Below are 115,343 nucleotides of genomic sequence, written 5' to 3'. Positions count from 1 at the left end.
GCGTATCTCGGGATAATTGGCGGCTTTTACCTCCTGTTCCGCGTTCAGAACATGGCCCCATCCATTAAGAGGCATTTCCATATTTGACTGCCCGGAAGCTATCCATACTTCTCCGATCAGGATATTATCAAGGGTGATGGTATTATTTCCTTTTACTGTCATGCTGTAGGGGCCACCTGCCGGCCGGGCAGGTAATACTACTTCCCATTTACCATTTGCAGCAGTAGTGGCCTTATAAGTACTATTAAGAAAGGTAATGGTTACTTTCTCTCCCTTGTCTGCCCATCCCCATATATGTAATGGTTTATTGCGCTGAAGCACCATATTGCTGCCCACTAATGCCGGTAGCCGTACATCTGCATAACTATACAGAGCCAGATTACATGTGACAACAAATAAGAAGAACGATCTGAATAACGTGGACAATTGCATGGTAAAAAGCCTGTTTTTAGATTTTTAGATGATATGTTTGGAGGGTAAGGTACAAAACGTAGAAAAGATGGGCAATGTTTCCCCTAACAGAATATAAAATACCTGCAAAAATTTCAGGCTATTCCCGGTGAAAAATATTTGGCACGAAATTTTTATATCACTTCTGTATAAAACGAAAAATACTATGTCAAACGATATCATAACTTTTCAATTCGACATCAAAGCACTGCATTACTTAAACAGCAACAGCAGCTATATAAGAGCTACTGCAGACGCAACAGGCACCATAGATTTTGCTACTGCGGCTTTACGATATTATCAGTCAACAAATCCGGATATTATATCGCTTGAAAGTGAAGAAGAGGTGAGGAGATTTAAACATGTGGCGCGTCGTTTCTTCAGTGAGTTCAGCTTAAACTAATATTTCACCCATTAGTCCTCCGGTTTTCATCCATTTTATCTTTCATTCATTGTAATCCTGATATACATTCATTGTTCCATTGTGAACCAATTTTTCCTCAACATCCATCACCCAAAAAGTGAGCAGCCTGCAAAGTCATATTTGCAGGTTGTTTTTTCTGTAACCCTATACAGATAATTGTAAATCAACTGATTTTAAAATACATTTAAGATAATACTCTCTGTCTGGGGTTAACAATTTTACATTAGTTTGTGAACGTTTTATTCATATCCCCAAAATGGAACAAGAGCCCCCCTTTTCATGTAAGTTTTATTTACATATAGCTAAAAAAAAAAAAGAAGGTCGCCAAGAATGACAACCCTTTCTACCATATCCTAATAAAAACCAAGTTTGTAAAAGCACGACCATCAGATCATACTTCTAATATGTTCAACAAATTGTTAGCAAATAAAGAATCGGGAAAGGGGGTTAGCCTTTTTTATGTAAGGATAGTAACTTGCTACAAATATATGAAGTAGATCGTGTGAGTTTTGTAGTATGATTACTACACTAAGTAACTAACAATGGGGAAACCTTGTAGAAAGGCTACCCCATTGTCATTTACTAATATCATTTCTTTATTGTAATACTGAGTAATTGCATAAAATAACCTCCAACCACACTTCTTGCCTGGAAGCCTACCATCTTACCGTCTGACGTTTCATGCCAGTCGCTCAGCGGTACACGAGTAGGAGTTCCTGTAGCATATTTATATACAGGATCTACCAATGCATTGAAATCTGACTGGTTGTTAGCAAGTGCTGCTGTCCAAAGAATCCAATCTGATTTGGTATATCCCTTACGACTGTCAAGCGGCAAACCAAAGGGCTGCTGACGGGTGAGATAGTATTTAATCTCTTTCTCGTAAACAACCGCAGGAAACAGATCAAGGCCTAATACTTTATCCCATACTAAATTATACTTCTGGCTCCAGGTCCCTTTATTCTCAAAGGCCAGGGTGTAATGATCTCCATCATCTGCCAGCTGCATCCACTTAGGCACCATCTCTTTTGCTGCCTGCCGGTATTTCTGAGCAGTTACATTATCACCAAGCTGATCCGCCAGCATGGCATAACAGCCCAATCCAACAATCGCTTTTACTGAAAGATTGGCATTCCGTGCGAGGTGCCCTGCAAAGTCATCTGTACAAAGCTGATTAGCCGGATCAAAACCTTCTTTCAAAAGATATTCTGCCCAGGTAGTTAATGTTTTCCAGTGCTTTTGGGCATAGTTTGCATTCCCTTCTGCTTTGGCAATAGCTGCTGTTAAGATGATCATGTTTCCAGACTCTTCTACCGGCATACCTTCTCCATACACCTGCCCATTAGCCAATGGGTAAGTGCCAAGATCATGGGCTGCATAAGGCTGCGTATATTTTCCACTTTCGCTGAAGTAGAAAATCCCGTTTAACATCCCTTTCATAAGGTCAGGATTGTACACCAGATATAAAGGAGCAGAAGGATAAGTTACATCCACAGTATTGATGCAACCGTTGCTGAAGTTCTCTTTAGACAGGAACAGGATTTCTCCATCCGGGCTTTTCACCAGCTTATGTGCTGAGATGCTCTGTCTGTAGCCAAGTACGCATAATTTAGCATAGTTCTCTCCACCGGTTTTCCTGGTATCTGTATATAATGCATCGTCAAAGATGCGGCAGCGCTCTATAATAGAGGAGTAATCAGTAGCTGCTTTTGACAATTCTTTTTCAATTGTATAGGATGCATCTTTTTTCCACCAGGGTTTCAGGTTAGTATTGAAATACTGAATTGAATACAGATCATCATATCCCAACATAATCATTTGTTCTTTTCCGGCAGCGTCTACTTTGCCTAATGGAATGATGGTATTCAATACCAGTTGTTTTCCTGTATTAGCAGTACTTTTCGGAGCACCTTTGCCTACAAATGAGGCCATAGCCTCAACTTCTTTAGTAATGTACTGCTTAGCGTTAGCAACAGCCGGAACCGCTACATACAGGTATCCCCAATCGATACGCAGATCGTCGCCTTTCTTTTCCAGTACAGGTTGTGCAACCGTTCCCGTTTTTAAAATTGATAACCCTTCCCTGGTATACTGTTGAGCGGTTACCTCCTGAGAAGGCGTGTTTACTGCCAGAGTGGAAGATGCACCAAAATAAAGTTGAACATCGTGCACAGCACCATCATTAGACTGTACCTTGTAAGTGATATAAGATACAGGACGGGATAACAGGTCAAGATCATTCAGTAGTAAAGGCGAAGTGAAAGTAAGTGTGAGATCTACTTTCCCTGCTGTAAAAGTATACGCTGTTTTTGTAGCAGTAATAATTACATCCTTCTGTGTAGCTACCTGGATTTTACCTGTAATTGCATCTTTTGCGATCTTTACCAGACCAGCGTCCAGCCAGGCACCGCCCTGTGTATTGGTACAATGCATAGCCAGCACATTTTTACCTTTCTTCAGTTTTTTACGGGCAGCTTCACTTACCGGGAAGTATTGCATATGATTCAGCCAGCCGACATAACTGTAAATCAGTTCTCCATTCAGATATACTTCAGCATTATCGTCATGATTAATTTTGAGCAGTAAGTTATCCAGATTAGTATCTGTTAGCGTGATCGTTCTGCGTACCCAGATCTCCCGGCTTAACCATTGCGTTCCTTTTATACTCTTATCGTTTGTGAAAGGAGCAGTTCCTGTCTGCCATTGGGTATCGTCAAATTTTTCATTCTGCCAGCCTTCTGCCGGTGCAGTTTCAGTATACTGAGTGCTATATGGGTTATCTTCTGAAGAACCGGCCAGCACTTCATAATTTTCCCCTTTAGCCCCCAATATGCGATACGTAATGCCGTCGACCTTCACGAGGCCGGTCAGCGATTGATCGGTTCCCGTCCAGTGGCGGGTAGTGGAAGCTGTCAGGTTATCTGTAGCAGACCAGACACTGAAATAAGGGTCGTGTGTGATTAACGGGTAAGCAGGTGCCTGTTGCTGCTGTGCATAGAGTTGCTGAGTAAGCAACATGGCAGCAATACCAAAAACTTTGTTCATGATTGTGTGGAGCTTTATATTTAGATAATTAAACGCGGGTAACTGCGCAACACTGTAGACAGCTGCGGACCTGTTGAGACTCATATGCCAGAATATTGGTGACGAACGTGGATTATATTTACACTGAACAACCTACCTCACTCCCGAAAAATAGAAATTATTTCTTGTTAAAGGTAGCTTCAACGCTTATTTTTTTACAAGCGGTAAATGAAATGGAGTGATCATTTTGTTGATATCAACAAAATGATCACTCCATTTCATTTACCGCTTAAAGGCTAATAAAGATTATTCTTTCTTCTTTGCCGCCTTTCCTTTTTACAATTTTGAAAATGACCCAAACTATTGAGACAGTTTATAGACTTCACTTCCTGCCAATAAAAAACATCCCAATCCATAATCTTCAAAATCAGGAATCTTATCGAAACTCAACGGCTGACCATCAGATGGTTGCTTACCAGTACTCTGTACAAATCCCAACATACCATTATCATGCACACAATCTTTTACTAAAGAATTCCAGCCTTTCAATACAGCAGGTAAATAGATTTTCTTATCCAGATACCCTTTCCGGATACCCCATGCCATACCATATACAAACAAAGAAGTGCCTGTCAATTCCTTTCCACCGAAGTTAGTAGAATCATGCAGACTCGCATTCCAGAAACCATCCTTTCTCTGCAAAACAAGCAACGCCTTAGACATGTCCTTAAAATCTTTCAGGTAGTCTTTATAATAAGGTGATGACTGAGGCAATTCATTCATCGTTCTTACCAGTGCAGCTAATACCCAGCCGTTACCACGGCTCCAGTAGCAATTCCCACCATTAGGTTCTTTGTAGGGCGGTACAAAATCTTTATCTCTCCACCATAAATGTTCCTCTTTGTTATAAAGGCCATTACCGCCATGCTGATATTTAGTAAAATCATACATCTGGTGCATACGGTGGAAGTAAGCGGTGTCTTTATATATACGCCCTAATTGTGCCATTAATGGCATTCCCATTTGTATAGCATCTATCCAGTTCCAGTCATCTATTTTATCAGTAAGCATCATGCTATCAATAGATGCTTTGATATTGACAATGTATTCAGGCTTTTTCGCTATCTCGTAGATAGCTACATAGGTTTGTCCGCAAGCCTGGTTATCCGCATTACGGGTAGTGATGCCATTACGCAGGTTCCATTGATGTTTCTCTCCCCAGTCTACCGCATAATCATAATATGCCTTTCGCGGATCGATGCTGTACAATGCCATTAATCCTTCATAATACACAGCTCTTGTCCAGATATTGCTGGGCCATGTTTTATGCAATACAATGTCCTTGCCTGTATCAGGCCATTTCGCCATGAAATAGCCATTGGTAAGTGTTAATGCAGACAGCACTGCTTTCTTTGCCGGTAATGTCTTTTGTGCATATCCGGGAATCATTCCCAGCAGCATTAGAACTAATAAAAGACGCGTCTTCATTGTATATCTATTTTAAAGTAACGATTTTAGGGCATCTGCTGCAAACCTTCCCATTTCACTTTCCATTTACCATCATCCGGAATTCCCGGATTGGTGCGGGAACAACCATCATACCCTGCACACATTAAGGCTACAGCTGTTAGTAATCCGCCATTTCCCGGAAGATACAGGCGCAGGCGTTCATCCTGATAATTATGTCCGTTAGGCAACCATGTATTTGTTTGTACCGGAATGAACAATGCGTCGATAGCCTTCTGTCGTAATCCTAAACGGGTAGCAGTCATACTGGTTAGCGGAAAATCCCAGCCCCAGGTTTCTTTCCAGTTCCAGATATCCCATATCTTATTAAAAGTGCGATGCATAACAGCCGTATCCAGGAATGAGCTGGCGGGTAACATTCCCAGAGCTCCCAGTACTGCCGGATGATCTGTCATAAATGGTGCATTGGTATATGAATCCGGTGCACTTTCGGCCGCCAGGTATACACTATCCTGTTGTGGCAATGCAGATAATCCTTTTAACACCACATCCCATGCCGCTTTGCGGGGCAATCCCAACCGCTCCCGCCAGAGCTGGGCAGTAGTAAGTCCCCAACGCCAGTAGGCCAGTTCAAATGTAGGATTAAAGGTTTCTTCCGGCTTAAACCTTTCTTGTGCAGGGATTACCCCCTTGCCTAACACATATCTTTTAGCAGCACTATCATAAGCCGCATAGGAAGCCATAAAATCGGCAGTGGCAAATACAAGGTCTTTATATTTATCTAATGTAGCACGGTTATGATAATGACGATACACCAGTTCTGTCATATAAATATAGTGGGGCTGCTGCCAGAGCAGGAAAGCGCCTACTGAAGACGGGCTTTCATTTCCCTGAGGGTCGGTCATCTTTTGCCAGCGGATGCCTTCATATCCCTGTCGTGCAGCAATAGCCTTAGCTTTTCCGGCTACGGTAGCATACCATTGCAGGCTCTTCTCCATCAGGTCTATCCTGTTCCATAAAGCAAAATGCACAGTGTGCCACCAATACATTTCCAGGTGCGGCTTGCCATACCAGCTGTTATATGTCAGCCCGGTTTCTTGGGGAGGCATATTACCGGCACATTGCACGGCCATCAGGTATTGAGAAAGAATGATCCGGCGTTCCAATTCAAATGCACGCGGATCTGTACTTCCGGAAAAGTCTACTGCTCCTCCCCTCTGCCAATAGGCATTCCAATAAACAGCAGCACTGTTTTTTACCATTTCAAATAATGGTAAATTTTCTTTTCCGTTTTGTTCTGCAAACCTGAAACTGGCCTCAAAAGTATCCTTTTCTGTTGTGGGTGTGATAGAAAAATCATGAGGATGATCTTTATTGATGTTGCTGATTTTAGTTCCCGCAATATGCAGGTAGTAGCGATAATTATCCAGCTGATGCTCAAGAGAATATTGTAGTTTGTCCGCATGAATTTCCGAAGTATGCTTATCATCATTTCCCCGGTTTACACCAGCATCAGCAAACTCACCGGTTGGATATGGGAATCGGATACGGATCTTTAAACGTTTTGTTTTTAAAAGCGCAGAATGTACGCTGACAGCAATCACATCCAGTTCAGGATGTACGGCAGTCATCACATCTACAGGAATTCCTTCTACCACAAAATGGCTTCTGATAAGACCATTCCACAAATCCAGTTCCTGTTTTACATTTTTCAGATCGGCCAGTGTACAAGGTTCTCCATTTTTCTTCAGAATCTCAAACCCGATGTTTCCCAGCTGTAACCGGTGTACATTTTGCCGGAACCAGTCTCCCGCCCGTTTATTCCGTTCCGGTGTATGCCATTGTACGGCATATGTAATATCCCTGTTATGTAAACGGTAGGCTTTCAGACTTTCTTCAAAACGGTATCCGGCAGTATCGGTAAAACTATCCCATCCCCACTGGGATTGTGTTCCCAATGGAATTCCTTTGCTGTAAGCCTCAGGAAAACTTTGCAGTCCTGTTATATCTACAGTGCAGGCAAAACCGCCATTACCGAGTGTTAATGAAGATAATGAGTCGTATTTGATATTGATCACATTATGCCGTTGTACCAGTGCTTTCCGGTTGATGGGTTGCGCCATTACAGCTATAAACTGGATGATCAGTATAGTCAACGTGGTTATCCTTTTCATTCGTGGAATACTATTTATGGAAACGTTTGCATAAAAGGTAACAAACGTTCCTTTAAAATGCAACTTCTTCGTTTACAAAGTATCCTACACTATCCCACAGAGATTTTATAAATTGGGGAATGTCAAATGAAGAAGAAAACCGGGTACACTGGGAAAATATCAGGCAGGGCGATATGCAGGCTTTGCTGGCATTACACGGTAATATCTATTTTCATTTGATTCGTTTTGGACTTAAATTATGTGGTGATGATGAGCTGGTAAAGGATTGTGTGAATCAACTTTTTCTTCAGCTATGGGATAAGAGAACCAAAATGCAACCTGTGACGCAGGTACGTGCGTATCTTTTCACAACCCTCCGTCGCCTGATTCTAGACGAACTGGCTTACCTGGATAAAATGGACAATGCCATACTTCGTATGTCTGGCGAAACGGAGACTAATGAACTTTCTTATGAGGAGATCATTATTAATGTGCAGCATGATGAGGAGCTAAAAAAGAAACTCTACAATGCCATGCAGCAACTCACGCAACGGCAAAAAGAACTTATCCAGCTTAAATTCTTTGATGGGCTCAGCTATGAGCAGATTGCCGCACACACTTCCCAGAGTGTGAAAACGGCTTATAATACAATCTACGATGCCATCAAACAACTCCGGAAACTACTTAAATAAAAAAAGTTCAGAAATCCTTAGGAAAACATTCCGTTTATTCCGTCAGTATAATGGTTAATTAGGGGAGGACAATATCTTATTATGAATATCAGTAATTCCAGCATTGAAGAGTTGGTGTGCGATGAAAGCTTCCAGCACTATTGCCTGGGAAATGACACCGCAGCACAGGCGTATTGGGAAGATCAACTACTACAACATCCCGGAAAAAGAGAAATGGTTGCTGAAGCACGACGCCTTGTTAACATCCTCAGTGCCAACCAGGGCAATCGCCAGGAACAGTCAAATCAACTACGTGACGGATTAATGCAGGCCGCTCAATTACAGCAATTGTTGAGTCTACAAACTCCTAAACGCAGCAAACGCGGACTTTTATATGCCGTTACAGGTATTGCTGCAGCAGGTTTGATCCTGCTGGGGATCCGGATATTAATGGTTAAACCCACACCAGCTACCCATACGGCAACACAAAATCCGCGTCAAACTTATATTCTTGCAGATGGTTCTGTAATTACCCTTCGTGAACATGGGCAGCTGCTGGTAAACCCCTCATTCAACACCAGCAACCGGGAAGTTACCCTGGAGGGAGAAGCATTTTTCGATGTAAAACACAACGGCCGGTTTCCATTCATTGTTCATACAAATACTGCCGACATTACAGTACTGGGTACCACCTTTAATGTAAGTGCATACCCCGGCATGGAAACGGCTGCCACTTTATTCCGTGGTAAGATAGCAGTGAACATGAAGGCTCAACCGGGAAAGAAGATCATCTTAATACCCGATCAGCAACTGGTTATCAGGAATACATCCGAAGCAGAATATAAGATTACACCTGTACAGCACGAAAAGACCTGGATCCGTAACAGGCTGGAAATAGACAATGAGCCGCTGGAAGAAATAGCTAAAAAGCTGGAAAAATGGTACGGTATCCCCGTCATATTCTCAGATGATGCCGTAAAGAGTTATCGTTATTCCGGAACCTTTGAAAGTGAAACCGTATTAAAAGCACTGGAAGCACTACAGCTCTCCTATCCTTTCAACTTTAAGGTGACTAATAATGTGATCATTATCAGTAAGTAATATCTCAACCAAATAAGAGAGGGGAAGTGCAGCGAACACCTCCCCCCGATTTCAGGTTCGCCAATACGTTGCAATTATTTATCAACAAACCCAACCAAAATTATGCGAAAAATTGTGTTTTGGGGCAGGAAGGTTCGTGCCCTTATGCCCAGTCAACTACTATTAACCATGAAACTAGCGACACTGCTATTCTTTCTGACTTGTGTACAGGTATCCGCAAAAAGCTATGCACAGGAAAAAATCAGCCTGCAACTCAGGGAAACGAGCATCCTCCAACTGCTAAAAGCGGTGGAAAAGCAAACCAGCTACCGGTTTGTATATCACAATGAAACCCTGCCAGCAAACAGTAAGATAACTGTAACTGTTAATAAAGCCCCCCTGGAAACAGTACTGGACCAGGCTTTTGCCACTACGAACCTCCATTATGCCATTAAAGAAGACGGACTGGTAGTGATCTATGCCCAGGCAGGAGACCGTGAAATAAAAGGAAAGGTGAATGGAGAAGATAATCTTCCCCTTCCCGGTGTAACAGTAAGAGCTGCCGGCACTAATGCAGGTACCCTTACTGATATCAATGGACAGTATACCCTACAAGTGCCGGAAGGCGCTACTGTCCTCGAATTTTCGCTGGTAGGATATTCAAAACAACAACTCGCCATAAGTGACAGAAAAATCATTAATGTTACTTTACAGATAGATGTACAAACACTAAATAGTGTAACCATTACCGGTTATACCAATTATACCCGTAATAAATCTACCAGTGCAACGGCTATTGTAGGCTCTGATAAAATCAGCCAGGTACCCATGGCTACATTCGACCAGGTATTACAAGGACGTGTACCTGGCCTGGTAGTATCTTCCGGATCAGGACAACCAGGTACCAATGCGAGTGTGGTACTAAGAGGTGTAGGTACTATCAACGGTAGTTCTTCTCTTTTATATGTGGTAGATGGAGTGCCCGTAGAATCCAACTATCTGCAGGCAATAAACCCCTCTGATATTGAATCTGTAACTGTACTGAAAGATGCTTCTTCCAAAGCGTTATACGGATCAAGAGGTTCAAATGGTGTACTCGTAATCACTACCAAAAAAGGGAAAAGTGGGAAGCTTACCATGGAATATAAATCGCAATATGGTATTTCAGAGATGACTACTTCCCGTACTCCTATGATGAATACCAGCGAAAGATTAAAGTTTGAAGAAGAGATAGGTGAAGCCTACGGAACTACGCTGGGACCTGGCTGGGCCTATTCCAAAAAGAACCCGGATTACGCAGCACTATCATCCGCAGAACAACAGATATACGATATGCGGCTTGATAGTATCAGTCACCTGAATGTGAACTGGCGTGACCTTCTGCTCCGCACTGGCAAATTCATGGAACAGCAGGTAAGTGCCAGCGGAGGAAATGAAAATGTACGTTTTTATACTTCTATCAATTATTATAAACAGGATGGTATCGTATTGCGCTCCGGACTGGAAAGATATACTTTGAAGAACAACCTGGATTTCTTCTCAGGTAAATTAACTGGTAATATCAACCTGGGCCTCGGTTATGCTAATTCCAGCTTTATAGAAAGAGAAGGTTCCAGCAGGATCAACAACCCAATTGCAGCTACGATGTATGCACTGCCGTACGAGTATCCTTATGCTGCCGACGGAACGATGATCTTACCGGACAATGCCAGCGACTACAATGCCTTTGGCGATCAGGAAGGTGCTCTTGCCCTGGAAGGGATGCAAAACCGTACACGTACCAATAACCAGATAAAAGGTATTCTCAGCTCATCACTTAACTATGCCATAGGCAGTGGCTTTGTAGCTAAAACGCGCCTGGGTATCGACTTCCGGGAAACAACAGACCAACGTTATATAAACCCTGAATCTTATTCCGGCTCTATTGTAACCGGGGAAAAAGGCAGCTTTGGAGAAGGGCTGGACAGGAATATCGGTTTGATTTCCACCTCCGGCATTACATGGGCTAAAATGATTGCACAACGCCATGATGTAGAGGTATCTGCTTATTATGAGTTCTCACAAAAGAATTATAAGTATTTCAATTATGAAGGATATGGCATTAATGGTCAAATAGGAGAAAATCCGGCAGCAATTACACCAGGATCATCGGACAATGCATTCAGTGCATTACTGGGTGGGGGAAGAGAAAAACGTGCGTTGGTTTCCTACATGGCAGTTGGCCGTTATACACTGGATGGAAAGTATACCCTTAATGCCAGTTACCGCTATGACGGCTCCTCAACAGTTCCAGCTAATCATCGCTGGCATGGATTCTATTCTGCCGGATTGGGTTGGGAGGCTAAAAAGGAATCATTCCTGGCAGACGTTTCTTTTATCAATGACCTCCGTTTCAGGGTAAGTTATGGTACTACTGCCAGTCCTTTCAATGAGCCATTTGGCTATGCAGCAACCTTTGGCAGCACATCTTATAATGGGGTACCAGGCATCTCTCCTACCAAACCTGGTTTTGCAGGTTACGACTGGGAATATGCAAAAGAATTCAATGCCGGATTTGACCTGGCTATCTGGAATAACCGGATACGCATTGTTACAGACGTCTACAATAAAGTAACCAGTAACCTCTTCCTGGCACAGCCGGTATCACAAACTTCAGGTTTCAGTTATTTACTGTTGAATACAGGCGCTATGCGCAACAGAGGTATTGAAACAGATATACAGGCAGATGTATTGAAGGTGGGAGATTTTACATGGAGCCTCGGCGCCAATATCGCTTATAACAAGAATGTGATTACAGACCTCGGTGCTTCCGGACAGTTTGAACAGAACACCACTGAGATTGTGAAAGTAGGTTCTCCCTATGGCTCCCATTATGCACCTAAATGGGCTGGTGTAAATCCCTCAACCGGCGATGGCCAGTATTACACCCGCAGCGGAGAAATCACCACTGACTATAATTTCTCTTCTTTAAGCGTAGCTGAATTTGGTACTTATATTCCGGTTATCACAGGAGGATTCAATACAGGTTTTCGCTGGAAAGGATTTTATCTGAATACACTCTTCACTTTTGCAGATAAAACCAATCGTTATAACAACGAAGACTATTATAACGAAAATCCTGATTTTGCTACCAGCAATCAGACCACACGAATGTTATATAACCGCTGGAAAAAACCAGGTGATAATGCTATCCTGCCAAGATTTGATGATGAAAGACATTTTACATCCCGTGATATACAGGATGCTTCATTTATCCGTTTGAGAAATGTCAATCTGGGTTATAATGTACCCGCTACTATCATGCGCAGAATAAAATATATTAAGGGCATTCATCTATTTGTACAGGCTCAGAACCTTCACACCTGGACGAAATGGCGGGGGTTTGACCCTGAGGATAATAACGGAGAAGCGCAGTTCGATTATCCTAATGCAAGAACATATACAGCAGGTTTGAATGTTAACTTTTAATTGATGAACATGACTACTAAAAATATTTTCGTCATCACACTGATATTGTCAGTTTTCATGATGGCATGCAACAAGAAACTGGATCTTAAACCTTCTGATACCATTGATGCCGAAAAAGCATACAGGAATATAACCGATATGAATGAAGGCGTAATAGGCGCCTATCAGGCCCTTACATCTACTACTATCCGCAGTGTATCTCTGGTATCGGATGAATGTATGCTCCCCAATGATAATGCTACCGGTCAGTTTGTGGGCACTTATCGCTGGCAATATGATCCAAGCAGCACAACAATCACAAATGCATGGGGCGAATTATATATAGTGATAGACCGGCTTAACAGAGTACTCGCAGCAGCAGACATAATAAAACTCAAAAAAGAAGATACCCTCTTACGTGATCAGTATAAAGGGGAGTTACTGGCATTAAGGGCTTATTGCCATCTTGAATTATTGAGAAACTTTGCAGATAAATATGAAGCTACTGCGAAGGGAGTTCCCTTCATGACTGAATCCAAAATAAGTTCTCCTTCCAGAGATAATTTTGGGCAGGTGATCAGTAAGATTAATGCTGATCTGACTGCGGCAAGAGAGTTATTTCCCGCTTCGTTTGAAGAGAAAACAAGGATTACGCTGAATACCGTAATTGCCATCCAGGCAAGAACAGCATTGTATGCAAAAGACTGGACGAATGCCGCCACTTATGCAAAAGAAGTTATAGACGCCGAACCACTGGCAGGCAGAACAGACTTTCCCCGAATATGGACACCTGAAAAGAACAATGCAGAAGTATTATGGCGGCTTGCCCGCACATCCAGCGACGAGGATTTTGCAGGAGATACTTATTATGATACCAGAGGATTTATTTTATATGTGCCTTCATTTGCATTATTGAATACATTTGACAAAGACAATGATATACGGTTTTCTGCTTACATCCGTACAAGTCCTGATGCCGGCGGTACAAATGCTCCTTACATTGTAAGTAAATACGAAGGGAACACTGAAGAGACCCAGAACCTGGCTGATATGATCCCCTTCCGTACCGGAGAAATGTACCTTATCCTGGCAGAAGCTCTTGCTGAAGGTGATGATACAGAAGGTGGAGCAAATGCACTGAATGAGTTGCGGACAGCACGCATCACAGGTTACACAGCAGAAACATTTGCGGGTAAAGACACATTGATCAGAGCAATTTATTCAGAGCGTTTTAAAGAACTTGCCTTTGAAGGACATCGCTTCTTTGACCTTCGCAGAAGGAATCTTCCAGTAAGCCGCTTACCGGAAGATGCGGTGAATGCACTTGGAGCCACATTGTTACAATCAACCGATACCCGGTATACTTTCCCTATCCCTGATGCGGAAATTATGGCTAACAAAAACATGTTGCAAAACAGCAATTACTGATCTAATATATTGGAATTATGCTTTTAAGATTCATAACCTGTTTCATTTTATGTTGTTCGTTCCTAAATGCCGGTGCTCAAAGGAGACCGGCATCTGTAGGAATTACAGGAGATACTGCGGATGTACAGACACCTGTAAAAGGCGGGATAGTCCTGATGGGAGGAAGCACAAGTGTAGATGCTGCTTTCAAATGGATGCTGGAAAGAAGTGGCGGTGGAGATGTGGTAATTCTCCGGGCTACCGGCACAGATGCTTACAATAGTTACATTGATGAACTAGGTAAATGCAACTCGGTAGAAACATTAAAAATAGACAGCCGGGATCTTGCCAACAATGATACTGTTGCAAACATCATCCGCCATGCAGAAATGCTGTTCATAGCTGGAGGGGATCAGTCCAACTATCTCCGTTATTGGCAAGGGACTAAAACAGATGCCGCCATTAACTATCTGCTGAATGTGAAAAAAGCTCCCGTAGGTGGCACCAGTGCTGGCTGTGCCATACTGAGTGGTCTTTACTATAGCGGGGAAGGTGGCAGCGCCGTTTCTATCGAAACACTGGCCAATCCGTACGACTCACTTGTAACTCTGCACAACAATGACTTCCTGCACCCTCCATACCTTCATGATGTATTAACAGACCAGCACTATATTGCCCGCGGGCGGGAAGGCAGGCATGTTACCTTTCTTGCACGTATTGCGAAAGATTGGCAACTGTTTGCCAAAGGTATTGCAGTAGATGAAAGAACAGCCGTTTGCATCGATGAGAAAGGTAATGCCAGCGTAATGGGAAGCAGTAATGCCTATTTTATCTACACCAATAAAACTACTCCTCCTGAACGCTGCATAACAGGACAACCACTAAACTGGTATGCACAGCAGAAAGCATTGCAGGTATATGAACTACCGGCCTCAGAAGGTAGTCATTTTGATGTAGCCCACTTCGATAAAACGAAAGCACAGGGAGGTACCTGGAGTTGGTGGTGGGTAGATAATGGACGCCTTGTAAAAAGTGATTACCCTCAGCCACAAAAAGGTAAATATGTGATGGTAATTCACGGAGGAGCAGGGACTATTCTTAAAAAGAATATGACACCGGAAAAGGAAGCGGCCTACAGAGCAGCACTGAAAGAAGCGCTGACCACAGGATATGAGACATTACAGGCAGGTAAAACCAGCATTGATGCTGTGGAAGCAACCATCCGTGTACTGGAAGATTGTCCCTTATTCAATGCAGGGAAAGGCGCTGTATTCACTCATGATGGCAGGAATGAAATGGATGCAGCCATCATGAATGGTAAAACATTGGAAGCGGGAGCCGTAGCAGGCGTATCTACCATTCGTAATCCTATCAGTGCTGCCAGGGCAGTAATGGAAAAGTCGGAACATGTAATGATGACCGGCCGTGGAGCAGAACAATTTGCAAAGGATGCGGGTCTGGAAATTGTGGATCCCAAATATTTCTGGACACAGGAACGCTGGGATGGCTTGCAGCAGGCATTAAAAGAAGACTCCCTGAAAAGTAAACTGGATCATAGCTATCAGCAGCCTGGTAAACTGGGAATCGAAAACAGGGATAACAAATTTGGTACTGTTGGCGCCGTAGCGCTGGACAAGTCAGGCAACCTGGCAGCAGCTACTTCTACCGGCGGGATGACGAACAAAAAATATGGCCGTATTGGCGATTCCCCCATTATTGGTGCAGGTACCTATGCCAATAACAAAACGGTGGCTGTTTCCTGTACGGGTTGGGGTGAATTTTACATCCGTAATGTAGTGGCTTACGACCTTTCCGCATTGATAGCTTACAAAGGGCTGTCTGTGGAGGAAGCAGGGAAAACAGTGATTGCCAAAGTAGATGCAATGGGTGGTGATGGAGGATTGATTGCGCTGGATAAAGACGGGAATATTGCATTACCGTTCAATACAGAAGGGATGTACCGGGGTACAGTTACGGCTGATGGAAAGATTGAGATTTACATTTATAAAGAGGACTGATAAAAAGGTAAGAGGCTATCTCGGTTTGAGATAGCCTCATCAATAAAGAATGGTTTATATAATCGTTACATAAGTGCTTACCGCACTATATGAGTTTAATTCAAAAAGCTAAACTTGTTTTCAAACAACTTTCCTATACCAGGAACGGGGCTCATAACTTCGTTAGAAGCTGAGATAATACCTAAAATCAGTAATATCAATGGAAGAAGGCCGGCTATTGATAAAATAGTACCTAGTGTGGGGATCACTGAAGCTATAATACCTAGTACAATCATTAATGCAATGGAGAAAATGAAAATGCCTAAAGCCTGAGCAAGATGATAACGAACAAGCGAACTCTTTTCATTATTATTCTTGTACTGGAAGTATGCAATCACCCAGCCAATTAGTGTGATGTAGGCAACAATTGCCAACGTTTTGTTCTTCATGATATTTTTTTAGTGTTTAAGAATGTGGTAGCAAAAGTATCGTCCCTTGATATCCCTTGCTATTTTTCCACAACTACAGATGGACTACAGACATAAAAACAAACGTCTACCAAACAACTACGAACACGACAATCCTATACAAATCAACTATTTACACTATCCGTTCCAGTAGTCGAAGTCTTCGCAGCCTGGCTGTCACGGGTATTTTTCTGTACACTTATAGCTCCAAAAATGCTCAGCAGAAAGGCAAAGGCATAAAAACCTTTTTCACTTGGCAACAATGTGGCATTCCATAATCCTACTGTTAACAATAAAAGGGTTAATATGGTGGAAACCCAACTGATTCCATAATAGATATCGGTAACCGGTATTCCTTCCAAACGGTCTCTTACACATTTCTGCACAGAGACACCTGCAAATAATCCATACATTAATATTGTGAAATAATACCCCTTTTCATTCAATTGCATCTGGGCATTCCAGAGTCCAATTATATATCCCGATACCCCTATAAACAATGCCAGCCACGAAGTTGCTATAAATGCAAACGACGGTTTTTGTTTCATCTTTCAACTATTATTTCGAAAGCAAAAGTAGCTTATTCAAGTAGTGTGGGGAATAGCTGAAATCAGGGATATCGTATATCGGATTATGTAAATAGATGATAATCAACCTAGACCAATATTTACAATCATGTTTTTCAGTAAACTATTTCCGAAATGGCTTACGAAAGCAACATCTGCAGCATCCCGTCCATAAGCCAATACAATCCGCCCACCTCTGGGTTCTCGCTGCGTAGCATCGAAGCAATACCATCTTCCTCCTACATATGCTTCAAACCACGCGTGCAGATCCATCGGCTTCAGGTCATAAAGATATCCTGCCACCATACGGGCCGGTATATCCAGCCCCCGGCACAGGGTAATCCCTAAATGTGTAAAATCCCGGCATACCCCTACTCTGGATAACAGCACATCCGATGCTGCAGTAGAGCTGTTACTTGTACCGTATTCATAACGAATATTAGAATTGATCCATTTGCAGATGGCATCCACCTGAGCATAACCAGGTGCACACCCTTCTGTTAACGTTATTGCCAGGCTGGCAAATTTATCCGATTCACAATACCGGCTCGGTAAAAGAAACTGTAATACATGATCCGGTAACTCCGGCATCGGCATCCAGGACGCATTCATATTCACATCTATGGTATCAGAGCAGTCCACCAATGCACGGCTTTCTACGCGAAATGATCCTTGAGGGATGATAATTCGCTGGCATAAATTGCGGTATATATCTGGAAATTCAATTACTGGTGTGTAAGGCGTTGTTATCAGTTCATTCCTTACAACAAACTGGGCATTCCCACTTTGAGGATGCAACATGAAAATACTTGGTACAGGGGTTTCTGAAGAAAATTCAAGCGAGCAGTAAGCATCTAACAACATATTGTTTAAGGTACATTTTTCCGGTTATATCTGAAAACATATTTAAAAGAAGGCCAACAGAATCTGCAATTATCAGATCCGAATGGACATCTGCAACCCGGAACCGGGATTAATAAAACATGTAAAACCTAGCCAAGAATATCTCTCCCAGAAATAAAATATTCAGAATATCCTTATTGAAACCTTTACTGGTACTGCATTATATAATATTGCTTATAAGCTACTTATATCCTGCTTCCAAGCTGGTTATATGGTTCCTATAAGCTAAGCATATAGGAACCATATAAGAACCATATAGGAAGAGGCCTTCCAGCTTATAAGCATATAGGAATACTAGTACACATTGTTACCCTCTTGTCTTTATAAACTGTTAAATAATTGGCTTTCTAAACATTGCCAAATCCTTAACAATCGCGCAAAACGGCTTCCAATGGGCTCTTACAGATTATATTTATTTAATTGTTAATATGGATTTTTCATCAACAGATTTTTGCATTAAACATCGGGCAATGCCGGCGAGTCATAAATACATAACCAAATTGAAAAGAAATGAAAACAGTCATATTAACAACAACAGCTATTTTCTTAGCAGTAGTTACTACCGAAGCAAGCAATTTCAGGTTGGCAGACAATAATAAAATCAAAAAAGAGAGACGCATTGCGGACAAAGGGGTCAGCAACTTTTCCAAAGAACAGTTTGCCTTTGATTTTGATCATACATCAGAACCCGTTTGGAGAAGATCGTCACTCTTTGATGAAGTGGCCTTTATAAAAGATGGAAAGAAACTAACTGCGTTTTACGATACACATTCCCAACTGGTAGGTACTACTTCATTAGTTAAGTTTTCTGTCCTGCCCATCAATGCTCAACAGGAAATAAAAAAGAATTATAAGAATTATAGCGTTGGATCAGTTATTGAATATGACGATAATGAGCTGAATGCGACCGACATTGAATTATTCGGACTCCAGACAGATGCTGCAGACAGCTACTTTGTTGAATTAAAGAAGGATAATAAGAGTATTATATTACAGGTATTCAAAAGTGGCGATGTGACATACTTCCATGACATGAAATAAGGCTGGATTAAATAGGGCATATCATTAAGTAAGATATGCCCTATTGGATCTGTTTAAACAATTCTTCCCATCAACGGATCCGTTTTAGTTACTTTCCCGGTTTCAACCCGTCCGGCAAAACGTTCCATCATGTCAGCACCCTTAATACTTACTGTAAAGTCATACCAGTTGTAATTCTTAGACAAGTTCAGTATTACTTTTACGGTTTCTTTAGCGGCCACGGTTTTATTGATAGTACCTGCTTTATAACTATTATCAATAATACTGATCTCATGAGAATTAGAATCATTATTAGTAATCCTTAGCTCAATGTTGCCAGTTAGATTCTTTTGCTGCTTCTGGTAATTACTTTCTATCCGGATAAGGGGGTTGTTACTATTTCCTGCAAACTCACGGTAAAAGCCATTCGGAGCATATACCCGGAGATGGTAATTTCCATTTTCAAATTCACTGATCTTCCACTCATCCTTTAAAGTATCTCCGGCGGCAGTGGTATATTCCCAGGTCCGCAATACTTCATTTCTGTATGGGTTCATTGCATACACCATAAAAGGAGCTCCTGCTGACTGATTCCCAAAAATGGAATTACCAGCAGAAAGGTTTATTTCATAACTGCCCTTACTTTTATCAAAGTTTCCGTTTACATACAGCTCATAAGGTAATGCACACGCTTCCCTGACTCCTTTTTCCTGTTGAGGGAAATAAGGCGACAGTGAATGGTCTTTGTTGATCAGGTCAATTTCAGACTGTCCCAGTGCCTTGAAATTATTGGGTATCTCTTTGAATTTTGCGTTGTTAATTTGTTCGATAAATGCTTGTTTTTCTAAAAACCGTGGAGCGTTGATCTTTTCTCCATTATAAGGTCTGAAGGCTGCACTGAGGTCTCCACAGATGGTCCTGCGCCATTGTGAGATATTCTCTTCCTTCACCTCTTTTTTAAACTTTTTTTGTATAAAATTCTCCAGAAATTGAAGGGATGAAGTGTGGTCAAACAGTTCTGAGCATACAAATCCTCCACGCGTCCAGGGAGACGCAATTACCATAGGTACCCTATAGCCCAATCCGATGGAGCTTTCCCTGATCCTGTCGTCCTGGGCAGAAGGGTTTGTTTGCTGATCTTTTGTTACAAAATCCATCCGGGGATCTATTCCTTTTGACACCTTGCCGGTATATTCTTTGTAAGGATTAGGAACAGCATAAGGGGGAACATGATCAAAGAATCCATCATTCTCATCATAAGTAAGAATAAAAATAGTTTTCTTCCATACTTCCGGATTCTGCAATAATATTTCCATCACCTCATTCGTGTACCATGGACCAAACCAGGGCACGCCAGGGTGATCGGAAAAATTAGCCGGAGGCATCAACCAGGATACCGTTGGCAATGTGCCATTTTTCACATCTTCCCTGAACTGATGTAAAATATCCCCCTTGGGAAGATTCAATTCCCGTTCTGTACCATCATCATTATATTTCAATGTGGATAATTCATGAAACTTAGGGTCGTTGCTGTTAATGGTAAAGGCCTTTGCATTCAGCTTTTTCTTTTCTTCACTAAGATTATTATACACTTCAGTGGTATAGGCCAATTTATCTTCTTCGATCTTAGCCAATACTTTTCTTGCGGCGGCTAATTTCTGATTTACTTCATCTGTTGATGTTTCTTTTTCAAGGGCTGCAATTTCCTTCAGCATATTAGCTTTCTTCAGATCTAGATTGGCTATACTACCGGGATGCAGGCGAACATTAAATTGTTTAAAGTATTCCAGTACATTAGTTCCGAAGTTGCTCAACCAGGCACTTTCATCGCCCTTCAGTCCATAACCTATTGTCAGCTCATTCTGATATACTTTCCAGGAGATACCCTGTTCTTCCAATCGTTCAGGATAGGTTTTCCAGTCCAGTTCGGGGAAGGCATAATTGGTCACATTCCATAAATGCGCTTTGGAATCAACTACATTACGTTCACGAACAGTGCCCGTCATCCAGTAATGACGGTTGGGATGCGTTCCGGTGATACTTGAACAAAAGTTCTGATCGCATACGGTAAAAGCATCTGCAAGCGAATAATAAAAGGGGAAATCAGATCGGTCGCAATATCCCAGCGTAAGCGGCAATTTTGAATATTCTTTGTTAGTTGCCGTCTTTACATCCAGCCATCTGTCGTACTTCCCATCATTTCTTGCATCTGTCTGATCGGTCCAGTTGTGAGGAGTAGAACCCATCCACGGTACTTTGGTATCTTTCGTATTCAGCCGGAAAGGCACATAGGTTTCGCCTTCTTTATTTGACTGCAACCACACTTTATTCTTATTGCTTAGCTGGATAGCACGGGGATCATTAAATCCCCGGACTCCTTGTAAGGTCCCAAAAAGATGATCAAAAGAGCGGTTCTCCTGCATAAGGAAAACGATATGTTCTGCATCATAGAATGTGCTGCCCATCTCAGGGTTTATAGCCAGTGCTTTCTGTATAGCAGGTGGCATAAAGCTGGCAAGAGCAGCACTGCCGGATAACAGTCCTGCTTTTTTCAAGAAATCTCTGCGGGTATCCATGTTGTCCAAATTAATTTTGTTGCCTGGTCTATTAAGATCTGCTATTTCCCCTGAACTTTCGTTGATATTTTGTTGAACGGTTATCAGCGTTGTTTAATCATTTTTCGATTATTCAGGTGCCAGTCCGTTTCCATTTATACGTCGCTCAAATATAGAGTTTGAATGAAGTTTATAGTATTAAATTAAGGTTAAGAAGGGATTCTTCTTTTTATATAATTGAATCATTTTAAATGCAGAACATCTTGTAATTGTTCCCTGTCTTCATCTGTCAGATGAACAACCTGCTCCATCAGTTTCATTATTTCTGTTCTCTTACCGGCATCCAGCAGGAGGCTTATCAGTCCAACGTTTATACGTTGCTGTTCTCTGTTCAATCCCTGGAATAAACGCGGCTCTATACAGTACATTCCTTTTACAACACGCAGTAATTCTCTTTTCCGTTGTTCATCATCAAACTTTGGAAAAATCCCATTCCGGTCATACACATCCACTAGTTTTTCTGCGGCTTCTCCATCAACAAAGGCTTTTTGCCGGATCCTTAACAGGCTGTGTAAATGCCCCATCAACGCTTTAAATGTGCTGTGATGTCTGGTCTTCTCAAACAGGTTCTGTGATTGTTCTGTATCAGCAGGATTAAACGCATCAAAATAGCGGGATTCAACATACACGCTATGATAAAATCCAATCGCATTATTATTAAAAGAAGTAAGATCCTTGAAAACTTCCTGTTGCGCAGAATTCAGAAAATAGAAAAAGAATTTATCCCCTATCTTCTCGGACCATCTCACAAATGTGATCTTAAAATAATTATCCTTTCCTTCCGCATCTCTTATTGGCAGCGTATCAATGTCGCTCTCTGCAATTAATTGCTGGTACGAAACAGGCACACCGTTTATCCTGATCTGAAACTCTTTTTCCCTGTTCAACATCAGAAACCAACCGTATTCACGAATCAAAAAAGATTTAAACTCTTCCGACTGGAATGAAAATCCGGATACTTCAAACAGGTCATAAAAGGTAACGGTTGTCCCGGTAGGCTCGTTTGTTACAGTTCTCCTATTATGAGGATCAAAATAATCCTTTGTATTGCGGGTGATTATAATTTCATATGCCGATAATCCTTCATTATCCTGATACACAGTTTTCCATACAGCCTTTCCACTGAATGCAGAGAAGGAAAAGCGTCCGCGCCCCTTATTCCCTTTTATAACGGAAGATGACTTCTGAAAAGAAGCCTTTTTAATAGAATCATTAAAATTGCCGAACGTTTCCTTTAACTGATTAAAATCTATTCCCGATCCATTATCACTGATAGATAAACTATTGATCGTTCCAATCTCATTTGTATCAAAGTCTATGTTAATAACAGAAGCGCCTGCATCAAAACCATTCCAGATATATTCAGCCACTGCTTCCATATAATCTCTGGGAAGGCCGGAAGACTGTATACCTGTATCTGTAACAGATACCTTTTCTCTCATTACTAATATTTTTAGTATGCGAAAATAAGAAAATGATTGGTAATCAGTAGCAACTATGAATTTAAATCGAATTGGGTACAGAAGTGAATAAAATTCGTATATGTCGTGTGATATTTTAAATAGAAATGCAATAAGTATTCTAATGGCAAAGAATTAAAAAACTATGTAACAATTCGAGGAAGAATTTTTTCCTGGTCTTATTGACTTATTTGTTTTTTAAGGATTTATTGAATTTTAGTAACTTGCTAGTATAGATTTCCCCCCTAGAATTTATTGCGTCCAGAAGTTAACCTCTCAATGTCGGCAATGGTTTGTTGTAAAGACAATCAGAGTCCGGTTATGAAGGGACAGTGCAATAATTTAAGATGATAAAATCAGACTTCTGAAGTAGCGGAACAATCGTGAACAAGGTTCATGTTTGTAATACGTTTATTTTGGAATTGTAATCATATAAATCACCTACATACAAAGTTCATGGAAAACAGTCAAATCATTATTTATCAAACAGAGGATGGACAAACGTCCATAGATGTGACAATAGATCAGGAAACTGTTTGGCTTGACCAATATCAGCTTTCCGATCTTTTTCAAACAGATAGGACATCTATCACAAAACATGTAAAAAATATTTATAAATCATCTGAACTGGACGAAACTACAACTTGTGCAAAAATTGCACAAGTTCAGGAGGAAGGCTCCAGAAAGGTTAAACGCCAGATCACCCGTTATAATCTGGATATGATCATATCTGTCGGATATCGGGTTAATTCGATAAGAGGGACTCAATTCCGTATCTGGGCGAACAAGATATTAAAGGAATATCTTGTGAAAGGGTATTCAGTAAATGAGAAACGACTGCAAGAACAAGGGCAACGGTTTAATGCTTTAAAGCAGACAGTCCGCTTGTTAGGGAATGTAATTGAAAACCAGCCTTTGACAAATGATGAAGCAAGCGGATTATTGAGAGTCATCACGGATTATACCTATGCACTGGACATTCTGGATAAATATGATCACCGCAAGCTCACTATAGAAGCAACACATAAGGAACAAACTTTTATAGCTACATACCACGAAGCTATAAAAGCCATACAGGGATTAAAAGATAAGTTTGGCGGAAGTAGCCTATTCGGCAATGAAAAAGATGAATCCTTCAGAAGTTCCATTGCCACGATCTATCAATCGTTTGATGGTAATGACCTTTATCCAAGTATCGAAGAAAAGGCAGCACATTTGTTATATTTTGTAGTAAAGAATCATTCCTTTTCTGATGGCAACAAACGGATTGCTGCTTTTCTGTTTGTCTGGTTTTTAGAAAAAAACCGTATTCTTTACTATAACGACGGTACAAAACGTATTGCTGACAATGCTCTTGTTGCTCTCACATTGATGATCGCGGAAAGCAAACCCGATGAAAAAGATATTATAGCCCAGGTTGTGGTAAGCCTTATCAATGGTTATAATTAGACATCCTATCAAAGTAAAAGGCGTTGAAGTGTATGCAAATAATGCGGAGAATAAAGGCGGTATTCTCCGCATTATTTGCGTATAAAAACTTGATTGTGGGCAGAATATATATTCATCAACTGAAAGAATGGCTCAATTTCAAATGGAATAACAAGCTGATCAGCCAGCTTTTGATAGAAGTACGCCACAATCAGGAGCGACTATTAAGCCATATGGAAGGTTTGAGCCATCATTTACAGGAAGAAGCTTCCCTTCAAACGCTAACGATGGATGTTTTGAAGTCCAGTGAAATTGAAGGCGAAATATTGAATCCTGACCAGGTGCGCTCTTCCATTGCGCGGCGTTTGGGAATGGACATTGCCGGGCTTATTCCTGCCGATAGAAATGTTGAGGGTGTCGTTGAAATGATGCTTGACGCCACACAGCGGTATACTACACCTTTGACTGCCGAACGTCTATATGGATGGCATGCATCATTGTTTCCAACAGGGTATAGCAGCATATATAAGATCATTGTTGGTAAATGGCGCAATAATAGTATAGACTATCCAATGCAAGTTGTCTCTGGTGCAATGGGACGCAAGAAGATCCATTTTCAGGCTCCAGATTCTGACAGACTGGATATTGAAATGAACAGGTTCCTGGATTGGTTTAATTCTGAAGAAAAGGCTGACCCGGTTATAAAAGCCGCCATCACGCATCTTTGGTTTGTGACCATTCACCCTTTTGATGATGGCAATGGACGTATCGCACGTGCTATCACTGATATGCAACTAGCGCGTGCTGATAAAAGTCAGCAACGTTTTTATAGCATGTCAGCGCAAATCAGGATCGAACGGAACAACTATTATGACATCCTAGAGAAAACCCAAAAAGGCACGCTGGATATAACATCATGGCTGCAATGGTTCCTGTCGTGCCTTGATCGCGCTATTGGAGCTACAGATACAACCTTGGCCACTGTCATGAGAAAGGCAAGATTCTGGGAGAATCCGACTTCACAAACAGTAAATGACAGGCAAAAGCTCATGCTTAATAAATTGCTGGATGGATTTCATGGCAAATTGACTTCATCCAAATGGGCTACCATTGCCAAAACTTCACAAGACACGGCGATCCGTGATATTCAAGATTTGATAGAACGGGGACTCCTGGTCAAAGAACTTGCCGGGGGACGAAGTACAAGCTATATTTTGAAGGAAGAATAAAAGAAGATAGAACTAATGTTAACTTATGCAAGATTCTTGCAGACAGACTGCTGCAAGAATCTCGTTAGTGTAGCCAGAACGGAAAAGTTGATCTTTTCTATCCCTCCAGCACAGGTGCCGTTTTCATTTTCTCTTTAATTGAATCCGGAAGAAACGGTCGTCCACCAGTAGCAGGAACACAGGTACCGGTGAAAACTGCTTTTGTAACGATTTTACCGTTTAGAATTATTTTTTGTTCAAAGTGTATCTGAGGCTTTTCACTTTTATCAGAAAACAATTCACATGTTACCGTAAATGTATCATCCTTCTTCAGGGAACGAATAAATTGAATTGTGTATTGAGATAAAACCATATTCACTCCTCTTTTCGCTTCTTCCTCCAGGCTAAACCCAAGAACATCTTTTATAAATTCATGTCTGCAGTATTCCATATAAAACGGGTAGAACAAACCATCCATTATTCCCTGAACGTCAATATGCTCCTCTTTAACCGTATATTCCTTTACGTATCCCATAATTTAATATTTTTGATCTGCTAATATAAATAACATGGATATAACCATACTATTCGATTTATTAAGGTCTTAAAAAATTAATAAAGAAGATACCAGGGAATTAGTGATTTATTTACGTTGGAATCCATTTTAGGCTTAATGAGTTAAGAAAAAAAATTATGGTTCCATATATTTACTGATAATGAAGTTATTAACAGAGAACGAATTGATCTGGTCTCCAATAGTGGCTAATAACCGTATGAATCGTAAGCGAAAAGCCAGCGGGATCAACAGCTATGAAAAAGAATTGAAATTTAAGCCGGAAGAATATTTAGACACCTGTCTGGAACAAAAAACACATGTAAAATGGTTGGACCTATGCTGTGGAGAAGGTAATGCATTACTTCAATATGCCAGGGCTGTATCAGATGAGGGCCGTCAGGATCGTGTTACGCTGGTAGGAATTGATCTTGTAGATCAATTTCAGCCAATCCCACCATTTGTTAATTGCCTGCGATTTGAAATAGGCTCCCTGGTCAATTGGACAAATGATGATCAATATGATCTGATCACATGTGTTCATGGACTTCATTATGTTGGGGATAAGCTTAAGGCGTTATCAACAGGGCTAAAATTAATTGGCAATCAAGGAGTATTAATTGCCAATCTTGACCTCAATAGTATTAAGATTGAAGGAGACCAGAATGGACAATATTTAAAACAGCTGTTCATCGAAAATGAGATCGAGTATAATGCCCGGAAGAAGTTAGTTCGTTGTGAAGGACATAGAGATATTTATTTCAATCTGACTTATAAAGGAGCTGATGACAAGAGCGGGCCTAACTATACAGGGCAAGAAGCAGTGGATTCTTATTATGGAATGACAACAGTATGATTGATCAAAGCAGTTAACCAATTATTGCAAGATTGGATGGCTTTTAACGATTCTTTTATTACTTTTTGTATTAAAAATCGGGAACAGTATCTTTATTTAGTTTCTTTATCTCCTATGAATAAATTACTTATTATTCCTCTTTTGATCTTACAGATTACCGCATATGCTCAGCAAGAGATATCATCGCCTACGATTACAAAGTTTTCGAATACCGATTTTTCAGTAGTCCAGAATGCGAAAGATTTGTCCAGGACCATATCCGTCTTAACAAAAGAGCCCAAAGAACAACTTCAAATGCTCTTGTTATGGGCAGATAATTTTTTGCAAGTGGACTCCGATCGTTTTCTTACAGGCGGTTATCCTCTTACAACAGATGAGAGCATTAAACAAAGAAAAGGATTGTGTGACGAATATGCCAATATAGTTACTGAGTTTTGTAAACTCAATAACATAAAATGTTTGCACATTGAAGGATATGTAAAATATGCAGGATTTAAACCTACAGACATACTGGACGAAGCTAATCATGCCTGGAATGCAGTATACATTGATTCTTCATGGGTACTATGCGATTTATTCTGGTCTACCTGCGAGATGGTGAATAAGAACGGAAGTTCTTATTTTATTAAAAAGATCAACACCGCCTATTTCTTAGTAGCTCCTGCTCAATTTATATCCACACATTTACCTCTGGAACCGGTATTCCAGTTTGATAATTATCCACTAAGAATGCAATCGTTTTATACACCTAATCTGACCTTTGATAGCAGTGCAAGAATGGGTTATGTAAATTATCTTGATTCGGTCAATGCTTACCTGAAATTGAATGAACAGGAGCAAAATATAAAAATAGCAGAGAACAGTTATGTTTTTAATAAGGATAATCCTAATACGAAAATTACCACCTACTACAATTATGCGGTCTCTATAGTCAATAATAAAAAAGCAACCCTACCGGAATTAAAAAGAGCCAGATACTTCCTAAATTCTGCAATTGACCTGATAAAACATTCTTCAAAACCTGATATTCAGAACCTTTTACCTGCCTGCCAGCGAGGAATAGTAATGATAGATAAGGATCCCAGGCTGGTTAGAAAATAAGATATGAAAATTTTGACTATCAAAATATTATGGATTGTACCCAGAACGGGATAATGGGAATAAGTAATAGAAATTAAAGAAGGCTTCGAGATTTACTCTCAAAGCCTTCTTTAATCTGTGTAGCAAGAACGGACGAATTATCTAATCTTTTATCACAAGATATAATAAGATTTAATGAAGCCTTCATTACAAATCAGAATGCATAGCGCCGCAATCCTCCATCGACAGCAGCAACGATGCCGGTTATATACTTTGCGCGGGGGGATACCAGAAAGGCAGCTAAATTAGCAGCATCCTGCGGTTCTCCGAAATCGCCTAGTGGAATTTCGCGTTCAGCGAATATTTTGCGTTCTTCATCGGAAAAAATGTTACGGACATTCTGAGTATCCAAGAGACCTGGTTGCAGGCAATTAACTCTGATATTGTAGCGACCCAGCTGACTGGATAATGCTTTTGACCAGGCTACCACACTTGCTTTGGCGACAGCTGAAACATTAATAATGCGTAGTTCATAAGTGCTGGAAAGATTCAGAATAGCACCTTGTTTACGTTCTATCATATGAGGTAACAACTGTTGCGTCAGTTGACGGGGGCGGTCGAAATCCAGTGTTACAGATTCAACCCATGTTTCTTCAGGCCCCGTTAAATCTACAGGACGGCTTTGGCCTGCATTGTTAATGAGAATATCTACATGTCCCAATGCAGATATTGCAGCAGTAGCAATATTTTGAGGGCCATCAATCGCCATAATGTCTTGTATGAATATTATGGGTTCTATTCCACCGGCGCTGATCACTTCTGCTTTAAAGCTATTCAGCATATCCTTGTTTCTTGCAGTTGCAAACACCTTCACACCCTCTATTGCCAGTTCTTTTGCAATGGCCCGACCCAACCCTTGACTCGCACCGGTTACTATTGCAGTTTTTTCTTTTAAGTAAAGATCCATATAGTATATTTTTCTTTGCAAACGTAGGCAGTTGTGGTTAACTTTATCATATGTACAACCAATTGTAAGGCACGAACAAACATGTAAGTAATGACAACAAGAAAGAAAAACTCCACCTATACGCGAAACGAGCAATGTATTATCAATTGTGATCTTACCTATGCTGTTCAGAAAATCGGAGGCCGATGGAAATTGTTATTGTTAGACAAACTGGGTGATAAAAAACTCAGATTCAACGAGCTAAAAAAAGAGTTTTCCTACATGTCAGAACGCATGCTCAGCTTACAACTGAAATCGATGGAACAGGATGGTCTGATCAAACGTTCTGCTTATGCAGAAACACCTCCAAGAGTAGAATACGAGATGACGGAACTGGCACGGGAATTAGCACCTATTTTAGACCAACTTAGAAACTGGGGACGCAAACAGCGCGAATCCGTTTAATAATAAAAATTCAGTATTTAATCCTCTGCGTATTATACTATTTACACAAAGGATTAATACTACCATTGTCTAACCAAATCACATAGTCGTATACTTGTATTAGTTAATATTTAATCTGACAAACATCTAATATTGGCCCCAACGAATCAGCTGGAAATCTATGAATATTTTATCCACTAAAAAATTTGCTGAGCTACGCGCCCGTTGGGGCTCTGCAAATTTTTTAGTGGATAAAGCATCAGGAATTTGTAAAGAAAATTAAGATTTACTCCGCTTCTTCAAAACCATCCCAATAATATTCTCCCTCATAAATAGCTGAGTCAATGTAATAATCAAATCGGAGTGGCAGCTGCTCCATTTGTTTTCCCCGAAACAATGTTCGCTTTTCATTTAAATAACCGCCCAATATATAGGAACGATCTATATTATAATCATCTCCCTGTATCGTTTCACAGTGGGTACATGTATTGAGCCATAGCTGTTTTCCTAATGTTTTATGGTAAGTATTTTTAAAAAAGGGATATTGTTCGTGCATAATAGAAGCAATGACATCATCTACCAATTTAATATCTACAAAAAAGACAGGATAGTTACGTATTTCCCAAACAGGCTCTGAAAAAGGAGAACCGAAAACACTTGTAATATAATTTCTTGCTCCAAGTCCTATCAACGGAGTTTCCTTATGACATTTCCAACAGTCTCTTTTATTCTTGGCAATTAGATAAGGATATTTAACAAACGTTCCGCCATTTCGTGGCAGCCATGCATTAAATGGATTAATATCAACAATATGGTCAGGTATAACCCAAGTACTAACATCTGGAACCCATCTTGCACCTAACTTCTTTGCGTCATCTTTTTGGATAAAAGGAACATTGAGTCGTATGGGCATAACAAAGGATTTTACAACAATGAAAGTTACAAAAAAATTGGATCCAGGGGCAAAGAAAAGATATGACATGACATGGGGTAAAACAAAAAAAGGCACCCGCTCTCGCGATGCCTTTACTAATTTCAGATCGTCCTGCTCCAGCTGTACCCCGGATGGGAGTTATTTGGAACATGTAATCCCATTTTTGGCTGAAATACATGGTGTCTTTATAGATGGCACTACAAATACCTTTTCTTAGGGTGAGATTAGGTGTATTATTTAATTAAAACAAGAATGCCAAAATAGGCTTGTACCTGTTTAACCTACAGGCCAAGCAATCTCTCTGCATTTCCGCTTGCTATCTTCGCTACTTCTTCAGGAGGTAGTGGAATACTTTCCAGCAATTGTTTTCCTGCTTCGTTTGTGCTGAAAGGATAATCTACGGAAAACATGACATTATCGATACCAAAAGTACTTAGTGCAGTCATCAGTGGTGGTAAAGTAAAAATCCCACTGGTAGTAATGTGTACCTGATCGCGTAGGGTTTGACTGACTGACCGCTGGTGATAACCTGTGTTGGTAACATTAAATTTTTCATCCAGCCTGGACGTCATCATAGGTATCATTTCTCCCATATGCCCAATGATAATCTTTAACCGGGGATACCTGTCTAATGTTCCGGTGATGATTAAACGCAGTACCTGTAGGGCTGTTTCAGCATGCCATCCCCAGCCACCGCATGCAAGCATCACACCTATTGATCCCGGGAGATCGTTGTAATAGGCTTCGGCAACAGTTTCAGGTGGCAGACCTGGATGCAGGTAAAGGGGCATTTGTAATTGTTCCGCTTTTTGCAGTAATGGCCTGAATTCCGGAAGGTCCAGGAATTTACCATTTGTAAGCCCGTTGATCAGGGTTCCACAGAAATGATGTTCCTCCTTTGCTCTTTCCAACTCGTTTGCCGCTGCTTCTGGAGAAGACATAGGTAGATGTGCAAATGCCTTAAACCGGGTAGGATGAGCGGCAATTCTTGCGGCAAGGATATCATTGTACCTGACGGCAAATTTCAAGGCTTTCCGAGGGGATAAACTTTCTGCGCCCCTGCCTACTACAGACAACACCTGCATATCAATACCGTTATCGTCCATTGATTCTAAGCGAATGTTACTGATGTCAGCGAGTTTCTCCACTACTTGCTTAGGCAACGGCCATTGCTGTATCTCATGAGCAAACTCAGGTAAGGCAATGTGCTCTTCTAATGTTATAATACGCATAGCTGATTAAATTGAGCTACAAAAGTCCAGCTATCCAATATATATATTATTGATCCTGATCAAATAATCACATTCCGGATTTCATTCTGCTAAGTGCCTCCTGGGTAATATTGAGATAATTTGCCACCAACTTATTTGGTAAACGGAGCACCATCTGCGGGTTTTCTTTCAGCAGCAATTGATAGCGCTCTCGTGGATTTAGTGTAATAAAATCTTCCAGTCTCCTGGTATTGGTTAAATAGGCATATTCAAGAAAACCACGATAAAATATTTCCCAACCGGGAATAGTGTTCAACAGGGAGTAAAAATCCTCGCGGTGAGTATACAGCAATTCCGATTGCTCAATAGCCTGTGTATCTTCTTTGAGCAATGACCCATCAATAAAAGATGTTAGGGAAGTAGAAAAGGAATTTTCGAAAGCAAACCGGCGCGTGGCCTCTCTTCCGTTGGGTTTTATAAAATACACCCGTAGGCATCCTTTATTTACGAAAAACATACGTCTCGACGGTTCTCCTGTTCTTCCCACCAGCTCATTCTTTTTTGCTTTCAAGATGTTAAAACAGGAAAGCACCTTTTGCAAATCGGCTTCACTTAATTGAATTCTGTCTGTAATATACTTTGTCAGCTGTTCATGCATACTAATGGATTATCGTGGCAATAATAAACAAAAGCAGCACAATCTTAAACTTGGTATCTCCCAAAGTAAAACGCTCTTAGTATTAGAGACAAAAATATTTTCTGATGGATTTAAAGATCCATTAATTGATGAGTTAATAATAGAGCTTAAAACGAAGACAATTAAAAAGTCTTACAAATCTTTAATTCAAGTTTTTGAACTGGAGGATGAACCTGGGTAACAAACCTACGAATTATGGCAAACAAAAAAGGCACCGCTTCCGCGATGCCTTTAAAATTATTTCAGTGCACCAGCACTACAGTGTCCCCCCATCGGGAGTTGAACCATATCTACATGAGGACTTTTCCTGATTAAACGATTCAAAATAATCTACTTAAGAATCAAATTTTCTGTAATACTACTTTAGAACCAACGGAACCTTGGAAGCATTCCCAAAATATGTATCGCATTGAATACAAATAAAAAAAGCATCGTTTTGAACGATGCTTTTAAAATATTGGAGCAATCTTATTGCAGCGTAGCGGGAAAGGGAGAATTGTTGAACCTTTTATTAAAAGACTTGTTCAAGTTCTTTTATAACCCTACAAACATCTAATCATTATTCTCTGATTGCAAATCTGTTTCGTCGTAAGTGCTTACGAAATTGTCACCTGTAAGTTCCTTCCATAAATCCCTCATATAAGGACTAATAACAAACATGTCTTCAATATCGTCACTAAGAGAATAACACCAATAGTAAATAGTATATTCATGTAGCAAGAAGTTATCAGTCAGTAATTGTTTCACTTTAGGCCACATTTCAGTTATCCAGCCCGAATCCCAGCCTTCATTGCTTGTTTCGACAATCAGCGCCATAAGTGCGAAACGAATATCATCATCAGTAGAAGCCATATACGTTTCAAAATACCGGTTTATATCTTTGTAATCGGCGACTATGTGCTCCCAATCTTGCATCCAATCATGATAATTGAATTCCTTGGCAAGAAAAGAAATTGCCCTCCCGGTAACATATCTTCCTTTAGGTTCTTTCATCAGTTAGAGTCTAAAACAAAAAAGGCTTCGAAGCGGACATGCTTCAAAGCCTTTTTTAAGTGTAGCGAAAGAGGGAGTTGAACCCTCGACCTCAGGGTTATGAATCCTGCGCTCTAACCACCTGAGCTACCTCGCCATTTCCTGTTATATCTTGAAATAAGTGTGTAGCTATTTCAAAACAGGAGTGCAAAGATAACGGGGAAAATGATAAAACCCAAACGAAAGTTATTATTATTTAATAAGCCAGTAATTCTTTAATCATTGCTGCTACTTTTTCCGGATTCGGCAACATCATATTTTCCAAAGCCATATTCATTGGAACAGCTGGTAAATCCATTGCTCCAAGCGTGAATACAGGTGCATCCAGATCTTTAAAACATGCCCGCTGAATCCTTCCCGCTAATGCCTGTGCAAAAGAATTATTTAATTGTTCCTCTGTTAATACCAGGCATTTGCCGTGTTTGCTCACCGTGCTGAATACCAGTTCCTCATCCAGCGGGAACACAGTACGCAAATCAATGATTTCAACCAGACCGGGAAATGAGGCAGCTGCTGCCATTGCCCAATATACGCCCATACCATATGTGATAATACAGGTCGTTTCCCCCCGTTTTACATCCCGGGGATGTGATTGTAATACCACTCTACCCTTTCCTAAAGGCAGCAGGTAATCTTTATCAGGTTCTACCATAATAGCCGCCTGTGTACCAGGAACTTTACTCCAGTATAAACCTTTGTGTTCCAGCATCACTACCGGATTAGGGTCTAAAAATGCCGCTTTCATCAGTCCTTTCATATCTGCCGCATTGGATGGATATACTACTTTGATACCCTTGATAGTGAGTAAAGTAGATTCTATGCTGCCTGAATGGTAAGGTCCGCCGCCACCATATGCTCCGATAGGTATACGGATAAGGGTTTGTACAGGGAACTTGCCATTACTCAGATAACAGGACTTAGAAATCTCAGTTACCAGCTGGTTAAATCCGGGATAGATATAATCCGCAAACTGGATTTCCACGATAGGTTTTACCCCAACGGCCGCCAGTCCTACAGTAGCGCCAATAATATAGGCTTCCTGGATGGCTGTATTATATACACGGTGATCTCCAAACTTTTCCGCCAGGGTAGCAGCCTCACGGAATACGCCTCCCAGCCGGCGACCTACATCCTGGCCAAAGAATATGGCTTCCGGAAATTGCTGCAGAATTTCTTCCACTGCATGTAAGGCCGCATCTACCATCATTACTTTACTTCCTTTAACAGGTGTGCGGATACCTGCCTCTTCTGTCACAGCCGCAGGCGCGAATACATGATCCTGTACTGTTGCCGTATCAGGATCTTCGGCAGCATTAGCCCTGGCAAATTCAATACTTACATATTCCTGGATATCGGCTTCTATTTTTAACAGATCAGCTTCCGATAATCCGGTTTCGAGAAGACGGTTTCTGAGCTTTGGCAACGGATCTTTCTCTTCATGCAGAGCAAGATCTTCAGCTGTTCTATACCATTCTTTACGTACGCCGGAAGTATGATGACCCAGCAATGGAACACTGGCATGCACCACTATTGGCTTTCTTTCCTGCCTTACATAACTGATGGCGGCCCCCATGGCATGATAGCTTTCTTCAAAGTTGCTTCCATCTACCTGCATACGTTCCAGTCCTTTAAATCCTGCAGCATATTCATAAGCATCCATTGCCCGGGTTTCTGCAGCGCTTGCTGAAATGCCCCATTCATTATCCTGGATCAAATAGATCACCGGCAATTGCCATAAGATAGCGCTCTGCCAGGCCTCACTCACCTCTCCTTCTGTAACACTCCCATCTCCCAGGGAGCAAAGCACCACAGGAGCCTCGCCTTTGGGACCTTTACGCAGAAAATCAGCACCTATACGTTCCAGGTAACTGATACCCTGCGCCATACCGGTGGTTGGAATTACCTGCATACCGGTAGCACTGCTCTGATGGGGAATGCGTGGGCGGTTAGCTTCCAGGCTGTTTGGATGGCTATAATAGGAACGGCCTCCGGAAAAAGGATCATCTCCTTTTGCCAGTAACTGTAACATTAGCTCATAGGGAGAAAAACCCATGGCTAAGAGCATGCTGTCGTCCCGGTAATAAGGACTGGCATAATCCCAGGAGTTTAATTGCAGACCAGCCGCAATTTGAATAGCCTCGTGTCCTCTCGAAGTAGAGTGCACATATTTGCAGGTGGAACGGTTGGCTTCATAGATGGCAGCCATTTCCCTGGCCTGACACATGAGCCTGTAAGCCTTTAGCAATATTGCCTGTTTGTTTGCTGATCGCTCCTCCGTGCTAATAGTGGCTTTAAAAGTTGGAGCGCTTATACTATCTTTAAACACGTAAGATTGTTTTGGTGATTTTCTTAAACTAAATATAGTTGCTACAACAACCATTGCTACCGCAAATTAACTATTATGCCTGATACTTTTGTAAATAATCCAACATTTTATAAGTTGGACGCAACCCTGAAGAGAATCCGTAATTACTGGCAAAAGACCTTTGATGCACATAAGAAAGATATTACCGTGGATCAATGGCTGCTGATTGAAAACCTGTTCAAGCATAATAAAATCACCCATAATGAACTGGCAAGGCTAACGTCCAAGGATATCACAACTGTATCCCGTATTATAGAATTGCTGGTAAAGAAGGAATTGGTGGTGCGGGAAGGCTCTCCGCTGGACAGGCGAAAGGTATATTTACAATTGACTCCTAAAGGATCGGAGAAATATAAAGATGTAAGACCGTTGGTGCTTGAAATGCGTAAAACAGGATGGGTAGGCCTTACTGAAGGTGATTATCATGAGTTAACAAGGATTCTCGATGTAATCTATAACAACGTTCCATGATAAAAGAGGGCTGACCGGGAAGGAATCCTTTCTGGTCAGCCCCCTGATCTTATTTGATTTCAAATTCAAGCAGGCTGTCATTTTCAATAAACGCTTCCAGCTTATCTCCTATTTCTACAGGCCCTACTCCTGCAGGGGTACCCGTAAATACCAGATCCCCGATATTAAGAGTAAAGAATTTAGAGATATATGCGATCAGGAAGTCGAAAGTGAACAGCAGATCCTTGGTATTCCCCTGCTGTGCAATCTGTTTGTTCTTATACAGACAGAAATTAATGTCTTTTTTATCCAGTTCGGGTGTAATCGGCATAAACTGACCCACCACAGCAGAATTATCAAAGGCCTTGGCTATTTCCCAGGGCAACCCCTTTTGTTTTTGTTTATCCTGCAGATCACGGGCAGTAAAATCAATCCCGATACCTAACTGATCATAATATTTATCAGCAAATTTCTCCTGAATATGCTTGCCATTTTTGCAGATGCGAAGCACCAGTTCACACTCATAATGCAGATTATCTGTAAACTCAGGATAGTAGAATGGATGGTTATTCTGTAATAATGCATTCTTCGGCTTCATGAAAATTACCGGCTCTGACGGCACCTCATTTTTTAGCTCTTTTGCATGATCAGCATAATTTCTACCAACACAAATGATTTTCATATCAGATATTTCTTTATTCAAAGTTAAAAGAACGGATCAATTAACTGATCTTAAAATTTAACCAGGATTAATTGTACTTATTCATAGTACGTTCTATCCCAATGGTCGCAAAACTTTCTATAATCTCTACACATTTTTCCAGCTTGGGCACTATTACGGTCCATTCTGCCGGCAACCATTTACCCAGTACAAACTCAACCTGTTTCCCCTTGGGGTAATCATTTCCAATACCAAAGCGTAACCGTGGATACTGATTTGTACCCAACAGTTCCTGGATGCTTTTCAGTCCATTATGCCCGGCATCACTGCCACCGGGGCGAACACGCACTACATCCAATGGTAATGCCAGTTCATCTACTATTACAAAGATATTTTCACGTGGAATCTTTTCTTTATCCATCCAATACTTCACAGCTTTCCCACTCAGGTTCATGTAAGTGGTGGGTTTGATCACCACAAATATTCGTCCCTTCCATTTGCATTCAGCCATATCTGCCAGCCGGTCGCTCTTAAAAGTACCACCATGTTTTGCAACAAAAGCATCTGCAACGTCAAAGCCTATATTGTGACGGGTATGTTCATATTCTGCGCCTATATTACCTAATCCTATTATCAGGTATTTCATCTATTGATATTTTATGTCTTATTCAACTATTTGCAAAATCCTGGTTATTGCAGGGCAAAAATAGAAAAAGTCCCGTCTTGGTTGAACCGAGACGGGACTTTTTCCAAAAATATCTGCAAAGATGCCTTATTTCTTCTTGGTATCTGCACTTGCTTCTTCCTGACGTAACTGACGGGTCATTACTACAGAAGCGATAGGAATACGCGGAGAGTTCAGAATCTCGATGTTTGGAGCTACTACATCCTGTACACGAACGTTACCGTTCAGTTCGAGGTTGTCGATACTAACTTCGATATTTTCACGCAGGTCTTTAGGCAGAGCCTTTACTTTCAGCGCCTTGATCTTAACAACCAGTTTACCACCGGCTTTAACACCTTCAGACTGACCAACGATCTTGATAGGCAAAGTAACATTTACATGTTTACCTTCTACCAGTTCCAGGAAATCGATGTGAGCCAGTTCATCTGTCACTACATCAAACTGCAGATCTTTCAATACGCACCTGTAAACCTTGCCATTTAACTTAACTTCTGCCAGCTGGAAATCAGGTGTGTACACCAGATTTTTGAATGCGATAGCTGGAGCTGAAAAACTTACGGTTTCTGCACCCCCGTAAATAACACAAGGCACTTGTCCCTCAGAACGGATTTGGCGGGTGGCTTTTTTGCCGTATTCGCTCCTGAGTTGTCCTTCGATTGTTATCGTTTTCATTGATTAAACATTTATGTTGTTAAAAATAAACACTTGATTATCCCCTGCGGTGGCTATGTACAAACAAGTTGGTAATAGACTTGTTTTCGTACATGTTACGGATAGCTACTGCAAAAAGGTCTGCTACACTGAGAACTTTGATCTTACTGCTCTGGATTTTTACGGGGATCGTATCGCAGATCACCATTTCCTCCAGCACTGAATTCTCAATATTCTCGTAAGCCTTTCCACTTAATACAGGGTGCGTACAAAATGCGCGAACACTCTTAGCTCCCTTCTCCATTAACAGATTGGCTGCTTTGGTAAGCGTGCCGGCAGTATCGCAGATATCATCTATCAATACTACTTCCCTGTCCTTCACATCTCCTATCACCACCATGGAAGCGATTTCATTTGCACGTTTACGGTGCTTATCGCAAATCACCATTTCCGCATTGAAATAGGCCGCAACTTCCCTTACCCTGTTAGTACTACCTACGTCAGGGGACGCAAAGGTAAGACTTTCCAGCTTTAAATTTTCAATGTAGGGGATGAAAATTGCAGAACTGTCAAGATGATCCACGGGAATATCAAAGAACCCCTGAATCTGGGGAGCATGTAAATCCATGGTTATCACCCTATTAGCACCTGCAGAAGTGAGCAGATTAGCTACCAGCTTGGAAGCGATAGCCACCCTTGGCTTGTCTTTTCTGTCTTGCCTCGCAAAACCAAAGTAAGGGATGACAGCAGTAATATACCCTGCAGAGGCCCTCTTGGCCGCATCTATCATCATCAATAATTCCATCAGATTGTCTGAAGGAGAATTGGTACTCTGAATGAGGAAAACATAATCTCCACGGATACTCTCCATGTAGATAGGCTGAAACTCCCCGTCGCTGAACTTCTGGATGGTGAGTTTACCCAGACCATTGCCATATCTTTTGGCAATCTTTTCTGCCAGCTCCGGATTACTGTTTCCTGTAAATATTTTTACTGATGGTTGCATGTCTATGACTATGGAAAAGAGGTTGCGAAATTATAACTTTTGGAGTATGTATTCTCTTTTTTTTCTTTCAATCACCATACTGTAGGCGATCTTACTACAATTAAAATGTGTAAAATTATTATTACCAGCTATTTACATGAAAATCTTACAAGCTAAACAATAATGTATGAGCGTAAAGTTTGCTCAATTTAGAAAGAAATAAGGGGAGTATTGAAAAATATGTATATTTGCTAAAAATATTAGTATTTAAAATGGAAACCGTTGTTACCCAATCTCCTCATATTTCCATTAGAAACTGGGCCAATGATGATAAACCCAGAGAAAAACTGATGAATAAAGGCGTTAATGCACTCAGTGACGCAGAATTGCTGGCAATCCTGTTAAATAACGGGCATAAACAAAAATCAGCTATAGAGCTGGCACAGGAAGTATTGCGTAGCGCTGCTTCCAATCTTTGTGAACTTGGGAAACAGAGTGTTAGCCAGCTAAAAAAAATCAGGGGCATCGGTAATGCAAAAGCAATTACTATTATAGCTGCAGTGGAACTTTCCCGACGCAGACAAGCCAGTTACACCCTTCAAAAGAAAACCATCAGCAACGGAAGTGAAGCAGCTCTCTATTTTAAACCTCTCATCGGAGATAATAACCATGAATCATTTCATGTGATGTACCTTAATAATGCTTCCAAGATCATCCGTATCAGTTGTGTAAGCAAAGGCGGGATCACTAACACATTTGCAGATCCCAGAGTTATTTTCAAAGAAGCACTGGAACTGGAGGCTACCCGGATCATCCTTTGCCATAATCATCCCTCAGGAAGCCTCAGACCAAGCAATGCAGATATCAGCATCACAAAAAAAATAAAAGAAGCCGGCCTCCTCCTCGATATTACCGTACTGGATCACATAATCGTATCAGAAGCAGGATATTGCAGCATGGTGGAAGATGGGTTCATTATATAAGATTTGAATATATAATGTCTTTTTCCTTACATTCGCAATTATTTTATTTTCAAATACTAACATGCTCAAAATAGGAATCTTTGGGGTAGGACATCTGGGTAAAATTCACCTTTCCCAGCTGGCCACGATGAAAGACGTAGAAGTAGTAGGTTTTTATGATCCGGGGAATATAAATGCAGACAGTATAGCCCAACAGTACCAGATTCCGAGATTTACTGTGGCGGAAGAGCTGATACAAGCTTCAGACGCAATCGATATCATAGCTCCCACAACACAGCACTTTAAATTGTGCGAAATGGCTATCCGTAACGGAAAGCACATTTTTGTGGAGAAACCAATGACCAATACTCTGGATGAAGCGAAAACACTGGTGAAACTGGTGGAAGAAGCTAACATTAAATTCCAGGTGGGACATGTTGAACGCTTTAACCCTGCCTTCCTTGCACTGAAAGGATATGACCTCAAACCAATGTTCATTGAGGTACACCGCCTGGCGGAATTTAATCCCCGCGGGACCGATGTAAGTGTAATACTGGATCTCATGATCCATGATATAGACATCGTACTTAGCATCGTAAAATCTACAGTAAACAGAATCTCTGCCAGCGGTGTGGCCGTCATGAGCGACACGCCGGATATCGCCAACGTACGCATAGAATTTCATAACGGTTGTGTGGCGAACTTAACATCCAGCCGCATTTCCCTGAAAAAGATGCGTAAAATGCGACTGTTCCAGAAAGATGCCTACATCGGTATCGACTTCCTGGATAAAAAAACAGAGATCATCAAGCTGAAAACACCTGAAGATGAAGGTCTTTTTACACTGGATATAGAAACTAATTCCGGTAAAAAAACAATCGCTATAGACAATCCTGAAATTAAACAGGTAAATGCAATACGCCTGGAACTGGAAATGTTCCGCGACAGTATCCTGCTGAATAAGCCAGTACCAGTAAATGCGATTGACGGATTGCAGGCTTTGGAAGTAGCCCACCAGATTCTTCAGAAAATCAATAAAGGGTTATCTAATTCAGAAGCTGCTCAGTAACGTATAATTCATTTACGATCGTGGATGATCCAATAACGTACTGGCAATAACCAGGTCCAGCGGACGGGTAATCTTTATATTTGCTTCCTCTCCGGGAACCAACTGAATGCGGTGTCCCTGCCTCTCAACTACTGTTGCCTCATCTGTGAATAACGGATCATATGGCAATGCAAAAGCGGGCAATATTAATTCCGATAGAAATGTTTGCGGAGTCTGTATAATTTTGAAACGCTCACGATTCACAGCCCTGTTTCCCTCTTCTCCTATTTCACGAATACTATCTTTCATATCTATAGCAGGAATAGCACTGCCATGTGCCAACGCTGCCTCATAACAACTGCGGATCAACGCTGTACTCGCCAGCGGTCGTACACCGTCATGTATAAATATCACTGCTGGTTCTTTTACCTGATCCAGGCCGTTCTTTACAGAATGAAAACGGGTTTCCCCTCCTTTAACTAGCGTCACGGTAGTTCCGGCAAACTCAGGCAGCCAACTCTCTACATAACTGAAATGGACCTCCGGTAATACCAATACGATCTGCATATCACTGTATGCTTTCACAAATGCAGTAACGGTATGCCATAAAACAGGCTTACCTGCCAGCTCCAGGAATTGTTTTGGAATGGCACTTCCCATGCGGGTACCTGATCCGCCGGCAACAATGATGGCTACTTTTTTCCGTGGTTCCATATGCTCTTAAATAAAAAAAGTCCCGCATAATAGCAGGACTTCTTTCACGATTTTTATGATCAGATGATCAGCATGGCATCACCATAACTGAAGAAACGGTATTTCTCTTTAATTGCCTGTTGGTATGCTTCCATCACCAGATCGTAACCGGCAAAAGCACAAACCATGATCAGTAGGCTTGTTTTAGGCAGGTGGAAGTTAGTCACCAATGCATTGGGAATAGAAAAATCGTAAGGAGGGTGAATAAAGGTATTCGTCCATCCTTCTGCTGCTTTCAGCAGGTTCTGGGCAGTTACAGAAGATTCTACAGCTCTTACAGTAGTTGTTCCGATCGCACAAACCTTACGGTTATCTTCTTTTGCCTTGTTTACGATTTTCACAGCGTATTCATCAATGTTGAAATACTCTGCATCCATCTTATGCTTGCTCAGATCTTCTACCTCAATTGGGCGGAAAGTACCTAAACCAGTATGTAATGTTACTTCTGCAAACTTTACACCTTTGATCTCCAAACGTTTGATCAGCTCACGACTGAAGTGCAAACCTGCTGTAGGCGCAGCTACAGCACCTTCATACTTGGCATAAACAGTCTGATAACGCTCTTTATCTTCGTCCTCAGGTTTACGCTTGATGTACTTTGGTAGTGGTGTTTCTCCCAATGTATCCAATATCTGCTTGAACTCTTCGTCATTACCTTCGAACAGGAAGCGGATGGTACGGCCACGGGAGGTAGTGTTGTCAATTACTTCTGCTACCAGTGATTCATCATCACCAAAGTATAATTTATTACCTACTCTGATTTTACGGGCAGGGTCTACGATCACATCCCACAAACGGTTTTGCTTGTTCAGCTCACGCAACAGGAATACCTCAATTTTAGCACCGGTCTTTTCCTTGCGGCCATACAGACGTGCAGGAAATACCTTGGTATTATTCACCACCATCACATCCTTATCATTGAAGTAGCCGATAATATCACGAAAAACTTTGTGCTCAATTTTTCCTGTGGCGCGGTTTACCACCATTAAACGGGCTTCATCTCTTGTTTTGGAAGGGTGCTGTGCAATTAAATTTAAAGGAAGATCGAACCTGAACTGTGATAGTTTCATATTACGGTATGAATGAATTTAAGGTTGCAAAAGTAATGATAATTATGCTAGTAATCAAAAAATCATTATGGCCTTATCAATCGTAAGGTTTTATACATGGATATTTTTAGGTATGGAATTAATCAGCTGACGGGTATATGCACTCTGAGGGTCTTCATATACCTGATCAGCATCTCCAGATTCTTCAATTTTCCCCTTATTCATTACCATCATACGGTCACTGATAAACCGGACCACAGAAAGATCATGAGAGATAAAAATATAAGTGAATCCAAACTCCTGTCTCAGCTGAATCAACAGATTCAGCACTTGCGCCTGAATGCTTACATCCAAAGCGGCAACAGATTCATCACAAATAATAAAGGACGGTTGTAATGCCAGTGCCCGGGCAATAACAATACGTTGCCGCTGCCCGCCGGAAAACTCATGCGGATACCTGTAATAGTGCTCCGGTAAAAGGTTCACCTTTCCCAGCAGTTCCTGTACTTTTTCTTTACGCTCTATGTCATTACTATATAATCCATGCACATGCATCGGTTCCAGAATGGCCTGTCCTATTGTTAAACGGGGATTTAGAGAGGAATACGGATCCTGGAAAATGATCTGAATGTCTTTACGCAGCGCCCTCATTTCCGAAGCAGGCAAACTACTGATATCTTTTCCCTTATAAATAATACTGCCATTGGTGGGTTCTACCAGTCGCAACAATGTCCGTCCCAACGTAGTTTTTCCGCAACCGGACTCTCCTACCAAACCCATCGTTTCACCTTCCCGTACATTAAAACTCACGCCGTTTACGGCTTTGGTCCATGTGAGGGGTTTCCCGAACAGGTTACGAGTAACCGGGAACCAGGTATGCAGGTCGTTCACTTCCAGCAAGAGCGGACTCTCAGCTAATTTCTGTTCACGACTAACAATCTCTGTTGCAGGAATCTCCAGGCTGTTAACCAATCCTTTCACCGCTTTCTCTTTTTCCTGAATATTGCCTTCGGTATCTACCTCCATGAAATCTCGGATTACCGGCAAACGATATAACCGTTTGTTCAGTGGTGGACGGCAGGCCAGCAATCCTTTTGTATAAGGATGCTTAGGATGGGTAAACAATTCCTGTATGCTGCCTTGTTCCACTATCCGGCCTTTGTACATAATGGCTACTCTATTTGCGATCTCTGCAATTACACCCAGGTCATGTGTAATGAACACCACACTCATACCTGTTTGCTGCTGCAATTCTTTTAATAACTGGAGGATCGCTTTCTGAACTGTTACATCCAATGCAGTTGTTGGCTCGTCGGCTATAAGCAGCCGGGGCTGACAACTAATAGCCATCGCGATCATTACACGTTGCTTTTGTCCGCCAGATAATTGATGAGGATACCTGTTCAGGAGTTGCTCGGGCTCCGGCAGCTTTACCTGCCTGAATAAGGCAAGGGTTTGTTCCCTGGCTTCAGCAGCAGTTACTTTTTTATGCAGGTGGATGGCTTCCATAACCTGTGCACCACAAGTATATAAGGGGTTCAGGGAGGTCATTGGTTCCTGGAAGATCATGGCTATTTCATTTCCCCGCCAGGTACGCATTTGTTTTTCGGGAAGATCAGAGAGGTTAACAGCAGGCTGATCGCCCACCTTATACAACATACTTCCCGATACAATTTCGCCGGGATGCGTTATCAATCGCATTAAAGACAATGCCGTTACAGATTTACCTGAGCCGGATTCTCCTACAATGCCCACAATTTCGCTGGTGCCAATATCCAGTGAAATGTCGTTCACGGCTATTGTACCAGGAAATGAAACGGTTAAATTACGGATAGATAAAAGCGATTCCAGAGTTTCTGTTTCAGATGTCAAAATATTATCTCACCGTTAGCATATTACGAAACAATCTGGAGAAACGCAATCTAAAAGAGCAGATGTTTTACCGTCTGGTGGCTATTAATCAGAGCCTTCAGGGAATCAATACCAATTTTAAGATGTCTTTCCACATATTCAGTTGTCACTTTCTTATCGCTGGCTTCTGTTTTTACACCTTCGGGGATCATAGGCTGGTCAGATACAAGTAACAGGGCACCGGTCGGGATTTTATTGAAAAAGCCTACAGAAAAGATAGTGGCTGTTTCCATATCGACCGCCATTGCACGGATTTTTTCCAGGTAACGTTTGAACTCAACATCATGTTCCCATACCCGGCGATTGGTACTGTAACAGGTGCCTGTCCAATAATCGCAACCATATTCGCGAATAGTAGTAGAAATTACCTTTTGCAGAGCAAAGGCAGGAAGTGCCGGCACTTCGGGAGGAAAATAGTCGTTGGAAGTACCCTCTCCTCTGATAGCGGCAATAGGCAATATGAGATCGCCTATGTTGTTCTTTTTCTTGAGACCACCACATTTACCCAGGAATAATACGGCTTTGGGGGAGATGGCACTGAGCAGGTCCATTACTGTGGCGGCACTGGGACTACCCATTCCAAAGTTGATAAGGGTAATTTCTCCTGCAGTGGCACATTGCATAGGCTTACCTGCGCCTACAATCTTGACTTTGTTCCATTCAGCAAAATAAGTGAGATAATTACTAAAGTTGGTCAGGAGGATGTAGGACCCGAAATTCTCGAGTTTTTCTCCTGTGTAGCGGGGAAGCCAATTAGCTACAATTTCTTCTTTTGTCTTCATAGCCTTTTGACGAGCGAATATACGAAAAAAAGTCCATAGACGGAGTACTCTTCTTAACTTTACATTATGATTTTCATCGACTTCCCTGCTCCTGATTTTAAGATTGTAAGAGAAAATGGCAGAGACATCATTTTTGACCGTTACCGTAAAAAAAACGTAATTCTTACTCCTGAAGAGTGGGTAAGGCAGAATTTTCTCAATTACCTTGTAAAAACATTGGGCTACCCGGCCTCCCTGATCGGCATAGAAAAAGAGATCCATCTTGGAGAACTGAAAAAACGCTGTGATATTGTCGTTTATAACAGGAATACCCAACCCTGGATGATCGTTGAATGTAAGGAGATGAATGTGCCCTTAACACAAGCCGTCCTGGAGCAAATTGTTCGTTATCATATGGTATTACCTACTGCGTACCTTGTAATTACTAATGGGGTTAACACCTGGTGTTGCCAGCATATGGAGGAGGAACAACAATGGCGGTTTATTCAGCAATTGCCTGCACATCTGTGATTTATAAAAATAAAGCCCACCAAAATGGCGGGCTTTATTTTTATAAATCAGATTTAAAAGTAGCCAGGATCATGGGAAAATCCCTAACTGCTCGTAAGCGGCACCTACTTTATTAATTGCACATACATAAGCAGCAGTACGCATATCATGTATGTTTTCATTATTTAACATTATTTCACGCACTTCATGCAGGGCAGCGTGCATGGTTTCTTCCAGTCCGGAATATACCAGGTCTACTTCATCTGCACCATGTGCGATGAATTTCCGTTCCCTGTCTGATACCTTTTTACCGGTAAGATCTTCAATAACACCCAGGATATGAATATTCATATTCTCATCAAAGCGTTTGCCTAAACGGCCATAACGTACGTGACTAAGGTTTTTCAGCCATTCAAAGTACGATACTGTTACCCCTCCGGCATTCAGGAACATGTCAGGTACTACGATTACACCTTTTTTGTTCAGGATTTCATCCGCTTCCGGAGTGATAGGACCATTCGCACCTTCACCGATAATGCGTGCTTTGATATTGGCAGCATTTCCTTTGTGGATCACTTGTTCCAAAGCAGCAGGGATCAGGATATCACATTCCATTTCCAGGCCATCTGTATTATTTTTCAGATTGGTAGCACCAGGATAATTAATGATAGAGCCGGTTTCATTCCTGTGTTTCAATACTTTATCAGGATCCATTCCCTTTTCATTATAGATGGCGCCATCCCACTCAATTAAACCTACTATCACAGCACCTGCCTCATGAAAATACTTAGCGGCGTGGTAACCTACATTACCCATGCCCTGTACGATCACTTTTTTGCCCAGAATACCTGGTTCAAGGCCGATTTTCTTCATGTCGTCCTTGATGTTGCAAAGTTCCTGCAGTCCGTAGAATACACCCAGGCCTGTCGCTTCCTTACGACCGCGTACACCACCCTGGGAAACTGGCTTACCGGTTACACAACCATATCCATCTATTTCACCGGGACGTAAGCTCATATAAGTATCCAGGATCCAGCTCATTTCTCTTTCGCCGGTTCCGTAGTCGGGTGCCGGAACGTCTATACCAGGGCCGATAAAGTTTTTCTTTACCAGTTCTGCTGTATAACGACGGGTAATGTTTTCCAACTGGAACGGAGTGTAGTCACGTGGATTGATCTTAATCCCACCCTTAGCTCCTCCAAAAGGCACATTTACAATGGCGCATTTGTAGGTCATGAGGGCAGCAAGTGCCATCACTTCATCCTGGTTTACGGCTTCACTGAAGCGGATCCCCCCTTTACATGGGAGTTTGTGGTGAGAGTGTTGTACACGGTAGGCTTCAATTACCTCAATGGTATCTCCTACCCGTACGGGGAATTTCATGCGATAAACAGCATTACAGGCTTTGATCTGTTCAAGAATGCCTTTTTCCCATTTCGTGAATTGTGCGGCTTTGTCAAAACTCCTTTCTACGCTCTGAAAGAAGTCGTAATTTTGTTCCTGCGCCATAAGTGAAATTGTTTTGGTAATATATATGTAGTTGGACTTTATTTTCTGTCCGGGTGATCCCGCCGCTCCAGCTTACTGATCTTACGCTCCAGCGAAATCAAAAATATTACAATCCCTATAAAGATGATCAGCAGCACACCTACTATAACATAAATCTTATCATTGCTGCGGAAAAATTCATTTACGGGCCCACTTTCTGTGTCCTGTTGCTGCGCATTAGCGAATAAAGAAACCAATAACAGCATGAATGTGCAGCAGAAAGAAAACACCTTGTTGATCATTTAAAAATATTTTTTAGCTCTAACTTTTTGTAGCGTACAACGAGCGTATATATCCAGACACTCAGCAACGTCCAACCCAGAAACGCAGGATATAACACCATTTTCATATTATTATCCGTGTCTTTAGATGCAAAACCGGGTGTAGAAGCACTACCGGGATGCAATGAATCTACCATACGCGGAATAATATATGTCAGAGGGATCAACAAAGCGAATGCAAAAATATTAAATACTGCCGAGATCCTGGCACGTTTGTCAATATCAGATATAGACATCCGCAATACCAGGTAAGCCATATAAATCAATAATGCCACAGCGGTTAACATCTGCTTGGGGTCACTGGTAAAAGTGCTTCCCCATGTGTAAGTAGCCCATAATGTACCCGTAGCAAACCCCAGTACACCATAAAACACTCCTACACCGCCTGCCGCACTGGCCAGCGCATCCTTACGGAGATCATATCCGGCAAGAAAGCGTAAAGAATTAACTACAGAAATGGTGAACATCGTATACATGCAAATCCACATGGGCACATGGAAGTAGAGTCCGCGGGAAGATTGTCCGTTGGTACCGATAATCGGTATTTTATGCGTAAATCCGGCTATAATCGTGTATGTTAGAATTAATACCGCTAAAGCTTTCCACCAATGCTTTGCCATTTTTAACCAGCTATATTGGGGGCAAACCTACAGGTTTTATTACTAATCTCAAAATTCTGAAACCTGAGTGTAATACCGCTACTTGATCCTAATCCTTCCACAGGAAAGGAAATAAAACCATAGAAAGGGCAATGATCAATACATCCATACTGCCCAACATCAGGAATAATTTCGGCAATCCGGGTTGATAAACAATAATAAAGGAAGATTTGGCTACACTCGATAAGATCATCAGTAACGGGAGCATAATAGGAAATCCCATAATAGCCATCAGGGCTGCATTTTGATTTGCCTGTGCTGCTATAGCCGCCAGCATTGTGAACAAAAGCGATAAACTGATTCCTCCCAGCATGATCACTCCGATGAAGTACCATATATTAATGATCGGATTACCCAGGAAAGTTATACAACATATCAGAGCAATGAGGCTCATGATAGACATCAGCAATATATTATATATCAGCTTGGCGGCTATAAAACTCCGGGGATGTACCAGGGAATAGAAATAGAGCAGCCGTCCCCTGTTTTCCTGCATGAAACTTTTCGCAATGGCATTAACAGATACGAACAATTGCACCACCCAGAACAGGGCATTCCATATTTTCTCATCCGGTTTGCCAATCATCAGATTAATTACAAACACGGTAGATACAATATATAACAGGATCCCATAAAAAGCGTATTTCTGACGCAATTCCAGTAGTATATCCTTTTTTACAAGTGTTATGGTTTGTTGTAATACGGTGGATTTCATGTTGGCGCAAAGATAGTGAATAGCGTGTAAGTTGTTTTTTCCGTTATATTCGCTCTCATGAAAAAAATACTGGTAGCTAACCGCGGTGAAATAGCTTTGAGGATCATGAGATCAGCCAGGGAAATGGGCATCAAAACAGTAGCTGTTTATTCAGAGGCAGACCGCACCATGCCTTTTGTGCAATATGCGGATGAGGCTATATGTATAGGCCCTCCTCCTTCAAGTCAATCATACCTTCTCGGAGACAAAATTATAGCTGCTGCACGGCAAACCGGTGCCGATGCCATTCACCCCGGCTACGGCTTCCTGAGTGAAAATGCCCGTTTTGCACAAGCAGTAACGGAGGCAGGATTCACTTTTATAGGGCCCAGTGCAGCTTCTATAGATATGATGGGAAGTAAACTGGCTGCCAAACAAGCTGCTCAAAAATTTGGAGTACCCATGGTTCCAGGCACAGAAACACCTCTGCGTAGCCTGGAAGAGGCAACCGAAGTTGTAAAAACGACAGGATTTCCTATCCTGATCAAGGCATCTGCAGGTGGTGGTGGTAAAGGAATGCGGGTGGTGAATGTTCTGGAAGAACTGGGAGAACAGATCCGCCTGGCTAAAAGTGAAGCCATGAGTGCTTTTGGAGATGATGCAGTATTTATAGAAAAGTATGTTACTGCACCACGCCATATTGAGATCCAGATTTTAGGCGACCAACATGGGAATTATGTATATCTCTTTGAACGTGAATGCTCTATACAGCGCAGACACCAGAAACTAATAGAAGAGGCGCCTTCCTCCTGCCTTACACCGGAAATCCGTGCAGCAATGGGGAAATGTGCGCTGGACGTAGCCCGTGCCTGTAAATATTACGGGGCTGGCACTGTAGAATTCCTGGTAGATGAACAACTGCAATTCTATTTCCTGGAGATGAATACCCGGTTGCAGGTGGAACATCCTGTTACCGAAATGATCACCGGATTGGATCTTGTAAAAGAGCAGATCCGGGTGGCACGGGGAGAACAGTTATCCTTTAACCAGCAGAGCTTATCCATTAATGGCAGTGCAATAGAACTCCGCATCTGTGCAGAAGACCCTGCAAATAACTTTCTGCCGGATACTGGTACATTAACTACATATATCCGCCCTCAGGGATATGGGATACGTGTGGATGATGGTTATGAATCCGGAATGGATATCCCTATCTATTACGACCCTATGATTTCCAAGCTGATAGCATGGGGAGCTACCCGGGAAGAGGCCAGGGAAAGGCTACTGCGGGCTATTGATGAATACCAGATAAAGGGCATCCGTACCACTTTACCTTTTGGCCGCTGGGCTTTACAACAACCTGCATTTATCACAGGAAAGTTTGATACAAATTTTATTGGGAAGTACTTTACTCCGGAGGCTTTACAGCAACCTGTTCCGGATGAGGCACGCGCAGCAGCACTGCTTGCTGTAGAGATATGGCAAAAAGAACAACGCAAGGCCAGGCAAGTACCTGTTAATCAACAACCTGAGAAATGGAAAACCAGGAAAATGTTAAGATAATTCTAAAGCGCGATGTAGTAACGTTAAAACTTGCTAGTTTTGTTATTGTACATTTTTGATATGAGAACGTTAATTTTAATGGTGATCGACTTCTTTTACCGTCCGTTCGCCAAACTTATGCCGCTGCAAACGTTCCGCTACCTGGCTTGCGGGGGCGGCAATACTGCAATGGATATATTCTTGTACTTTATTTGTTATAATTTCGTTTTACACCAAAGGACCGTATATCTTCCATTTCTTACTATCAGTGCCCATATTGCGGCATTGTTCATGTCCCTGGCAATCACTTTCCCAACAGGTTTTCTTCTAAGCAAATACATTGTATTCTCCGATTCTAATCTTCGTGGCCGCGTACAACTGATGCGTTATTTTATGCTGGTAGGCATTTGCATATGCCTCAACTACGGGTTTATGAAACTGTTTGTAGAACAGTTCCATATTTATCCTACCATCGCTAAAATACTGACGACGATATTCGTAGTAGGCTTCAGTTATCTGACCCAGAAGAAATTTACATTTAAAGTAAAGATGCCGGTAGAATAATTATTTTACTTCATAATAACAATGCCTGCAGCGCGGTTCATACAAATTCGTTTCTCCTAACAATACTGTGTTGGTATCAGACGATTTACGATAAGAGTAGTTGGCGATGTTACCGCATTTTACACAAATGGCATGCAGTTTTGTAATATAATCCGCCTTAGCCAGCAGAAATGGCATTTGTCCGAAAGGCTTGCCCAGGTAATCCATATCCAGGCCGGCAATAATTACGCGGATCCCTCTTAATGCCAGCTGGTCACATACATAAGGAAGCTCTCTATCAAAGAACTGAGCTTCATCAATTCCAACTACATCTACATCCTGCGCGAGTAAAAGGATCTGTTGTGAGTTTTCAATAGGAGTACTTACGATCTTGCTCTCATCATGAGATACAATGTGTTGCAGATCATAGCGGGTATCAATCCCCGGCTTGAAAATCTCTATTTTTAAATTGGCAATACGGGCTCGTTTCAACCGCCTGATCAACTCCTCCGTTTTTCCCGAAAACATTGAGCCACAGATTACTTCGATCCACCCCCTTCGCCCTCCTGCAAGAGAAGGTTCAATAAACATATTATACTATTGTGATTTACAATTAATTAAAAACCTCTAACTTCATGCAAGTAAAATAAATTCTCCGACACAGCGTTAACAATTAAGCATGGAACGCATTTTGCATTCAATTTATTTTTTTTTTAGATTATGGAAAAAATAAGTGCATTAATTGACAAGTTACAGGAATTAAAGAATTCAAACGCAGGACTGCAGTCCATATCTTATTATGTACAACTGTTGCAGGCAGAAATATTGCATGCCCGTAACAGGCAGAAAAAAGGAGAACAGGTGCAGAGAGAATCAAGCCATGTAGCTGTGATTATGCCTAATACTGCGTTAAATGAACAGGCTCCCGCTACCATAAACGGGTATACTGCCACTTATAATCAGACAACTGTTGCAGAGAAACCAGTTGTTACACCATCTGTGACAGTATTTCCAACTCCTGAAGAGGTAAAGCCTCTTATGAAAGAACAGCAGCCTGTTGCCACAGAAGTAACTCCTTCAATAACAGAGCAGCTGCCAGTTACACCGGTTGTTACTCAGCCAGCTCCTGCCGAAGTAGTACCTCAACCTCTTTCACAACGCCCTGTTGCCGTTCCGGCACCACCACCGGCTCCAATTCCGGCAGAACCTGTTGAGAAAAAGCATGCACCAGCCATGATCACACTTTTTCCTAATATGGAAAATCCGCTTCCTCCTTCCAACCATAAGAAGTCAGAAACGAATGGTCTGCATAAGGAACTCAAAGAACTCAATCAGCGAATAGCCCAGAATACCACCTCTCTAAACGAGCGTTTCCGCCAGGGCCAGGCCGAACTGGCAGACAAACTGGGAGAAATGCCTGTCAAGGATCTTCGTCATGCCATTGGGATCAATGACAAGTTTCAATTCATCCAGGAGTTATTCCGTGGAGATGTAGATACTTATGAGCGTTCCATTAAAACGATCAATGAGTTCCATTCTTTGCAGGAAGCAGAATACTGGATTGAAAGAGAATTGAAGATCCGTCAGGGCTGGGGCGATGAGCACCATCTTGTAAGACAGTTCTACTCTATTGTAAGAAAGCGTTTTACCTGAATATAATAGATGATTCTATCAGTAACACCTTTATTATCTTCTACATACTGACTGGCTTGCTTACCTTTTTGGGTGCAAACAACATCATCTTCCAATAAAAGTTCCAGCTGACGGTTCAGTTCATCCTGACCGGCAATGCTGATCCCTCCACCCGTTGCCAGCAATGCTGCCGCTTCCGGATATTTGTGAAACACAGGACCAAACACGACAGGCTTGCCATAAGTTGCAGGCTCCAGTATATTATGAATTCCATCTTTCCCGAACCCACCACCTACATACGAAACACGGGCATAACGGTATAAGTAAGATAACATTCCAATATTATCAATGATCAACACAGACGACTGCCATTTACCTTCTGTAAATCTTGTGGCCCCGGGAAACAGTTCCAGTAAATGCTGGATATGGGCTTCATGAATTTCATGTGGCGCGATAATCAGACACCTTTGATTATCATTATGTTGTACCCACCAGGTGGCCAATAGTTTTTCATCAGCCTCCCAGGTGCTTCCAGCAATCACGGCTTTGCGGCCTGCTATAAAATCTTTTATCTGCACAAGTTGCGGAGCTTCTTTCCGCAAGGCCCATACCCTGTCAAACCTTGTATCGCCCGACAGTACCGCATGTGTTACCCCAATATTTGCCAATAATTCCAGGGATTCCCTGTTCTGTACAAAAATATAGGTCAGTTGCTGTAAAAGGCGTCTGAACATCCCTCCATAAAACTTAAAAAATATCTGATCCGGCCGGAAGATGCCCGAAATGAGCAATACAGGGATATTTCTCTCGTGTAATACGGTCAGATAATTGTACCAGAACTCATATTTTATAAAAATGGCCAATCTTGGCTGGACAATTTCCACAAACTCCCAGGCATTCCTTTTCGTATCCAGTGGCAGATAATAAATATGATCAGCCACAGGATAGTCTTTCCTGACCTCATACCCTGAAGGGGAAAAGAAGGTCAAAACGATCCAGGCACCCGGATATTCCTTCCGAATGGCCTCCAATACTGGTCTGCCCTGCTCGAACTCACCCAAAGAGGCAGCATGAATCCATACAATATCCTCTTTATGAGCTAGTTCGGTCCGCATTTTCTGCTGCCAGTTTCGCCGCCCTTTCAGCCATAGCCGGGCTTTGGCATTGCCGGCTGCCGCTGCCAGCAATACTCCAACCTTATACAGTTGAATTCCTATATTATATAAAAATGTGCCATTCATAGGATAAGTTATTCTACTGATTTTAAAACAGGTGCAAAGATACTCTCCTTCCTATGTCAAAATTTGTAAATTTGCTCACTTTAAACAAAATATCTATTCTAGACATGGTTCCGATTCAAATGGTGGATCTTAAACGCCAATATTTAAAAATAAAGCCACAGGTAGACGCTGCTATGGCAGAAGTATTAAACAATGCTGCCTTTATTAATGGCGCACCTGTACAACAATTCACCACGGCACTGCAGGAATACCTGGGTGTAAAACATGTGATTCCCTGTGCCAATGGCACAGATGCCTTGCAGATTGCTATGATGGCGTTGGGCCTGGAACCGGGCGATGAAGTCATTACGCCTTCATTTACCTTCATTGCTACAGCGGAAGTAATTGCCCTGTTGCAACTGAAACCAGTATTTGTAGATGTAGATCCTAAAACCTTTTGTCTGGACCCCGTACTGGTAGAAAAAGCCATTACTGCCAAAACAAAAGCCATCGTACCAGTACACCTTTACGGTCATAGTGCTGATATGGAACCAATTATGGACATTTCCCGCAGATATAATATTCCTGTAATTGAAGATAATGCGCAAGCCATAGGCGGCAATTATACTTTTAAAGACGGAACTGTGAAAAAGGTTGGGGCAATCGGCCAAATCGGCTGTACATCCTTCTTCCCTTCCAAAAATCTGGGTTGTTATGGAGATGGAGGAGCTTTGTTCACCAATGACGATGCGCTGGCTGCCCAAATAAGAATGGTAGCTAACCATGGTCAGTCTGCACGTTATTACCATGATGTGGTAGGTGTAAATTCCCGTCTGGATACCCTCCAGGCAGTGGTATTAAATATTAAATTACCCCTCCTTGACGAATATATAAAGGCCCGCCGGGCAGTTGCGGATGCATATGATGCTGCATTTGCAGGCATCCCACAGATCACAACACCTTTCCGTGCAGCCAACAGTTACCACGTTTATCATCAGTATACCCTTCAGCTAAATGGTATAGATCGTAATGCACTGCAACAATTCCTGCAGGAGCGCCAGATCCCTGCCATGATCTACTATCCTGTACCCGCACATCAGCAAAAAATGTTTACGCAATTTGGCGGAAATAATTTTAACCTTCCTATCACAAATGACCTCACAACAAAGGTAATTTCATTACCTATTCACACCGAAATGGATCAAGATCAATTACAACACATCATTGATTCAGTACACTCATTTATAAATCAAAACTCCAAATGAAAATTACAGTAGTAGGTACAGGTTATGTAGGATTAGTTACTGGTACCTGTTTTGCAGAAACGGGCAACAATGTTATCTGCGTGGATATTGATGTTGAGAAAGTGAATAAGCTCTCCAACGGACATATCACTATTTATGAACCAGGACTGGAAAAATTATTTGATCGTAACCTCAAAGAAGATCGTCTCCATTTTACCACAAACCTGGCAGAAGGTGTTAAGGATGCGGAAGTTATATTTCTTGCGCTTCCCACTCCTCCAGGAGAAAACGGATCTGCAGACCTTTCCTATATTCTGCGGGTAGCAGAAGATCTGGGAAAGATCATTACAGACTATAAGGTGATCGTAGATAAAAGTACGGTTCCGGTAGGTACTGCAGAAAAAGTACATGCTATGATTGCCAAAAACTGTCAGCATGAATTCGATGTGGTTTCCAACCCTGAATTCCTGCGTGAAGGTGTGGCCGTAGAAGATTTCATGAAACCAGACCGTGTAGTAATAGGTACCCGCTCAGAAAGAGCGCGTAAAGTGATGGGCGAACTGTTTGCCCCCTTTGTGCGTCAGGGTAATCCCATCCTTTTCATGGACGAGAAATCTGCTGAGCTTACCAAATATGCTGCGAACTCCTTCCTGGCTACTAAGATCTCTTTCATGAACGAGATAGCTGTGCTCTGCGAAAAACTGGGTGCAGATGTTGATATGGTACGCAGAGGCGTGGGTAGTGACGACCGTATTGGTAAACGCTTCCTGTTCCCCGGTATCGGTTATGGCGGTAGCTGTTTCCCTAAAGATGTGCAGGCGCTGGTGAAATCTTCCGAAGATGCAGACTATGAATTTAAGATTCTGAATGCTGTAATGGATGTAAACGAAAAGCAGAAACTGTTCCTCCTTCCTAAAATAAGCAATTGGTTTAAAAACGACATCAAAGGCAAACATTTTGCACTCTGGGGCCTGGCTTTTAAACCAAATACAGATGATATTCGTGAAGCTCCGGCTTTATATATAATTGATGCACTGGTAAAAGCGGGTGCAACGGTTTCCGTATTTGACCCTGAAGCGATGACTAATGTGGAGAAAGTAATAGGGAATAAGGTAAAATACGCCACCCATCAGTACGAATGCCTGGAAAATGCAGATGCCCTGATCATTGCCACAGAATGGAGCGTATTCAGAACGCCAGACTTCGACAAGATCAAAGCTACACTGAAAAACAGCCTGATATTTGATGGCCGTAACCTGTTTGACGTAACACGGATGCAGGAACTGGGCTTCCATTACGAAAGTGTTGGCCGGGCGGCGGCAACTATTTAATCACGATTAACTCCAAATTAATAATGAAAAGAGTTTTAATCACCGGCGCTGCCGGTTTTCTCGGATCGCACCTGTGTGACCGTTTCATAAAAGAAGGATATCAGGTTGTGGGGATGGATAACCTTATTACCGGTAGCCTTAAAAATATAGAACACCTGTTTCCCCTGCCTGAATTTGAATATTATCATCATGATATAAGCAAATTTGTGCATGTGCCTGGTAAACTGGATTATATCCTCCATTTTGCATCTCCTGCCAGCCCGATAGACTACCTGAAAATGCCTATCCAGACATTAAAAGTTAGTTCCCTGGGTACACACAACCTCCTGGGACTGGCAAAAGAGAAACAGGCCCGTATCCTGGTAGCTTCCACCTCCGAAGTATACGGAGACCCTACCATCCACCCACAGCCGGAAGAATACTGGGGTAATGTGAACCCAATAGGCCCACGTGGAGTATATGATGAAGCTAAACGTTTCATGGAGTCTATCACCATGGCTTACCATAACTTCCATGGCATTGAAACCCGCATCATCAGGATTTTCAATACCTATGGTCCACGTATGCGCCTCAATGACGGACGTGCATTGCCGGCTTTCATGAGCCAGGCACTGACCGGCCAGGACCTTACTGTTTTCGGAGATGGCTCCCAGACCCGTTCCTTTTGCTATGTATCTGACCTGGTAGAAGGCATTTATCGTCTGCTGCTGAGTGATTATCATCTCCCTGTGAACATCGGTAATCCGGCAGAGATCACTTTAAAGGAATTTGCAGAAGAAATCCTTGCTCTGACCGGTAGTAAACAAAAACTCATCTATCAGGAATTGCCGAAAGATGATCCGAAACAACGTAAACCGGATATCACTAAAGCTACAGAGCTCCTTGGCTGGGCTCCTAAAGTAGACAGAAAAGAAGGTCTGCGCATCACTTACGACTATTTTAAAGAAGCGTTAAATAAATAAATTACAAGGGACGGATTATGAATGGCGAATAAATCCTACTTATATTCGTTATTCATAATTCGTAACCAGTAAAATCAGATTATGCATCATACCATATTAATCACCGGTGGTGCCGGGTTTATTGGATCACATGTAGTAAGGTTATTTGTCAACAACTATCCTCACTATCAGATCGTGAACCTTGATGCGCTTACCTATGCCGGTAACCTGGAAAACCTGGAAGATATACAAGCCAAGCCTAACTATACTTTTGAAAAAGGCGACATCACGGATGAACCTTTTATCAATGAACTGTTTGAGAAATATCGCTTTGATGGAGTGATACACCTTGCTGCAGAAAGTCATGTGGACCGCTCTATTATGGATCCGCTGGCCTTCATCAAAACTAATGTAATGGGCACAGCTACCTTGCTGAATGCTGCCCGTAAATACTGGAAAGATAATATGGAAGGAAAACTCTTCTACCATGTGTCTACCGATGAAGTATATGGCAGTCTTGGAGAAGAAGGATTCTTTACTGAAGAAACCAGCTACGATCCACGCTCTCCATACTCTGCATCAAAAGCCAGCTCCGATCATTTTGTGATGGCATATCATCACACCTATCATCTGCCTGCTATTATTTCCAATTGCTCAAATAACTATGGATCTCACCACTTCCCGGAAAAGCTGATCCCTCTGGCTATTCATAACATCAAAAACAATAAACCCGTACCAGTATATGGTAAAGGTGAGAATGTGCGCGACTGGCTGTATGTGAATGATCATGCCCGGGCTATTGACACCATTTTTCACAAAGGACGTGTAGGTGAAACCTATAATATTGGCGGATTTAATGAGTGGAAGAACATCGATCTCATAAACCTGCTTTGCATTATTATGGATAAAAAGCTGGGACGTGCCCCCGGCACTTCCGCAAAACTGATCACTTTCGTAAAAGACCGTGCAGGACACGATCTCCGTTACGCTATAGATGCTACCAAACTAAATAAAGAACTGGGATGGAAACCATCTCTCCAGTTTGAAGAAGGATTGGAAAAAACCGTGGAATGGTATCTGACCAACGAAGAGTGGCTGGACCACGTTACCAGTGGAGCATACCAGGAATATTACAGTGATCAGTATCAAAAAAGATAAATCTCCGAATTAGCCGATATGCCATTTACTGAAACAGGAATTCCAGGTTTATTAATATATGAGCCTAAAGTATTTAATGATAGCCGTGGCTACTTTTTTGAAAGTTACAGCGCCCGCGCGTTTGAAGAGTATGGCCTGCAGTTGCCTTTTGTGCAGGATAACCAGGCCCGTTCTACCTACGGTGTATTAAGAGGTCTTCACTATCAGCAGGAACCATATGCGCAAACCAAACTGGTACGCGTACTCGAAGGACGCATTATTGATGTAGTAGTAGATATCCGCAAAGGCTCTCCTACTTACGGTAAATCATTTGCAATAGAACTTTCTGCAGAGAACAAACTGCAACTGCTGGTACCTAAGGGTTTTGCTCACGGATATTCTGTAATAAGCCCTACCGCAGAAGTAATGTATAAATGCGATAACTTTTATCATAAAGCAAGTGAAGGTGGAATCATTTATAATGATCCTGCATTAAAAATTGACTGGGGCATAAAGCCGGAAGATGCACTGGTGTCCGAGAAAGACCTGGTATTGCCCACACTTGAACATTGCACGCATAATTTTGTTTTCAATACAAATAGCTAAATGAAGAACATCCTGATAACCGGTGCCAATGGGCAGCTGGGACAAGCAATAAAAAAGGTGGCAGCTGATTTTCCGGCGTTCAACTTTGTGTATACAGACATCAGTGTGCTGGATATTACCGATGCAGCAGCAATAGACACCTTTTTTGCAGAAAAGGAAATACACGGATGTATCAACTGCGCGGCATACACCGCTGTAGATAGGGCTGAAGGTGATGAAGAAATGGCTTTTAAACTAAATTTTGAAGCGGCCCTCAACCTGGCAGATGCCTGTGCACAATACAATGCTCAACTGATCCATATCTCTACAGATTATGTATTTGACGGCAAAAGCAATCGCCCTTATACAGAACAGGATGATACCAATCCGGATAGTATTTATGGTAGTTCCAAACTGCGTGGCGAAGCTGCTGCACTTGGTAGCAACCCCGAAGCTATTGTGATCCGTACATCCTGGTTATACTCTGAGTTCGGAGCTAATTTTGTAAAAAGAATGCGCGAACTGATGCAGGAAAAAGAAAGCCTGAATGTGGTATTTGACCAGGTAGGTACACCTACTTATGCTGTAGATCTGGCACAAACCATATTAACCATACTAGGTAAAGTATGGGATACTCCTGCAAACTATGGTGGTATTTATCACTATAGTAATGAAGGTGTTATAAGCTGGTATGATTTTGCAGTGGCGATTAAAGAGCTGACTGCTGCTACCTGCAACGTATTGCCTATAACTACAGACAAATATCCAACGCCTGCCAGAAGACCGGCATATAGCGTTTTCAATAAACAAAAGATAAAAGACACTTTTGGCGTACAGATCTCCTACTGGAGAAACAGCCTCCAGGTTTGCCTTAAAAATCTCTAATAAATAAAGCGCCTGAGAATAAATAAAAGAGCCTGCATCTGACTGATACAGGCTCTTTTATTTTATATAAGATCTCTTACTTTTTCACTTTTGTTATCAACATACTCCCCATCGATTGTCCGTCTTTATTAAATTCCGTTTTAACAACCCCAAATCCTGGGGCAAACCATTCTGCTCCTATCATATCAAATGGCATACTCATCGCCATCATTTTCAAGGCAAGGCTTACATCATAAGTAATCTTAAAACAGTCCCAGGTACCTGCGGATGTAGTAACTTTTTCTTTAGCAACTACTTTACGGTTAGCTACTTTATACTGTATTGTTACATCCATTCCATTGGTGCTGCTGTTCATTTCAAAAGAACCTTCCGGTAATGTTTCCCCTACTTTTAAAGCATTTGGGTAACTCAGGAAAGTAGCTGCTTTACCAGTTTCCATTTTCATGGCCTGCACCTGTGGTATGTTAGGCATGTTCATCTGCATGTCTATCAGCAGGTTATCTCCATCACATTTCACTTTCCCTTTGCCGGTGGAGAGTTCCTCCCCTTTTGCATCTTTTACAGTACTGGTAAAATCGGCTACCAGGCTAGTACCTTCTTTATTGACAGAGAGTACATTGTATATATTTTTGGCAACTATTTCTTTCTTGCCATCATACACACTCATCTCCACTTCTGAATTATTCCGGAGATAATAATAATTCTTACAATCCTGTGCTGTCAGCGAATTTACAGCTGCAACAAGAACTGCAATAAAAAAAAGCGATTTCTTCATACAATGTGCTGATTATTTAACTTATGAATGTACGAAATTACGGATGATACCGTTTCTCAACGGTATATTTCTTACGTTTGCAAAAATTATCCCAATTAATCATGAACCTGATAGAAGAATTACGCTGGAGAGGCATGGTACAGGATATAATGCCTGGCACAGAGGAACAGTTGCTGAAAGAGATGACCACCGCTTATGTGGGATTTGACCCTACGGCAGATTCCCTGCATGTAGGTAGCCTGGTACCTATTCTGCTGCTGGTACATCTGCAGAAAGCCGGCCATAAACCACTGGCACTGGTAGGCGGTGCTACCGGTATGGTAGGCGATCCTTCCTTTAAAGCAGAAGAGCGTAAAATGCTCGATCTCGATACTTTACAGCACAACCAGGCCGGTATAAAGGCCCAACTGGAGAAGTTCCTGGATTTTGACCCATCCAAACCGAATTCAGCTGAAATGGTCAATAACTTCGACTGGTTTAAAGATATTTCCTTCCTGGATTTTATCCGTGATACGGGCAAGCATATCACAGTTAACTATATGATGGCCAAAGACTCTGTGAAGAGAAGAATAGAAGGTGATAGCGGCATGTCTTTTACTGAATTCACTTACCAATTGATCCAGGGCTACGATTTTTACCATTTGTATACGGCTAAGAACTGTAAGTTGCAGATGGGCGGATCTGATCAATGGGGCAATATCGTAACAGGTACCGAACTGGTGCGCCGTAAAGCAAAAGGCGAAGCTTTTGCCTTTACCTGTCCGCTGATGAAAAAATCAGATGGTACCAAATTTGGCAAATCAGAGAACGGTAATGTGTGGCTGGATCCTAAATTAACATCTCCTTATGCTTTTTACCAATTCTGGTTAAAAGCGACAGATGATGATGCTCCAAACTATATCAAGATCTTCACCTTTTTGGATAAGGCTGAAATTGATGAACTGATTGCCACACATGACCTTGACAGGGGAAAGCAACTATTACAAAAAAGACTGGCAAAAGAACTGACTGTTTTTGTACATGGTGAGAAAGAATATGAATTTGCACTGGAGGCATCCGAAATGCTGTTCAGAAAGGATACTGTAGAGGTGTTACAAACCCTTACAGAAAAACAGCTGCTCGATATTATGGATGGTGTTCCTCAGGTGGAAGTTTCTTTAGCAGACCTGTCTGCCGGTAAAGATATCGCTACCTTTCTGGCAGAAACGGCCATTGCAAAAAGCAAAACTGAAGCCCGTACCTTAGTGCAGGGAGGAGGAATCAGCATTAATAAAGAGAAAGTAGGGGGATTGGAAAAAATGGTAGATACATCCTTATTGCTAAGTGGGAAATATATCCTGGTGCAAAAGGGTAAAAAAAATCAATACCTGATTATAGCAAAATAGGTGACGAAAAATATTGTGCCCATCAGGGATCCGAATTAAAAGAGCCTGTATCAAGTTCGATACAGGCTCTTTCTTTTAGTCAATGTCTAACTCACCGGATTCTCCTTTTTCAAATTTTCTTCCTGTAACAATGGCCGTTAACGTATTGAAAAACACAACCATTTTGCTCGAAGAGTTATCCCAATACCATGCCTGTTTAGTATCAACCTTTAAAAGACAAAGATTCGGCTCATCAATTCCGTTAGGGAACCACGCTTTCACCATGGGTGTCCACAATTGCTTCATTTTTTCCCGGTCAATTACAATTGTACCAATACCAAAAATATTCAGGTAAGTATTGTTTCCCGGATGTGCATAAATAAGGTTCAGTTCATTATTTTCTGAGATCCTTACTACTTTTCCGGAAAACTCATTAGTAAAAAACCAGGCGTTTCCATCTTTGTCCACCTCTACAGTAACCATAGGACGAGATAATATCTGCCCGTGCTCATCTATTGTAGTGAACATACATATGCGCACATCATTGATCATCTCTGTTACTTTCCTGATTGCCTCTTCTCTTTTCATGGATGATTGCATAACACATTTGATTTATGTAAACCGGTTCATTCTGTTTACGGCCCCACTTAAATCAATAAATTTCATGCCATTACTTCAGTCCGTACTTATATTTATAACGTTCATATAACTGTTTTTGTTTATTATCCAGGTTTATTTCCCGACCCTGGATAAAAGCCCGGGTAATAATACTTGTTCTCATATCCATAATATCACCTGTGCTGATTGTGATATTCGCATCCTTTCCGGCCTCCAGCGACCCTGTTGTTTTATCTATTCCCAGTATACGGGCTGTATTCAGTGTAATCGCACTTAAAGCGTCCTCCTTACTAATACCATAAGCACTGGCTGTGCCTGCTTCAAATGGCAGGTTCCGCTGCTGCCAGAAACCTTCATTACTGATACAGAACAGTACGCCTGCCTGTTGCAGTTGTGCTGCTGTTTTATAAGGCTGATCCACATCATCATCCTGCATTACAGGCAGGCTGTGCGGCTGCTTTAATACCACCGCAATATTGTTTTGCTTTAACATGTCTGCAATCATCCAGGAATCAGCACCTCCTGCAATAACTACATCAAAGCCGAACTCTTTAGCCATGTCTATGGCCAGCAACATTTCCTTTACCAGATCGCAGTGAATAAATAGCTTTTCCTGGCGGGTAAATAGTTTATGAACTGCTTCAAATTTCAGGTTAGTAGCCGTATGCTTTTCTTCCTGGCTATATGCCTGCGCTTCACGGAAAAAGGCACGTACCTGGCTGATCTTCTCCATTGCCTCTTTAATCTTATCATCAGGGATAACGGGAGTGGGCCGTCCAGCTGGTGGTGCTGCCGGAGGCAACAGACTCGGCATATAGAAATGGATAGCACCATCTGCACGATATGCCGCATCTTCCCAATTCCAGGCATCCAGCTGTACTACCGAAGAAGAACCAGGGATCATCCCGCCTTCAGGCGTTATCTGCGCCAACAGTATTCCGTTACTGCGTAGCGTATTAATCACTTTAGAATCTGTATTATAAGCCACCAGTGAACGTACAGAAGGATTGATCTCCCCTACCTCACTATAATCGTTTGTGGAACGGACAGCTGCTACTTCTGTAAGACCAAGCGTTGTAAGCGGCGCAATAATACCGGGATATACATGTTCCCCTTTTAAGTCCAGTACTGTTGCTTCTGCTGCTGGAGCAGCCAGATTACTGCCTACTGCTGTGATCTTTCCTCCTGTGAATACCAGAGAACCATTCTCGATCACCTGCCCATTGCCTACATGAATGGTAGCATGCGACAGGTAGATAGTCTTTTCCTGTTTAGCGGCGGGATACATTGTTTCCTGTGCAGTTGCTGCCAGGCTTATAAATGAAAGGGTATATATAAACGTTAACTGTTTCATGATTGTTGGATTTAGTTGCCACTGATAAGGCTCTTCTGATGTCCGGCCTGCAGATCTTCACAATGATACATTTCTTCCTCTGTGGGCGCTGCTTTTTGTGTAGGTGTTCCCTTCTTCTTTTCTGCCAGCATTTTCTGCACCAGCCGGTTACGTTCTGCACTAATGCGCTGACGTAATTCCAGATCACGATCCCGGTCAAAGTAAACGATCCCGTCTACGATTGTCTTCTCTGCTTTAGCATAAATACTTAACGGATCATTGCTCCACAATACCAGATCTGCATCCTTTCCAGGTTTTATACTTCCCACATGTTCTGCTACATGTAACAATTTAGCAGGATTCAGCGTCACCAGTTTCAGTGCATCTTCTTCCGTCATATCTCCGTACTTGATACTTTTAGCAGCCTCCTGATTCAGCCTGCGGGCCATTTCAGCATCATCTGAGTTAATGGCAACAGTCAGCCCTACACGCTGCATGATAGTAGCATTATAAGGAATAGCATCCTGTACTTCCATCTTATAAGCCCACCAATCGGCAAAGGTAGAACCACCGGCACCATGCTGTTTCATTTTATCTGCTACCTTATATCCTTCAAGGATATGTGTAAAGGTGTTGATATGGAAATCAAAACTCTCTGCCACCTTTATCAGCATGTTGATTTCACTCTGCACATACGAGTGACACGTAACAAACCTCTTACTATGTAATATTTCTACCAGCGCATCCAGCTGTAGATCACGACGTTTGCCAGGGCCTTCTTTTTCGTAGTCACGTGCACGGGTAAACGCGTCTGTAAGGACACCTTCAACCCCCATACGTGTTTGTGGGAAACGTATCTTTTGCCGATCTCCCCAGTTGGACTGTTTTACATTTTCACCCAATGCAAATTTGATAAATGGATCGGCGCCTGCAAATTTTAATTCTTCTGCATCAGCACCCCAGCGGAGCTTTATCAGCTGACTTTGTCCGCCTATAGTATTGGCAGAACCATGCAACAGATGGGAAGATGTAACGCCTCCGCTCAACTGCCGGTATATATTTACATCATCCGGATTCACCACATCAGCAATCCGTACTTCTGAAGTTACAGACTGCGTACCTTCATTTACTCCTTTGGATATAGCTATATGTGAATGCTCGTCAATAATACCAGGAGTAAGATGTTTACCTGTACCATCTATCACCCGTGCATTTCCGGCGGGCAGATTCTTACCAACCTGTGCAATCTTACCATTACGTATCAGCACATCCGTATTCTCCAGTTTCCCCTCTTTTTCATTCGTCCATACAGTGGCATTCTTTATCAATACATCTTGTTGTTGCGGGATACTTTCCCACCCATACCCATTGAAAGGATAATACATTTTACCCGCCAGCAATTGGTCTTTGGGCTTGGTGGTATCCTTTGGGGTATATGCCGCATTATATACAGCATGCCATTTCACCAGTCCTCCTGAGGTATCTGTACCAGTACCACTCCATTCTTTTGTTCCAGCTATTCCATTCAGTCGTAGCTGACTACCTCCTTTCTTTACGGGAAATACCAGTTTTACCAGTTCCCCGTTCAGAGCAATACTGCCAGGCAGTGTATCCTTTTGTAACAGAGATAATGCAGGTGCCGCAGCCGAACCTTTTACCAGCAGAGTATAGGTGGTATTACCAGGCAGGATAGTAAGTGTGTAAGTTCCCCGGAGATCTTTCCACCCCTCCTCCTTAATTGAGTAGCGTTCTCCCTGGATCCAGTTCTGGTACAGTACTGTGTTTTCATTGAACAGGGTGCCTGAGGTGATCAGGAAATTAGCCAGTTTTCCAGATTCCAGGGAGCCTATCTGGTCTTCTGCTTTTAGTAAGCGGGCAGGTACCAAGGTAATGGCGTCCAATGCCTTTTGCTCACTCAGTCCATAGTCAATGGCCTTTCTTATTGCAGATAGAAACTGCTTCACATCTTTTAATCCAGAGGCGGTAAAACAAAAAGGAATATTTGCCTTTTCAAAAGCAACAGGTTCCGATGGAGCCATTTCCCAGTGTTTCATATCGCTGAGTGCTACAAACCGGACATCTCCGGGATCTTCCACATCTATAGGGAGCGGGAAATTAAGTGGTAATATAAATGAGGCTTTTGTTGCTATCATTTCGGGAATACGCTGATACTCATTACCTGCAGCTTTGATAATATATTGCACTCCAAATTCATCTCCTATTTTATCTGCACGTAATACGTCCCATTTGTCCTGTACATCAAAGATCTGCGGCAGTGGCTGGCTTTCATTCCACGCCTGCAGCGTCAGGTTAATACCTTCCTTTGCAGGACGGGATTTATACCATTGCGCATCAAGGTAAGTTTGCCGTAGTAATGCAATAGTCCCCATTAGAGAAGAGGGATAATCCTGTGTGGACATTCCCTTATCGAAAGAATATTGTGCACTGGCTTTCTCCCGGATCAGTACTTTATTTTCCTTGCCGGAAGCCAGGGTCACTAATGCACCGGTGCCACGTGCGATACCATCCCGCTGATGGGTTAATACTGTTCCAAACCCGGCTTCCCGTAATGTTTTTGCTGTTCCCTCATCTGTATTAAAAAAAGAGGCCGCATTTACTTCACTTTTAATAGCCTGGTTCCAGCCATATGCACCTTTGGTAGCTGATTGAAGCTGAGGATCTCGTTCTCCCCTTGATCCTGATGCAGATTTCTTTACTGGTTGTGTACCGTAATCACTGTAAGGATCTATAAAAGAAGGGTAAATATATTTGCCTTCACAATCAATGATAACAGCATCTTTGGGGATAGGTCCTGTTCCCACACTTATAATACGTCCGTCACGGATTACGAGTGTAGCATTACTTAATGTGACTGTGGCATTTTTTACGATTGTTGCTTTAACAAAAGCATAACAACCATCTCTTTTGTCGGCTATTCCATTTACCGGAAATGTTTCCTGTGCGTGGGAAATGTAACCGGCCAACAGTCCCCCCAATAGCAGGCATAGTCGGGCTGCAGACTTACGGGTTTTACTCATTTAGTTTAATTGTTTAACGGTTTAGATTTGGTTTTTGTTAACCCCCTCATAGGGGAATTCTCATTTATAGACGTCTAAAATTAATAAATGATTAATCCTGTCAGGCATAATTTACAGGATTGGTATTAATATTGTAGTAATTAACTATATTTAACAAAGAAGAATAATACATTTTTTATGAAAAAATATATGATCTGTGTGAGTAGCATGTTATTATGCATGTTATTCGGCATTCACTCGAACAGTATAGCACAGACCAGGGACAGTACCGGTAAAAAAGTGCACTGGACTGCCGAAGAACGTGCAGATAAAATGAGCGACAAACTGGACCGGCGGTTGAATCTGAGCAAAGAGCAGGATAAAGAGATTCATATAATTAACACCGATATCACCAAAAAAATAGATGCTGTTAAAACAAATACTTCTCTTGCAAAAAAAGATAAAATGCAACAGATCAAAGCATTGAATGAAGAACGCAGCCAGCGATTCAAATCAGTATTAACGGCAGATCAATATAAAAAATGGAATGACTGGGAAATGCAGAAGAAAGAGCGGCTGGAAGCAAAAATGGAAAAGAAACAACAGAAACGTAATAGCTAAACAATCTTTATAAAGATACTTTCATAAAAAGGATGCCTTGCCGCATCCTTTTTTAATTAGGGTTTAACATGAGCAGAGAACATGCTATCTCTATCTTCAAACAGGCTGTTGCTGCTGTGCAGCCATCAGTACTGATGAAAAAAAATGTACAACGGGAAAAAGATACAATCAGGATAGCCGGTCATCCATTTCATTTATCTCCCGGCCGGCCTGTATGGATTTTGGGTGCAGGGAAAGCATCTGCTGCAATGACACTGGCACTGGAAGAAATACTGGCAGGTATCCCATTGCAGGGACTTGTGATTACCAAATATGGCCATGCCCTTCCGCTTCAACATATTACACTCATAGAAGCCGCGCATCCTGTGCCGGATGATAATGGAGTGCAGGGCACTCTCCGCATGAAATCACTACTTAAACAAGTACAGGAAAATGACCTGGTGATTTTTCTCCTTTCAGGAGGTGCCTCTGCCCTGCTGGCAGATTATCCGGAGGGCACCACCCTTGCAGAGGTACAAACGGTATTTGAAATGCTCCTGAAAAGCGGAGCTAACATTCATGAGATGAATGTAGTACGTAAACATCTTTCTGCCATAAAGGGTGGACAACTGGCCTTACTGGCCAATACAACAGCTTTTTGCTGTTTGATTTTAAGCGATGTTCCGGGCGATGACCTGCATGTAATAGGCTCCGGTCCTACAGTACCCGATCCTTCCTCTTTTGCAGATGCAGCTGCTATCCTGAAGAAATATAACCTTCAATTACCCGAATCAATATATCAGCATCTGTTACAGGGCATAAACGGGAATATCCCCGATACTCCCAAACCAGGAAATCCCCGCTTTAATACTATTCATAATTTTCTTATTGGCAATAATCAGATTGCCCTGGATGCAGCTGCCTCTAAAGCAGAAGAACTGGGATATGAAGTACATATACTCACTGCTACGGCTACAGGAGAAGCATCTCTGCTGGCGCGGCAACTGGTACAACAGGCGGTGAACTGGCAGGGAAAACGTCCTGCATGCCTGCTTATGGGCGGAGAAAGTACTGTTACGGTTACCGGCAATGGTCTTGGAGGCCGTAATCAGCAACTGGCTCTGGCAGCAGCAGTTGCATTACAGGATCATCATCCTGAAATCACTTTATTAAGCGCCGGCACAGACGGAACAGATGGCCCTACAGATGCGGCAGGAGCCATCGCTGATGCAGCGCTGATGGCATTTGCAAAGGAGAAAGGGCTGGATGCTGCCGGGTATCTTCAACGGCATGATGCATGGCATTTTTTTGAGCAAACAAACGGATTATTAAAAACAGGTGCCACACAAACCAATGTGATGGATATAATAGTGGTAATAATAAATTATTAATTATTGACGGAAGTCCTATTTTTGGGGATTCAAACCTGTATATGCGTATGCTAAGAATGGAACAGACATGGCGATGGTTCGGGCCCAATGACCCCGTTAGCCTTGCAGATATTAAACAGGCCGGAGCTACCGGTGTAGTAACAGCATTACATCATATTCCGAACGGAGATGTTTGGACAACAGCAGAAATATTACTGCGCAAATCAGTGATAGAAGCTGCCGGCCTTACATGGTCTGTTGTGGAAAGTGTCCCCGTGCATGAAGATATCAAAACCCAGAGCGGCAACTTTAAAGAATACATCAGCAACTACCAGCAAAGCCTTCTGAACCTGGCGGAATGCGGGATCTATATCGTTACTTATAATTTTATGCCGGTGCTGGACTGGACCCGCACAGATCTTGCCTACACACTTGAAGACGGCTCTAAAGCATTACGCTTCGAGAAGGCTGCATTTATGGCTTTCGACCTGTTCATGCTGCAAAGACCAGGTGCTGAAAATGATTATGCCCCTGCGGATATCTCCATGGCTAAGGAGCATTTCGACAGCATGACAGAGGCAGAGAAGACCTTATTACAAAGAAATATCATTGCTGGTTTACCCGGGTCTGAAGAAAGTTTCACCCTGCAGAAATTCCAGGAAGCTCTTGATAAATACCAGGGTATAGATGCTACCCAGCTAAAACTGCACCTTTTTTACTTCTTACAACAAATAGCTCCGGTGGCAGAAGAGGCAGGCATCAAACTGGCTATCCATCCGGACGATCCTCCATTCCCGATATTAGGACTGCCCCGTATTGTGAGTACCGAACAGGATGCAAAAGAATTGCTGGCAGCAGCTCCTTATGCCGCTAACGGACTTTGTTTCTGTACCGGCTCCTATGGAGTACGCCCTGATAACGATCTGCCCGGAATGGTGGAAAGACTGGGAGAACATATTCACTTTATTCACCTTCGTAGCACACAGCGGGATGCTCTCGGAAACTTCCATGAAGCAAATCACCTGGAAGGCGATGTGGATATGTATGCTGTAGTTAAAAATATTCTGGCCATAATGCACAAACGCAATGTATCAATACCGATGCGTCCTGATCATGGCCACCAGATGCTGGACGACCTCCACAAAAAGACTAATCCCGGATATAGTGCTATTGGCCGCCTGCGTGGCCTGGCAGAACTCCGCGGACTTGAAACCGGCATCGCCCGTTCTGTATTTAACAGGTGAAAGTCTACACCTGCAGCCGTTTACTGGCAGCACTATAAGGTTGGGATAAGAAACAAACAGGTAAGCGGCCGCAACCAGACCGATTATATGAACCTAAAACGTATTTAATATGGACATGGACAGTTCACTGGACGAGCAGCTGGAGATACATATGGCCCAACGGCAACGTAGTCTCATCAGGTTACTGTCCCTGCTGAAAAAGGATATGGACGCGAGGATTACAGAAAAACTGCAACAGAAAGGATATAGTAATTTTAAGCTGGGCGATCTGGTGCTAATCGTTAATATTCAGCCCGAAGGCACCATTAATAATGAACTCGCTAAAAGAGCCCGCATTACCAAACAGGCTATGAGCAAAGTAGTGAAGAATCTGGAGGCCGGCGGGTATATTCTTACCCGTAAACACGCCAACGATAACCGCTCTTCAGTTATCTTCCTTACAGATAATGGTAAACGGCTGCTCATTTCTGCGGCAGAGAGCTTCCGGGAAATCCAGGAACAATACACCGGGATCATCGGACAAAAAGATACGGATGCGCTGAAAGAGATCTTAGGAAAATTAGTTTTTACATTACACCCTGAATATTTAAAAGTTTAAGACCTCAAAATGAGTGCCCCGGTAAAAGCAAACCGTTAAAAGTTGTAAGACATATTACCAGACTATTGTGTACTGCGATAAAGCCCTGCTATTTAATGTTCCTCAGGCCTGCCACAATAAACAATAATTAAGACATACTTTCTTATGTAGAACATGACATAATAGTGAGTCTATATACTGAACGCACATTGGACAATGGTTGGACATATGTTGGAGATACTTAGAACACGAATAAGTGCTCAAAAGATCTCCAACAAATGTTCAAGGTATGAAGCAAATACGGACTCACTATCAACCTGGCATCAACTCTCTTTCAAGAAGAACATTTGTCTGCCCTATAATCCATGAAAGGACTTGTATGAATCTATTATTTCTATGTAGATAATATGGGAGATCTGTACAATAGAAGCCCCAATGTACCTGACAGAGGTGATCTGCCAGTAAATCAGCTTCTAATTGCGTTAAAGTGATACTTAGGAGGCAATTCCCTTTTAGTGAGAAAAATAAAAATAATTCTGTTCATTCCGGTATTCCGGCATAAGCATTGCTCTAATATATCCAGCTCATTAACCAATTTAGTTTAAGTAGCAGACGATTTCAAATTATGGTTTCCAGCCGGATTATAAATAATGACGATGAATACATAGATGGCTTGCTTGACAGCTCCCCCGCTATTATCAATGCTATTTACAAGCGTTTTGCCCGTAAAGTGAAGCATATGGTAACAGGATGGGGAGGTAGTATCAAAGATGCAGCTCATGTATTTGAAGGGGTACTATTATCAATATATAACTATGCCCAGCACAATAAACTCCCCCTCACCAACCGTTTTGAACCCTTTTTCCTGTATGCCTGCCAGCTGAAGTGGAAACAGGAAATGATGGAGAAATCGCCCGGTAAAGCGCAATCATTCCATCCTCAACCACCTGCTCCCGGATTAGATGCAAAACATATACAGTATATAGAAGAGGCCTTAACTACTCCATCTGATAATGCGGAGGCCGACAATACCCGGAATGAACTGGAAGAAATGATTGCAGATCAACGGGAAAAATGGTTCCATACAAAAGAACATGCGGCCAATACCAGAGTGGGCATGTATGTGGTGATTACCGCAATTATAGCTTTAGGCCTGGCCGGCTTATTATTCCTGAGCCCCTGGCATAAGGATATATACCGACAGTTTTCCGGAACAGAAATGGTCCATCATCACTATAGTAATAATGAAACAGATACTTCCCTGCTACTGCATAGAGCGGCGTATGAATTCAATAAAGGCCATTACAACAAAGCAATAGTGCTCCTCAATGAGGTAGTCGGGAAAGATTCCCTGTTGCCTGTAGCCCGTTATTACCGGGGAGTGTCCCTGGTAGATGAGACACAACTGGAAGCTGCACGTAAGGATCTGCGCTTTGTATATGAAGGAACATCTTCCTACAAATATGATGCTGCATTCTACATAGCGTTAAGCTACCTCCGGGAAAGAGATAAACAACAATGCCTGGAATGGCTCTTAAAAATACCGGTCAATGTTCCGATATATTGGAAAGTAGAAAGGCTTAGGCAGGAATTAACTTCCTGAACTAATTCAGGTGGATCATGTGCTTACTGAAATGGATAATATTTTCCACTTCTCCCTTAATAAGTTCATAAATCTGAACCTTGTCTTTCTTGATCATTATGAGCTGCTGGAGTACCAGGTAGTACGTTTCTCCACCGTTGCCGCTCATCTGGGCTCTCAAGATTTCTTTTTTTACATCTTCAAAACCAATCGCTCCAAGCTTTTGGTAAATAACATTTAATTCGTCAATCCATTTCATAGTTGGCAATTTTCATAGGTATATAAAAATATCTATAATATTATTAATAAACAAGGGGTTGAGAATATTTTTTGTTCCTCTTGTGATATTTTGCCCTCTTTTTTCTCTTTACCCTGAACATTGTCAAATTAATATTATACTAATATATTATCCTCTCTATTATACTGCAAATCACCCCTATAATATCGAATACAATTTCCAATTCTTTCATTCGTCTATATCCTAAGAGGTAAAAAATAACTATGGCCAATAAAAACCCTTTTATCATCTCCTTTCAAATGGATGAAATCACCTCATCAGGGATTCCTTTTGTGATTGAAAAAATAGCTGTGGCAGATGATGAACATGAGCTGATGCAGGCACACCGGCATGGATTCTATGCACTGGGCATTTGTATGGATGGAGAGAGTATACATATGCTGGATTTTGAACGGATTGTAGTTCAGGCACAGGATATGATACTGATCGTACCCGGACAGGTGCATCAGCCGCTGGCTGTTCATACCGGTAACGGATGGCTGCTTGCGTTTACCGCCGATTTCCTGGCCGGACAGTCTGTTCAACTTCCACTGGCTGCTACAGACAAGGTAAGATTACCAGATGCCGACTTTGCACAGGTAGAGATCATTGCCCGGCTGATAGATAATGAAAACAGTGAACGTTCGCCTCACTATGTAACAGTAATACAACATTACCTGTCAGTACTGATTACATTGCTGCAACGTAATATGGTCCGGGATGCCGGTAAGTTACAACCCGGCCCTGCCCTGTTAATGCGCTACAGAGAATTACTGGCTACACATTTCCTGCAATGGACCAAACCTGCACAATATGCCGGAGCCCTGCACATTTCTGCCGATCATCTTAATGAGGTTGTGAAACAACATACCGGACAAACAGCATCTGCATTAATTACAGACCGCCGGATACTGGAAGCCAAACGCCTGCTGCTGCATGCAAAAGAGAGTGTGAAGGAAATTGCCTGGTACCTGCAATTCAACGAAGTATCTTATTTCAATAAATTTTTCAAGCAGCATACGGGTTATACTCCTGCTTCCTTCAGAGAGGCTGTACGGGAAAAGTATCTATCTATCCCGGAATAGTATAACTCCCGAAAAAACTTCCAGCGCTAGTTTTGTCCTTAAATAATATTACATGAAACCACAGGATATTTTATCAGATAACATTAACGCTGCCACAATAAACGGCACAGAAGTGCGTAAAGGCTCCGTAGCAGCATTCATGGCCAACCTGACTATCATAGAGCAACCCGCAGATTATGATACGTATCAAACTGCCGTTCAGGACCTGATAGAACTGATCCCTATACTGGAAGCACTGGGCGTTTTCACCCACTTCAGGTTACGCTCTCAAAAGGCAACCTCTCTCATTACAGATATCTATCCTCATTTATACGGCAAGATCAGTTAACTATGGCAACACTAAAAGAAAAGGCAACGGCATTCCTGATGTCGCGCATCGGAAAAACAGCGCACGTAAATAGTATAACCGCCATTACAAATACAGTGCTAGAACTCTCCCTTCACCTGCCGGATTCATTGAACTGGCGCAGCTGCCAGCATCTAAAATGCGAAACAGGGAAACAAACCTACCGCGATTATACCCTTGCCAACTGGGATGAAACTACCCATACGGCTACACTCCTGATTCATACTGCTCACGAAGGAGCAGGCAGTAATTGGGTCCGGCAATTAAAACCGGGGCAGGCATTCTCTTATGCCGGACCTGGAGGCGGTATCCATCAGCCCACAGCAGCAGATAACCTGGTATGCATAGGTGATGCCAGCGCAATAGGCCACTTTATTTCATTGTATAAACGCAGGCATCAGCAACAGCAGTTTCATACGCTTGTTATTAGTCAGGTTCTTCCTTCAACGATCCTTGGAATGCCCGTCCAAACAATCATACAGGACGATTATCCCGCCCAGCTAAACGGCTGGTTAAAGGAGCTTTCTTTACAAGAGACCACCTTTTATGTAGCCGGTAATATTCCCCTGGTTGTGAAAACAAGGAAAATACTGAAAGAGCTGGGCTGGAAACAGATCAAGTCTGCCGGATTCTGGGAATAATCCGGTCTGCCATAATTCAGTTTTTTAATGCGTCTTTTATTTTTTAATATCCGGTATTCTGTAGAAGTTTCCCCTGACTCAGATCAATTTGTGGTTTAGGAATCGGGAACACTTTGTTTCTGTCAGAAAACGTTTTACCATGTTTGGTAAAGGCTGCTGCTGCAAGACCAGGCTCCAGTTCATTTTCCCGGATCAGGTCAAAGTAGCGATCGTGTTCCATAGCCAACTCTACCCTTCTTTCATGCCAGATTGCATGCCTGTCTGCACTGGTAAGCGGTGCCAGTCCGGCACGTGAACGCAGAGCATTAAGGTCGTCCAGTGCATCTCTGCCAGTTGCCAGTGCAGCTTCTGCATGGATCAAACGGATTTCTCCAAAGCGGAGAATACGCAGGTTTTTGGGAAGGCGGCTTCTGTCGCCACAAAAAGGTTCCTTGCTCTTGCTATGATAAGCTTTGTAATTGTAACGGTTATTCTGCACGCTATCCTGACTGGGAAGCCTGAATCCATCCCATAAAAAGGTACCGGTAGATGTGATAAAGATGATAGTGGCCGCAGTGCGTTTATCATTTGCTTCATATTCATCCAGCAGGCTTTGAGAAGGAGTACCGAATCCAAAGCCCAGATCTGCCCAGCCAAACTTACCGCCCGCACGTGGTCCCTGGCATTCTGAATAACTGGCAATCGCTGCATTACAAGCCGAGTTGACACCTGTTTGCACTTCAAAGATAGATTCTATACCGTTAGCTCCCGTTGTCCGCCATATGTCTTCGTAATTATCCAGCAGTCCATAGCTACCCAGGGATTGATTGATAATTGAATCGGAGAGGCTGTAAGCCCGCTGCCAGTTTTGCCGGTACAACATTACTTTTGCCAGTAATCCTGCGGCAGCTCCTTTTGTAGCCCGGCCTACAGCGGTAGCAGCATCGCCTTTCATAGCAAGATTGGCCAGCGCAAATTCAAGATCTGAAATTATGAACTGATAAATGGTATCACTACCCGCCTTTGTTTGATAGGTAGCACTGCTGGCTTCCACCGGTGTCAGCACCTTATCTATTTTAGGTACTCCTCCAAAGAAACGTACCAGGTCGAAATAAAAGTAGGCACGTAAAAAGCGGACTTCCCCCATCAGCTGATTCTTTAACGTTTCATCAAGAGAACCTCCCTGCAATGCAGCCAATGCCTGGTTAGCACGGCTTATGCCCAGGTAGAAACCGGACCATACATCATTCAGATTGCCCACAGTACCATCCATAGTAAGATTATCAAGCGCTCCATAATTCGCTTTGCCATCATCCGCATTACTTCCTTTATCTGCATCATCAGATGCGATGTTGGTCATACCAACATAAGAAAAACCATGCATGCCCCCTTCCCACATAGTGTTATATACGCCTATTACAAGATTCTGTGCTGTGGCAGGATCATTTGCAGCAGCGCTCTGATCTATTTGTCCCTGTGGCTTTACTTCGAGATAATTTTTGCAGGCAATAACTCCGGTTAGTAATGCTCCTGTAAGGCAGCACCACAATAATATATTCTTATTCATGATTCTTCTTTTTTAAAATGAAACATTAACACCCAATGCAAAAGTGCGCGTAGTTGGATAAGCACTCAGCTCAATACCCGCATCCAGGATCCCGCTTTTATTATTGGTGCTGTTGGCATCATCGATGGTCCCCCCTGGTAGTTCCGGACTAAACCCGCTGAATTTTTTGAGTGTGAAAAGATTCTGTGAGGTAACATATACACGGAAATTGCTGATCCCGATTGTTTTTAATGCTTTGGGAGAAAGAGTATATCCCAGCATCAGGTTATTCAACCGCAGATAGGTCCCGGATTCAATGAAATAGGTAGATGCAGGTGTACTGGAGTTAATCACTCTTGGATCTGTAGAAGAGGGTCTGCTGGTCGTCCAGCGCTTATCAGCATAAGATGATTCTATGTTATCCGCATCGTCAAAACGGAAAGCCTTTTTCCCATTGTAAATCTTGTTGCCCGCATTACCATAGAAACTGGCGCTCAGGTCAAATCCTTTATAATTGAGACCAAGGTTAAAGCCAAAGAAACATTTAGGCTGGAAAGAGCCTGCATAGATTTTATCATTATCATCAATACTACCATCGCCATTATGGTCTTCATACTTCAGATCTCCGGGAGCAGCACCAGGTTGAATTACCTTTCCATTCTTGTCTTTATAATTATCAATTTCTGCCTGGTCTTTAAAAACTCCTAATGCATTACGAACATAAAAAGTCCCAACGGCATGGCCATTATCTGTACGGGTTACAAAACTTTGCTGTCCTACATTTCCTCCCAGCAGTGCCTGTCCCCCATTCAATCCTGTGAGTTCATTTGTATTAAAGGTGATATTACCGCCGATAGTATAACCAAGATCATTGGTGATCTTATCTTTCCAGTTCAGCGAAATTTCATATCCTTCATTTTTAAATGATGCAGCATTTGTGATATAGGCATTATCCTGATCTCCCAGCAGGGCCGGTGTATTTACAATAACAAGTGCATCCTTTGTTTTTTTGTTATAATAATCCACTTCGCCACTCAACCGGCTGTTCAGCATTGCAAATTCAAATCCTATATCATATTGGTCCGTAGACTCCCATTTCAGGTTAGGATCTTTAATATCTTTAATAGCACCGCCTACAGTAATTGTGTTATCAAAGATGTAAGGAAGATCTATATTGGTAATAGCCCTGAAAGCATTTGTAGGAATATTATCATTCCCCAGTATACCCCAGCTACCTCTCAGTTTCAGGAAATCAAACAATTTCTGGTTCTTCATAAATCCTTCACCGGAAATTACCCATCCTACACCTACCGTCGGGAAATAGCCCCATTTCTGACTGAATTTGGAGCTACCATCTGCACGGATGGAAGCACTTAACAGGTAACGGTTATCGTAACCATAGTTAATGCGGCCAACAAAAGACTGCCGGGCATATTTATCACCGGTATTATTGATGGTAGATTGCACATCCGGGTTACCGAGATCCAGATACCAGAGGTCCGGGCTTTCCGGAACATTGATACGGGTTCCTTTCAGAGAGGTAGTATAAAATCCTTCTGTAACAGAACCAGCCAACAAGGTGATACTATGTTTATTAAACGTCTTATCGAATGTAACGGTGTTATCCCATACCCAGCCCTGAGTGCGATATTCCTCGCGAACCAGCCGGCTGTTGGGATTCTGCTGATTACCACCAGCTACCAGGAAGGTAACATCATCGTTCAGGTATTTATAACTGTACACACGATCATTTCCATATTTCAGATCAGCATTAAATCCGGAACGGAACTTCAGGAAAGAAACAGGACTGTATTCCAGCGCCACATTCCCCTGAATCCTGTTCTCCTGCCGGCCATCATACCGTTTGTTAAGCGCCAGTAGGGGATTGCCAACATTTCCCCAGCCCGAAGTATTTCCAAAACGGCCCCCTTCTTCAGCTTTTACAATGGGCGCAGCCCTGTAAAGATTACGATAGGTATCTCCTAATTCCACATCGCGGGTAGTGGCCCGGGAAAAGGATAATTGTGAAATAAACCGCAGCTTGTCAGTAATATTCACATCATTATTGGCCCTGAATGTAAAACGTTTAAAGTTGTTGGTGGTGATGATCCCATCTTCATGGATGTAGCCACCACTCAGATAATAAGTGCCTTTTTCGGAACCGCCGGACACTGATATGTTATGATTCATCTGAAATGCCTTCCGCAATACTGCATCATACCAGTTAGTAGACCCATTGTATACATAGGGGTTATTAATGGGATCTTTAGAGGGAGATATGTCTGCCAGGTAAGCAATATACTGATCCCTGTCAGCCATCTTCACAAGGTTGGATGCTTCCCGGTAGCCAACATTTGCATCATACCTAACCTGAGGTTTACCCGCCTTTCCCTTGCGGGTGGTAATGATAATTACGCCATTGGCTGCACGTACACCATAAATAGCCGCAGAAGCGTCTTTCAGAACGTCCATTGTCAGGATATCTGCCGTACTGATATTGCGGATATCATCCGTCAGCACTCCATCTACCACATAAAGCGGGTTTGCCCCTGCCAGTACGGATCCGGTACCGCGTACCCTGATCTGTGGTTGTGAATTGGGCTGCCCGGAGGCAATTACCTGCACCCCGGCAATGCGGCCCTGGGCGGCCTGGGTGGGCGTTTGCACTGGTTGTGCTGCCAGATCTTCCCCTTTTACAGAAGATATAGCACCCGTAAGATCTCTCTTTCTCTGGGTACCATATCCAATTACAACCACCTGTTCCAACTGGCTTTCCGAGGACTGCAATATTATATTCAGAGAGGATCGTCCTCCCACTTTTATTTCCTGGGTAATATAACCCACATATGAAATGATCAGGCTATCTTTTCCTTCAGGCAAATTCACTGTAAATGTACCGTCGGGACCAGAGGTACTACCACTGCTGGTATTCTTTACGCGGATGGTTACACCCGGCAGAGCGGTACCATTTTTATCTTTTACAATACCTTTTACAGGTCCTCCCTTTTGTGCAGCAGGGGTGATCAGCGTTCCGGAAGATGAATCAGGGGTTTGTGCCCTGACAGGAATAGTGAAATACAATACCAATAATAATAGGATGGCACTTTTTTTTGTAGAAGCGACTCTCATAACGATTTTTTTTCTCTGAGTTATCAAATTCAATAGCTACTATGGGCAGGTGGCTGAGTAAGAATAATGTTACATCATGGTTAAAACAAATAAGCAAGGAAATAGGGGAAAATGGACTAACAATTCATAGGAAACTGGAGCTTCATTAGTTAAAGCAGCTTAGGCAGACAAATGGACAGGGTTGCAAAGTAATAAGTTCTTTTTATATAACCATAAGAGATATAAAAAGTTACGCCGGTTTTAATTCCCGATCAATCGTTCCTGTATAGCTTTTACAATAGCTCCGGAACGGGAGTTAACATTCAGTTTACGATAAATATTCATGATATGAGAGCGTACGGTGCCAACACTGATATGGCAGTGTTCTGCTATTTTCTTGTAAGTATCGCCATCCACAAGGCAATCCAGCACCTGCAGTTCCCGGGAAGACAATCCATAGGGATCCGGTTGACTGGTACCCTCCCGGTTAAAGAAGGTCAGTACTTTTTGTATGGCCACTGTATTTGTTTGCAGGGTAGCCTCATATATTTTTGCAATAAAATCCGTGATAGAAGCCGGGGGAGAAAAGGTAATTGGTTTGGGGATCACCTGCTCTGAGGAACTCTCATTCCCACGTAGTGTAAATAATACAACATTCATTTCGGGATAAGCTGCTTTTAAGATATTTGCTATTTCGGCAGGTACCAGCCCGGGAATATCAATATCCATAAATACAATGTTGCATATCTCTTTTGCCAGCTGCTGTACCAATAAATGGGTGTCGCCATGTTCCCCGTCTGCCTCAACTGCATCATTTCTGCCGGGCAGACCTGCGTTGTTACGCCGCACATTTTTCATATCGTTCTTTTTGGGTTTGTATATGTTTCAAAACCTTATATCGGAACTGCCAGTGTCCGTTTTATAGTATGGCGATAGTGAACAAACTGATCAGATAATAAGGTCTCCCATACAGAAACAAATTTGATACAAATACAAGCAGTAGTCAATCGGATAAGTATATGGTTTTTCAGTAAATACTAATAAACAATTTGTTGAATATTATAAATAACTAAAAAGGAAGAAAATAGTTGTGTTCAGAATCAGGTTGTAATGGGGGAAACAATTTAGACAATTCTGTAGCAAAGAACGGAAATAATAGTGAATTTTTATTTGCTGAAAGAGAAACAATTTGAAAGGGAAGAAAATATTGAAAGACGGGATGGGAAAATAATATCAGAATTTAAGAAATAAGCATGCGAAAAAAAGGAGGGTCTTAACAATCGGTTAACTATGGAATTAAAACATTATCTCTAAATTTGATATCTTTATCAGCAATAACAGTTGATTATCAAAAGATTTTTTTGTTACGGCGACCTTTTCCAATAGTTAAGCCGTGACGGTTGTTAATGATTGTCATGTGAATAGCAAGGCCCTTACCACTAAAAAGTGGCAAGGGTCTTTTAATTTATAATAATATTTTGACATTATTGAGTACTTATTCCTTACTTATTTAAGAGCAATTCTTAAGGAACCAACATACACATAATCGTCATTAATATCAGTGATATAACTGCGATTAATCATGTATTTGTGACGCACAGGGAGAAAACGGTCCTCCGGCAGATAAGACATTATTTTCTCTGCACTTTCTTCTGCCATTACACGGGAATCTTCCAGGTGGAATACACAGCAGTCTTCCATCATTTCAACAAACATTAATTCGTCCAATGAAATTTTTGATAGCTGCCCTTCCCAGGAAGTGTGAAACGTAGTTAAGCTCTGCATAATCGTAAGTTTTTTAAATGGTTTGGTATTTTACAAGATGCTTGCCGCTAAAAAAAATCAGCAGGTAACTGGATAGAAACCTGCGTATGAAGCTTATGAAATCTAAACCGTCTTATGAGAAAAAGTTTCTTGAAAATATCTTTTAAAAGGCTCGCATTTTAGTAATTAACAAGTGAGGGAATTGCCTGCTGCTGTTGCAAAACAAATTTCATTTGATCAAAAATGAAAGGTAAAGAGCTTTATCTCTTCAGGAGTTAATCAAGGGTTAATGCAATAGTTAATACAGAGTTAACTGCGAAGTGAATACTCCGCAGTCATACTCCGCCCAGGCAAAGGGAATCCACTGCATATTACGAGTCTGCATGCAGATGGATAAATAATCTTAAAGAGAAGTGCGATCAAAAGCTAACAGATAGCATTAATAGATTTATTACTAATGCCAGGTTCTTTACAAAGCGGATATTAAAGCCGCCCTTTTCCGAGTAATAATAGCTTTCTTTATAGCGGTCGTATGCTATAGGCGCTCCTAGTTCTTTCATCATTTTTAAAAATTCAAATAATGTTCTTTCGGAAATACGCAATCTTTTGGCAAGATGGGCGGGCTTTCCTGTGCCTTTGATTCTAATTAAGTAATCAATGGTCTGCAGTCTTTCAAAATAACGTTTAGGCATGCTGGCATACGGGGTTTACAATGTACGAATTTGAAATAGTGAGTCAACTTTTCCTAATCTCCAATGGGTTATCTCCATGCTGATTTATGTGAGTAACATTGTGTGCATAGTGTCTTTTTCATTACTGATTAAAAATAAATTAGGGCTACCGTTACGGGTATTCATAAGCGCATTTTCCATAAATATATATTTCGAGGGTATTAGTTCGAAGCAAAATCCGCATACAGGATAACCTGTCTGCAAGCTAAAGAATTCTACTGCTACTTTGCCGCAGCCTACTTGTTTTTTAAAGCGTGTGGCTTTAGAAAAAAAAGAAACTCCCCTGGTTGAAACCTGAGGAGTTTTCATCAAAAACCAACCATTAAAAGTCTTGTCTACAGCAACCTCTGCGAACAAATGGCCACTTATAGATGTTATAGTTTGTATTTTATTTTTATCCATAATAGTTGAATAAATTGTAACCTTCAGTCGTATTAAAAATTCCTTCCCGGTAGATACCGGAATAGGGTTCCGTACGACGTTGTAATGTTACATTACAGCGCGCAGAAATTGGTTAATAAATTGTTAATGACCTAAAATACATTAGGAAATAATCATCTATTGTTAGCTGCTAAATAGCGCTATAAGTTGTATGCAACCGGAAATCCCTTGTTAATTCACCGTTAAAGTAATTAGTGTCCCTGAGTAGTCTTTGAGTATAAATGTGTGAGTATTTGCTGCACTACACTCTGCGCATCTTCATTGTAGTGATGCCCTCCGGGTAATACAATCTGGTGGTAATTACTAATAGTGAGAGATTTTAAATCAAAGTCTTTTTCATCCTGCCCGAATACCAATAACAATGGCTTACCCGTAATACTGTTCATAGCACCAGGTACACTCATGCTGCCAGGTGTGGATGTTTTACCCAGCATATCGGAGATATGCACTACCATATCGGTACTTGCAGAAGGTGACATGAATACCAGATGTTGTGTCTGAGACTGGAATACTGCAGACAGATGCTGATAAATGAACGGCAACACATCTGCTCCCATAGAATAACCAACCAGTATAAAGGCATGATTATTCCACTGCGATGAATAATATTGTAACAGGGCAGAAACGTCTGCTGCAGCCTGCTGCGGGCTCTTTTTATTCCAGAAATATTTTAACGTATTTAACCCTATAACGGGATATCCCCGGCCGGCAAAAATGTTTACCATATCCGCAGAAAACTTTTTCATTCCCCCATCTCCTGTAATGAAAAATACGATAGGATGTTCTGCACTAACATTCGCAGGCACCTTCACCGTTACCGGTAGTTTGCTGATATCCGTCTGTGCTTTGACGATTCCCGCTGCCAGTAATAGCATGCATCCTATCAAAAGAGAATACCTTCCTTTTCCCATATTGTTCACTGTTTACGCTTTTACGTTTTCATTACCTTACTTAACGCTGCCGGCAACTGGATAAGATCAAAGTCATGTTCGTATACCAGGTATTTATTTGCCCACTCAGTAGCATACTTTTCTTTAAACTCCCGTAATCCATGATAATGACGGAATGCTTTTATTTTCTCATAGGCAAATTTCACAACCTGTTCTGCTGTATTTTGCGGCTGCTCTATTCCAGACATAGGTACAAGCCCCAGGTTCAGGTATTGCAGACCCTTATCCTTTGCATCCTGGATCAATGCGATAATCAATGCATCCATACATCCACCAGGTGCGTCCGTTCGCTTCCTGATCAGATCATAGGTACATTCACCAGGTGCATAATCCGGAATGATATTCAGAAAAGCGGCAATCTGCCCATTTGCATCTGTGATGGTGATCACATCCTGCTCCATAATAGTGTCTGCGTCAAACAACCCTTGTGAAAAAGTTAGCTCCTTTACATCATATTGTTCCAACCATTCATCTGATACTTCTTTCAATTCCTGTACCAGTTCTTCCGTTAACGGGGCATGGTGCATGGTAGTGATATATCCTTTGGCAGCAAGACTATTTAATCCGTTACGCATTGACTTCTTATCCTTTCCGCTGAGCGTAAATGTGGTCACATCCATGATACCCTCCTGCCCGATCAGCAACTTTTTCTTTCTGAGATGTTCGAAGTAATACATACTTTGCTCATCTACTCTGTAAAAGGCGGGACGTAGCCCCATCTTGCGGCATTGTGCCTCAAATTCCTGTAACAGAGGCAATTTGGTTTCCTCCGCACAAACCGGCTCTTCCAATACAATAGCGAAGCTACTGGCTACACGATAAGCTATGAATCCCTGGTTATACTCTGAAACAAATAACAACTTGTCATCCGCTACTTTAAAATGATCCATCGCAGAATTACCGTATTGACTCAGATAGAAATGTGCCTTTTCAAGCGCGGCATTTGTTTGCTTTCCTACAGGAAGATAAGGCCGGATAATGGTATAGAACAAAAAAGCCCAGGCGCCTACCCCCAGTACACGTATGGCACTTAAAAACTCTCTGCCGAAACGGGTTACAGGATGTAACCCATCATCTTCCAGTAACAGGAAACCATGAAATGATGCCCGTAGGGAACGGATCCAGGTAAATTCCATCCCAAAATGCCGGACGTTCAGGAAGTAGAACCCAATAGTACCGAAAATCAATACCACCAGTAATGTAGCCACCGCCGTAGCCACCCCGATATTGACCAATTGCCGGTTACTCTTTACACGATACTGACGGGCAGTGATAAGCAGAATCAGGCTGGTCAGTAATGCCAGGATAGCCTCTTCATAGTCCAATGCTTTACTGATATGTCCGAAGGCAGAAAGTACCGATACAGATAATGCGACAATCCATGCGCTCCGTAATCCCCTGAAAAGGAAAGTAGCCGTTACCAGCAATACCAGCCCCAGGAATATGACCAGTAAATTAGAAGCATGGATACTGTCGCCGGGAATATAGGCTTTCAGCACCGTTACACGGTTTGCCAGCGGAGGAGTTAATACAGAAAAGATATTTACCATTCCGAGCAGGAAGATGAGCACAGGAGGCAGCAGTCTTAATACCAGGTGTCTACCTTTTAGCACAAAAGCAAATATGCCACCCAGGAGAGGTAACCAGAATTCAAACAAACGGTAGAGCAATGTGATTTCAAGTGCCTGTAAAGTGGTATATCCGTAGTTTGTGAGCAAATATGCCAACGAGAGTTCTATAGCACCCAATCCACGGAGAAAAGGAGATATTATCAGGAAAATGGTGGCAACAATATATCCCACACAGGCAGCTTCCAGGGAAGGAGTAACACCCGTTGCCAGCATACTGATATACAGATGGGAAATTCCGACGATCTCAATACCGGCAGACACCAGTACCGTTTTTGCAAAAGAAGAGCCATGCAGGTTAAATGCAAAGATTCCATCTACATGCACAATCGCCTTTGGAAAATATTTAAGCAACAGGTTATACGCATATCCTCTAATCTGGAAAGAACGTACTATCCATACCGTAAGTCCCAATACGAGGCAAATACCTAACAAACCGCCAACTGCATCCAACATAGACTCATCATGCAGAATCGCATATCCTACTACCGGAATCCCAACAAGGAATACAGAGAATATGCCGGTAAAACCGTAAATACCGGATGCCTGGTGAATCTGCTGTTTGCTGATATGACTGCGGCGAAGGCTCTGCGGTAAGTAGGCAAGAGAACTCACTCCACCTGCGGGTAAAAAGATACTAAGCAGATTACGTTTCAGGAATAAATCAGTGCAGCGTTCTATATCTAATTTACTACCAATAGATTTGAAGCTATAACTGTACATCAATGCCTGCAACAAAATATATGCACCGGTCAGCGATATACCTGAGATTACCCAAAAACGATTCGCCCGTTCAATAGCTGGCATCAATGACATCAACTCATGCCGCTGCTGCCGGAAAAAGTAAATAGCCAGTAATATGAATAATACAGACAATAACTCTTTCCAATGCAACTTGTGCAATAACGGGCCTAATTTAAACTTATCCAACAATGGCATTACAGGTACGATTTTGTTGTTAAATGCTTATAACATCAACACACAAATTTACATGTAAGTTGTGGCGAATAAGGATCAGCTCCAGTAGTTTAAGTGAATTTTAATGTTTTGTTTGTTTGTAAGGAACTACCAACACAGGTATAGTGGAATGGCGGATCACAAATTCCGCTGTGCTGCCAACCAGTAAATGGTCTAGCCCGGTACGCCCGTGTGTACCCACTACAAGTGTTTGGATATCCTGTTCTATAGTCTGTTCAAGGATATCTTTTTTCGGATCCCCTATAATAGCACTAACGCTTACGGATATATCATCGTACGATTCCGCAATAACACTCAGGCGTGTTGCCACATCCTGCACACGGTTCTCCCATTCTTCTGAAGAGGCAGATCCTCCTTCTATTGAAGGAATCAGTTCTCCCACTTTGTCCAGAATAGAAAGTAATACTACTGACGACTTTGTACTCTTTGCCAGTTCCATACCGGCAGCAACAACGCTGGTGGAATAGCTGCTAAAATCTACAGCTATCATAATCTTTGACATATATATCGGTTTTAAAGAGCAGGGATGCGTAGTAGGTTCAGGCGGGAAATGAGTGTGATCTCAATTATAAGGCAAATTTAATATAAGTAAGGGAATTTCCCTCATTAAATCTTTAAGGCTATTAAAAAGAGTACCACCTTTTTAACCAGTTCTTATTTTCCTGATTATAAATAAAAAGTGAAGTGCCCCCAAAAGAGACACTTCACTTTTTATCCAGATGGGATTGCCTGTTATTGCTTATTGAGTTTGCATTTTCACCAAGATAATAGTGATTTAATCGAAATAACTATTTATTCACTACAGTAACAGTCCTGCTACTCCGCCCGCGGGTATCAAATACTTTAAAACTGATAGTCCCTTTCTCAGTAACCGGAGTTGTGTACAACTTACTTTTAGCATCAGGTACTTTACCATCTGTAGTATATCTGATAGCAAGTCCTGGTAATTGCAAATTGGCCGTAACAGCACCTTGTACTACAGAAGCTCCTACTGTAGGTATACGGTACTGATAACCGCCGTTATAATGATCCAGCCTTACCAGCTCACGTTTGCCCAGTACATTGGCAAATGTACCCCATGCCTTCTCATATAGTGCGTCGCTCTTTGCATTGTCCTTTTCTATTGCCCACTCAGGATTTTTAGCCCAGGCACGTTCCGCCAGTGACAATAACTTGGGAAGCAGCATATATTCCATACGTGCAGAATTCTTTACAGTTTCACTCCACAGTAACCCCTGGATACCCGTAATGTTAGCAGCGCCATATGCTGTTAAGCGATCTTTTCCTTTGAACAGATCCGGGCTCAACGGGTTGTCCAATGCATCTACTTTTGAGTTCTTGTAATAATCTTCCGGAATTAAATAGAAGGGCTTATCTATATCCACAAAACCGCCCCAGTAGAACCCTGGTTCATCAAATACTTTCTGATAAGCCATATCAAAATACAGGTTACTTACACCGGAAAATACCACTTTGTAGTTCGCATTTGCCAGCCTGTAAGCAAGATCTTCTGATCCGCCACCCATCGTGTTATTCCATACATCCAGCATAAAACCGCCATTACTGAAATCAGGATTAGGGATATTATATGGCTTGCCATCCAATGTTGTTTTACGCATGCCCATCTCTTCCCATCCATACAGTTTCAGTCCTCTTGCATTCAGCAGGGAGTATACTTTGCCATAATAGTAATACCAGAGATCATTAGTACTCTTAATGCGATTATCCTTTGCCATGAGCGCTTTTACTACCGGCGACTTTTCCCATACGCCACCGGGTACTTCATCTCCCCCCATATGTACATACTCAAGCGGCGCTCCCGCATCTTTATACATGGATTGTACCTCTTCTACTACTTTATCAAGGAAATGATATACAGCTGGCAATGCTACGTTGATCACATTATCGTTCCAGTTCTGTACAGAATGGTATTCGGACTTATCTTCCAGATCTGTTAACAGATATTCTTCTGCTTTTTCACGGTGCCCTTCTTTCATCAACTGATCGTAACGCGCTTCCATTGCTTTAACTGCGGCACGGGCATGACCGGGTGTTTCTATTTCAGGAATCACGCGTATATGCCTTGCCGTTGCATACTGCAGGATTTCAATGAAATCTTTGCGTGTATAGAAACCACTACCTGCTGTATCTGCTACATCTGGACCGGAACCATATGCCGGTTGTAATGATTTCTTTTCATCTTTATCAAATCCGCGATGCCCGCCAACTGCTGTCAGCTCAGGAAGAGAAGGTATTTCCAGTCTCCAGCCCTCATCATCTGTGAGATGAAAATGCAATACATTCAGTTTGTATAAAGACATTACTTCCAGTACCCTCAACACATCACGCTTGCTGTGAAAGTTACGCGCCACATCCAGCATAAATGCACGGTAGCTATAGCGAGGTGCATCTTTCACTGTAACAACAGGTATGCTGACTGATTTCTGCTTACCAGCCCATGACGCTGGCGGGATCAGGGTTTTAAGCGATTGAATCCCGTTAAAGATGCCTGCGCCATCTGCCGCCCGGATCATAATACCACTTGCTGTTACCTCTAAAGTATATGCTTCAGGAGCAAGTGTACTATCGGTAAACAATCCAATACCTTTACCACCGGAACTAAGCGGGCTTACTGCCGGACTCTTTTCCAGGATAGCCCCCAGCTCTCCTGACAGATAAGCCGCTTCTCTTGTAAATGAAGGGCTGCAATAAATAGGTACACCGGCATCCAGTACATATATACCCGTTCCTGTTACCTCTTCCTGTGGAGTAGGGAACACCAGTGGTAGCTTTGCGGCCGGAATATCAGGAATATTCTTATTTTGTTTATAGATATCTACTGCGGTAAGCAATGGTGTTTTATCTCCAGGAAAACGCAGATATTGTTTTGGCTGTGTGGACGGACGAATACTATAATCCCTGATAGCATACCCTTTAGCCGGATCATTATTCCATACCAGGAACAAACCATCTGGTGCATCTGTGAAGTTCACTGCCCAGGCTTCTGCTACCAGTTCTATCCGCAGGGAATCGCCGGGTGCTATGCCTTTGCTCTCTGCTGTAGGCGTTAGTTTATACAGATCTCCGTTTATGTGTGAGGCACTCACTCCTCCGGTAGTAACACCGGGTTTAAGGAATCGTACAAAGTTGAAATACAACTGCCAGCCTTGTGCGGGTAATGGTGTCTTACCGGTATTCACAATCGTATATATGGAGAGGAACTCGTCTTTCCCCTGGTGGTGGTTTTCTACTACCTCCCAGGATACTTTTAAACGGGAAGCATCAAAAGGTGCCTGCGCAAAAACTGGTGCAAGAACAACAGAAAGCAGACCACATACTAAAAGCAAATGGCGAAGATTCATAAGTGAACTATATTAGCTGCACGTAAGATAATGTTATACTGTTGCAAAACAAACAGGTATCGGCCAGGTTTTTCCTCAATTATGGCCCATTTAAGGAGTTGCGCAATCATGAATTTTACCCACAAAGGGGATCTTACCCCGGATATAAGAGAAAGTGTTCCCTTTTTTGATTTTCCCTATCTTTATTTATCAAAAGGGATCTATATATGAAGGGATTTATTGCATTTTCGTTTGGCAGTGTGGCTCTAATTGCGGCACTAGGTTATTTTTTTCCTTGGACATATTGGTTGCTGGTATTGATAATACCACTCATTATCATGGGATTGATAGATATTTCACAGAAGAAACATGCTATCATGCGCAATTATCCTATTGTGGGACGTTTGCGTTATTTCATGGAAGATATCCGCCCAAAAATCTACCAGTACTTCGTTGAAAGTGATATTGACGGCAGCCCTATAAACCGGGTAGACCGCTCCACTATTTACCAGCGTGCTAAAAGAGAGCTGAACTCTCAGCCGTTTGGTACCCAGTTCAATGTATATGCGGAAGGGTATGAGTGGATGGCACATTCCATCCAACCCCGCTCTTTCGATAAGATGAATAAAGATCCCCGGGTGCTTTTTGGGGGTGATGAATGTACACAGCCCTATTCTGCGAGTATCCTGAATGTATCTGCCATGAGTTATGGCTCACTCAGTTCCAATGCGGTAGAAGCATTGAATGGAGGAGCTAAAATAGGAGGCTTTGCGCATAATACCGGCGAAGGCGGGATCAGTGAACACCACCTGAATCAGGGAGGAGATATTATCTGGCAGATAGGTACTGGTTACTTTGGATGTCGTAATGAGGAAGGGAACTTTGACGAGAAACTGTTTGCGGAGAAGAGCGCTCTTCCACAGATAAAAATGATCGAGCTGAAAATATCCCAGGGTGCAAAACCCGGTCATGGGGGTATTTTACCTGCTTCTAAAAATACACCGGAAATTGCTGCAATAAGGCATGTAAAACCGAATACAACAGTTGCCTCTCCTCCTTATCATACGGCATTCAATACGCCCCGCCAGATGGTGACATTCATCAGTCAGCTGCGTAAGCTGAGTGGTGGTAAACCGGTAGGCTTTAAGTTATGCATTGGCCAGAAACCGGAATTTCATGCTATCTGCAAAGCGATGCTGGAAACCGGCTGTTACCCCGACTTTATTACCATCGATGGCGGAGAAGGGGGTACAGGTGCTGCACCTCCTGAGTTTTCCAACTCTGTAGGAATGCCACTGATGGATGCTCTGGCATTTGTACATGATACGCTCAAAGGATACAACATCCGTCATAAAGTAAAACTGATTGCTTCCGGCAAAGTGCTTACCGGCTATCATATCCTCCGGGCAATGGCGTTAGGTGCAGATACCTGTAATAGTGCCCGTGCCATGATGATGGCTTTAGGCTGTATCCAGGCATTGGTATGTAATACAAACCGCTGCCCTACCGGCGTAGCCACACAGGATAAATGGCTGATGGCCGGACTGGTAGTAGAAGATAAAAAACACCGTGTGGCTAACTACCACAGGGATACTGTAGAAAGCGCAATTGAGCTGACGGCTGCTGCCGGACTAACAGATCCTCACCAAATTACCCGTAGTCATATTTCACGACGGGTATTTATGAACCAGGTACGCAGCTTTGAAGAGATTTATCCCGGGACTCCCGTAGGAGCCTTATTAAATGACAATGTGATAGAATCAGTAAGTAGTGATAGATGGTAAGTATCTGGATTTACACTGACAAGTATAAGATAGGTATAGGATGAGGATAGGTATGGAATAAGTATGGGATAAGTATGCCATTATCTGACAATAATGATTACCCCCAATAGTTTTACAATTATTTGAAATAGCCTTTCAATAAAAAAAGCCTGTATCATAAGTACGATACAGGCTTTTTTATTCATGGCCCTGAATTTCGTTTATGCGATCATCTGGCCCTGTTAATTATATTAACTGTTACATTTCCAGTGCACCAGCAGCGGCTTCATCTACAAACCAGTGCAATTCTCCATCTTCAGGTCTTATCAACTGTGAAGGGAATTTATCGGGATTAAAGGTGCCTTCGATTACATTCTTCAGTGTAAGCGATTTACCCGTACCGGTAGTCATAAATATTACACATGCCGCCTGATTCACGACCGGTGCAGTCAGCGTAATACGATACATATCCTGTGCTGACAGGAAGAATGATTTTACCCAAGCTACCTCTTCATGTACTATAGGTGTACCGGGAAACAATGAAAGGGTATGCCCGTCATCACCCATACCTAATAACACAAGGTCGAAAGTGGTTTCACCATCCTTAAAGTAATTACGCAGAATTTTCTCATATGCTTCAGCTGATTCTTCCGGAGGAATATCTGTGCGCATTACATGGATATTCTGTTCCGGAATATCTACCACATCCAGCAATGTTTCATATGCCATCCGGGCGTTGTTCCGCTCATCTTCGAAAGGTACTGCCCGTTCATCTCCCCAGAAGAAATGAATCCTTTCCCAGGGGATCATGATTTTATAAGGCTCCTTTGCCAACAATGCGAAAAGTTGCTTTGGCGTATTACCACCGGAAAGTACCAGTGTAAAAATGGGTTGGTCCTGCAATACTTCCTGGATATAATTACTAATCCAGGCGGCCAGGTTCTCGCTAAGCTCCTGCGTATTTTGGGCTATGTGTAATTCCATAAGTTATTTATTTCGGCAGATTTGTCCAGCTATGGCCATCCCTTGCGATCATTGCATCTGCATCTTCGGGACCCCATGAATCTGGTGCATAATTAGGAAAATCTACCGGCGTACGGGTTTCCCATGTTTCCAGGATAGGCATAATTACTTTCCAGGCAGCTTCTACCTGGTCTGCACGCATGAAAAGTGTAGCATCGCCCTCCATTACATCCAGCAATAGTGTTTCATACGCCTCAGGAGCATGATCATCACCATATTGGTGATCGAAGTTAAACACCATTTCTACCGGCTCCAGCGTCATACTCTGACCAGGACGTTTAGCCTGGAAACGCATACGGATATCCATTTCGGGCTGTATGCTGATGGTAAGACGGTTGGGGCGCCATGTCTCCGCAGATTCTACAGGGAATGCATAATGCGGTGCCTGTCTGAACTGCAGCGTGATGTTGGTTGCTTTCTGGTGAAGATGTTTACCTGTGCGTACATAGATGGGAACACCCTGCCAGCGCCAGTTGTCGATATAGAACTTAACTGCCGCATAGGTATCAGTAGCAGATGAAGGATCTACTCCCTTTTCTTCCCTGTAACCAGGAACTTCCTTGCCTTGTCTCCATCCTTTAGAGTATTGTCCGCGTACGGCATTCTCGTGCACCTTGTCTTTTGCAAAAGGACGGATCGCATTCAGTACATCTACTTTTTTATTACGGATCTCATTTGCATCGAAAGATACCGGAGCTTCCATAGCTATCATACAAAGGATCTGCAGGATATGGTTCTGTACCATATCCCTGAGGGCACCTGATTTCTCATAATATCCGCCACGGCCTTCCAGCCCTACGGTTTCAGATGCTGTAATCTGTATGTGATCGATATAGTTACGGTTCCATACCGGTTCAAACATAGCGTTTGCGAAACGCAGTGCAATGATGTTCTGTACGGTTTCTTTACCCAGATAGTGATCTATACGATAGATCTGTTCTTCAGAGAACATACGGCCCAGGAGGGTATTCAGATCATGTGCGCTTTGCAGGTCATGACCGAATGGTTTTTCTATTACTATACGGGTAGAGCATTTATCGCTGCACAGATTCAGGCTGCCCAGTTTCGTGGCAATGGCTGGCACCAGTTGCGGCGCTACTGCCAGGTAAAAAATCACATTAGGATGTGTACCCCATTCTGTTTCCTTTGATTTTACAAGATCGGTGATGGCACTATATGCCGCCTGATCTTCTGCATCCATTTGCAGGTAAGTAACATGCTGACTGAAATCTTTCCAGTGCCCGTTCTGTTCTCCTTTACGACGGGAAAATTTACTGATCCCATCCTGTAAATGCTCATGGTATGCATCAATTGTATAGGCGCTACGTCCTATACCAGCAATTTCAAATTGTTCAGGCATATAATCATCCAGAAAGAGATTATATAATGCCGGTGTGAGTTTTCTGTAATTCAGGTCGCCGCTGCCACCAAAAATAAATAGGATCGAAGCTGGCGGACGTTTGTGATTTGTCATGACTGTCTTTTTAACATTACCCTATCCTACTCACCCCATACTGTATGGAAACTGCCTGGAAGATCTGTACGCTGATAAGTATGTGCACCAAAGTAGTCACGTTGTGCCTGTACCAGATTGGTAGGCATACGTTCTGTACGATAGGCGTCGAAATACCCCAGTGCAGACATGATCCCTGCAGCAGCAATACCACTCTGTGCAGCCTGTGCTACCACTGAACGGGTATTGGTGAGTGCATTCTCTATTAAAGTTGCTACTTCTTTGTTCAATAAGATATTTGGCAGATCCGGAGATGCCTTGTAAGCTTTCATATATACTTCCAGTAAGGTAGAACGGATGATACATCCACCTCTCCATACCTTCACTACTTCAGGTAAAGGAATCTCCATTGCCAGTTCTTTAGATGCCTGATGCAGCATCGCCAGTCCCTGTGCATAACTGATGATTACACCAAAGTATAAAGCATCATGGATCTGTTTGATCCAGGTTTCTGCTGGTGTGTTAAATGCAGCAGCAGGTGCGCTGTATATTTTAGCTGCCTCTACGCGTTCGTCTTTATATGCAGATAAGGTACGCATTGCTACAGCGGTATCAATTACCGGTATTGCAGATGGTAATTCCATCGCATCCTGGGAGGTCCATTTACCGGTACCTTTAGATCCTGCTTTATCAGAGATCACATCTACCAGACGTGCAGAAGTTTTGTCGTCTTTCTGAAGGAAGATATCAGCAGTGATCTCTACCAGGAAAGATTGCAGTGCACCTTCATTCCAGGTTTTGAATGTCTGATGTAACTGATCGTTATCCAGGCCGCCATGTTTCAGCAATGCATAGGCTTCGCTGATCAGCTGCATTATAGAATATTCAATACCGTTATGCACCATCTTCACATAATGACCGGCACCTTCTGTTCCCAGATAGGCTACGCAGGGCGTATTATCTACCTTGGCAGAAATGGCTTCCAGCATTGGCTTTACTTTCTCGTAAGCCGCCTTGTCGCCACCTGGCATGATGCTTGGGCCTCTGCGGGCACCGCTTTCACCGCCAGATACACCCATCCCCATAAAGTGAATGCCTTTCTCGCGCAGATATTTAACCCGTCGTACGGTATCTGTATAATGGGAATTACCACCGTCGATCACTACATCGCCCTTTTCCAGCAACGGGATCAGGGATTCAATCACATCATCCACAGGCTTCCCGGCAGGTACAAGCATCATCAGCTTTCGCGGACTTTGCAGTAACTGGACCATTGTTGCAAGTTCCGCCACACCTTTTACAGTAGTGCCCGGTGATGCCGCCGATTCGAGGGCCCCGGTCTTGGTAGTATCTTTATCAAACCCAATAACGGAAAAACCATGATCAGCCATGTTTAGCAACAGGTTACGTCCCATTACGCCCAAGCCAATCATGCCAAAATCGAATACGCTTTGTGCCATAAATTATCGTGTAAGTGCCTTAAGAATAAATGTAAAATTAGGAAAGATGTTGAAAATGGGAAACACTACTTTTTATATGGCAATTCTATTACCATTCCAAAAACACCATCCCGACCCCGCAAATAAAGATGGTAAAGCCTCCCAGCGCATGAACATACTTTTCAAGGCGGCTGGTTCTTAAAAAAGAAAACCCATAATATCCCAATAATACCATCACAATCATAGTTAGCAGGGTAAAAATGGTAAAAATAACCACCAGCATTACCATGCCATATGCAGAATGCCGGGCAGCAGGATAAGTAAGCAGAGGAATCAATGGTTCACAGGGACCAAGACCAAAGATGAGCAGCATAATCCAGGGTGTTACCTTCCTTCTTTCCTGTGGATAAACAACATCCCCGTGCTGGTGTTCGTATACATAAATATTGCCGTCGTCATAGATGTCAAAGTGTCTGTGCGCTTTATTCTGCCAGGCTCTTTTGATCCCCCAGACCGTATAGAGAAGACCGAAAGAGAGTAAAGCCCAACCAGCAATCCCTCCTCTGAGGTTTTCCAGTCCGCCAATCCTGGACAAAGACCATCCCATACCTATGCCCAGAATCCCCAGCAGTATAGAACTTCCCACGTGCGCCAGTCCGCAGAGCAGCGTCCACATCACGGTTCTGGTTGCAGTCCAGTCCCTCGCCCTGCTCAATGCGATGAACGGGATATAATGATCCGGCCCGGTTACAGTGTGTAAACAACTGATGGTAACTGCCGTAAATAATAACATCTGCAATTCGGTGTTCATATAACATTCATTTACAGCTTTCATCCTAAAACAGGTCTCTTTTGCTGCTGCACCTTTTTTAAAGACCTTTTGTTTTATGATCTATAACATCCTTTCTTCTTCTGCCAATCTCGCTACCATTTTAAAGATATTATACAACTGCTCTCCCCCCTGCCCCAGAATGCGTAGTAACAATGCACCTGAAGCAGTCTGCGATACACCTCCGGCGATATCTTTCTCATGAGAGAGCAGATCATTGATAATATCTGCCATAGCAGTCATATCCCTGGATTCATCATGCCAGTATAATGCTGCCTGGTGTGTATACTGTTCCCATTGTCCTGTCACATCTGCAGGGATCTGTTGCGGTTGCAAAACCGTTACATCTTTAAATAACAACTTTTCTTCCCGGTATACCTCTGTAATACTCTGGAAAAGACGGCAACGGAATACTTCTCCACTCAGCTTACGTCCACAGGTAATGATCTCTCCCCATATCAGGCGGCAATCCATTCCCAGGTTAATCCGATTGTATCCTTCAAAAACGGACTGCTCATGCGGAACTGAAGGATGTGGCAAATAGCAGAAGCTGCTGCCAGCACCCATATCTATCCTGATCTGCTGTTTTGCGCCCTTCTGCATGTTAAAGATCCGTTGATAAGATTGTGTGTACAGGTGCACATGTGTGCCTTCTGCCAGCTCCACCGTAATCTCATAGTCATCTCCATCCAGGATGCCCGGCGAAGCACTCATCATTACCAGGTGCAATACAGTTGCTCCCTTTTCACTGACATCTGCCAGTTTGAATGGCCTGGTAAAATAACTATGCTTTAAAAAGGTCGTTTCATTCCGGCAGCCGGCCTTTATTTGTAGTTCACTGATCATTTTAACAGGGCTGGCTCCTCCACCGTTTCCAGTAATGCATCTTTTCTGATCCAGCCAATTACTGCATCCAATCCATGAAGGTTCATCATATTGGTAAATACAAAGGGCCTCCCCTGCCGCATTTTCCGGGCATCGTGTTCCATCACTTCAAGGTTGGCATTCACATAGGGTGCAAGGTCTATTTTATTGATTACCAGCAGGTCTGAACGGGTAATACCCGGCCCTCCCTTACGGGGAATCTTGTCGCCTTCTGCTACATCAATCACGAAGATGGTTACGTCTGCCAGATCAGGACTGAAGGTAGCCGACAGATTGTCTCCTCCACTTTCAATGAAGATGATCTCCACATCCGGGAAACGGGTTGCCATCTCTTCCACTGCTTCCAGGTTCATGCTGGCATCTTCCCGGATAGCCGTATGCGGACAACCACCGGTTTCTACACCAATAATCCGTTCTGCCGGCAACAGGCTATTCTTTACAAGGAACTCTGCATCTTCTTTTGTATAAATATCATTGGTGATAACTGCCAGACTATACTGTCCGCTCATTTGCCGGGACAGCCTTTCTATCAATGCTGTTTTACCTGCTCCTACGGGGCCGGCTACACCTATTTTTATGTATGTTCTCTGTTCCATAGTTTATGACATATATAATCGTGAATACAGGCGCTCATGCTGCATGCTCCTGATATCAAATGCAAAACTGCAACGGCCTGCCAGCCGTCTCGGTATAGTAAGTGTCTGCGCTGCCAGTTGTGGTAGTAAAGGTAACAGTGCAAAAAGAATCTGCTGTCCTTCCTGTTGCCCGAGTGGTACCAGCTTCACACAGTTTGTTACCATTCCCGTAGCTGCATTATAATAATAGGCAGTTAAAGCTTCCTGCAACGGGACACCTAACAGAAAGGCGTACACTCCATATACCAGACTGTAATGTCCGGTTGCCATTCCTTTGCGGATAGCGGTTGAATAAGCATTACCAAATGCATGATCTGTTAAAGGTGTAAGTAACTTGATCAGTCGTATGCCCAGCTTCTGACTGGCCACCCTTAACTCCTGGGGGGCCTTCAGGGCAGTACATTCCTGGTCAAGTAAAATCAGCTGTTCTACATCGTTTGCTTCTGCGACTCTATATGCCAGTACAACAAATAAAGCATCATTATACGGCAGGTTATGCTCCAGCATATTACGGATATACGCCGTTGCCTGTTTTCCATTGCTGACCAGTCCCTGCTGCACATATGTTTCCAATCCGTTAGAATGTGTATAAGCTCCAACAGGTAAGGTAGGATCCGAAAGATGAAGCAGATGCGGTAACCAGGTTTGCATATATTTCTATTTGGACGTGAGCTGCAGAATCTTACTGAACAAGGAACTTCCTGAGGTATGATTATGCGGCATGACATTACTCCGCAACATATTCGAGAGTGTACGTTCTTCCTTAGCAGGCACATAACCACGTGCCTCTAACCAGCGGAATAACGGTTCTTCAAAAGGAATCAACACCTGATTGCCCTGCAAAAATAAAGGCAGGTGTTTGTTACCGATTTCATAACAGATAGCCGCCATATCAGCCATTGTTGCAGGCGTAAGTACAATAGCTGTTGCCGGGGCAATAGTAACAGCAATGATTGTATGTTCATCCATATACAGGATATCGCCTTCCTGTAATAAAGGAGCTTCCCGCAGAAAACGCAGGGCAATTTCGCGACCATTCACAGTTGACCGCCGCAATACACGCTTGCCGGTTTCAAACCATTCCAGCAACAGGGTATCTGTTGTCCGGTTGTGAAGCGGAACAGTCTGTATATTTCCCTGTATTGATTCTATAACAGTCATGTGTTATCTTTCAGTTATCCGCGTCATCTCAGAACAAAAAATATCGTTGTGCCAACGGTAATACAGTAGCAGGTTCGCAGGTAATCACTTTCCCATCTACTGCCACTTCATATGTTTCAGGATTCACTTTTATATCTGGAGTGCTGTTATTATGTATGAGGTCTTTTTTGCCGATGTTACGGCAGTTTTTTACCGGTAATACTATTTTCTGTAAACCATATTCCTTTGCAATACCATTATCAATTGCAGCCTGGGAAACAAAGGAAACACATGTATTATGTAATGCCTTCCCAAAGGCACCGAACATTTCACGATACATCACTGGTTGTGGAGTTGGGATGGAAGCATTCGGATCTCCCATTCGACTACAGATAATCATCCCCCCTTTAATGATCATCTCTGGTTTAACGCCAAACAGGGCCGGTTTCCATAGCACCAGATCTGCCAGTTTACCGGATTCCAGTGATCCCACATAGTCCGCAATCCCGTGTGTAATTGCGGGATTGATGGTGTATTTGGCAACATAACGTTTCACGCGGAAGTTGTCATTATCAGCATCCGGAGCCAGCATACCACGTTGTTTTTTCATTTTATCTGCCGTTTGCCAGGTGCGGATTATCACCTCTCCTACCCGTCCCATCGCCTGCGAGTCGGAGCTCATCATGCTGAAAACACCCATATCGTGCAGAATATCTTCCGCAGCAATAGTTTCCGGCCTGATACGGGAATCTGCGAAAGCCACATCTTCCGGTACGCTTTTATCGAGATGGTGACAAACCATCAGCATATCCAGGTGCTCATCAATGGTATTTACCGTATAAGGACGTGTTGGATTAGTAGATGATGGCAGTATGTTAGGATACATAGCTGCTTTGATGATATCGGGTGCATGACCTCCACCGGCGCCTTCTGTATGGTAAGTATGGATTACCCTGCCATTGATTGCGTTGATGGTATCTTCCAGGAAGCCGGATTCATTCAGCGTATCTGTGTGAATAGCTACCTGCACATCATATTTATCAGCAGCTTTCAGAGCAGCATCGATTACGGCAGGCGAAGAGCCCCAGTCCTCATGAATTTTCAGCCCCAGTGCACCTGCTTCTATCTGTTCCCAAAGAGGAGGTTCGGTAGCGCAATTCCCTTTGCCCAGGAAACCAAGGTTCATAGGAAAGGCATCTGCAGCTTCCAGCATTTTACGGATGAACCACTTACCCGGTGTTACTGTAGTCGCATTAGTTCCATCTGCAGGGCCGGTACCTCCTCCTATCATGGTGGTGATACCGCTGTGTAATGCGTGCGTGATCTGCTGCGGGCTGATAAAATGAATATGCGTATCGATACCGCCGGCAGTTGCAATCAGGCCCGCTCCACCGTGCACCTCTGTGCTGGCGCCAATAATCATATCCGGGTCTACACCATCCATCGTATCCGGATTACCGGCTTTTCCTATCCGCACTATTTTACCATCCTTAATACCAATATCTGCTTTTACAATACCCCAGTGGTCAATGATCATCACACTGGTGATCACCATATCCAGCACTCCTTCATCTCTCACAGCAGTAGAGGATTGTGACATCCCATCCCGGATAGTTTTGCCACCGCCAAATTTGGCTTCATCGCCATATACGGTATGGTCATGCTCTATTTCAATAATAAGGTCTGTATCACCCAAACGGATCTTATCGCCGGTAGTGGGACCATACATGGCCGCATAGCGGTTCCTGTTTATCTGTAAGCTCATTGTTTAAATTGTTGATCGGTGATTTTCTGCATTGCCTGTTGCAAAGCAGCTTCAGTTGTTGTATCTCCATTCACCAGGTTATTCATTCCAAAGGCACGCCTTGCTCCACCCAGTGCTACCAGGTCGATGCTCTTTTCTTCTCCCGGTTCAAAGCGAACAGCAGTACCCGCCATAATATTCAGCCGCATGCCAAAAGCGGCTTCCCGGTTAAATGACAACATCCGGTTCACTTCAAAGAAATGACAGTGGGAACCAATCTGAACGGGCCTGTCGCCGGTATTGACTACGGTTACCCGGACAGTTTTACGGCCGGTATTGGCTTCAATAGAGCCAGGGTTGATAAAATATTCTCCGGGAATCATAATGGATTGTTTATCTGATAGGATGATGTACGGTAACTAATTTTGAACCATCGGGGAAAGTAGCTTCTATCTGAATCTCTTCTATCATTTCCGGTACGCCTTCCATCACATCTTCCCTGGTTAGAATAGTAGCGCCATATTGCATCAGCTGAGCCACTGTTTTGCCATCGCGGGCACCTTCCTGTAAATGACTGCTGATGAGTGCTATGGCTTCGGGATAATTCAGTTTCAGACCTCTTGCTCTTCGTTTTTCCGCCAGTTCACCGGCCAGATATAATAACAGTTTCTCTGTTTCCCTTGCTGTTAAATGCATAAATTTCGATTTTGGTTAGCAGTCGCGTCCTTGAAAAGAATGAGGATAGTATGGGTTATAAAATTACAACGAACTTCCTGCAGTGTTAAATTACAAAAAAAAAGGCCAAATGCGGCATCGTGTGCACCAGGGGCGCGAATAAAAAAAGGGCATACCATAATTCTGATATGCCCTGATTATTAATAAGTGTATGATTTTATATTATGCGGAGTTCCTGGCGGCATTGATAATACCGAAAGAACAACGTACTACCAGTTTCTCATAAGTCTCTTTCAATCCCTTATCCTTACTATCATTAATTTCACGGATACAAGCGAGTGCATACTGCTGTATTGTTACCAGTGGCAATACGATACGTTCGCGCATTTGTATGGATAACTGGTCTATCGGGCTGGCGGCCATCAGTTCTGTTTGTGATGTCAGCAACAGAATATATTTACAGGCACGTTCATACTCATCATGGATCATATTCCAAACCTCTCCAAACTTGGGATGTCTGCGATAAGATGCCGTTAAAGGGAAATAACTTTTCTTCATCGCCATCTGGCAGTTATCCAGCAGGGTACGGAAAAACAGTGAGTTCTTATGTAATGCTACCACAGCCTCCCACTTACCTGCTTTATCCATTGCCTCCAGTGCAGAACCTACGCCAAAAAAACCGGGTACATTCTGCTTCAACTGACTCCATGCTCCAACGTAAGGTACTGCTCTCAGGTCGTTCAGATTCAGTTTTGCAGCGGCATTTCTTTTAGAAGGACGGCTGCCGATATTGGTTTCTGCATAATAACGCAGCGGGCTGGCATAATCCAGGTAATCAAGGAAATCCGGATGTTGTTTCAGTTTATTAAAGGAAGTAAATCCTTCATCGGCCAGTGACTGCAACAGTTCTTCTTCCTCTTTTGTAAATGTTATTTCACGGGTAGCGAAGATGCCATTAGCAATACCGGCATGTACCAATTGCTCAATATTAAACTGAGCAGCATCAACTGTTCCAAAGTTAGAGCTGATGGTTTGTCCCTGTATGGTAAGTTGAATTTCTTCATTGGCAATATTACGGCCCATAGATGCATAGAACTGATGGGTTTTTCCACCACCTCTTGCCGGAGGACCCCCACGGCCATCGAAGAAGACAACATTAATTCCATATTCCCTGGAGATGCGGGTAAGTTCTTCTTTCGCTTTATAGATGCTCCAGTTCGCCATCAGGTAACCACCATCTTTGGTACCATCCGAGAAGCCGAGCATGATTGTTTGTTTATTAGACCGTTGTTGCAGATGCTGTCTGTAAGCGGTATTATTGTACAGTGAATGCATTACAGCACCTGCCTGCCGCAGATCATCTATTGTTTCAAACAGCGGTACAATATCAATACTCATTTCTTCCTTCTTCCAACCGCTCAGTAAAAACAGTCCATACACTTCCATTACATCGAGCGCACTGGTGCTGTGACTGATAATATAACGGTGACAACCAAATTCACCATTCGCTTCCTGGATCGTTTTCACAGCTGCAATAGTAGCCAGAGTATCTTTCTGCAAATCATTTTTCAGTACAGAGCCATTTACAGGAGCGGCTATTTTCAGCAGGTTTTCAATCTTTTCTGCATCAGAAAGATCTTTATAATTACCAGGCAATGCATCTGTAGTTTCAGCGATAGCAGCCAGCAGCGGACCATGCACCGAACTGTCCTGACGGATGTCCAGTGTTGCGAAGAATAATCCGAACAATTCCACACGGCTAATCAGATCCTCAAGTAAGTTCAGGAATAGCCCGTTATTTTCTTCTATCAGTATAGTACGTACACGGAATAAAGTATCCAGTATATCCTGACGGCAAAGATTTGTTTTATGACCGGGAATAAACAGATTACTGAATAACTGCTGTTCCAGTTGATTCAGTTCGATTTCAATACCGCGAAAAGTAAGACGGCGTTTAAGTTTGCGTACATCAAGATAATAACATTTGATAATAGCACCTCTTAATGCATTTGCTACTTTCAAGGTAATCTCTGCATTCACGAAAGGATTACCATCACGATCTCCTCCGGGCCAGAAGCCCATCCTGATAATAGGATTATTACTATTGATAGCTGTAGGAAACTGTGATTTCAACTTAGCTACTATACGGCCGGCGGCAACATAGAAAGTATTTTCAAGAAACCATATCAGGCTGATAGCTTCATCGTAAGGTGTTGGCTTTTCTTTCTTAAAGAAAGGTGTTTTGCCCAGCTGTTGCAGGTAAGAATTTACCTGTGCAGTATTTTCATTCATCAATGCTTTTGAGAGGTCATTGATAATTCCCAATACTTCACTGGGGTAGAACTGTGTAGGATGAGCAGTCAGAACCATTCTTACTGAATAGTCCTCCAGTTTTTGGGCCAGCTTTTCCTCTGCCTGTTCTGCTATAATTTCTGATTGCAGATGCCGGAGAGAACCGGTTCCCTGCATATCGTGAATATTGCGGAATGCTGCATCTTCCAATGCATCGAATAACACTACCTGACGTTCTGCATATTGTACAAAACGGAACATCAGATCCAGCTTTTGCTGTTCATTTTCAAAAGTAGTATACTGAGAGAAGAAAGAACTGAGAATTTCCTGTGGACTTTTTTCTTTGGCATATCCCTCTTCACAATGTATCAGGAACAAAGAGAGGAACACCCCGGTTTTCTCTACCTTATGAAAAGGTAATGCTGTAAAAAGACTGTTATATAGCTGGAACTTGGTACCGACCAGGTTCTTGAACAATTGCAAGGTATTATTTACCGGTGCTTCCATAACTAATTTTCGTAATTTAAGTGTGCCTAAGCTAACCGGGAGATAAAAGTAGTATAAAATAGTTAGAAACAAGAATTGAACCGGATTTAAACAGGGATGCCACGACCTTACGCCGTGGCATTTGTATGTCCCTCCCCATTGAGATCTATAGTTGAGAATTATCTATGTTAATTGAGCGGTAGAATCGGATAAGAATAGATCAGTATTATTAATGAGCCAGATGAAAACCTACCGGTAAATTAAACTGTACGTTTACAGCTTGTCCATTTTGTCTTCCTGGTTTCCATTTGGGCATTAACTTCACTACGCGCATCGCTTCTTCTTCCAGTCCGGCACCTATGTGATTACCTGTGGTTTTAATACCAGTAATATTCCCCTCCCAGTCTACAACAAATGTTACGTTGATCCGGCCTTCTATATCATTTTCAGCAGCCATGCGTGGATAATGCATATTATTCTGCAGAAAACTTGCCAGTGCTGCCTCACCACCAGGGAATGAAGGCATTTTTTCTACAAAAGTGAAAACACCTGTATGATCAACAGCTTTAGGTGCTTCCACTACATCTGTACCTCCTCCATTGCCTTCAAAAGATGGTGCATCTATACCATTTACGTCTCCAATGGTATTGGTTACGCCAACAGTTTTTGTACCAATACTGTCTAATTTAGGCACTTCATTTTCAACAATTTCCTGATCGGTGATAGTGGGAGTAGTAAATGCAATGGATGAATTGGCCGGCGGTGGAGTAGATGGACGTGATGGTGGCGGGGGAGTAACAGGCCTTTCCTCTAAAGGCGGATCAAGTTGTTTTAACACTGTAGTTATTGGTATTATATCTTTTCGTGTATTCATATCCGCAGCCATTAACCGATTGCTGAGAACATACCCGCCAATTACTACTAATGCGATGGAAGCAGTGCCGATGATAGCATTGCGAACACGCCTGTCCTGGCTCCTTCGCAAGTCGTAAGCACCATAATCTTTGTTCCTTCCATCAAAGAGAATATCAAGAAAATCGTTCGCGTAAATGTTAGTTGCATTCATGGGATAAACGTTTCTATATAGATGCAGTCAAAAATATTTTCCATAAGAAACATGAAAAAAAATTGTCGCCGCTAATAGCGGCGACAAAAAGAATGTATTCCGAAAGCAAAAATGAATTAGAAATAATGTGAAGCTTATATATAGGAGTTATAATAACCATCCCAGATTGAAATCCGGATTTGGGTCACCTATTTTGCTAAAGGAAGTATTCACTATCTTTTATAATATCTCTAATAATTTCAGACTGATTATGCCTGGGGGCGCGGGAGACATGTTACATATAATTTACCACCAATAAATTTGCAACATATCCTGCCCCGCAAACCTTACCGGGCATCTTTATTTACAGCTATTAGCAAACAAAATCTTAAACGTTTAACAGCAGCAACAACATACTGTGTTGTAGGAATTGAAACAGGCGGAGATCACCAAATCACCCTTTGAAGAAAAAATCATATCAGATGGTTTATGCCATTGCATAAGATTATCAGTTTTAGTTTTTATGTTGCTGATTACTGCATAATGCTGGTGAGACATTACACAGAGAGAGCACTCAGCGTCACTCTCCGGGTGTTGAATTCAGATTAACCATTAGTCTACTGATTCTGTAGACAAATATACGTTATGCTTTTATATTTCCAAATGCAGGAAGAAAACTTTTTACTTTTTTTTCTGAACAGTTTATTTACTAACCTTATTAATAGTTAGTTATACATCAGTTCGCAGAATAATTACTGCAAACCGATAACTAAAGATCTTGCCGGTAATACCATTTGGCGGGTTAAATAAATGAATTCACCTTAGATTTGACAGAAGGTTCTACAAGGGTTCCTTTTAACTATTAGCTACCATGAAAAAAATCCTTCTTTCCTGTTGCCTGGCCAGCACTTTAATACCTGCCCTCCGGGCACAAAACCAAACAGACACTACCCGTCAGTTACAGGAAGTAGTCATTCAGGCATATCCTGGGAAACACTTCTCTTTATTACAAGTCCCTACCAGTAGCGCAGTAATCACTCCGCAACAACTACAATTACAGCAGGGTGTTACCTTATTGCCTGCATTAAATAATATCCCGGGGGTACGCATGGAAGAACGCTCTCCCGGAAGCTACCGGTTATCATTACGTGGCAGCCTGTTACGTTCTCCTTTCGGCATTCGCAATGTAAAGATCTATATGGATGAAATACCCCTCACTGATGCAGGCGGTAACACTTACCTGAACCTGGCCGATGCGGGCGGCTTTGATGGCATAGAAGTACTGAAAGGCCCTGATGGCAGTCAGTTCGGGGCCAATTCAGGCGGCGTACTGATCTTTCATCCAGCGGGAAGCCTGCCCGATACCAACTATCTAAAAGCAGAAGTGCAGGGCGGCAGCTATGGACTATTCCATGAACAAGCTGCCTGGCAACAGCAATTCGGCAACTACCGGCTGAACCTCTACCGGGCAGTTCAACAATCGGACGGGTACCGTGATAACAGCAGATTAAAAAGGCGTAATGTGCAAACCAATCAACAATGGCAATACAATGCTCATAACCGCCTTAAACTGATTGCGTTTTACAGTGATCTCGACTATCGCACTCCAGGCGGACTTACCGCCGCACAGGCAGCAGCGGATCCTACAGCAGCACGTCCGGCTACAGCTACACTTCCCGGTGCTATCACCCAAAAAGCCGGTATCCGTAATAAAACAGCCCTGGGCGGACTGGTACACGAATCACAACTCTCTGCCCACTGGCAACATGTAATCTCCGTGTATGGCAGTAATACTCATTTTGAAAATCCTTTCATTACCAACTTCGAAGCCAGAGATGAAAATACGTTTGGCGCCCGTACCTACATTGCCTTACAGGACCAGCCAATTGCAGGTACTGAAATGCGGCTGGACTGGACCACTGGTATAGAGTGGCAGCAAACAGGTTCAGATATAGTCAATTACGGTAATCGCGCAGGTAAACGGGATACTATCCAGGCTGCCAGCAACATTACAGCACAACAATACTTTTACTTTACCAGCCTTACTTTCCGGCCGGGCAAACAATGGGTGGCAGAAGCGGCTGCCAGTGTAAACTACTACAGGTTCCACTATAATGATGTAACGGCTGGTGGTAATGGTAAAAAACATTTCAGTCCGCAGCTGATGCCCCGGTTTTCATTGTCATACCTTTTCACTCCGGAACTTGCTGCCCGCGCAACTATTAGCCGGGGTTACTCCCCTCCTACCATTGCAGAAGTAAGGCCTACCGATAATGTGATCAATACTTCCCTGCAGGCAGAAACCGGCTGGAATTATGAAGCTGGTTTACGACTGAACAACCGCCACGACCGCTATCAGTTAGACGCATCTGTATTCTATTACCACCTGCAGGATGCTATTGTAAGACAACTACATGATAATGGGAATGAATATTTTTTAAATGCAGGAGGTACCCGGCAAACCGGTGTAGAAGTACAGGGAATGACCTGGTTGCAAGAGCCGGCACAAAATGGTTTTATAAGAGGAACCCGGTTACAGGCCAGTTATACTTACAGCCATTTTTTATTCAGCGATTACAACAGCGCGGGAAAAGATTATTCCGGCAATGCACTTACAGGCGTACCCCGTCATGTAGTGACAGCAGGGTTATTGCTACAATTCCCGACGCATATTACTCTTTTCACCCAATATACATTTACAGATAAATTACCGGTGGATGATGCCAATACTACTTATGCAAAACAGTATCACCTGCTGCAATGCAAAGCCACCTGGGAAGTATGTAAACGCATCGCATTGTATGCAGGTGCAGACAACCTGCTCAATCAGTTTTACAGTCTTGGAAATGATTTGAATGCAGTAGGTGCCCGGTATTACAATCCGGCAGCACTAAGAAATTATTACGGGGGAGTAAGATTCGTATTATAAGCATAAGAAAGGGGCCGCCAAATGGCCGCCCCTGCACATTATTGATTCAAAAAAACAAATATTCTATACTGGTTGTCCCACTGCTTTATAGTGAACTGCAGGCAGTTCACGTAAACGGTTGGCTGCATATTCCGGCGTAATATCCCGCTGAGGATTCGCCAGCATTTCATATCCTACCATAAATTTCTTCACAGTAGCAGAACGCAGCAATGGTGGGTAAAAATGCATATGCCAGTGCCATTCAGGATGATCTCCGCTGTTAAACGGCGACTGATGCATACCGGCAGAATATGGGAACGATGTTTCAAACAGATTATCGTAACGAGTAGTCAGTTGTTTTAAAATATCGGCCAGTCCTTCTTTCTCGGCAGCGGTAAACTGTAATAAGTTCTGCACATGCCGGCGGCTGATGATCATTGCTTCATAAGGCCATACCGCCCAGAAAGGAACGACTGCTACAAAATGATTATTCTCTGCAATGACACGCTCATTTGCTTTCAATTCTTTTTCCAGGTAGGCAGACAATAAACTTTTACCATGTTGCTGATAGTAGTTCAACTGCTGACGGGTTTCTTTCTCGATCTCCATCGGCACATCTTCTGAAGCCCAGATCTGCCCATGCGGATGCGGATTACTGCATCCCATGATTTCTCCCTTATTTTCAAAGATCTGGATGTATTTAATGAAAGGAACTGCTGCCAGTTCTTTCAGTTCCGTACACCAGAGATCCACTACTTTAATGATTTCAGGTACTTCCATTTCAGGCAATGTAAGATCGTGTCTCGGACTGAAACAGATTACCTTACAGATGCCTTTTTGAGAGCGGGCCACCAGTAATTCATCCTCATCCACACCACCTTCCGGCGTATCTGCGAGCAGGGCGGAGAAATCGTTTGTAAAAGCAACTGGTCCTTCATAAGCAGCATTCTTAGTGCCATCTGCACGTATATTGCCCGGACATAAATAACAATCTTCTACATAAGAAGGGCGCTGCACCAATGAAGGGGATTCTACTTTCCCCTGCCAGGGACGTTTGGAGCGATGCGGAGAAACCAGCACCCATTCACCTGTAAGGATATTCAGGCGCGTATGTGGGTGCGCTGTTAGATCAAAGGTATTTGCTGACATATCAATTATTAACTAAATCATTCACAGTACGACAACCATCCTCAATACTTGTAACATATGCCTTGAGTGGTATTTTAAATTGCTGTTCATATCCGGCTGCTGCTTTCTCCAGCAGTGCAGGTACAGCTGATTTTTTTACAATGTTGATGGTACAGCCACCGAAGCCACCACCCATCATACGTGCACCCATTACACCACTTTCACCACCAGCAAATTCAGCCAGCCAGTTCAGTTCAGGGCAGCTTACATCATACAACTTATCCAATCCTTCATGTGTGGCAAACACCTTTTTACCAAAAGCGGCAAGATCATTATGTTGCAGATCCACACAGGCATCCTGCAAGCGCTGGATTTCTTCTACTACATACCGGCAACGGTTATATGTTGTGGTATTATATGCCTTCACATATTCGTCCAGCATGCCTATTGAAGCATCCCTTAAGCTATTCACTTCAGGGTGATGTTTTTTGATCAATGCCACTCCCTGCTCACATTCTGCACGGCGCGTATTGTACTCGGAAGATGCCAGGGAGTGTTTCACCTGCGTATCCAGTAATACAAGGCTTACATCATTGAAGTTGAACGGAATATATTCATATTCGAGAGAGGCACAATCCAGTTTAATCAATTGCTGTTTCTTTCCGAACATACTGGCAAACTGGTCCATAATACCGCAACGCACACCAACGAACTGGTTCTCTGCTGCCTGAGACAATAGGGCCATATCCCTGCGGCTGATTCCCAGGTTATATAATTCATTTAAAGCATAAATAGTGGCACATTCGAGTGCTGCAGAGGATGAAAGGCCGGCCCCCAGAGGTATGTTGCCACAAAATGCACATTCGAAACCACCAATAATATGACCACTATGCTGTAATTGTTGTACAACACCTAACAGATAATCCGGCCATTGCTGAACCGTAGGCCTTAACAGATCGAGGCTACCGGTGTAATGATCATCTACATCCAGCGCATGCAGCACAATCTGCCTGTCATTACGTTTTACAATAGCCAGGTAAATAGCTTTGTCTATTGCAGCAGGCAATACAAATCCGTTATTATAATCCGTATGTTCTCCAATGAGGTTGATGCGCCCGGCGGCCCTTACCATTATAGGTTCCTGGTCAAAATGCTGTTGGATGTAAGCACTTAATTTTTCTTGCTCCACTGTGAAATTGTTTTATAAATTATTACTCTTTTTGTCAGTGATTTGATTAATGTCACTTCTTCCTTCTGAAAGGTGTACCATATGCAAGGAAGATATCATGGAATATTACCCTTACAGTACTCTAACGTGGTGTTTTATTACTGCAAAGATTTACTGAGATTATTTTCTTCATGGAATCAGTCTGTTTTTACAAAAGTGGAATCAATATTCAAATTTATGCGATTTACGTAAACGATTACAATAACCTTGCCTTAAAATCTTCAATTATCTCACTTTTTATAATAAGACACTGACAATCATTAAATTATATTTACAAGGAATTGAAACAGTCAATAAATGTAATCGTTTACTTTCAATTATGCAAGAGAGTGGCTTATCTTCTCATTGAAGATTGCCGAAATACAGCTACAGGCTCAAGGACTATTTTCGATTTAGTATGCTCCCGAACGTCCCCTTTATCTTCTATTAGTTCCATTAGTAATCTAAAGGCCTCCTTACCCATCTGCACCGTTTGCTGGTCTATACTGGATAGGCTGGGCGTAATATGTTCATCAAAAGATTCATTTGCAAATCCTACTACCCCAAAGGCTTCCGGAATCTCTATCTTTTTATCTTTCAGTTCTTTTACGGCCCCCAAAGCAGTAAAATCTTCTACCGCAAACACGGCATCCGGCGGCCGGGACAGTGCCAGCAGGTGCTGGATAGCCTGACGACCGGCATCTATAGATACATTACCATAATAGACCAGCTCATTTTCCACAGGTATGCCATAGGCCTCCAGAGCTGCTTTATATCCATCCAGCCGGTCCTTGAATATTTTCAGATGCTGCTGTCCGGCTATATGAGCTATTCTTTTATACCCCTGCCTGATAAGATGTTCAGTAGCAATATAAGCGCCTTTATAGTCATTAATTACTACAGAAGGAATATTGAGGCTATCATTTGCACGGTCAAAGAACACAAGTGGTACCCCTCTTTCCTTTATTTCCAGGTAATGGCTGAAATCGGTAGTTTCTTTGGCAATAGATGCCAGAATGCCGTCTACCCGGCTGCTTAAGAAAGTTTCAATTCCTTTAATCTCGTATTCCGGCAGTTCATTGGATTGATAAATAAGCACGCTATAGCCGTGCTTGTTAGCCATGCTTTCTATTCCATGTACCACAGAGCCGAAGAAATTGATTTCTGCGCTGGGAATAATCACTCCTATAATATTAGTACGGCCTGAGCGGAGCGAGTAAGCAATTCTGTCACGACGATAGTTCATCCGTTCGGCAGTCTCCTGCACCATTCTCCGGGTCTCCTCACTGGTACCCTTACGGTTATTTAATGCCCGGGAAACGGTGGCTCCCGTAAGATTCAGCTCCCGCGCAATATCCGCTATAGTTACTTTGTGGTTCAATAAAAGCAGTGTTTAATACTAATGTATACAAATGATTCCGAAATATGTCAAATTTTCTAATTGCATAGCGGGAATTCTTGTATTATATTTATAACTAGCTAATAATTAAATATGCAAACAACACCGCAACGCTTTTTACCACTGGATGTTTTCCGGGGAATGACTGTCTGTTTTATGATCATCGTTAATACTCCCGGCACGAACGATATATTCGCTCCCCTGGAACACGCCAAATGGCATGGCTTTACTCCTACAGATCTGGTATTCCCTTCCTTCCTTTTTGCGGTGGGTAATGCAATGAGCTTTAGTATGCGGAAATATCAACAGATGGGGAATGCCTCTGTGTTATCTAAGATTTTCCGTCGGACTCTGCTGATATTTTTACTAGGCTTTTTAATGTACTGGTTACCATTTATCCGTACCGGCGCAGATGGCCACTGGGAGTTTATTCCTGTTTCTGATACCCGTATTTTAGGTGTATTGCAACGTATTGCGCTCTGCTATTGCTTTGCGTCTCTTCTTATACATTATTTACCCAAGAAAACATTATGGATAGTGAGCGCGGTATTACTGTTGGGTTACTGGGCTATCATGTATGCCTTTGGTCAGCCAGGTGCTCCTTACGAATTGCAGAGCAATGCAGCCCTGTTTTTAGATAAATTCATTATGGGCGATAGTCACCTGTACCATGGTGAAGGCCTTGCCTTTGATCCCGAAGGTATCCTCAGTACCCTGCCGGCTATTGTGAATGTGATTGGTGGTTACCTGGCCGGATTATATATCCAGGAGAAAGGGAAAACGAATGAAGGACTCACCCGTCTGATATCTACCGGCGTAATACTGGTACTGATAGCCTGGTTATGGAATACCCAGTTTCCTGTTAACAAGAAATTATGGACAAGTTCTTTTGTACTGAATACAATAGGGCTGGACCTGCTGATCCTTTCCGCGCTGATCTATATTATCGATTTCAAAAGCAAAACGGGGTGGACTGGCTTTTTCACCGTATTTGGTAAAAATCCGCTGTTTCTTTACCTGTTGTCTGAGGTAGGCGTTATTTTCCTGAACTTTTTCATGATAGGCTCAGTTACCGCATTTGCATGGTTAAATATTACCATATTCCAGCCCGTGGCTTCAGGCAAAGTAGGTTCGCTCCTTTTTGCCCTTATATATATGCTGTTTTGCTGGACTGTGGGTAAAATACTGGATAAAAGGCGTATATACGTACGTGTGTAATGCCCGATATGCTTATATTAGCCTCGTGAACCCAACGTGCTTTGCTAGCATTGCTTATTATAAGTTAGAATTAGTATGGAACTTTCGTTAAAAGGGAAAACCGCGCTTATCTGTGGAAGCTCTCAGGGTATCGGACTGGCTACGGCCAAAGAACTGGCGATACTTGGAGCAGAATGCATTTTGTTAGCAAGGAATAAAGAAAGCCTGCAAAACGCTGTTGAATCACTGGCTGTAGAACATCTGCAGGAGCACAGCTATGTGGTGGCCGACTTCCGCGATACCAGGCAGATAGAAGATGCTGTAAAAGGAATTATCAGCCGTAAGGCGGTACATATATTAGTCAATAATACGGGTGGCCCCAAAGGTGGGCCACTCATTGATGCAGATACCCACGAATTTACTGATACCTTCCAGCAACACCTTATATGCAACCATATACTGGTGCAGGCAGTGATTGCAGGTATGACGGCTGCCGGTTACGGCCGTATTATCAATATCATTTCCACTTCTGTAAAAACACCGCTTAAAAACCTGGGCGTTTCCAATACTGTACGATGGGCTGTAGCCTCCTGGGCCAAAACACTTGCCGGAGAACTGGCACCCTATGGTATTACAGTGAACAATGTATTGCCTGGTTCTACCAATACTACAAGGTTGAAATCCCTGATGGCAGCTATTGCTACCAAGCGTAATGCCCCCATTAATACAATTGAAGAAGAAATGCTGAGCGAGATTCCGATGAAGCGGTTTGGTGATGCAAAAGAGATAGCTGCTGCAGTTACGTTCCTGGCTACCCCTGCTGCGGGTTATATTACAGGCATAAATATCTCAGTGGATGGCGGTAAAACACCAGTGCTATAAAAGTAAAAGCCCCGGCAAATACCAGGGCTTGATTCATCACTTTTTACTATTACAAATTGAAGAAATGTGTATCTGATTAGTTTTACAAAGTTGTAGAATCTATCTACTATAAATAAGGCAAAAGCGGAAAAGAATTTACGCAACCGGGAAAAAAGAGAGCCTGTATCAGACGATACAGGCTCTCTTTTTTGGGGTCCCTAACGGAGATATACAATTCTCCGGCCCTTCATTTATTTCTGATGCATCCCCTTCTTATTTACAATAAAAGATACGGTATGATGACAGTCTTTATTGTTGATCAAACCACAAACGGGTGATCAACTGATCTGCGCCCTGGTGGACAACAGCCGCTTTATAACTTACACCATTTAATGCCTGCTCTCCTGAAGGATAAGTAAGCCTTAAAGGAATTTTACCTTCCAGTGCACCTGCATAAGCAGATGTCAATTGAGGATAATCCAGCCTGCGCCATTCTGCAAAACCTTCTAGTCCATCTCCAAACAAGGCCAGCCATTTCTGATCTCCGATAGACTGCTTATAATTAGCGGCGTTATATAATACCGCCGGTTGTAAAAGATAAGTAGCTACGGTTGCATCACTCACGCCATACTGCTTCAGAGAAGCTGTTACAGCCTGGGCATAAAGGTCGGCTGCATCACCGGAAAGCAAACCGCGCTGGGCGGCCTCTGCTTTAATAAACAATAACTCTGAATAGTTGAAGAGAACAGCAGGTGCGGTTGTAGCTGTGAAAACAGCACCTACATCGGATGTTTTATTCAGCCCTAAACGGGAAGCAGAATCTGTAGGCAAACCATTGGTAACACCGATTATCACATTCGTATCCTTTGGCAATGCCGCATAGATAGTTAAGCGGGGATCATTCAATGATTTCAGTTTGTCTACAATACTTTTGCTGATGCGGTAGTCGTTACGGGTTTCCCTGTTTTTAGCTACCGGATTCTGATTGGGAGATGCCAGGTAAACCAGTTGTGCATTCTCTGTATTGGCTGCAATTAATCCAGTATTGTCAGCGCCTATTTCATCAAATACTGCCTTTGCAGTTTCAAACTCACGGTCCGATATACGTAGTGCAATCCGCAGCCTTAATGAATTGGCAAACTTCTTCCATTTTGTGAGATCTCCGTTATAAAGGATATCTCCGGCTATTGGATTATCAGTAGTGCTGATCAGTCCTACAGCAGTTTTCAGTTCTGCCAGTAACCCTATATAGATATCTTTCTGTTCATCATATTTAGGAGTAGGATATACTTCAATATTTGCTGTTTCAGAATATGGTACATCACCATAAAAATCTGTCAGCACCTGGAAAATCCAGGAACGCATA

At 42.5% G+C, this 115,343-nt stretch carries 100 protein-coding genes, 1 tRNA gene and 1 pseudogene (2 of these 102 cut by a window edge); 39 read left to right on the top strand and 63 right to left on the bottom strand.

Annotated features, from left to right (window positions below):
- Positions 1–432 carry the start of a sialate O-acetylesterase gene (locus BM176_RS27170; protein WP_090107557.1) on the bottom strand. It extends 1,029 nt beyond the left edge of the window, so the window shows 432 of its 1,461 coding nt (coding positions 1–432); it begins with the start codon at positions 430–432; its stop codon lies off the left edge, out of view.
- A 184-nt stretch (positions 433–616) separates the two neighbouring features.
- Here BM176_RS27170 and BM176_RS27165 point away from each other — a divergent pair, with 184 nt between their 5' ends.
- Complete coding sequence (locus BM176_RS27165) at positions 617–853, top strand: hypothetical protein (protein WP_090107556.1); 237 nt, start codon at positions 617–619, stop codon at positions 851–853.
- 609 nt (positions 854–1,462) lie between these two features.
- On the opposite strand, the gene BM176_RS27160 is transcribed toward BM176_RS27165, so the two are convergent.
- The 3 genes from BM176_RS27160 to BM176_RS27150 all read right to left on the bottom strand — a co-directional run bounded on the left by BM176_RS27160 (position 1,463) and on the right by BM176_RS27150 (position 7,539).
- Positions 1,463–3,919 (bottom strand): glutaminase family protein, encoded by a 2,457-nt coding sequence (locus BM176_RS27160; protein ID WP_090107555.1) that lies wholly within the window; start codon positions 3,917–3,919, stop codon positions 1,463–1,465.
- Positions 3,920–4,258: 339 nt separating this feature from the next.
- On the bottom strand, positions 4,259–5,386 hold the full coding sequence (locus tag BM176_RS27155; protein ID WP_090107554.1) for a glycoside hydrolase family 88/105 protein: 1,128 nt from the start codon (positions 5,384–5,386) through the stop codon (positions 4,259–4,261).
- Positions 5,387–5,412: 26 nt separating this feature from the next.
- Positions 5,413–7,539, bottom strand: a complete 2,127-nt coding sequence (locus BM176_RS27150) for a hypothetical protein (protein WP_090107553.1) — start codon at positions 7,537–7,539, stop codon at positions 5,413–5,415.
- 119 nt (positions 7,540–7,658) lie between these two features.
- Between BM176_RS27150 and BM176_RS27145 the strand changes: the two genes are divergently transcribed.
- The 5 genes from BM176_RS27145 to BM176_RS27125 all read left to right on the top strand — a co-directional run bounded on the left by BM176_RS27145 (position 7,659) and on the right by BM176_RS27125 (position 16,141).
- Positions 7,659–8,210 (top strand): RNA polymerase sigma factor, encoded by a 552-nt coding sequence (locus tag BM176_RS27145; protein ID WP_090107552.1) that lies wholly within the window; start codon positions 7,659–7,661, stop codon positions 8,208–8,210.
- Between the two features lie 81 nt (positions 8,211–8,291).
- Positions 8,292–9,290, top strand: coding sequence for a FecR family protein (locus BM176_RS27140; protein ID WP_090107551.1), 999 nt, complete (start codon positions 8,292–8,294; stop codon positions 9,288–9,290).
- A gap of 168 nt (positions 9,291–9,458) precedes the next feature.
- Positions 9,459–12,737 (top strand): SusC/RagA family TonB-linked outer membrane protein, encoded by a 3,279-nt coding sequence (locus BM176_RS27135; RefSeq protein ID WP_090107550.1) that lies wholly within the window; start codon positions 9,459–9,461, stop codon positions 12,735–12,737.
- Positions 12,738–12,746: 9 nt separating this feature from the next.
- Complete coding sequence (locus BM176_RS27130) at positions 12,747–14,144, top strand: RagB/SusD family nutrient uptake outer membrane protein (RefSeq protein ID WP_218162292.1); 1,398 nt, start codon at positions 12,747–12,749, stop codon at positions 14,142–14,144.
- Positions 14,145–14,161: 17 nt separating this feature from the next.
- The gene (locus BM176_RS27125) at positions 14,162–16,141 is read left to right on the top strand and encodes an isoaspartyl peptidase/L-asparaginase (protein ID WP_090107548.1); all 1,980 of its coding nucleotides are present in this window, start codon (positions 14,162–14,164) and stop codon (positions 16,139–16,141) included.
- A 95-nt stretch (positions 16,142–16,236) separates the two neighbouring features.
- On the opposite strand, the gene BM176_RS27120 is transcribed toward BM176_RS27125, so the two are convergent.
- From BM176_RS27120 to BM176_RS27110, 3 genes are all read right to left on the bottom strand, one after another.
- Positions 16,237–16,569 (bottom strand): magnetosome magnetite crystal formation protein family, encoded by a 333-nt coding sequence (locus BM176_RS27120; protein WP_090107547.1) that lies wholly within the window; start codon positions 16,567–16,569, stop codon positions 16,237–16,239.
- A gap of 143 nt (positions 16,570–16,712) precedes the next feature.
- Entirely contained in the window at positions 16,713–17,135 is a 423-nt protein-coding gene (gene yiaA / locus BM176_RS27115; protein WP_090107546.1) for an inner membrane protein YiaA, read from the bottom strand.
- A gap of 102 nt (positions 17,136–17,237) precedes the next feature.
- The gene (locus BM176_RS27110; protein ID WP_090107545.1) at positions 17,238–18,017 is read right to left on the bottom strand and encodes a transglutaminase-like domain-containing protein; all 780 of its coding nucleotides are present in this window, start codon (positions 18,015–18,017) and stop codon (positions 17,238–17,240) included.
- A gap of 549 nt (positions 18,018–18,566) precedes the next feature.
- Between BM176_RS27110 and BM176_RS27105 the strand changes: the two genes are divergently transcribed.
- A complete protein-coding gene (locus BM176_RS27105) occupies positions 18,567–19,097 on the top strand; it encodes a hypothetical protein (protein ID WP_090107544.1) in 531 nt (176 codons plus the stop codon).
- Positions 19,098–19,150: 53 nt separating this feature from the next.
- Here BM176_RS27105 and BM176_RS27100 read toward each other — a convergent pair whose 3' ends face one another.
- A complete protein-coding gene (locus BM176_RS27100; protein ID WP_090107543.1) occupies positions 19,151–21,652 on the bottom strand; it encodes a phosphocholine-specific phospholipase C in 2,502 nt (833 codons plus the stop codon).
- A gap of 221 nt (positions 21,653–21,873) precedes the next feature.
- Positions 21,874–23,133, bottom strand: a complete 1,260-nt coding sequence (locus BM176_RS27095; RefSeq protein WP_090107542.1) for an ATP-binding protein — start codon at positions 23,131–23,133, stop codon at positions 21,874–21,876.
- 474 nt (positions 23,134–23,607) lie between these two features.
- Between BM176_RS27095 and rhuM the strand changes: the two genes are divergently transcribed.
- Together rhuM and BM176_RS27085 are read left to right on the top strand one after the other, a co-directional pair.
- Entirely contained in the window at positions 23,608–24,600 is a 993-nt protein-coding gene (rhuM, locus tag BM176_RS27090) for a virulence protein RhuM/Fic/DOC family protein (protein WP_090107541.1), read from the top strand.
- A gap of 41 nt (positions 24,601–24,641) precedes the next feature.
- Entirely contained in the window at positions 24,642–25,808 is a 1,167-nt protein-coding gene (locus tag BM176_RS27085) for a Fic family protein (RefSeq protein WP_177230566.1), read from the top strand.
- Between the two features lie 97 nt (positions 25,809–25,905).
- Here the strand turns inward: BM176_RS27085 and BM176_RS27080 are convergent, their stop codons facing one another.
- The gene (locus BM176_RS27080; RefSeq protein WP_090107540.1) at positions 25,906–26,322 is read right to left on the bottom strand and encodes an acyl-CoA thioesterase; all 417 of its coding nucleotides are present in this window, start codon (positions 26,320–26,322) and stop codon (positions 25,906–25,908) included.
- A gap of 181 nt (positions 26,323–26,503) precedes the next feature.
- On the opposite strand from BM176_RS27080, the gene BM176_RS27075 reads away from it, so the two are divergent.
- Together BM176_RS27075 and BM176_RS27070 are read left to right on the top strand one after the other, a co-directional pair.
- Positions 26,504–27,196 (top strand): methyltransferase domain-containing protein, encoded by a 693-nt coding sequence (locus BM176_RS27075; RefSeq protein ID WP_090107539.1) that lies wholly within the window; start codon positions 26,504–26,506, stop codon positions 27,194–27,196.
- 114 nt (positions 27,197–27,310) lie between these two features.
- Positions 27,311–28,297 (top strand): transglutaminase domain-containing protein, encoded by a 987-nt coding sequence (locus tag BM176_RS27070; RefSeq protein ID WP_177230563.1) that lies wholly within the window; start codon positions 27,311–27,313, stop codon positions 28,295–28,297.
- Positions 28,298–28,490: 193 nt separating this feature from the next.
- On the opposite strand, the gene BM176_RS27065 is transcribed toward BM176_RS27070, so the two are convergent.
- A complete protein-coding gene (locus tag BM176_RS27065; protein ID WP_090107537.1) occupies positions 28,491–29,243 on the bottom strand; it encodes an SDR family NAD(P)-dependent oxidoreductase in 753 nt (250 codons plus the stop codon).
- 90 nt (positions 29,244–29,333) lie between these two features.
- On the opposite strand from BM176_RS27065, the gene BM176_RS27060 reads away from it, so the two are divergent.
- Entirely contained in the window at positions 29,334–29,687 is a 354-nt protein-coding gene (locus BM176_RS27060) for a winged helix-turn-helix transcriptional regulator (protein WP_090107536.1), read from the top strand.
- A gap of 265 nt (positions 29,688–29,952) precedes the next feature.
- On the opposite strand, the gene BM176_RS27055 is transcribed toward BM176_RS27060, so the two are convergent.
- The 3 genes from BM176_RS27055 to BM176_RS27040 form a co-directional block, all read right to left on the bottom strand.
- Complete coding sequence (locus tag BM176_RS27055; protein WP_090107535.1) at positions 29,953–30,579, bottom strand: DUF5710 domain-containing protein; 627 nt, start codon at positions 30,577–30,579, stop codon at positions 29,953–29,955.
- Positions 30,580–30,881: 302 nt separating this feature from the next.
- A complete protein-coding gene (locus tag BM176_RS27045; RefSeq protein WP_090107533.1) occupies positions 30,882–31,832 on the bottom strand; it encodes an amidohydrolase family protein in 951 nt (316 codons plus the stop codon).
- Between the two features lie 67 nt (positions 31,833–31,899).
- Positions 31,900–32,469, bottom strand: coding sequence for a Crp/Fnr family transcriptional regulator (locus tag BM176_RS27040; protein ID WP_090107532.1), 570 nt, complete (start codon positions 32,467–32,469; stop codon positions 31,900–31,902).
- 4 nt (positions 32,470–32,473) lie between these two features.
- Here BM176_RS27040 and BM176_RS27035 point away from each other — a divergent pair, with 4 nt between their 5' ends.
- Complete coding sequence (locus BM176_RS27035) at positions 32,474–32,689, top strand: hypothetical protein (protein ID WP_090107531.1); 216 nt, start codon at positions 32,474–32,476, stop codon at positions 32,687–32,689.
- Between the two features lie 371 nt (positions 32,690–33,060).
- Here BM176_RS27035 and BM176_RS27030 read toward each other — a convergent pair whose 3' ends face one another.
- The 3 genes from BM176_RS27030 to BM176_RS27020 all read right to left on the bottom strand — a co-directional run bounded on the left by BM176_RS27030 (position 33,061) and on the right by BM176_RS27020 (position 35,866).
- The gene (locus BM176_RS27030; protein ID WP_090107530.1) at positions 33,061–33,501 is read right to left on the bottom strand and encodes a hypothetical protein; all 441 of its coding nucleotides are present in this window, start codon (positions 33,499–33,501) and stop codon (positions 33,061–33,063) included.
- Positions 33,502–33,563: 62 nt separating this feature from the next.
- Positions 33,564–33,637 (bottom strand) — tRNA-Met (locus tag BM176_RS27025).
- Between the two features lie 99 nt (positions 33,638–33,736).
- The gene (locus tag BM176_RS27020; protein WP_255373594.1) at positions 33,737–35,866 is read right to left on the bottom strand and encodes an alpha-ketoacid dehydrogenase subunit alpha/beta; all 2,130 of its coding nucleotides are present in this window, start codon (positions 35,864–35,866) and stop codon (positions 33,737–33,739) included.
- 75 nt (positions 35,867–35,941) lie between these two features.
- Between BM176_RS27020 and BM176_RS27015 the strand changes: the two genes are divergently transcribed.
- Entirely contained in the window at positions 35,942–36,376 is a 435-nt protein-coding gene (locus BM176_RS27015; protein ID WP_090107528.1) for a MarR family winged helix-turn-helix transcriptional regulator, read from the top strand.
- A gap of 49 nt (positions 36,377–36,425) precedes the next feature.
- Here the strand turns inward: BM176_RS27015 and BM176_RS27010 are convergent, their stop codons facing one another.
- The 4 genes from BM176_RS27010 to BM176_RS26995 all read right to left on the bottom strand — a co-directional run bounded on the left by BM176_RS27010 (position 36,426) and on the right by BM176_RS26995 (position 39,358).
- Positions 36,426–37,037, bottom strand: coding sequence for a fumarylacetoacetate hydrolase family protein (locus BM176_RS27010; protein WP_090107527.1), 612 nt, complete (start codon positions 37,035–37,037; stop codon positions 36,426–36,428).
- Positions 37,038–37,104: 67 nt separating this feature from the next.
- Entirely contained in the window at positions 37,105–37,662 is a 558-nt protein-coding gene (pth, locus tag BM176_RS27005) for an aminoacyl-tRNA hydrolase (RefSeq protein ID WP_090107526.1), read from the bottom strand.
- A gap of 126 nt (positions 37,663–37,788) precedes the next feature.
- Positions 37,789–38,373: a 50S ribosomal protein L25 gene (locus BM176_RS27000; RefSeq protein WP_090107525.1), complete on the bottom strand. Its 585-nt coding sequence runs from the start codon at positions 38,371–38,373 to the stop codon at positions 37,789–37,791.
- A gap of 37 nt (positions 38,374–38,410) precedes the next feature.
- Positions 38,411–39,358: a ribose-phosphate pyrophosphokinase gene (locus tag BM176_RS26995; RefSeq protein WP_090107524.1), complete on the bottom strand. Its 948-nt coding sequence runs from the start codon at positions 39,356–39,358 to the stop codon at positions 38,411–38,413.
- Positions 39,359–39,609: 251 nt separating this feature from the next.
- Between BM176_RS26995 and radC the strand changes: the two genes are divergently transcribed.
- Positions 39,610–40,320 (top strand): RadC family protein, encoded by a 711-nt coding sequence (gene radC / locus BM176_RS26990; protein WP_090107523.1) that lies wholly within the window; start codon positions 39,610–39,612, stop codon positions 40,318–40,320.
- 61 nt (positions 40,321–40,381) lie between these two features.
- Positions 40,382–41,368, top strand: coding sequence for a Gfo/Idh/MocA family protein (locus BM176_RS26985; protein WP_090107522.1), 987 nt, complete (start codon positions 40,382–40,384; stop codon positions 41,366–41,368).
- A gap of 12 nt (positions 41,369–41,380) precedes the next feature.
- Here BM176_RS26985 and BM176_RS26980 read toward each other — a convergent pair whose 3' ends face one another.
- The 4 genes from BM176_RS26980 to BM176_RS26965 all read right to left on the bottom strand — a co-directional run bounded on the left by BM176_RS26980 (position 41,381) and on the right by BM176_RS26965 (position 45,842).
- On the bottom strand, positions 41,381–42,061 hold the full coding sequence (locus BM176_RS26980) for a 2-C-methyl-D-erythritol 4-phosphate cytidylyltransferase (RefSeq protein ID WP_090107521.1): 681 nt from the start codon (positions 42,059–42,061) through the stop codon (positions 41,381–41,383).
- A gap of 59 nt (positions 42,062–42,120) precedes the next feature.
- Complete coding sequence (gene queA / locus BM176_RS26975) at positions 42,121–43,170, bottom strand: tRNA preQ1(34) S-adenosylmethionine ribosyltransferase-isomerase QueA (protein ID WP_090107520.1); 1,050 nt, start codon at positions 43,168–43,170, stop codon at positions 42,121–42,123.
- Positions 43,171–43,260: 90 nt separating this feature from the next.
- Entirely contained in the window at positions 43,261–45,021 is a 1,761-nt protein-coding gene (locus tag BM176_RS26970) for an ABC transporter ATP-binding protein (RefSeq protein WP_255373593.1), read from the bottom strand.
- A 50-nt stretch (positions 45,022–45,071) separates the two neighbouring features.
- The gene (locus BM176_RS26965; protein ID WP_090107519.1) at positions 45,072–45,842 is read right to left on the bottom strand and encodes an AMP nucleosidase; all 771 of its coding nucleotides are present in this window, start codon (positions 45,840–45,842) and stop codon (positions 45,072–45,074) included.
- A 66-nt stretch (positions 45,843–45,908) separates the two neighbouring features.
- Between BM176_RS26965 and BM176_RS26960 the strand changes: the two genes are divergently transcribed.
- Entirely contained in the window at positions 45,909–46,352 is a 444-nt protein-coding gene (locus BM176_RS26960) for a type I restriction enzyme HsdR N-terminal domain-containing protein (RefSeq protein WP_090107518.1), read from the top strand.
- A 69-nt stretch (positions 46,353–46,421) separates the two neighbouring features.
- Here BM176_RS26960 and BM176_RS26955 read toward each other — a convergent pair whose 3' ends face one another.
- The 4 genes from BM176_RS26955 to BM176_RS26940 form a co-directional block, all read right to left on the bottom strand.
- On the bottom strand, positions 46,422–47,840 hold the full coding sequence (locus tag BM176_RS26955) for a Glu/Leu/Phe/Val family dehydrogenase (protein ID WP_090107517.1): 1,419 nt from the start codon (positions 47,838–47,840) through the stop codon (positions 46,422–46,424).
- A 38-nt stretch (positions 47,841–47,878) separates the two neighbouring features.
- The gene (locus tag BM176_RS26950) at positions 47,879–48,121 is read right to left on the bottom strand and encodes a CcmD family protein (protein ID WP_218162291.1); all 243 of its coding nucleotides are present in this window, start codon (positions 48,119–48,121) and stop codon (positions 47,879–47,881) included.
- Complete coding sequence (gene ccsA / locus BM176_RS26945) at positions 48,118–48,780, bottom strand: cytochrome c biogenesis protein CcsA (RefSeq protein WP_090107516.1); 663 nt, start codon at positions 48,778–48,780, stop codon at positions 48,118–48,120. Before ccsA ends, BM176_RS26950 begins: the two co-directional genes overlap by 4 nt.
- Positions 48,781–48,868: 88 nt before the next feature.
- Positions 48,869–49,534 carry a heme exporter protein CcmB gene (locus tag BM176_RS26940; protein WP_090107515.1) on the bottom strand — a complete coding sequence of 222 codons (666 nt, stop codon included), beginning with the start codon at positions 49,532–49,534 and terminating at the stop codon, positions 48,869–48,871.
- A gap of 57 nt (positions 49,535–49,591) precedes the next feature.
- Between BM176_RS26940 and accC the strand changes: the two genes are divergently transcribed.
- The gene (accC, locus tag BM176_RS26935; protein WP_090107514.1) at positions 49,592–51,076 is read left to right on the top strand and encodes an acetyl-CoA carboxylase biotin carboxylase subunit; all 1,485 of its coding nucleotides are present in this window, start codon (positions 49,592–49,594) and stop codon (positions 51,074–51,076) included.
- Positions 51,077–51,136: 60 nt separating this feature from the next.
- Positions 51,137–51,619, top strand: coding sequence for a GtrA family protein (locus BM176_RS26930; RefSeq protein WP_090107513.1), 483 nt, complete (start codon positions 51,137–51,139; stop codon positions 51,617–51,619).
- Here the strand turns inward: BM176_RS26930 and BM176_RS26925 are convergent, their stop codons facing one another.
- Positions 51,620–52,189: a thymidine kinase gene (locus tag BM176_RS26925; RefSeq protein WP_090107512.1), complete on the bottom strand. Its 570-nt coding sequence runs from the start codon at positions 52,187–52,189 to the stop codon at positions 51,620–51,622.
- A gap of 129 nt (positions 52,190–52,318) precedes the next feature.
- On the opposite strand from BM176_RS26925, the gene BM176_RS26920 reads away from it, so the two are divergent.
- On the top strand, positions 52,319–53,251 hold the full coding sequence (locus BM176_RS26920; RefSeq protein ID WP_090107511.1) for a hypothetical protein: 933 nt from the start codon (positions 52,319–52,321) through the stop codon (positions 53,249–53,251).
- On the opposite strand, the gene BM176_RS26915 is transcribed toward BM176_RS26920, so the two are convergent.
- Positions 53,221–54,471 (bottom strand): 3-deoxy-D-manno-octulosonic acid transferase, encoded by a 1,251-nt coding sequence (locus BM176_RS26915; RefSeq protein ID WP_090107510.1) that lies wholly within the window; start codon positions 54,469–54,471, stop codon positions 53,221–53,223. The two genes, BM176_RS26920 and BM176_RS26915, sit on opposite strands and share 31 nt — an antisense overlap.
- Before the next feature lie 104 nt (positions 54,472–54,575).
- On the opposite strand from BM176_RS26915, the gene BM176_RS26910 reads away from it, so the two are divergent.
- The 6 genes from BM176_RS26910 (at position 54,576) to rfbD (ending at position 60,573) form a co-directional block, all read left to right on the top strand.
- On the top strand, positions 54,576–55,715 hold the full coding sequence (locus BM176_RS26910) for a DegT/DnrJ/EryC1/StrS family aminotransferase (protein ID WP_090107509.1): 1,140 nt from the start codon (positions 54,576–54,578) through the stop codon (positions 55,713–55,715).
- Positions 55,712–57,025: a UDP-glucose dehydrogenase family protein gene (locus tag BM176_RS26905; protein ID WP_090107508.1), complete on the top strand. Its 1,314-nt coding sequence runs from the start codon at positions 55,712–55,714 to the stop codon at positions 57,023–57,025. Before BM176_RS26910 ends, BM176_RS26905 begins: the two co-directional genes overlap by 4 nt.
- A 23-nt stretch (positions 57,026–57,048) precedes the next feature.
- Positions 57,049–57,987 carry a UDP-glucuronic acid decarboxylase family protein gene (locus BM176_RS26900; RefSeq protein WP_090107507.1) on the top strand — a complete coding sequence of 313 codons (939 nt, stop codon included), beginning with the start codon at positions 57,049–57,051 and terminating at the stop codon, positions 57,985–57,987.
- A gap of 81 nt (positions 57,988–58,068) precedes the next feature.
- Positions 58,069–59,124 (top strand): dTDP-glucose 4,6-dehydratase, encoded by a 1,056-nt coding sequence (gene rfbB, locus BM176_RS26895; RefSeq protein ID WP_090107506.1) that lies wholly within the window; start codon positions 58,069–58,071, stop codon positions 59,122–59,124.
- Positions 59,125–59,142: 18 nt separating this feature from the next.
- Positions 59,143–59,709, top strand: a complete 567-nt coding sequence (gene rfbC, locus BM176_RS26890) for a dTDP-4-dehydrorhamnose 3,5-epimerase (RefSeq protein WP_090107505.1) — start codon at positions 59,143–59,145, stop codon at positions 59,707–59,709.
- Entirely contained in the window at positions 59,710–60,573 is an 864-nt protein-coding gene (gene rfbD, locus BM176_RS26885; protein WP_090107504.1) for a dTDP-4-dehydrorhamnose reductase, read from the top strand.
- Between the two features lie 76 nt (positions 60,574–60,649).
- On the opposite strand, the gene BM176_RS26880 is transcribed toward rfbD, so the two are convergent.
- Positions 60,650–61,348: a TapB family protein gene (locus BM176_RS26880; protein WP_090107503.1), complete on the bottom strand. Its 699-nt coding sequence runs from the start codon at positions 61,346–61,348 to the stop codon at positions 60,650–60,652.
- Between the two features lie 101 nt (positions 61,349–61,449).
- On the opposite strand from BM176_RS26880, the gene tyrS reads away from it, so the two are divergent.
- Entirely contained in the window at positions 61,450–62,733 is a 1,284-nt protein-coding gene (gene tyrS, locus BM176_RS26875; RefSeq protein WP_090107502.1) for a tyrosine--tRNA ligase, read from the top strand.
- 75 nt (positions 62,734–62,808) lie between these two features.
- Here the strand turns inward: tyrS and BM176_RS26870 are convergent, their stop codons facing one another.
- The 3 genes from BM176_RS26870 to BM176_RS26860 form a co-directional block, all read right to left on the bottom strand.
- Positions 62,809–63,312: a pyridoxamine 5'-phosphate oxidase family protein gene (locus BM176_RS26870; RefSeq protein WP_090107501.1), complete on the bottom strand. Its 504-nt coding sequence runs from the start codon at positions 63,310–63,312 to the stop codon at positions 62,809–62,811.
- A gap of 70 nt (positions 63,313–63,382) precedes the next feature.
- Positions 63,383–64,684 carry an amidohydrolase family protein gene (locus BM176_RS26865; protein WP_090107500.1) on the bottom strand — a complete coding sequence of 434 codons (1,302 nt, stop codon included), beginning with the start codon at positions 64,682–64,684 and terminating at the stop codon, positions 63,383–63,385.
- An 11-nt stretch (positions 64,685–64,695) separates the two neighbouring features.
- A complete protein-coding gene (locus tag BM176_RS26860) occupies positions 64,696–67,701 on the bottom strand; it encodes an amidohydrolase family protein (protein WP_090107499.1) in 3,006 nt (1,001 codons plus the stop codon).
- A gap of 177 nt (positions 67,702–67,878) precedes the next feature.
- Between BM176_RS26860 and BM176_RS26855 the strand changes: the two genes are divergently transcribed.
- The 5 genes from BM176_RS26855 (at position 67,879) to BM176_RS26835 (ending at position 73,074) form a co-directional block, all read left to right on the top strand.
- The gene (locus BM176_RS26855) at positions 67,879–68,301 is read left to right on the top strand and encodes a hypothetical protein (RefSeq protein ID WP_090107498.1); all 423 of its coding nucleotides are present in this window, start codon (positions 67,879–67,881) and stop codon (positions 68,299–68,301) included.
- 68 nt (positions 68,302–68,369) lie between these two features.
- A complete protein-coding gene (locus BM176_RS26850) occupies positions 68,370–69,671 on the top strand; it encodes a glycerate kinase type-2 family protein (RefSeq protein WP_090107497.1) in 1,302 nt (433 codons plus the stop codon).
- A 41-nt stretch (positions 69,672–69,712) separates the two neighbouring features.
- Positions 69,713–70,894: a mannonate dehydratase gene (uxuA, locus tag BM176_RS26845; RefSeq protein WP_218162290.1), complete on the top strand. Its 1,182-nt coding sequence runs from the start codon at positions 69,713–69,715 to the stop codon at positions 70,892–70,894.
- A gap of 109 nt (positions 70,895–71,003) precedes the next feature.
- Positions 71,004–71,492, top strand: coding sequence for a MarR family winged helix-turn-helix transcriptional regulator (locus tag BM176_RS26840; protein WP_090107496.1), 489 nt, complete (start codon positions 71,004–71,006; stop codon positions 71,490–71,492).
- A gap of 604 nt (positions 71,493–72,096) precedes the next feature.
- Positions 72,097–73,074 carry a tetratricopeptide repeat protein gene (locus BM176_RS26835; RefSeq protein ID WP_090107495.1) on the top strand — a complete coding sequence of 326 codons (978 nt, stop codon included), beginning with the start codon at positions 72,097–72,099 and terminating at the stop codon, positions 73,072–73,074.
- Between the two features lies 1 nt (position 73,075).
- On the opposite strand, the gene BM176_RS26830 is transcribed toward BM176_RS26835, so the two are convergent.
- Positions 73,076–73,312, bottom strand: a complete 237-nt coding sequence (locus BM176_RS26830) for a hypothetical protein (RefSeq protein ID WP_090107494.1) — start codon at positions 73,310–73,312, stop codon at positions 73,076–73,078.
- A gap of 242 nt (positions 73,313–73,554) precedes the next feature.
- Between BM176_RS26830 and BM176_RS26825 the strand changes: the two genes are divergently transcribed.
- From BM176_RS26825 to BM176_RS26815, 3 genes are read left to right on the top strand one after another with little or no spacing between them, the layout of a single operon-like run.
- Positions 73,555–74,415 (top strand): helix-turn-helix transcriptional regulator, encoded by an 861-nt coding sequence (locus BM176_RS26825; protein ID WP_090107493.1) that lies wholly within the window; start codon positions 73,555–73,557, stop codon positions 74,413–74,415.
- Between the two features lie 52 nt (positions 74,416–74,467).
- Positions 74,468–74,743 carry a hypothetical protein gene (locus tag BM176_RS26820; RefSeq protein WP_177230562.1) on the top strand — a complete coding sequence of 92 codons (276 nt, stop codon included), beginning with the start codon at positions 74,468–74,470 and terminating at the stop codon, positions 74,741–74,743.
- Positions 74,744–74,745: 2 nt separating this feature from the next.
- Entirely contained in the window at positions 74,746–75,402 is a 657-nt protein-coding gene (locus BM176_RS26815; protein ID WP_090107492.1) for an FAD-binding oxidoreductase, read from the top strand.
- Between the two features lie 43 nt (positions 75,403–75,445).
- On the opposite strand, the gene BM176_RS26810 is transcribed toward BM176_RS26815, so the two are convergent.
- From BM176_RS26810 to BM176_RS26765, 10 genes are all read right to left on the bottom strand, one after another.
- Positions 75,446–76,948, bottom strand: coding sequence for a RagB/SusD family nutrient uptake outer membrane protein (locus BM176_RS26810; RefSeq protein WP_090107491.1), 1,503 nt, complete (start codon positions 76,946–76,948; stop codon positions 75,446–75,448).
- Between the two features lie 12 nt (positions 76,949–76,960).
- Entirely contained in the window at positions 76,961–80,056 is a 3,096-nt protein-coding gene (locus BM176_RS26805; RefSeq protein ID WP_090107490.1) for a SusC/RagA family TonB-linked outer membrane protein, read from the bottom strand.
- 240 nt (positions 80,057–80,296) lie between these two features.
- A complete protein-coding gene (locus tag BM176_RS26800; protein ID WP_090107489.1) occupies positions 80,297–80,893 on the bottom strand; it encodes a response regulator transcription factor in 597 nt (198 codons plus the stop codon).
- Between the two features lie 648 nt (positions 80,894–81,541).
- Complete coding sequence (locus BM176_RS26795) at positions 81,542–81,820, bottom strand: LytTR family transcriptional regulator DNA-binding domain-containing protein (RefSeq protein ID WP_090107488.1); 279 nt, start codon at positions 81,818–81,820, stop codon at positions 81,542–81,544.
- Positions 81,821–82,218: 398 nt separating this feature from the next.
- Positions 82,219–82,491, bottom strand: a complete 273-nt coding sequence (locus BM176_RS26790) for a hypothetical protein (RefSeq protein ID WP_090107487.1) — start codon at positions 82,489–82,491, stop codon at positions 82,219–82,221.
- A gap of 84 nt (positions 82,492–82,575) precedes the next feature.
- Positions 82,576–82,932, bottom strand: coding sequence for a hypothetical protein (locus tag BM176_RS26785; protein WP_090107486.1), 357 nt, complete (start codon positions 82,930–82,932; stop codon positions 82,576–82,578).
- A 230-nt stretch (positions 82,933–83,162) separates the two neighbouring features.
- Positions 83,163–83,882 (bottom strand): AcvB/VirJ family lysyl-phosphatidylglycerol hydrolase, encoded by a 720-nt coding sequence (locus tag BM176_RS26780; RefSeq protein WP_090107485.1) that lies wholly within the window; start codon positions 83,880–83,882, stop codon positions 83,163–83,165.
- 20 nt (positions 83,883–83,902) lie between these two features.
- The gene (locus tag BM176_RS26775; protein ID WP_255373592.1) at positions 83,903–86,452 is read right to left on the bottom strand and encodes a phosphatidylglycerol lysyltransferase domain-containing protein; all 2,550 of its coding nucleotides are present in this window, start codon (positions 86,450–86,452) and stop codon (positions 83,903–83,905) included.
- A 136-nt stretch (positions 86,453–86,588) separates the two neighbouring features.
- Positions 86,589–87,029 carry a universal stress protein gene (locus BM176_RS26770; protein WP_090107483.1) on the bottom strand — a complete coding sequence of 147 codons (441 nt, stop codon included), beginning with the start codon at positions 87,027–87,029 and terminating at the stop codon, positions 86,589–86,591.
- Between the two features lie 286 nt (positions 87,030–87,315).
- Complete coding sequence (locus BM176_RS26765; protein WP_090107482.1) at positions 87,316–89,889, bottom strand: family 20 glycosylhydrolase; 2,574 nt, start codon at positions 89,887–89,889, stop codon at positions 87,316–87,318.
- Between the two features lie 206 nt (positions 89,890–90,095).
- Between BM176_RS26765 and BM176_RS26760 the strand changes: the two genes are divergently transcribed.
- A complete protein-coding gene (locus BM176_RS26760; protein ID WP_090107481.1) occupies positions 90,096–91,652 on the top strand; it encodes an FMN-binding glutamate synthase family protein in 1,557 nt (518 codons plus the stop codon).
- 237 nt (positions 91,653–91,889) lie between these two features.
- Here BM176_RS26760 and pgl read toward each other — a convergent pair whose 3' ends face one another.
- The 13 genes and pseudogenes from pgl to BM176_RS26695 form a co-directional block, all read right to left on the bottom strand.
- Positions 91,890–92,615: a 6-phosphogluconolactonase gene (gene pgl, locus BM176_RS26755; RefSeq protein WP_090107480.1), complete on the bottom strand. Its 726-nt coding sequence runs from the start codon at positions 92,613–92,615 to the stop codon at positions 91,890–91,892.
- 7 nt (positions 92,616–92,622) lie between these two features.
- Positions 92,623–94,128: a glucose-6-phosphate dehydrogenase gene (gene zwf, locus BM176_RS26750; protein ID WP_090107479.1), complete on the bottom strand. Its 1,506-nt coding sequence runs from the start codon at positions 94,126–94,128 to the stop codon at positions 92,623–92,625.
- Between the two features lie 26 nt (positions 94,129–94,154).
- Positions 94,155–95,567: an NADP-dependent phosphogluconate dehydrogenase gene (gene gndA / locus BM176_RS26745; protein ID WP_090107478.1), complete on the bottom strand. Its 1,413-nt coding sequence runs from the start codon at positions 95,565–95,567 to the stop codon at positions 94,155–94,157.
- An 88-nt stretch (positions 95,568–95,655) separates the two neighbouring features.
- On the bottom strand, positions 95,656–96,357 hold the full coding sequence (locus tag BM176_RS26740; protein ID WP_090107620.1) for an urease accessory protein UreH domain-containing protein: 702 nt from the start codon (positions 96,355–96,357) through the stop codon (positions 95,656–95,658).
- Positions 96,358–96,438: 81 nt separating this feature from the next.
- A complete protein-coding gene (locus BM176_RS26735) occupies positions 96,439–97,221 on the bottom strand; it encodes an urease accessory protein UreD (protein ID WP_090107477.1) in 783 nt (260 codons plus the stop codon).
- Positions 97,218–97,856 carry an urease accessory protein UreG gene (gene ureG, locus BM176_RS26730; RefSeq protein ID WP_090107476.1) on the bottom strand — a complete coding sequence of 213 codons (639 nt, stop codon included), beginning with the start codon at positions 97,854–97,856 and terminating at the stop codon, positions 97,218–97,220. The genes BM176_RS26735 and ureG overlap by 4 nt, the downstream gene beginning before the upstream one ends.
- Before the next feature lie 3 nt (positions 97,857–97,859).
- A complete protein-coding gene (locus tag BM176_RS26725) occupies positions 97,860–98,546 on the bottom strand; it encodes an urease accessory protein UreF (protein ID WP_090107475.1) in 687 nt (228 codons plus the stop codon).
- Positions 98,547–98,552: 6 nt separating this feature from the next.
- On the bottom strand, positions 98,553–99,056 hold the full coding sequence (ureE, locus tag BM176_RS26720; RefSeq protein ID WP_090107474.1) for an urease accessory protein UreE: 504 nt from the start codon (positions 99,054–99,056) through the stop codon (positions 98,553–98,555).
- 28 nt (positions 99,057–99,084) lie between these two features.
- Positions 99,085–100,800, bottom strand: coding sequence for an urease subunit alpha (gene ureC, locus BM176_RS26715; RefSeq protein ID WP_090107473.1), 1,716 nt, complete (start codon positions 100,798–100,800; stop codon positions 99,085–99,087).
- Between the two features lie 62 nt (positions 100,801–100,862).
- Positions 100,863–101,162 (bottom strand): annotated as a pseudogene (gene ureB, locus BM176_RS26710) (urease subunit beta); the annotation flags it as partial.
- Positions 101,163–101,172: 10 nt separating this feature from the next.
- On the bottom strand, positions 101,173–101,475 hold the full coding sequence (ureA, locus tag BM176_RS26705) for an urease subunit gamma (RefSeq protein ID WP_090107471.1): 303 nt from the start codon (positions 101,473–101,475) through the stop codon (positions 101,173–101,175).
- 201 nt (positions 101,476–101,676) lie between these two features.
- Positions 101,677–104,253 carry a phosphoenolpyruvate carboxylase gene (locus BM176_RS26700; RefSeq protein ID WP_090107470.1) on the bottom strand — a complete coding sequence of 859 codons (2,577 nt, stop codon included), beginning with the start codon at positions 104,251–104,253 and terminating at the stop codon, positions 101,677–101,679.
- A gap of 208 nt (positions 104,254–104,461) precedes the next feature.
- On the bottom strand, positions 104,462–105,298 hold the full coding sequence (locus BM176_RS26695; protein WP_090107469.1) for an energy transducer TonB: 837 nt from the start codon (positions 105,296–105,298) through the stop codon (positions 104,462–104,464).
- Between the two features lie 850 nt (positions 105,299–106,148).
- Here BM176_RS26695 and BM176_RS26690 point away from each other — a divergent pair.
- Positions 106,149–108,206 carry a TonB-dependent receptor gene (locus tag BM176_RS26690; protein ID WP_090107468.1) on the top strand — a complete coding sequence of 686 codons (2,058 nt, stop codon included), beginning with the start codon at positions 106,149–106,151 and terminating at the stop codon, positions 108,204–108,206.
- Between the two features lie 63 nt (positions 108,207–108,269).
- On the opposite strand, the gene BM176_RS26685 is transcribed toward BM176_RS26690, so the two are convergent.
- From BM176_RS26685 to BM176_RS26675, 3 genes are all read right to left on the bottom strand, one after another.
- Entirely contained in the window at positions 108,270–109,334 is a 1,065-nt protein-coding gene (locus BM176_RS26685; RefSeq protein ID WP_090107467.1) for a UDP-glucose--hexose-1-phosphate uridylyltransferase, read from the bottom strand.
- Between the two features lies 1 nt (position 109,335).
- Positions 109,336–110,502, bottom strand: coding sequence for a galactokinase (gene galK, locus BM176_RS26680; protein WP_090107466.1), 1,167 nt, complete (start codon positions 110,500–110,502; stop codon positions 109,336–109,338).
- A 373-nt stretch (positions 110,503–110,875) separates the two neighbouring features.
- Positions 110,876–111,901 carry a LacI family DNA-binding transcriptional regulator gene (locus BM176_RS26675; protein WP_090107465.1) on the bottom strand — a complete coding sequence of 342 codons (1,026 nt, stop codon included), beginning with the start codon at positions 111,899–111,901 and terminating at the stop codon, positions 110,876–110,878.
- A gap of 111 nt (positions 111,902–112,012) precedes the next feature.
- Here BM176_RS26675 and BM176_RS26670 point away from each other — a divergent pair, with 111 nt between their 5' ends.
- The gene (locus BM176_RS26670) at positions 112,013–113,137 is read left to right on the top strand and encodes an acyltransferase family protein (RefSeq protein ID WP_090107464.1); all 1,125 of its coding nucleotides are present in this window, start codon (positions 112,013–112,015) and stop codon (positions 113,135–113,137) included.
- A gap of 75 nt (positions 113,138–113,212) precedes the next feature.
- Positions 113,213–113,998 (top strand): SDR family oxidoreductase, encoded by a 786-nt coding sequence (locus tag BM176_RS26665; protein WP_090107463.1) that lies wholly within the window; start codon positions 113,213–113,215, stop codon positions 113,996–113,998.
- Between the two features lie 288 nt (positions 113,999–114,286).
- Here BM176_RS26665 and BM176_RS26660 read toward each other — a convergent pair whose 3' ends face one another.
- A protein-coding gene (locus BM176_RS26660; RefSeq protein WP_090107462.1) for a SusD/RagB family nutrient-binding outer membrane lipoprotein crosses the window boundary here: on the bottom strand, positions 114,287–115,343 show its 3' portion. 374 nt of this gene lie beyond the right edge of the window; 1,057 of the gene's 1,431 nt are visible here — the last part of the coding sequence; its start codon lies beyond the right edge, outside the window — the gene reads right to left on this strand; it ends in the stop codon at positions 114,287–114,289.

It is taken from the genome of Chitinophaga sp. CF118 (genome assembly GCF_900112615.1).
GTDB lineage: Bacteria > Bacteroidota > Bacteroidia > Chitinophagales > Chitinophagaceae > Chitinophaga.
This window is presented reverse-complemented; position numbering and strand designations above follow the sequence as displayed.

Excerpts from the sequence above, each read along its gene's own strand:
- BM176_RS27165 (WP_090107556.1), top strand. The coding sequence starts at position 617 with ATGTCAAACGATATCATAACTTTTCAATTCGACATCAAAGCACTGCAT.
- BM176_RS27160 (WP_090107555.1), bottom strand. The coding sequence starts at position 3,919 with ATGAACAAAGTTTTTGGTATTGCTGCCATGTTGCTTACTCAGCAACTC.
- BM176_RS27155 (WP_090107554.1), bottom strand. The coding sequence starts at position 5,386 with ATGAAGACGCGTCTTTTATTAGTTCTAATGCTGCTGGGAATGATTCCC.
- BM176_RS27150 (WP_090107553.1), bottom strand. The coding sequence starts at position 7,539 with ATGAAAAGGATAACCACGTTGACTATACTGATCATCCAGTTTATAGCT.
- BM176_RS27145 (WP_090107552.1), top strand. The coding sequence starts at position 7,659 with ATGTCAAATGAAGAAGAAAACCGGGTACACTGGGAAAATATCAGGCAG.
- BM176_RS27140 (WP_090107551.1), top strand. The coding sequence starts at position 8,292 with ATGAATATCAGTAATTCCAGCATTGAAGAGTTGGTGTGCGATGAAAGC.
- BM176_RS27135 (WP_090107550.1), top strand. The coding sequence starts at position 9,459 with ATGAAACTAGCGACACTGCTATTCTTTCTGACTTGTGTACAGGTATCC.
- BM176_RS27130 (WP_218162292.1), top strand. The coding sequence starts at position 12,747 with ATGACTACTAAAAATATTTTCGTCATCACACTGATATTGTCAGTTTTC.
- BM176_RS27125 (WP_090107548.1), top strand. The coding sequence starts at position 14,162 with ATGCTTTTAAGATTCATAACCTGTTTCATTTTATGTTGTTCGTTCCTA.
- BM176_RS27120 (WP_090107547.1), bottom strand. The coding sequence starts at position 16,569 with ATGAAGAACAAAACGTTGGCAATTGTTGCCTACATCACACTAATTGGC.
- yiaA (WP_090107546.1), bottom strand. The coding sequence starts at position 17,135 with ATGAAACAAAAACCGTCGTTTGCATTTATAGCAACTTCGTGGCTGGCA.
- BM176_RS27110 (WP_090107545.1), bottom strand. The coding sequence starts at position 18,017 with ATGTTGTTAGATGCTTACTGCTCGCTTGAATTTTCTTCAGAAACCCCT.
- BM176_RS27105 (WP_090107544.1), top strand. The coding sequence starts at position 18,567 with ATGAAAACAGTCATATTAACAACAACAGCTATTTTCTTAGCAGTAGTT.
- BM176_RS27100 (WP_090107543.1), bottom strand. The coding sequence starts at position 21,652 with ATGGATACCCGCAGAGATTTCTTGAAAAAAGCAGGACTGTTATCCGGC.
- BM176_RS27095 (WP_090107542.1), bottom strand. The coding sequence starts at position 23,133 with ATGAGAGAAAAGGTATCTGTTACAGATACAGGTATACAGTCTTCCGGC.
- rhuM (WP_090107541.1), top strand. The coding sequence starts at position 23,608 with ATGGAAAACAGTCAAATCATTATTTATCAAACAGAGGATGGACAAACG.
- BM176_RS27085 (WP_177230566.1), top strand. The coding sequence starts at position 24,642 with ATGCGGAGAATAAAGGCGGTATTCTCCGCATTATTTGCGTATAAAAAC.
- BM176_RS27080 (WP_090107540.1), bottom strand. The coding sequence starts at position 26,322 with ATGGGATACGTAAAGGAATATACGGTTAAAGAGGAGCATATTGACGTT.
- BM176_RS27075 (WP_090107539.1), top strand. The coding sequence starts at position 26,504 with ATGAAGTTATTAACAGAGAACGAATTGATCTGGTCTCCAATAGTGGCT.
- BM176_RS27070 (WP_177230563.1), top strand. The coding sequence starts at position 27,311 with ATGAATAAATTACTTATTATTCCTCTTTTGATCTTACAGATTACCGCA.
- BM176_RS27065 (WP_090107537.1), bottom strand. The coding sequence starts at position 29,243 with ATGGATCTTTACTTAAAAGAAAAAACTGCAATAGTAACCGGTGCGAGT.
- BM176_RS27060 (WP_090107536.1), top strand. The coding sequence starts at position 29,334 with ATGACAACAAGAAAGAAAAACTCCACCTATACGCGAAACGAGCAATGT.
- BM176_RS27055 (WP_090107535.1), bottom strand. The coding sequence starts at position 30,579 with ATGCCCATACGACTCAATGTTCCTTTTATCCAAAAAGATGACGCAAAG.
- BM176_RS27045 (WP_090107533.1), bottom strand. The coding sequence starts at position 31,832 with ATGCGTATTATAACATTAGAAGAGCACATTGCCTTACCTGAGTTTGCT.
- BM176_RS27040 (WP_090107532.1), bottom strand. The coding sequence starts at position 32,469 with ATGCATGAACAGCTGACAAAGTATATTACAGACAGAATTCAATTAAGT.
- BM176_RS27035 (WP_090107531.1), top strand. The coding sequence starts at position 32,474 with ATGGATTATCGTGGCAATAATAAACAAAAGCAGCACAATCTTAAACTT.
- BM176_RS27030 (WP_090107530.1), bottom strand. The coding sequence starts at position 33,501 with ATGAAAGAACCTAAAGGAAGATATGTTACCGGGAGGGCAATTTCTTTT.
- BM176_RS27015 (WP_090107528.1), top strand. The coding sequence starts at position 35,942 with ATGCCTGATACTTTTGTAAATAATCCAACATTTTATAAGTTGGACGCA.
- BM176_RS27010 (WP_090107527.1), bottom strand. The coding sequence starts at position 37,037 with ATGAAAATCATTTGTGTTGGTAGAAATTATGCTGATCATGCAAAAGAG.
- pth (WP_090107526.1), bottom strand. The coding sequence starts at position 37,662 with ATGAAATACCTGATAATAGGATTAGGTAATATAGGCGCAGAATATGAA.
- BM176_RS27000 (WP_090107525.1), bottom strand. The coding sequence starts at position 38,373 with ATGAAAACGATAACAATCGAAGGACAACTCAGGAGCGAATACGGCAAA.
- BM176_RS26995 (WP_090107524.1), bottom strand. The coding sequence starts at position 39,358 with ATGCAACCATCAGTAAAAATATTTACAGGAAACAGTAATCCGGAGCTG.
- radC (WP_090107523.1), top strand. The coding sequence starts at position 39,610 with ATGGAAACCGTTGTTACCCAATCTCCTCATATTTCCATTAGAAACTGG.
- BM176_RS26985 (WP_090107522.1), top strand. The coding sequence starts at position 40,382 with ATGCTCAAAATAGGAATCTTTGGGGTAGGACATCTGGGTAAAATTCAC.
- BM176_RS26980 (WP_090107521.1), bottom strand. The coding sequence starts at position 42,061 with ATGGAACCACGGAAAAAAGTAGCCATCATTGTTGCCGGCGGATCAGGT.
- queA (WP_090107520.1), bottom strand. The coding sequence starts at position 43,170 with ATGAAACTATCACAGTTCAGGTTCGATCTTCCTTTAAATTTAATTGCA.
- BM176_RS26965 (WP_090107519.1), bottom strand. The coding sequence starts at position 45,842 with ATGAAGACAAAAGAAGAAATTGTAGCTAATTGGCTTCCCCGCTACACA.
- BM176_RS26960 (WP_090107518.1), top strand. The coding sequence starts at position 45,909 with ATGATTTTCATCGACTTCCCTGCTCCTGATTTTAAGATTGTAAGAGAA.
- BM176_RS26955 (WP_090107517.1), bottom strand. The coding sequence starts at position 47,840 with ATGGCGCAGGAACAAAATTACGACTTCTTTCAGAGCGTAGAAAGGAGT.
- BM176_RS26950 (WP_218162291.1), bottom strand. The coding sequence starts at position 48,121 with ATGATCAACAAGGTGTTTTCTTTCTGCTGCACATTCATGCTGTTATTG.
- ccsA (WP_090107516.1), bottom strand. The coding sequence starts at position 48,780 with ATGGCAAAGCATTGGTGGAAAGCTTTAGCGGTATTAATTCTAACATAC.
- BM176_RS26940 (WP_090107515.1), bottom strand. The coding sequence starts at position 49,534 with ATGAAATCCACCGTATTACAACAAACCATAACACTTGTAAAAAAGGAT.
- accC (WP_090107514.1), top strand. The coding sequence starts at position 49,592 with ATGAAAAAAATACTGGTAGCTAACCGCGGTGAAATAGCTTTGAGGATC.
- BM176_RS26930 (WP_090107513.1), top strand. The coding sequence starts at position 51,137 with ATGAGAACGTTAATTTTAATGGTGATCGACTTCTTTTACCGTCCGTTC.
- BM176_RS26925 (WP_090107512.1), bottom strand. The coding sequence starts at position 52,189 with ATGTTTATTGAACCTTCTCTTGCAGGAGGGCGAAGGGGGTGGATCGAA.
- BM176_RS26920 (WP_090107511.1), top strand. The coding sequence starts at position 52,319 with ATGGAAAAAATAAGTGCATTAATTGACAAGTTACAGGAATTAAAGAAT.
- BM176_RS26915 (WP_090107510.1), bottom strand. The coding sequence starts at position 54,471 with ATGAATGGCACATTTTTATATAATATAGGAATTCAACTGTATAAGGTT.
- BM176_RS26910 (WP_090107509.1), top strand. The coding sequence starts at position 54,576 with ATGGTTCCGATTCAAATGGTGGATCTTAAACGCCAATATTTAAAAATA.
- BM176_RS26905 (WP_090107508.1), top strand. The coding sequence starts at position 55,712 with ATGAAAATTACAGTAGTAGGTACAGGTTATGTAGGATTAGTTACTGGT.
- BM176_RS26900 (WP_090107507.1), top strand. The coding sequence starts at position 57,049 with ATGAAAAGAGTTTTAATCACCGGCGCTGCCGGTTTTCTCGGATCGCAC.
- rfbB (WP_090107506.1), top strand. The coding sequence starts at position 58,069 with ATGCATCATACCATATTAATCACCGGTGGTGCCGGGTTTATTGGATCA.
- rfbC (WP_090107505.1), top strand. The coding sequence starts at position 59,143 with ATGCCATTTACTGAAACAGGAATTCCAGGTTTATTAATATATGAGCCT.
- rfbD (WP_090107504.1), top strand. The coding sequence starts at position 59,710 with ATGAAGAACATCCTGATAACCGGTGCCAATGGGCAGCTGGGACAAGCA.
- BM176_RS26880 (WP_090107503.1), bottom strand. The coding sequence starts at position 61,348 with ATGAAGAAATCGCTTTTTTTTATTGCAGTTCTTGTTGCAGCTGTAAAT.
- tyrS (WP_090107502.1), top strand. The coding sequence starts at position 61,450 with ATGAACCTGATAGAAGAATTACGCTGGAGAGGCATGGTACAGGATATA.
- BM176_RS26870 (WP_090107501.1), bottom strand. The coding sequence starts at position 63,312 with ATGCAATCATCCATGAAAAGAGAAGAGGCAATCAGGAAAGTAACAGAG.
- BM176_RS26865 (WP_090107500.1), bottom strand. The coding sequence starts at position 64,684 with ATGAAACAGTTAACGTTTATATATACCCTTTCATTTATAAGCCTGGCA.
- BM176_RS26860 (WP_090107499.1), bottom strand. The coding sequence starts at position 67,701 with ATGAGTAAAACCCGTAAGTCTGCAGCCCGACTATGCCTGCTATTGGGG.
- BM176_RS26855 (WP_090107498.1), top strand. The coding sequence starts at position 67,879 with ATGAAAAAATATATGATCTGTGTGAGTAGCATGTTATTATGCATGTTA.
- BM176_RS26850 (WP_090107497.1), top strand. The coding sequence starts at position 68,370 with ATGAGCAGAGAACATGCTATCTCTATCTTCAAACAGGCTGTTGCTGCT.
- uxuA (WP_218162290.1), top strand. The coding sequence starts at position 69,713 with ATGCGTATGCTAAGAATGGAACAGACATGGCGATGGTTCGGGCCCAAT.
- BM176_RS26840 (WP_090107496.1), top strand. The coding sequence starts at position 71,004 with ATGGACATGGACAGTTCACTGGACGAGCAGCTGGAGATACATATGGCC.
- BM176_RS26835 (WP_090107495.1), top strand. The coding sequence starts at position 72,097 with ATGGTTTCCAGCCGGATTATAAATAATGACGATGAATACATAGATGGC.
- BM176_RS26830 (WP_090107494.1), bottom strand. The coding sequence starts at position 73,312 with ATGAAATGGATTGACGAATTAAATGTTATTTACCAAAAGCTTGGAGCG.
- BM176_RS26825 (WP_090107493.1), top strand. The coding sequence starts at position 73,555 with ATGGCCAATAAAAACCCTTTTATCATCTCCTTTCAAATGGATGAAATC.
- BM176_RS26820 (WP_177230562.1), top strand. The coding sequence starts at position 74,468 with ATGAAACCACAGGATATTTTATCAGATAACATTAACGCTGCCACAATA.
- BM176_RS26815 (WP_090107492.1), top strand. The coding sequence starts at position 74,746 with ATGGCAACACTAAAAGAAAAGGCAACGGCATTCCTGATGTCGCGCATC.
- BM176_RS26810 (WP_090107491.1), bottom strand. The coding sequence starts at position 76,948 with ATGAATAAGAATATATTATTGTGGTGCTGCCTTACAGGAGCATTACTA.
- BM176_RS26805 (WP_090107490.1), bottom strand. The coding sequence starts at position 80,056 with ATGAGAGTCGCTTCTACAAAAAAAAGTGCCATCCTATTATTATTGGTA.
- BM176_RS26800 (WP_090107489.1), bottom strand. The coding sequence starts at position 80,893 with ATGAAAAATGTGCGGCGTAACAACGCAGGTCTGCCCGGCAGAAATGAT.
- BM176_RS26795 (WP_090107488.1), bottom strand. The coding sequence starts at position 81,820 with ATGCAGAGCTTAACTACGTTTCACACTTCCTGGGAAGGGCAGCTATCA.
- BM176_RS26790 (WP_090107487.1), bottom strand. The coding sequence starts at position 82,491 with ATGCCTAAACGTTATTTTGAAAGACTGCAGACCATTGATTACTTAATT.
- BM176_RS26785 (WP_090107486.1), bottom strand. The coding sequence starts at position 82,932 with ATGGATAAAAATAAAATACAAACTATAACATCTATAAGTGGCCATTTG.
- BM176_RS26780 (WP_090107485.1), bottom strand. The coding sequence starts at position 83,882 with ATGGGAAAAGGAAGGTATTCTCTTTTGATAGGATGCATGCTATTACTG.
- BM176_RS26770 (WP_090107483.1), bottom strand. The coding sequence starts at position 87,029 with ATGTCAAAGATTATGATAGCTGTAGATTTTAGCAGCTATTCCACCAGC.
- BM176_RS26765 (WP_090107482.1), bottom strand. The coding sequence starts at position 89,889 with ATGAATCTTCGCCATTTGCTTTTAGTATGTGGTCTGCTTTCTGTTGTT.
- BM176_RS26760 (WP_090107481.1), top strand. The coding sequence starts at position 90,096 with ATGAAGGGATTTATTGCATTTTCGTTTGGCAGTGTGGCTCTAATTGCG.
- pgl (WP_090107480.1), bottom strand. The coding sequence starts at position 92,615 with ATGGAATTACACATAGCCCAAAATACGCAGGAGCTTAGCGAGAACCTG.
- zwf (WP_090107479.1), bottom strand. The coding sequence starts at position 94,128 with ATGACAAATCACAAACGTCCGCCAGCTTCGATCCTATTTATTTTTGGT.
- gndA (WP_090107478.1), bottom strand. The coding sequence starts at position 95,567 with ATGGCACAAAGCGTATTCGATTTTGGCATGATTGGCTTGGGCGTAATG.
- BM176_RS26740 (WP_090107620.1), bottom strand. The coding sequence starts at position 96,357 with ATGAACACCGAATTGCAGATGTTATTATTTACGGCAGTTACCATCAGT.
- BM176_RS26735 (WP_090107477.1), bottom strand. The coding sequence starts at position 97,221 with ATGATCAGTGAACTACAAATAAAGGCCGGCTGCCGGAATGAAACGACC.
- ureG (WP_090107476.1), bottom strand. The coding sequence starts at position 97,856 with ATGGAACAGAGAACATACATAAAAATAGGTGTAGCCGGCCCCGTAGGA.
- BM176_RS26725 (WP_090107475.1), bottom strand. The coding sequence starts at position 98,546 with ATGCAAACCTGGTTACCGCATCTGCTTCATCTTTCGGATCCTACCTTA.
- ureE (WP_090107474.1), bottom strand. The coding sequence starts at position 99,056 with ATGACTGTTATAGAATCAATACAGGGAAATATACAGACTGTTCCGCTT.
- ureC (WP_090107473.1), bottom strand. The coding sequence starts at position 100,800 with ATGAGCTTACAGATAAACAGGAACCGCTATGCGGCCATGTATGGTCCC.
- ureA (WP_090107471.1), bottom strand. The coding sequence starts at position 101,475 with ATGCATTTAACAGCAAGGGAAACAGAGAAACTGTTATTATATCTGGCC.
- BM176_RS26700 (WP_090107470.1), bottom strand. The coding sequence starts at position 104,253 with ATGGAAGCACCGGTAAATAATACCTTGCAATTGTTCAAGAACCTGGTC.
- BM176_RS26695 (WP_090107469.1), bottom strand. The coding sequence starts at position 105,298 with ATGAATGCAACTAACATTTACGCGAACGATTTTCTTGATATTCTCTTT.
- BM176_RS26690 (WP_090107468.1), top strand. The coding sequence starts at position 106,149 with ATGAAAAAAATCCTTCTTTCCTGTTGCCTGGCCAGCACTTTAATACCT.
- BM176_RS26685 (WP_090107467.1), bottom strand. The coding sequence starts at position 109,334 with ATGTCAGCAAATACCTTTGATCTAACAGCGCACCCACATACGCGCCTG.
- BM176_RS26670 (WP_090107464.1), top strand. The coding sequence starts at position 112,013 with ATGCAAACAACACCGCAACGCTTTTTACCACTGGATGTTTTCCGGGGA.
- BM176_RS26665 (WP_090107463.1), top strand. The coding sequence starts at position 113,213 with ATGGAACTTTCGTTAAAAGGGAAAACCGCGCTTATCTGTGGAAGCTCT.